The sequence below is a fragment of the Bacillus sp. FSL K6-3312 genome (assembly GCF_038007485.1).
GTDB lineage: Bacteria > Bacillota > Bacilli > Bacillales > Bacillaceae > Bacillus > Bacillus pumilus.
In genome coordinates this window covers 1,614,283-1,729,625 of sequence record NZ_JBBOXI010000001.1, presented here as the reverse complement: position 1 = coordinate 1,729,625, position 115,343 = coordinate 1,614,283, and the positions used below count along the sequence as shown (strand labels likewise).

The 115,343-nt window shown below is 41.1% G+C and carries 128 protein-coding genes, 1 other RNA gene, 1 pseudogene and 1 riboswitch (2 of these 131 only partly in view); of the genes and pseudogenes, 16 read left to right on the top strand and 114 right to left on the bottom strand.

Annotated elements, in window-relative coordinates:
- The 6 genes from MHI11_RS08895 to ilvA form a co-directional block, all read right to left on the bottom strand.
- Nucleotides 1-304: the 5' portion of a YpmS family protein gene (locus MHI11_RS08895; protein ID WP_065098209.1), read on the bottom strand. It extends 263 nt beyond the left edge of the window; only the first 304 of its 567 coding nucleotides appear in the window; it begins with the start codon at nt 302-304; its stop codon lies beyond the left edge, outside the window.
- Nucleotides 305-313: 9 nt separating this feature from the next.
- Nucleotides 314-1,075 carry an SGNH/GDSL hydrolase family protein gene (locus MHI11_RS08890; RefSeq protein ID WP_065098210.1) on the bottom strand — a complete coding sequence of 254 codons (762 nt, stop codon included), beginning with the start codon at nt 1,073-1,075 and terminating at the stop codon, nt 314-316.
- A gap of 69 nt (nt 1,076-1,144) precedes the next feature.
- Entirely contained in the window at nt 1,145-1,735 is a 591-nt protein-coding gene (locus MHI11_RS08885; RefSeq protein ID WP_044141179.1) for an SCO family protein, read from the bottom strand.
- A gap of 24 nt (nt 1,736-1,759) precedes the next feature.
- Nucleotides 1,760-2,602, bottom strand: coding sequence for a DegV family protein (locus MHI11_RS08880; protein ID WP_003215944.1), 843 nt, complete (start codon nt 2,600-2,602; stop codon nt 1,760-1,762).
- A gap of 187 nt (nt 2,603-2,789) precedes the next feature.
- Entirely contained in the window at nt 2,790-3,041 is a 252-nt protein-coding gene (locus MHI11_RS08875; protein WP_003215729.1) for a YpmP family protein, read from the bottom strand.
- Nucleotides 3,042-3,077: 36 nt separating this feature from the next.
- The gene (ilvA, locus tag MHI11_RS08870; protein WP_065098427.1) at nt 3,078-4,346 is read right to left on the bottom strand and encodes a threonine ammonia-lyase IlvA; all 1,269 of its coding nucleotides are present in this window, start codon (nt 4,344-4,346) and stop codon (nt 3,078-3,080) included.
- A gap of 181 nt (nt 4,347-4,527) precedes the next feature.
- Here ilvA and MHI11_RS08865 point away from each other — a divergent pair, with 181 nt between their 5' ends.
- Nucleotides 4,528-5,493 carry a sigma 54-interacting transcriptional regulator gene (locus MHI11_RS08865; protein WP_106067074.1) on the top strand — a complete coding sequence of 322 codons (966 nt, stop codon included), beginning with the start codon at nt 4,528-4,530 and terminating at the stop codon, nt 5,491-5,493.
- 14 nt (nt 5,494-5,507) lie between these two features.
- Nucleotides 5,508-6,146: a PAQR family membrane homeostasis protein TrhA gene (gene trhA / locus MHI11_RS08860; RefSeq protein ID WP_044141175.1), complete on the top strand. Its 639-nt coding sequence runs from the start codon at nt 5,508-5,510 to the stop codon at nt 6,144-6,146.
- Nucleotides 6,147-6,181: 35 nt separating this feature from the next.
- Here the strand turns inward: trhA and MHI11_RS08855 are convergent, their stop codons facing one another.
- From MHI11_RS08855 to MHI11_RS08800, 12 genes are all read right to left on the bottom strand, one after another.
- Complete coding sequence (locus tag MHI11_RS08855) at nt 6,182-6,805, bottom strand: lysophospholipid acyltransferase family protein (RefSeq protein ID WP_044141174.1); 624 nt, start codon at nt 6,803-6,805, stop codon at nt 6,182-6,184.
- 19 nt (nt 6,806-6,824) lie between these two features.
- Complete coding sequence (gene folA, locus MHI11_RS08850; protein WP_044141173.1) at nt 6,825-7,310, bottom strand: type 3 dihydrofolate reductase; 486 nt, start codon at nt 7,308-7,310, stop codon at nt 6,825-6,827.
- Nucleotides 7,307-8,101 carry a thymidylate synthase gene (locus MHI11_RS08845; RefSeq protein ID WP_044141172.1) on the bottom strand — a complete coding sequence of 265 codons (795 nt, stop codon included), beginning with the start codon at nt 8,099-8,101 and terminating at the stop codon, nt 7,307-7,309. The genes folA and MHI11_RS08845 overlap by 4 nt, the downstream gene beginning before the upstream one ends.
- A gap of 107 nt (nt 8,102-8,208) precedes the next feature.
- Nucleotides 8,209-8,736: a phosphatidylglycerophosphatase A family protein gene (locus tag MHI11_RS08840; protein WP_044141171.1), complete on the bottom strand. Its 528-nt coding sequence runs from the start codon at nt 8,734-8,736 to the stop codon at nt 8,209-8,211.
- An 18-nt stretch (nt 8,737-8,754) separates the two neighbouring features.
- Nucleotides 8,755-9,372 carry a YpjP family protein gene (locus tag MHI11_RS08835; protein ID WP_106067075.1) on the bottom strand — a complete coding sequence of 206 codons (618 nt, stop codon included), beginning with the start codon at nt 9,370-9,372 and terminating at the stop codon, nt 8,755-8,757.
- Nucleotides 9,373-9,606: 234 nt separating this feature from the next.
- Nucleotides 9,607-10,395, bottom strand: a complete 789-nt coding sequence (locus tag MHI11_RS08830; RefSeq protein ID WP_340960867.1) for a class I SAM-dependent methyltransferase — start codon at nt 10,393-10,395, stop codon at nt 9,607-9,609.
- Between the two features lie 66 nt (nt 10,396-10,461).
- A complete protein-coding gene (locus MHI11_RS08825; protein WP_003215999.1) occupies nt 10,462-10,896 on the bottom strand; it encodes a BrxA/BrxB family bacilliredoxin in 435 nt (144 codons plus the stop codon).
- An 81-nt stretch (nt 10,897-10,977) separates the two neighbouring features.
- The gene (gene ilvD, locus MHI11_RS08820) at nt 10,978-12,654 is read right to left on the bottom strand and encodes a dihydroxy-acid dehydratase (protein ID WP_044141166.1); all 1,677 of its coding nucleotides are present in this window, start codon (nt 12,652-12,654) and stop codon (nt 10,978-10,980) included.
- A 306-nt stretch (nt 12,655-12,960) separates the two neighbouring features.
- Entirely contained in the window at nt 12,961-14,097 is a 1,137-nt protein-coding gene (locus MHI11_RS08815; RefSeq protein WP_106067077.1) for a conserved virulence factor C family protein, read from the bottom strand.
- A gap of 30 nt (nt 14,098-14,127) precedes the next feature.
- Entirely contained in the window at nt 14,128-14,739 is a 612-nt protein-coding gene (locus tag MHI11_RS08810; RefSeq protein ID WP_106067078.1) for an HD domain-containing protein, read from the bottom strand.
- A gap of 13 nt (nt 14,740-14,752) precedes the next feature.
- Nucleotides 14,753-15,235 (bottom strand): glutathione peroxidase, encoded by a 483-nt coding sequence (locus tag MHI11_RS08805; protein ID WP_003216059.1) that lies wholly within the window; start codon nt 15,233-15,235, stop codon nt 14,753-14,755.
- 74 nt (nt 15,236-15,309) lie between these two features.
- On the bottom strand, nt 15,310-16,992 hold the full coding sequence (locus MHI11_RS08800; RefSeq protein WP_340960866.1) for a formate--tetrahydrofolate ligase: 1,683 nt from the start codon (nt 16,990-16,992) through the stop codon (nt 15,310-15,312).
- Between the two features lie 138 nt (nt 16,993-17,130).
- Between MHI11_RS08800 and metA the strand changes: the two genes are divergently transcribed.
- Both metA and MHI11_RS08790 read left to right on the top strand, forming a co-directional pair.
- Nucleotides 17,131-18,039 carry a homoserine O-acetyltransferase MetA gene (gene metA, locus MHI11_RS08795; protein ID WP_044141161.1) on the top strand — a complete coding sequence of 303 codons (909 nt, stop codon included), beginning with the start codon at nt 17,131-17,133 and terminating at the stop codon, nt 18,037-18,039.
- A gap of 228 nt (nt 18,040-18,267) precedes the next feature.
- Entirely contained in the window at nt 18,268-19,419 is a 1,152-nt protein-coding gene (locus MHI11_RS08790) for a diglucosyl diacylglycerol synthase (RefSeq protein ID WP_044141160.1), read from the top strand.
- A gap of 34 nt (nt 19,420-19,453) precedes the next feature.
- Here the strand turns inward: MHI11_RS08790 and MHI11_RS08785 are convergent, their stop codons facing one another.
- The gene (locus tag MHI11_RS08785; protein WP_044141159.1) at nt 19,454-20,155 is read right to left on the bottom strand and encodes an AIM24 family protein; all 702 of its coding nucleotides are present in this window, start codon (nt 20,153-20,155) and stop codon (nt 19,454-19,456) included.
- Between the two features lie 262 nt (nt 20,156-20,417).
- On the opposite strand from MHI11_RS08785, the gene cspD reads away from it, so the two are divergent.
- A complete protein-coding gene (cspD, locus tag MHI11_RS08780) occupies nt 20,418-20,618 on the top strand; it encodes a cold-shock protein CspD (RefSeq protein WP_003215784.1) in 201 nt (66 codons plus the stop codon).
- A gap of 45 nt (nt 20,619-20,663) precedes the next feature.
- On the opposite strand, the gene MHI11_RS08775 is transcribed toward cspD, so the two are convergent.
- The 3 genes from MHI11_RS08775 to MHI11_RS08765 all read right to left on the bottom strand — a co-directional run bounded on the left by MHI11_RS08775 (nt 20,664) and on the right by MHI11_RS08765 (nt 21,871).
- The gene (locus MHI11_RS08775) at nt 20,664-20,846 is read right to left on the bottom strand and encodes a hypothetical protein (protein ID WP_003215507.1); all 183 of its coding nucleotides are present in this window, start codon (nt 20,844-20,846) and stop codon (nt 20,664-20,666) included.
- A gap of 169 nt (nt 20,847-21,015) precedes the next feature.
- Nucleotides 21,016-21,198, bottom strand: coding sequence for a zinc-finger domain-containing protein (locus MHI11_RS08770; protein WP_003215998.1), 183 nt, complete (start codon nt 21,196-21,198; stop codon nt 21,016-21,018).
- Between the two features lies 1 nt (nt 21,199).
- Nucleotides 21,200-21,871 carry a ribonuclease H family protein gene (locus MHI11_RS08765; protein WP_106065472.1) on the bottom strand — a complete coding sequence of 224 codons (672 nt, stop codon included), beginning with the start codon at nt 21,869-21,871 and terminating at the stop codon, nt 21,200-21,202.
- Between the two features lie 94 nt (nt 21,872-21,965).
- Between MHI11_RS08765 and MHI11_RS08760 the strand changes: the two genes are divergently transcribed.
- Genes MHI11_RS08760 through MHI11_RS08750 form a run of 3 tightly spaced genes read left to right on the top strand, consistent with a single transcriptional unit; the run spans nt 21,966 to nt 23,222 of the window.
- Nucleotides 21,966-22,655 carry a queuosine precursor transporter gene (locus MHI11_RS08760; RefSeq protein ID WP_003215661.1) on the top strand — a complete coding sequence of 230 codons (690 nt, stop codon included), beginning with the start codon at nt 21,966-21,968 and terminating at the stop codon, nt 22,653-22,655.
- A 1-nt stretch (nt 22,656) separates the two neighbouring features.
- Nucleotides 22,657-23,052, top strand: a complete 396-nt coding sequence (locus MHI11_RS08755; protein WP_282061380.1) for a reverse transcriptase-like protein — start codon at nt 22,657-22,659, stop codon at nt 23,050-23,052.
- 44 nt (nt 23,053-23,096) lie between these two features.
- Nucleotides 23,097-23,222: a hypothetical protein gene (locus MHI11_RS08750; RefSeq protein ID WP_003215584.1), complete on the top strand. Its 126-nt coding sequence runs from the start codon at nt 23,097-23,099 to the stop codon at nt 23,220-23,222.
- A gap of 138 nt (nt 23,223-23,360) precedes the next feature.
- Here the strand turns inward: MHI11_RS08750 and MHI11_RS08745 are convergent, their stop codons facing one another.
- The 6 genes and pseudogenes from MHI11_RS08745 to MHI11_RS08720 all read right to left on the bottom strand — a co-directional run.
- Complete coding sequence (locus tag MHI11_RS08745) at nt 23,361-24,248, bottom strand: 5'-3' exonuclease (protein WP_340960865.1); 888 nt, start codon at nt 24,246-24,248, stop codon at nt 23,361-23,363.
- A gap of 275 nt (nt 24,249-24,523) precedes the next feature.
- Entirely contained in the window at nt 24,524-24,787 is a 264-nt protein-coding gene (locus MHI11_RS08740) for a YpbS family protein (protein WP_106065475.1), read from the bottom strand.
- 41 nt (nt 24,788-24,828) lie between these two features.
- Nucleotides 24,829-28,428 (bottom strand): dynamin family protein, encoded by a 3,600-nt coding sequence (locus tag MHI11_RS08735; protein WP_340960863.1) that lies wholly within the window; start codon nt 28,426-28,428, stop codon nt 24,829-24,831.
- 304 nt (nt 28,429-28,732) lie between these two features.
- Entirely contained in the window at nt 28,733-29,242 is a 510-nt protein-coding gene (locus tag MHI11_RS08730) for an isoprenylcysteine carboxyl methyltransferase family protein (RefSeq protein ID WP_044141151.1), read from the bottom strand.
- Nucleotides 29,239-30,339, bottom strand: coding sequence for a type III polyketide synthase (locus MHI11_RS08725; protein WP_340960860.1), 1,101 nt, complete (start codon nt 30,337-30,339; stop codon nt 29,239-29,241). The genes MHI11_RS08730 and MHI11_RS08725 overlap by 4 nt, the downstream gene beginning before the upstream one ends.
- 314 nt (nt 30,340-30,653) lie before the next feature.
- A pseudogene (locus MHI11_RS08720) lies at nt 30,654-30,935 on the bottom strand (IS5/IS1182 family transposase); the annotation flags it as partial.
- Between the two features lie 363 nt (nt 30,936-31,298).
- Between MHI11_RS08720 and MHI11_RS08715 the strand changes: the two are divergent.
- Nucleotides 31,299-32,153, top strand: coding sequence for a polysaccharide deacetylase family protein (locus tag MHI11_RS08715; protein ID WP_340960858.1), 855 nt, complete (start codon nt 31,299-31,301; stop codon nt 32,151-32,153).
- A 62-nt stretch (nt 32,154-32,215) separates the two neighbouring features.
- Here the strand turns inward: MHI11_RS08715 and pbuX are convergent, their stop codons facing one another.
- The 12 genes from pbuX to MHI11_RS08655 all read right to left on the bottom strand — a co-directional run bounded on the left by pbuX (nt 32,216) and on the right by MHI11_RS08655 (nt 45,173).
- Complete coding sequence (gene pbuX, locus MHI11_RS08710) at nt 32,216-33,535, bottom strand: xanthine permease PbuX (protein ID WP_340960857.1); 1,320 nt, start codon at nt 33,533-33,535, stop codon at nt 32,216-32,218.
- Nucleotides 33,532-34,116 carry a xanthine phosphoribosyltransferase gene (gene xpt / locus MHI11_RS08705; protein ID WP_003215672.1) on the bottom strand — a complete coding sequence of 195 codons (585 nt, stop codon included), beginning with the start codon at nt 34,114-34,116 and terminating at the stop codon, nt 33,532-33,534. Before xpt ends, pbuX begins: the two co-directional genes overlap by 4 nt.
- Nucleotides 34,117-34,233: 117 nt before the next feature.
- Nucleotides 34,234-34,333, bottom strand: a riboswitch (purine riboswitch).
- A gap of 136 nt (nt 34,334-34,469) precedes the next feature.
- Nucleotides 34,470-35,975, bottom strand: coding sequence for a carboxypeptidase M32 (locus MHI11_RS08700; protein WP_340960856.1), 1,506 nt, complete (start codon nt 35,973-35,975; stop codon nt 34,470-34,472).
- Nucleotides 35,976-36,103: 128 nt separating this feature from the next.
- Nucleotides 36,104-38,041 carry an ATP-dependent DNA helicase gene (locus MHI11_RS08695; RefSeq protein ID WP_044141145.1) on the bottom strand — a complete coding sequence of 646 codons (1,938 nt, stop codon included), beginning with the start codon at nt 38,039-38,041 and terminating at the stop codon, nt 36,104-36,106.
- A 74-nt stretch (nt 38,042-38,115) separates the two neighbouring features.
- Nucleotides 38,116-38,313, bottom strand: coding sequence for a hypothetical protein (locus MHI11_RS08690; RefSeq protein ID WP_003215966.1), 198 nt, complete (start codon nt 38,311-38,313; stop codon nt 38,116-38,118).
- A gap of 105 nt (nt 38,314-38,418) precedes the next feature.
- Nucleotides 38,419-39,573 carry a THUMP domain-containing class I SAM-dependent RNA methyltransferase gene (locus MHI11_RS08685; RefSeq protein WP_044141144.1) on the bottom strand — a complete coding sequence of 385 codons (1,155 nt, stop codon included), beginning with the start codon at nt 39,571-39,573 and terminating at the stop codon, nt 38,419-38,421.
- A gap of 110 nt (nt 39,574-39,683) precedes the next feature.
- Nucleotides 39,684-40,067: RNase P RNA component class B (rnpB, locus tag MHI11_RS08680), an RNA gene on the bottom strand.
- A 61-nt stretch (nt 40,068-40,128) separates the two neighbouring features.
- Nucleotides 40,129-40,434, bottom strand: a complete 306-nt coding sequence (gene gpsB / locus MHI11_RS08675; protein WP_044141143.1) for a cell division regulator GpsB — start codon at nt 40,432-40,434, stop codon at nt 40,129-40,131.
- A gap of 75 nt (nt 40,435-40,509) precedes the next feature.
- Entirely contained in the window at nt 40,510-41,052 is a 543-nt protein-coding gene (locus MHI11_RS08670) for a DUF1273 domain-containing protein (RefSeq protein ID WP_309250976.1), read from the bottom strand.
- A 49-nt stretch (nt 41,053-41,101) separates the two neighbouring features.
- Entirely contained in the window at nt 41,102-41,341 is a 240-nt protein-coding gene (cotD, locus tag MHI11_RS08665) for a spore coat protein CotD (protein ID WP_034661015.1), read from the bottom strand.
- 315 nt (nt 41,342-41,656) lie between these two features.
- A complete protein-coding gene (locus tag MHI11_RS08660; RefSeq protein ID WP_044141141.1) occupies nt 41,657-42,904 on the bottom strand; it encodes a ribonuclease H-like domain-containing protein in 1,248 nt (415 codons plus the stop codon).
- A gap of 22 nt (nt 42,905-42,926) precedes the next feature.
- Nucleotides 42,927-45,173, bottom strand: coding sequence for a DEAD/DEAH box helicase (locus MHI11_RS08655; protein ID WP_044141139.1), 2,247 nt, complete (start codon nt 45,171-45,173; stop codon nt 42,927-42,929).
- 154 nt (nt 45,174-45,327) lie between these two features.
- Here MHI11_RS08655 and MHI11_RS08650 point away from each other — a divergent pair, with 154 nt between their 5' ends.
- On the top strand, nt 45,328-46,446 hold the full coding sequence (locus tag MHI11_RS08650) for an NADH-dependent flavin oxidoreductase (protein ID WP_278175400.1): 1,119 nt from the start codon (nt 45,328-45,330) through the stop codon (nt 46,444-46,446).
- A 52-nt stretch (nt 46,447-46,498) separates the two neighbouring features.
- On the opposite strand, the gene MHI11_RS08645 is transcribed toward MHI11_RS08650, so the two are convergent.
- Nucleotides 46,499-47,005 carry a PTS sugar transporter subunit IIA gene (locus tag MHI11_RS08645; protein ID WP_003216086.1) on the bottom strand — a complete coding sequence of 169 codons (507 nt, stop codon included), beginning with the start codon at nt 47,003-47,005 and terminating at the stop codon, nt 46,499-46,501.
- 167 nt (nt 47,006-47,172) lie between these two features.
- On the opposite strand from MHI11_RS08645, the gene MHI11_RS08640 reads away from it, so the two are divergent.
- On the top strand, nt 47,173-47,592 hold the full coding sequence (locus MHI11_RS08640) for an Hsp20/alpha crystallin family protein (protein ID WP_003215994.1): 420 nt from the start codon (nt 47,173-47,175) through the stop codon (nt 47,590-47,592).
- A 20-nt stretch (nt 47,593-47,612) separates the two neighbouring features.
- Here the strand turns inward: MHI11_RS08640 and MHI11_RS08635 are convergent, their stop codons facing one another.
- The 3 genes from MHI11_RS08635 to MHI11_RS08625 all read right to left on the bottom strand — a co-directional run bounded on the left by MHI11_RS08635 (nt 47,613) and on the right by MHI11_RS08625 (nt 48,834).
- A complete protein-coding gene (locus tag MHI11_RS08635) occupies nt 47,613-48,065 on the bottom strand; it encodes a YppG family protein (protein ID WP_111912843.1) in 453 nt (150 codons plus the stop codon).
- Nucleotides 48,066-48,171: 106 nt separating this feature from the next.
- Nucleotides 48,172-48,543, bottom strand: a complete 372-nt coding sequence (locus MHI11_RS08630) for a YppE family protein (protein ID WP_044141136.1) — start codon at nt 48,541-48,543, stop codon at nt 48,172-48,174.
- Between the two features lie 57 nt (nt 48,544-48,600).
- Nucleotides 48,601-48,834 carry a DUF5446 family protein gene (locus MHI11_RS08625; RefSeq protein WP_223251159.1) on the bottom strand — a complete coding sequence of 78 codons (234 nt, stop codon included), beginning with the start codon at nt 48,832-48,834 and terminating at the stop codon, nt 48,601-48,603.
- Between the two features lie 196 nt (nt 48,835-49,030).
- Here MHI11_RS08625 and sspM point away from each other — a divergent pair, with 196 nt between their 5' ends.
- Entirely contained in the window at nt 49,031-49,135 is a 105-nt protein-coding gene (gene sspM, locus MHI11_RS08620; RefSeq protein ID WP_012010346.1) for an acid-soluble spore protein SspM, read from the top strand.
- Between the two features lie 23 nt (nt 49,136-49,158).
- Here sspM and MHI11_RS08615 read toward each other — a convergent pair whose 3' ends face one another.
- Nucleotides 49,159-50,115, bottom strand: coding sequence for a DUF2515 domain-containing protein (locus MHI11_RS08615; protein ID WP_340960855.1), 957 nt, complete (start codon nt 50,113-50,115; stop codon nt 49,159-49,161).
- Nucleotides 50,116-50,161: 46 nt separating this feature from the next.
- Here MHI11_RS08615 and recU point away from each other — a divergent pair, with 46 nt between their 5' ends.
- Both recU and MHI11_RS08605 read left to right on the top strand, forming a co-directional pair.
- On the top strand, nt 50,162-50,773 hold the full coding sequence (gene recU, locus MHI11_RS08610; RefSeq protein ID WP_044141132.1) for a Holliday junction resolvase RecU: 612 nt from the start codon (nt 50,162-50,164) through the stop codon (nt 50,771-50,773).
- Between the two features lie 43 nt (nt 50,774-50,816).
- On the top strand, nt 50,817-53,531 hold the full coding sequence (locus MHI11_RS08605; RefSeq protein ID WP_340960854.1) for a PBP1A family penicillin-binding protein: 2,715 nt from the start codon (nt 50,817-50,819) through the stop codon (nt 53,529-53,531).
- Nucleotides 53,532-53,566: 35 nt separating this feature from the next.
- Here the strand turns inward: MHI11_RS08605 and MHI11_RS08600 are convergent, their stop codons facing one another.
- The 17 genes from MHI11_RS08600 to MHI11_RS08520 all read right to left on the bottom strand — a co-directional run bounded on the left by MHI11_RS08600 (nt 53,567) and on the right by MHI11_RS08520 (nt 68,517).
- Nucleotides 53,567-54,076, bottom strand: a complete 510-nt coding sequence (locus MHI11_RS08600; protein WP_044141130.1) for a YpoC family protein — start codon at nt 54,074-54,076, stop codon at nt 53,567-53,569.
- Nucleotides 54,073-54,735: an endonuclease III gene (gene nth, locus MHI11_RS08595; protein WP_034661035.1), complete on the bottom strand. Its 663-nt coding sequence runs from the start codon at nt 54,733-54,735 to the stop codon at nt 54,073-54,075. Before nth ends, MHI11_RS08600 begins: the two co-directional genes overlap by 4 nt.
- A 17-nt stretch (nt 54,736-54,752) precedes the next feature.
- On the bottom strand, nt 54,753-55,457 hold the full coding sequence (locus MHI11_RS08590; protein WP_340960853.1) for a DnaD domain-containing protein: 705 nt from the start codon (nt 55,455-55,457) through the stop codon (nt 54,753-54,755).
- Between the two features lie 98 nt (nt 55,458-55,555).
- Nucleotides 55,556-56,848, bottom strand: coding sequence for an asparagine--tRNA ligase (asnS, locus tag MHI11_RS08585; RefSeq protein ID WP_340960852.1), 1,293 nt, complete (start codon nt 56,846-56,848; stop codon nt 55,556-55,558).
- A 113-nt stretch (nt 56,849-56,961) separates the two neighbouring features.
- Entirely contained in the window at nt 56,962-57,447 is a 486-nt protein-coding gene (gene tseB, locus MHI11_RS08580; RefSeq protein WP_340960850.1) for a cell wall elongation/penicillin-binding protein regulator TseB, read from the bottom strand.
- Nucleotides 57,448-57,459: 12 nt separating this feature from the next.
- A complete protein-coding gene (locus MHI11_RS08575; RefSeq protein ID WP_003215469.1) occupies nt 57,460-57,630 on the bottom strand; it encodes a YpmA family protein in 171 nt (56 codons plus the stop codon).
- A 132-nt stretch (nt 57,631-57,762) separates the two neighbouring features.
- Nucleotides 57,763-60,555 carry an ATP-dependent DNA helicase DinG gene (gene dinG, locus MHI11_RS08570; RefSeq protein ID WP_340960849.1) on the bottom strand — a complete coding sequence of 931 codons (2,793 nt, stop codon included), beginning with the start codon at nt 60,553-60,555 and terminating at the stop codon, nt 57,763-57,765.
- A gap of 113 nt (nt 60,556-60,668) precedes the next feature.
- Nucleotides 60,669-61,052 (bottom strand): aspartate 1-decarboxylase, encoded by a 384-nt coding sequence (gene panD / locus MHI11_RS08565; RefSeq protein WP_034620444.1) that lies wholly within the window; start codon nt 61,050-61,052, stop codon nt 60,669-60,671.
- The gene (panC, locus tag MHI11_RS08560; RefSeq protein ID WP_106065490.1) at nt 61,045-61,911 is read right to left on the bottom strand and encodes a pantoate--beta-alanine ligase; all 867 of its coding nucleotides are present in this window, start codon (nt 61,909-61,911) and stop codon (nt 61,045-61,047) included. Before panC ends, panD begins: the two co-directional genes overlap by 8 nt.
- Nucleotides 61,908-62,747: a 3-methyl-2-oxobutanoate hydroxymethyltransferase gene (gene panB, locus MHI11_RS08555; RefSeq protein WP_340960848.1), complete on the bottom strand. Its 840-nt coding sequence runs from the start codon at nt 62,745-62,747 to the stop codon at nt 61,908-61,910. Before panB ends, panC begins: the two co-directional genes overlap by 4 nt.
- A gap of 198 nt (nt 62,748-62,945) precedes the next feature.
- Nucleotides 62,946-63,929 (bottom strand): bifunctional biotin--[acetyl-CoA-carboxylase] synthetase/biotin operon repressor, encoded by a 984-nt coding sequence (locus MHI11_RS08550; RefSeq protein WP_044141124.1) that lies wholly within the window; start codon nt 63,927-63,929, stop codon nt 62,946-62,948.
- On the bottom strand, nt 63,902-65,104 hold the full coding sequence (locus MHI11_RS08545) for a CCA tRNA nucleotidyltransferase (protein WP_340960844.1): 1,203 nt from the start codon (nt 65,102-65,104) through the stop codon (nt 63,902-63,904). The genes MHI11_RS08550 and MHI11_RS08545 overlap by 28 nt, the downstream gene beginning before the upstream one ends.
- A complete protein-coding gene (bshA, locus tag MHI11_RS08540; protein ID WP_340960843.1) occupies nt 65,097-66,242 on the bottom strand; it encodes an N-acetyl-alpha-D-glucosaminyl L-malate synthase BshA in 1,146 nt (381 codons plus the stop codon). The genes MHI11_RS08545 and bshA overlap by 8 nt, the downstream gene beginning before the upstream one ends.
- A 2-nt stretch (nt 66,243-66,244) precedes the next feature.
- On the bottom strand, nt 66,245-66,949 hold the full coding sequence (bshB1, locus tag MHI11_RS08535; RefSeq protein WP_340960842.1) for a bacillithiol biosynthesis deacetylase BshB1: 705 nt from the start codon (nt 66,947-66,949) through the stop codon (nt 66,245-66,247).
- Nucleotides 66,936-67,355 (bottom strand): methylglyoxal synthase, encoded by a 420-nt coding sequence (mgsA, locus tag MHI11_RS08530; protein ID WP_050943855.1) that lies wholly within the window; start codon nt 67,353-67,355, stop codon nt 66,936-66,938. The genes bshB1 and mgsA overlap by 14 nt, the downstream gene beginning before the upstream one ends.
- 17 nt (nt 67,356-67,372) lie before the next feature.
- On the bottom strand, nt 67,373-68,176 hold the full coding sequence (gene dapB / locus MHI11_RS08525; RefSeq protein ID WP_058014826.1) for a 4-hydroxy-tetrahydrodipicolinate reductase: 804 nt from the start codon (nt 68,174-68,176) through the stop codon (nt 67,373-67,375).
- A 5-nt stretch (nt 68,177-68,181) separates the two neighbouring features.
- On the bottom strand, nt 68,182-68,517 hold the full coding sequence (locus MHI11_RS08520) for a nucleotide pyrophosphohydrolase (RefSeq protein ID WP_003215805.1): 336 nt from the start codon (nt 68,515-68,517) through the stop codon (nt 68,182-68,184).
- 137 nt (nt 68,518-68,654) lie between these two features.
- Here MHI11_RS08520 and MHI11_RS08515 point away from each other — a divergent pair, with 137 nt between their 5' ends.
- Nucleotides 68,655-69,527: a YitT family protein gene (locus tag MHI11_RS08515; protein ID WP_003215598.1), complete on the top strand. Its 873-nt coding sequence runs from the start codon at nt 68,655-68,657 to the stop codon at nt 69,525-69,527.
- Nucleotides 69,528-69,558: 31 nt separating this feature from the next.
- On the opposite strand, the gene ypjB is transcribed toward MHI11_RS08515, so the two are convergent.
- From ypjB to MHI11_RS08335, 36 genes are all read right to left on the bottom strand, one after another.
- Entirely contained in the window at nt 69,559-70,362 is an 804-nt protein-coding gene (gene ypjB, locus MHI11_RS08510; RefSeq protein WP_044141118.1) for a sporulation protein YpjB, read from the bottom strand.
- 65 nt (nt 70,363-70,427) lie between these two features.
- Nucleotides 70,428-71,021 (bottom strand): DUF1405 domain-containing protein, encoded by a 594-nt coding sequence (locus tag MHI11_RS08505; protein ID WP_058014824.1) that lies wholly within the window; start codon nt 71,019-71,021, stop codon nt 70,428-70,430.
- 100 nt (nt 71,022-71,121) lie between these two features.
- Nucleotides 71,122-71,889 carry a menaquinol-cytochrome c reductase cytochrome b/c subunit gene (locus tag MHI11_RS08500; protein WP_003215888.1) on the bottom strand — a complete coding sequence of 256 codons (768 nt, stop codon included), beginning with the start codon at nt 71,887-71,889 and terminating at the stop codon, nt 71,122-71,124.
- 42 nt (nt 71,890-71,931) lie between these two features.
- On the bottom strand, nt 71,932-72,606 hold the full coding sequence (gene qcrB / locus MHI11_RS08495; protein WP_003215804.1) for a menaquinol-cytochrome c reductase cytochrome b subunit: 675 nt from the start codon (nt 72,604-72,606) through the stop codon (nt 71,932-71,934).
- Between the two features lie 2 nt (nt 72,607-72,608).
- Entirely contained in the window at nt 72,609-73,115 is a 507-nt protein-coding gene (locus tag MHI11_RS08490; protein ID WP_007500911.1) for a ubiquinol-cytochrome c reductase iron-sulfur subunit, read from the bottom strand.
- A gap of 144 nt (nt 73,116-73,259) precedes the next feature.
- Entirely contained in the window at nt 73,260-73,706 is a 447-nt protein-coding gene (locus MHI11_RS08485; protein WP_044141115.1) for a YpiF family protein, read from the bottom strand.
- Between the two features lie 61 nt (nt 73,707-73,767).
- Nucleotides 73,768-74,307, bottom strand: a complete 540-nt coding sequence (locus MHI11_RS08480) for a ReoY family proteolytic degradation factor (RefSeq protein ID WP_003215573.1) — start codon at nt 74,305-74,307, stop codon at nt 73,768-73,770.
- A 75-nt stretch (nt 74,308-74,382) separates the two neighbouring features.
- Entirely contained in the window at nt 74,383-75,654 is a 1,272-nt protein-coding gene (locus MHI11_RS08475; protein ID WP_044141114.1) for a tetratricopeptide repeat protein, read from the bottom strand.
- A 291-nt stretch (nt 75,655-75,945) separates the two neighbouring features.
- Nucleotides 75,946-77,232 (bottom strand): 3-phosphoshikimate 1-carboxyvinyltransferase, encoded by a 1,287-nt coding sequence (gene aroA / locus MHI11_RS08470; protein WP_340960839.1) that lies wholly within the window; start codon nt 77,230-77,232, stop codon nt 75,946-75,948.
- A 10-nt stretch (nt 77,233-77,242) separates the two neighbouring features.
- The gene (locus tag MHI11_RS08465) at nt 77,243-78,358 is read right to left on the bottom strand and encodes a prephenate dehydrogenase (RefSeq protein ID WP_044141112.1); all 1,116 of its coding nucleotides are present in this window, start codon (nt 78,356-78,358) and stop codon (nt 77,243-77,245) included.
- A gap of 113 nt (nt 78,359-78,471) precedes the next feature.
- Nucleotides 78,472-79,569 carry a histidinol-phosphate transaminase gene (gene hisC / locus MHI11_RS08460; RefSeq protein WP_340960838.1) on the bottom strand — a complete coding sequence of 366 codons (1,098 nt, stop codon included), beginning with the start codon at nt 79,567-79,569 and terminating at the stop codon, nt 78,472-78,474.
- Between the two features lie 10 nt (nt 79,570-79,579).
- Nucleotides 79,580-80,383, bottom strand: a complete 804-nt coding sequence (trpA, locus tag MHI11_RS08455) for a tryptophan synthase subunit alpha (RefSeq protein ID WP_044141111.1) — start codon at nt 80,381-80,383, stop codon at nt 79,580-79,582.
- Complete coding sequence (gene trpB / locus MHI11_RS08450) at nt 80,380-81,579, bottom strand: tryptophan synthase subunit beta (protein WP_044141110.1); 1,200 nt, start codon at nt 81,577-81,579, stop codon at nt 80,380-80,382. Before trpB ends, trpA begins: the two co-directional genes overlap by 4 nt.
- A complete protein-coding gene (locus MHI11_RS08445; RefSeq protein WP_080773003.1) occupies nt 81,560-82,219 on the bottom strand; it encodes a phosphoribosylanthranilate isomerase in 660 nt (219 codons plus the stop codon). The genes trpB and MHI11_RS08445 overlap by 20 nt, the downstream gene beginning before the upstream one ends.
- A gap of 5 nt (nt 82,220-82,224) precedes the next feature.
- Nucleotides 82,225-82,977, bottom strand: a complete 753-nt coding sequence (gene trpC / locus MHI11_RS08440) for an indole-3-glycerol phosphate synthase TrpC (protein WP_044141107.1) — start codon at nt 82,975-82,977, stop codon at nt 82,225-82,227.
- Complete coding sequence (gene trpD / locus MHI11_RS08435; RefSeq protein ID WP_044141106.1) at nt 82,970-83,992, bottom strand: anthranilate phosphoribosyltransferase; 1,023 nt, start codon at nt 83,990-83,992, stop codon at nt 82,970-82,972. Before trpD ends, trpC begins: the two co-directional genes overlap by 8 nt.
- Nucleotides 83,964-85,511 (bottom strand): anthranilate synthase component I, encoded by a 1,548-nt coding sequence (gene trpE / locus MHI11_RS08430; protein WP_044141105.1) that lies wholly within the window; start codon nt 85,509-85,511, stop codon nt 83,964-83,966. The genes trpD and trpE overlap by 29 nt, the downstream gene beginning before the upstream one ends.
- A 231-nt stretch (nt 85,512-85,742) precedes the next feature.
- On the bottom strand, nt 85,743-86,126 hold the full coding sequence (gene aroH / locus MHI11_RS08425) for a chorismate mutase (RefSeq protein WP_034661065.1): 384 nt from the start codon (nt 86,124-86,126) through the stop codon (nt 85,743-85,745).
- Complete coding sequence (gene aroB, locus MHI11_RS08420; RefSeq protein ID WP_044141104.1) at nt 86,123-87,214, bottom strand: 3-dehydroquinate synthase; 1,092 nt, start codon at nt 87,212-87,214, stop codon at nt 86,123-86,125. Before aroB ends, aroH begins: the two co-directional genes overlap by 4 nt.
- A complete protein-coding gene (aroC, locus tag MHI11_RS08415; protein WP_012010383.1) occupies nt 87,214-88,386 on the bottom strand; it encodes a chorismate synthase in 1,173 nt (390 codons plus the stop codon). The genes aroB and aroC overlap by 1 nt, the downstream gene beginning before the upstream one ends.
- 73 nt (nt 88,387-88,459) lie before the next feature.
- Nucleotides 88,460-89,239 (bottom strand): CheR family methyltransferase, encoded by a 780-nt coding sequence (locus MHI11_RS08410; RefSeq protein ID WP_044141103.1) that lies wholly within the window; start codon nt 89,237-89,239, stop codon nt 88,460-88,462.
- Nucleotides 89,240-89,384: 145 nt separating this feature from the next.
- On the bottom strand, nt 89,385-89,831 hold the full coding sequence (gene ndk / locus MHI11_RS08405; protein WP_340960837.1) for a nucleoside-diphosphate kinase: 447 nt from the start codon (nt 89,829-89,831) through the stop codon (nt 89,385-89,387).
- Between the two features lie 130 nt (nt 89,832-89,961).
- Complete coding sequence (gene hepT / locus MHI11_RS08400) at nt 89,962-90,924, bottom strand: heptaprenyl diphosphate synthase component II (RefSeq protein WP_340960836.1); 963 nt, start codon at nt 90,922-90,924, stop codon at nt 89,962-89,964.
- 24 nt (nt 90,925-90,948) lie between these two features.
- Nucleotides 90,949-91,653: a demethylmenaquinone methyltransferase gene (locus MHI11_RS08395; RefSeq protein WP_034661076.1), complete on the bottom strand. Its 705-nt coding sequence runs from the start codon at nt 91,651-91,653 to the stop codon at nt 90,949-90,951.
- Between the two features lie 3 nt (nt 91,654-91,656).
- The gene (locus MHI11_RS08390; RefSeq protein ID WP_003215666.1) at nt 91,657-92,424 is read right to left on the bottom strand and encodes a heptaprenyl diphosphate synthase component 1; all 768 of its coding nucleotides are present in this window, start codon (nt 92,422-92,424) and stop codon (nt 91,657-91,659) included.
- A gap of 114 nt (nt 92,425-92,538) precedes the next feature.
- A complete protein-coding gene (gene mtrB, locus MHI11_RS08385) occupies nt 92,539-92,769 on the bottom strand; it encodes a trp RNA-binding attenuation protein MtrB (protein ID WP_003216082.1) in 231 nt (76 codons plus the stop codon).
- A gap of 24 nt (nt 92,770-92,793) precedes the next feature.
- Nucleotides 92,794-93,363: a GTP cyclohydrolase I FolE gene (gene folE, locus MHI11_RS08380; protein ID WP_003215789.1), complete on the bottom strand. Its 570-nt coding sequence runs from the start codon at nt 93,361-93,363 to the stop codon at nt 92,794-92,796.
- A gap of 190 nt (nt 93,364-93,553) precedes the next feature.
- Nucleotides 93,554-93,832 (bottom strand): non-specific DNA-binding protein Hbs, encoded by a 279-nt coding sequence (gene hbs, locus MHI11_RS08375; RefSeq protein WP_003215863.1) that lies wholly within the window; start codon nt 93,830-93,832, stop codon nt 93,554-93,556.
- A gap of 374 nt (nt 93,833-94,206) precedes the next feature.
- The gene (gene spoIVA, locus MHI11_RS08370) at nt 94,207-95,685 is read right to left on the bottom strand and encodes a stage IV sporulation protein A (protein WP_003215616.1); all 1,479 of its coding nucleotides are present in this window, start codon (nt 95,683-95,685) and stop codon (nt 94,207-94,209) included.
- A gap of 204 nt (nt 95,686-95,889) precedes the next feature.
- Nucleotides 95,890-96,615 carry a hypothetical protein gene (locus tag MHI11_RS08365; protein ID WP_340960835.1) on the bottom strand — a complete coding sequence of 242 codons (726 nt, stop codon included), beginning with the start codon at nt 96,613-96,615 and terminating at the stop codon, nt 95,890-95,892.
- Nucleotides 96,616-96,633: 18 nt separating this feature from the next.
- Nucleotides 96,634-96,837, bottom strand: coding sequence for a DUF2768 domain-containing protein (locus tag MHI11_RS08360; protein WP_034318888.1), 204 nt, complete (start codon nt 96,835-96,837; stop codon nt 96,634-96,636).
- Between the two features lie 266 nt (nt 96,838-97,103).
- Nucleotides 97,104-98,141 (bottom strand): NAD(P)H-dependent glycerol-3-phosphate dehydrogenase, encoded by a 1,038-nt coding sequence (locus MHI11_RS08355; RefSeq protein ID WP_003216041.1) that lies wholly within the window; start codon nt 98,139-98,141, stop codon nt 97,104-97,106.
- A gap of 14 nt (nt 98,142-98,155) precedes the next feature.
- Nucleotides 98,156-99,466, bottom strand: coding sequence for a ribosome biogenesis GTPase Der (gene der, locus MHI11_RS08350; protein WP_003215663.1), 1,311 nt, complete (start codon nt 99,464-99,466; stop codon nt 98,156-98,158).
- 159 nt (nt 99,467-99,625) lie between these two features.
- Complete coding sequence (locus tag MHI11_RS08345; protein WP_003215794.1) at nt 99,626-99,820, bottom strand: capping complex subunit for YIEGIA; 195 nt, start codon at nt 99,818-99,820, stop codon at nt 99,626-99,628.
- Between the two features lie 6 nt (nt 99,821-99,826).
- Nucleotides 99,827-100,711 carry a YIEGIA family protein gene (locus MHI11_RS08340; protein ID WP_003215905.1) on the bottom strand — a complete coding sequence of 295 codons (885 nt, stop codon included), beginning with the start codon at nt 100,709-100,711 and terminating at the stop codon, nt 99,827-99,829.
- The gene (locus tag MHI11_RS08335) at nt 100,708-101,310 is read right to left on the bottom strand and encodes a YphA family membrane protein (RefSeq protein WP_340960834.1); all 603 of its coding nucleotides are present in this window, start codon (nt 101,308-101,310) and stop codon (nt 100,708-100,710) included. Before MHI11_RS08335 ends, MHI11_RS08340 begins: the two co-directional genes overlap by 4 nt.
- A 120-nt stretch (nt 101,311-101,430) precedes the next feature.
- On the opposite strand from MHI11_RS08335, the gene MHI11_RS08330 reads away from it, so the two are divergent.
- Nucleotides 101,431-101,562 carry a YpzI family protein gene (locus MHI11_RS08330; protein ID WP_003215762.1) on the top strand — a complete coding sequence of 44 codons (132 nt, stop codon included), beginning with the start codon at nt 101,431-101,433 and terminating at the stop codon, nt 101,560-101,562.
- A gap of 238 nt (nt 101,563-101,800) precedes the next feature.
- Here MHI11_RS08330 and fni read toward each other — a convergent pair whose 3' ends face one another.
- The 16 genes from fni to MHI11_RS08250 form a co-directional block, all read right to left on the bottom strand.
- The gene (fni, locus tag MHI11_RS08325; protein ID WP_340960833.1) at nt 101,801-102,868 is read right to left on the bottom strand and encodes a type 2 isopentenyl-diphosphate Delta-isomerase; all 1,068 of its coding nucleotides are present in this window, start codon (nt 102,866-102,868) and stop codon (nt 101,801-101,803) included.
- 14 nt (nt 102,869-102,882) lie between these two features.
- Nucleotides 102,883-104,034, bottom strand: coding sequence for a 30S ribosomal protein S1 (gene rpsA, locus MHI11_RS08320; RefSeq protein WP_003215529.1), 1,152 nt, complete (start codon nt 104,032-104,034; stop codon nt 102,883-102,885).
- Nucleotides 104,035-104,257: 223 nt separating this feature from the next.
- On the bottom strand, nt 104,258-104,935 hold the full coding sequence (gene cmk, locus MHI11_RS08315) for a (d)CMP kinase (RefSeq protein ID WP_340960832.1): 678 nt from the start codon (nt 104,933-104,935) through the stop codon (nt 104,258-104,260).
- 71 nt (nt 104,936-105,006) lie between these two features.
- A complete protein-coding gene (locus tag MHI11_RS08310) occupies nt 105,007-105,189 on the bottom strand; it encodes a YpfB family protein (RefSeq protein WP_034661090.1) in 183 nt (60 codons plus the stop codon).
- Nucleotides 105,190-105,252: 63 nt separating this feature from the next.
- Nucleotides 105,253-105,900 carry a flagellar brake protein gene (locus tag MHI11_RS08305; protein WP_340960831.1) on the bottom strand — a complete coding sequence of 216 codons (648 nt, stop codon included), beginning with the start codon at nt 105,898-105,900 and terminating at the stop codon, nt 105,253-105,255.
- Between the two features lie 102 nt (nt 105,901-106,002).
- Nucleotides 106,003-107,352 (bottom strand): germination protein YpeB, encoded by a 1,350-nt coding sequence (gene ypeB / locus MHI11_RS08300; protein WP_044141095.1) that lies wholly within the window; start codon nt 107,350-107,352, stop codon nt 106,003-106,005.
- 16 nt (nt 107,353-107,368) lie between these two features.
- A complete protein-coding gene (gene sleB, locus MHI11_RS08295) occupies nt 107,369-108,280 on the bottom strand; it encodes a spore cortex-lytic enzyme (RefSeq protein ID WP_340960829.1) in 912 nt (303 codons plus the stop codon).
- 127 nt (nt 108,281-108,407) lie between these two features.
- Entirely contained in the window at nt 108,408-109,070 is a 663-nt protein-coding gene (prsW, locus tag MHI11_RS08290; RefSeq protein WP_044141093.1) for a glutamic-type intramembrane protease PrsW, read from the bottom strand.
- 155 nt (nt 109,071-109,225) lie between these two features.
- A complete protein-coding gene (locus MHI11_RS08285) occupies nt 109,226-110,197 on the bottom strand; it encodes a YpdA family putative bacillithiol disulfide reductase (protein WP_340960828.1) in 972 nt (323 codons plus the stop codon).
- A gap of 123 nt (nt 110,198-110,320) precedes the next feature.
- Nucleotides 110,321-111,595 (bottom strand): Glu/Leu/Phe/Val family dehydrogenase, encoded by a 1,275-nt coding sequence (locus tag MHI11_RS08280; protein ID WP_003215501.1) that lies wholly within the window; start codon nt 111,593-111,595, stop codon nt 110,321-110,323.
- A 195-nt stretch (nt 111,596-111,790) separates the two neighbouring features.
- The gene (locus MHI11_RS08275) at nt 111,791-112,375 is read right to left on the bottom strand and encodes a genetic competence negative regulator (RefSeq protein ID WP_044141091.1); all 585 of its coding nucleotides are present in this window, start codon (nt 112,373-112,375) and stop codon (nt 111,791-111,793) included.
- 165 nt (nt 112,376-112,540) lie between these two features.
- Complete coding sequence (locus MHI11_RS08270) at nt 112,541-113,329, bottom strand: metallophosphoesterase (RefSeq protein ID WP_340960827.1); 789 nt, start codon at nt 113,327-113,329, stop codon at nt 112,541-112,543.
- Nucleotides 113,330-113,416: 87 nt separating this feature from the next.
- Entirely contained in the window at nt 113,417-113,869 is a 453-nt protein-coding gene (locus MHI11_RS08265) for a DUF2663 family protein (protein WP_003215549.1), read from the bottom strand.
- A gap of 64 nt (nt 113,870-113,933) precedes the next feature.
- Nucleotides 113,934-114,695, bottom strand: coding sequence for a LysM peptidoglycan-binding domain-containing protein (locus MHI11_RS08260; RefSeq protein ID WP_065098314.1), 762 nt, complete (start codon nt 114,693-114,695; stop codon nt 113,934-113,936).
- Nucleotides 114,640-115,281 (bottom strand): CPBP family intramembrane glutamic endopeptidase, encoded by a 642-nt coding sequence (locus MHI11_RS08255; protein ID WP_044141090.1) that lies wholly within the window; start codon nt 115,279-115,281, stop codon nt 114,640-114,642. Before MHI11_RS08255 ends, MHI11_RS08260 begins: the two co-directional genes overlap by 56 nt.
- Nucleotides 115,278-115,343, bottom strand: the 3' end of a protein-coding gene (locus MHI11_RS08250; RefSeq protein WP_106065514.1) for a RecQ family ATP-dependent DNA helicase. 1,443 nt of this gene lie beyond the right edge of the window; the window shows 66 of its 1,509 coding nt (coding positions 1,444-1,509); its start codon lies beyond the right edge, outside the window; its stop codon occupies nt 115,278-115,280. Before MHI11_RS08250 ends, MHI11_RS08255 begins: the two co-directional genes overlap by 4 nt.

Below are 115,343 nucleotides of genomic sequence, written 5' to 3'. Positions count from 1 at the left end.
GCGTAAATGAGACGTTTGCATCAATCGTCGAAGAGAAAGCTTTAATGGCGCCTGTTACTTTCACATCTTGATCGATCGCCACATGAAAGTCTGGCATATCACTAGACCCTTGATTTTTCAAGTAATCATTGATAAAGCTAGTGAGTGATTCCTTTGAGCTAGATATATTAAAAGAATACTCGCTTTTCAATTCTTTAGTTGAAGCGGATTGACCGCCTGGCAGCAACATCAAAATACCGCAGGCAAGTACAATCAATAGATTGATTGCAAGTAAAATAAAAAATAAGCTTTTCCACTTTTTCATACGTTCACCCTATTCCTTCGGCAGTCCTTCTTTTTTCACTTTGGAGAATAAACGATTTGCCATAAGAGAGTACCCCTTTTGGTTTGGGTGGAAATCATCATCTGCCAGTAATTTTTCATCAGAATCTTCTTCAAATAAATCGGCCACATTGATCATATCAGCGTTGCCGTCTTTTTTCAGTTCTTTTTTGGCAACGGCATTCCAGTCTTTGACGACTTCATCAATATCTCTTAGCTCAGTGAGACTGAATTTAAAGGGGTTATACATGCTTACATACATGATCTTCGCATGGTCATTATGTTCTCTCAGTTGAGCAAGAATGGTTTTAAAGCGCTCCTCAAAAGGCCCCTGCTCTTTTTGAAAAGGAGCAAACGTCAAATTGAGCACATTTTGACGAACGACATGCATTAAGTCATTGCCGCCGATCGTAAAGAAAATATAGTCAGCATCTTTCAGGCCGTCTTGCACCTTTTTTTCTTTTAATCTTTTTAATAAATCTACCGTTCTACTGCCTTTAATGGCATAGTTTTTTAATGTGACAGATTGCACGCCGTCCACCGCTTCTAACTTGTCACGAGTCATGCCTGCATATCCTTTTTTTTGTTGATCTCCGATTCCTTCTGTTAAAGAATCTCCAACCGCTGCGATGGTAATATGTTCTTTTACGTCTTGTGTGTCTTCTAGTTTATCCTTTATGCCAGCCTCTTGCGCGGAACATGCAGAAAGAACAAAAGCTAGAGACATCACAATCAAAATCAAACGAGCCTTCAAACGATGATGTCCCTCCTTTTTCTGATTAAAAAAGTGTATCATGTTTTTGCTCATTTGAACATCTTTATGCTAGCTTCGGATCAGCGTTTTGATGTCCTTGATGATGTCATCATATGGTGTGTTTTGTACACCATCATAATTTTTCATCACTTTCCCTTCTTGATCAACTAGGAAAAACAATGACTGATGGATCACTTGGTCTTCATCTTCAGGTTTCTTCACAATGGTTTTAAAGCTTTTCATTGCGAATTTTTCGATCGCAGACTGTGAATAGCCAGTGAGGAAATCCCAATTTTTAAAGGATAAAGGATATGCTTTTGCAAATTCTTTTAGCTTTTTCGGTGAATCTACCTCCGGGTCCACGCTAAAGGAAATGATATGCGCATCCAATTTTTCTTCTTTTAACCGTTTTTGTAGCTCTGTCATATGCGCAGTCATCGGCGGACAGATCGTTTCACAGCTTGTGAAAATAAAATCTGCCACCCATACTTTCCCCTTCAAATCATCCAATGACACCTTTTGTCCATCCTGATTTTCATATTCAAACGGCTGTATTTGATAATTTAACGCATCTTTGATTTGTCCATTTGAACATGAGACTAAAAGAAGCACGCTTATGGTAATAAGCGCACCAAGTGAGGCTCCCCTTTTTTTAAGCATGGTACGTCCATCCCCTTTTTCAAGTCAATCGGTATAAAAAGTAAAGCCTATTGCGCCTTTTCCAGTGTGACACGAAATAATCGGTGTTGTGTAGGCGATGTCAACAGGTGCTTCAGGTGTATGATCAAGCAGCGCTGATTTAAGCTTTTCAGCGAGTTCTAATGCATCTGCATGCGCTATCCCAATGGCTTGAACTGTTTTTCCTTTCACCGCCTGTACATACTGTTTGGTTAAATAGCGGACAAGAGCAGAATAGCTTCGCACATTCGCTTCTGGCGTGTATACCCCGTCTGTTAAGCTGGCAATTGGTTTGATGTGTAGAAGTGAGCCGATCAGCGCCTTCCCTCTTCCAATTCTTCCACCTTTCACGAGATTTTCTAATGTATCAATTGTGACAAATAGCTTTGTTCCAAGTCGGATTTTATCCATTTCTTTGATGATGTCTTCACGGCTTGCACCATTTTGTGCAAGTTCAGCTGCTTTGGTGACTTGAAACCCTAATCCATATGAAATAAAGTTTGAATCAATCACCGTGATGTTTCCGTCTACCATTTTCGAAGCGCTTTCAGCAGTTTGAACCGTACCACTCATCCCACCCGTTAAATGGATACTAATGACTTCGCTTCCATCTGCCGTCAGCCTTTCATATAATTCGACGAATTGACCGATCGCAGGTTGAGACGTTTTCGGCAATTCCTCAGCAGCCTCCATTTTTTCAATAAATTCATCTGGCTGTATATTTACTCGGTCAATATAATCAACCCCAGAAATGGAGATATTGAGCGGAATCACGTGAATGGAAAGATCATTGATTTTTTCTTGCGGAAGGTCCACAGTTGAATCTGTTACAATTTTAATTTGTTTCACTATCGTCTCATCCTTGCTGTCTTAGTCTTTACTTATGATATTACCTTATTTCGTGCTTACTTGAAAACAACTGTCATGACGTTTTGGAAATTGTCACATTTTCTTCTTTTCATGAAAAAAATCCTTGCCAAGCTGAGCAGCAGCCATTTTAAAACAGCCGCTCACTCCCTTTGACAAAGATTCCTTTTTACGCATTGTGTTTCAGTGTAGGCTCCTGATAGATCTGCTCATATGTGCTCCACTTGACGTTACGTTTCACATCCTCTCTGAAAGAGTACACAGCTCTCTTTCCTTTAGATACATAGACTTTTTTCAAGAAAGCTTCAAGTCTAAAGGTGAGCATGAAACGATACGGCTCATCTCCCTTTAGTACAGGAACTTCTGTTACCTTGATCTGAGCTCCATCCATCCGTCTAAAACATATTGTTTTGAGCAGCACAAACGATCAATCCTCTTTTCCAATGTTCTGTTACGCCTAAATAAATAGGTGGAATAAATCTTGATCTTTATTCACTTCAACATAATGGAATCCTTTTTTATTCATCCGTTCAATGAGCGCCGCATAGTCATCTCTTTCTTTCAATTCGATGCCAACAAGCGCGGGTCCTTTGCTTCGGTTATTCTTTTTCGTATATTCAAAGCGGGAGATATCATCATTTGGCCCTAATACTTCATCTAAAAATTCTCGAAGCGCACCTGCTCTTTGCGGAAAATTGACAATGAAATAATGTTGAAGCCCTTCATAGATCATCGACCGTTCTTTGATTTCCTGCATTCTGCCAATATCATTATTTCCTCCACTGACAATACAGACAACATTTTTCCCTTTAATCTCCTCGCGATGGGCATCCAGCGCAGCGATCGGAAGTGCGCCTGCCGGCTCTGCTACAATCGCACATTGATTATAAAGCTCTAAAATGGTTGTACATACTTTTCCTTCAGGTACAAGACTAATTTTATCGACAACAGACTGTAGCGATGTAAACGTCTTTTCACCAATCCGCTGAACCGCTGCTCCGTCTACAAACTTATCAATGGAATCAAGTGTCACAACCTTGCCCTTTTCATGGGAAGCATGGAGTGAAGCTGCGCCAAGCGGTTCGACGGCAATGATTTCGGTTTCTGGGGCGATATTTTTGATATATGTACCAACTCCAGATAACAGACCTCCACCTCCAACACTTGCAAATAAAAAGTGAGGCTCCACTTCGATATCATTTAATATTTCTACAGCAGTCGTTCCTTGTCCTGCCATCACATCCAAATCATCAAACGGATGGATAAACTCGCGCTTCTCTTCATCTCCGCATTTAACTGCTTCATGATATGAATCATCAAACGTATCTCCGGTTAAGATAATTTCAACATATTCTTTGCCGAAAAGCTCCACTTGAGATACTTTTTGTCTTGGTGTCGTAGCAGGCATAAAGATTTTCCCGTGGATACCTAGATATTTACAAGAATAGGCAACACCTTGTGCGTGATTTCCTGCACTTGCGCAGACAATGCCGTTTTCTAGTTTATTTTTTGGAAGCTGACTCATTTTATTAAAAGCGCCTCTTAATTTAAAGGAACGAACTACTTGCAGATCCTCTCTTTTTAAGTAGACATTACATTCATATCGTTCAGAAAGTCGCTCATTTTTTTGAAGAGGTGTATGAATGACTACATCCTTCAAATTTTGATGGGCCTTTAAAATATCTTTCACTTGAATTAGCGTGTTTTCTTTGAGCAACGGTTTCATGTACAAGATCCTTTCTCTTTAACCTTATTTAATTTGTCATTATAACATGAATATTCAAAAAATAAACCGATAGATCATGGATCAAGTATAAATTTCATAAACTTTTTCGTTTTTCTGTACATTTGGTTTTATTGGGTGTTACAATTGAACCAATAAGAACCATAAAGAAAGGAACCACCCGATGACCACACATTCGTTTACGTCTATATATGGAGAACATCAAGAAATGAAGCGTGCCATTCACCTGGCAAAGCAATTCACAAAGCACGAGCAGCCGGTCTTGATCACAGGAGACATTGGCACAGGCAAAACACGATTTGCCCATGAAATTGCTCATGCATCGGCTCCAAACGCTTCACTGAAACATCTATATTGCCCCATTTTAGATGAAGATACCTTGCAGAAAGCCTTCACGGAAAAGACCCGTCAAATCCTTTATTTAGACGAAATCGCCGCATTAAGTATTCCTATGCAGCATCAGGTCATTCGTTTTCTGGAAATCTCTCCTGCAACAAAAATCATTGCCACTTCGTCTTTATCAATAGAGGCATTGAGAGTTTCATCTGCCTTTTTACCTGAGCTGTTTTATCGCTTAAATGTTTTCCATTTGCCTTTGCCGTCATTAGCAGATCGAAAAACTGACATTCCTGTGTTAACAACTGCTTTCTTTCAGGAGCTGAGCATGGCGCCTGATATTGATCCAAGTGTTTGGGAAACCTTGCAGGAGTATCCGTTTGAAGGAAACGTACAGGAACTCAAAAATATCGTTCATTATGCTGCAGTCATTCTCGAGGGGCAAACGGTATTTTTACACCACCTGCCGCCTTTTGTGTTAACCCCTCCGCCGGAGGTAAAAGGAAAAAAGGAAGATCATCAACTCACACTAATGGAAAAACAAGAGTTTGTTTTCCTGCTAGAAGCCATTAAATCTCTCAATGAGAAAGGTGAAGCAGCCAGCAGACGCATCTTATCTGAATTAAGCAAACAAGGCGACATTCCGCTGACCCCTCAGCAGGTGAGGAGCCGATTAGATGATCTTGAGAAAAAAGCATACGTGACGAAAGGAAAAGGCAGGGCCGGCACGAAGATTACACTTGAAGGTCTTTCATTCCTGAAGTCACTTGATGGTTATATACCGGTTCAATAAAAGGAGGACATCCATTGTTTACTGTAAAAGAAGAAATTGCCAACGCCATTACACATGGCATTGGCGTTATTTTATCCATACCAGCCATTGTTTTTCTCGTGTTATTCGCTGTTCAATACGGCACTGTCACAGAGATCATCAGCTTTTCGATATTTGGCGCGTCCATGTTGCTGCTTTATTTAAGCTCGACCTTGCTTCATAGCATTCGGCACAAAAAAACAAAAGATGTATTTGAAATCCTCGACCACTCGGCTATTTATGTATTGATTGCTGGTACCTATACGCCCTTTTTACTAGGACCATTAAAAGGCGCACTCGGCTATACGCTTCTTGCAATTGTATGGGCTCTTGCTGCTGGCGGGATTGTCTTTAAAATCTTTTTCGTCAAACGGTTTATCATTGTGTCCACCCTCGTTTATTTATTAATGGGCTGGATGATTATCATTGCCATTAAACCACTTTACATTCAATTAACGGGCGCAGGATTTGGCCTCTTACTATTAGGCGGTCTTTTGTATTCGGTCGGAACCATCTTTTATATTTGGCGTAAAATCCCTTATCATCATGCGATTTGGCACAGCTTTGTGCTCGGCGGAAGTGCGTCGATATTCTTCTGCATTCTCTTCTATTGTGTGAACATTCCTGCTGCATGAAAAAAACCAGCATCCGAAAATGGATGCTGGTTTTTTTATGCGCGCTTTTGGGCGTAATCGCTCATCATGACAGGCGCTTTAATATGAATATCAACGTTAACAGGCCGCAGCCTTTTCACGACTTTTCCAGCTAATAGACGATCCGTTCCACTTGTTTCAATCGGTACAAGCGGACAATCACAATCTTCAGCAAGTGCCTCTGCCATGTGACGATGTGCTTCTGAAAGCAATACACTCTGCCCCGATAAGATTCTTTCCTTTGCTTCTTCTAACAAGGCATCATCAGATTGATTCTGATGCATAACCGCCATCTTCTTCAGCCATTGTTTTAAAATCGGATATCGAAAAAGATTCGGCTTTGCCATGAAAGCAAATGGCTTCTCAAGGTGACCAATCAATAATGTCGTCGTGACTGGATTCAGTGCCTGTGTGATATAAATAACGGGTCCATCTGGCAGCTTCTTTTGCTGATGAATGGTCATGACTGATCCTGACTGGTCAATACATCCCCGGGCAAACCTTTTTGCATGCTCATGAATGAGATGCATTCGTTTCGTATAGGAAATGCGTGGATCAGTTAATTCATGGGCATGCAAATGCCTCAAACTTTTACAAAAGGATACAACAACATAAAGCGTTAAAACCCAATAACGAAACAACCGTACTCCTCCTACTCATTTATCCTTTTTTGTCATATACGACAAATTCATAATTGTAGGGGTTCTTTTCGTCACGATGGCCTTTTTCGCGTGATACAACCGTCCATTCGTTTTCATTGTAATCAGGAAAGTAGCGGTCTCCTTCAAACGCATGGTGAATATGCGTGATATATAGACGATCCGCATATGGCATCATTTCTTCATACAGCTTAGACCCGCCGATGATAAATAACTCTGTCTCGCTTTCCCCAATTGCCAAAATATCGGCAATGGAATGGACAACCTCGCATCCTTCTGCTTCAAAAGAAGAACTTGTTGTCAAAACGATATTTCGACGGTTAGGCAGCGCTCGTCCAATTGATTCAAACGTTTTTCTGCCCATGACAATCGTATGACCGCCTGTGACCTTCTTAAAATACGCTAAATCAGCTGGTAAATGCCAAGGCATTTGATTATCTTGACCAATGACTCTGTCTTTTCCTGTCGCCACAATCATCGAAATCATACACTGACTTCTCCTTTGATATGCGGATGCGGATCATAGTTCTCAAGTACAAAATCATCGAACGTGAAATCAAAGATGCTCTTCACATCTCTTGTGATGCGAAGCTGCGGAAGCGTGCGTTCCTCGCGCTCTAGCTGCATGTTCACCTGCGGAAGATGATTCTGATAAATATGTGCATCTCCTAGCGTATGAACAAACTCTCCTGGCTCAAGATTTGTGACTTTGGCAATCATCATCGTGAGAAGAGCATATGAAGCAATATTAAATGGCACGCCTAAAAAGATATCTGCCGATCTTTGATAAAGCTGGCAAGAAAGCTTCCCGTTTGATACGTAAAATTGAAACAGACAATGACATGGTGGCAGTGCCATTTGATCAATTTCAGCCGGGTTCCAAGCGCTGACGATCAGTCTTCTTGAATTCGGATTATGCTCGATATCGTGGATCAGCTTTGTGATCTGATCCACAGTCTCACCGTCCCCGCTAGCCCAAGATCGCCACTGCGCTCCGTATACACGGCCCAGTTCGCCATTTTCATCTGCCCATTCGTTCCAAATACGGACACCATTTTCCTGAAGATATTTGACATTTGTATCACCTTTTAAAAACCACAGTAACTCATGAATAATTGATTTCAGGTGCAATTTCTTTGTTGTTAACAGCGGAAATCCTTCCTGCAAATCAAATCTCATCTGGTAACCGAACGTGCTGATTGTGCCTGTTCCCGTTCTGTCACCTTTTTCATCCCCGTGCTGTAATACATGACGGCATAACTCTTTGTATTGTTTCATTTTTTTCATCCTTTATTTATGTTCTTGTTGTAGTTTACCTTATTTCTGCTTTTGTTTAAACACCAAAAAAACATGCCTGCATAATAATGAGCAGACATGTTTTTCTTTTATACTTGATTCACTCGATCCTGCTCTTCGTCCTTAATATCTTGGTGTGAGTGAGCAATACGGCTAGCTGCTGCTGCGGCAAGCGCGGCGACAAGATCATCAAGGAAGGTATGCACTTCACCTGGACGACCTTCATCTAATTCCCTGATAATACCAAATTTCTCTTTATCTAAATAACCGAAGTTGGTCAAACCGATTGATCCATATACATTGACAATGGAAAGCGGAATAATCTCATCAATTCCATATAGCGGCTCATCTGTTTCAACTAAGTGCTGCAAAGGTTCTGGCAACAGCTTTTTTTCAGCCAGCTGATCAAGGGCAAGTCCTGTTAAAACAGCATGGACAATTTCCCTTTTATTCAACACTTTTTCAACATTTTCAATACAGACACTAAGTGGAAGGTTTGGATGATATTTTTCTTGAAGCTTTAGCACAATGTGTGCAATATCTTCAATTTTCACTCCGCGTTCGTTTAACATTCGTTTTGTAATCTGCACCATTTCGTTCATTGTATACTTTTTCAATTGGCATGACATCTCCTTCTAGTGGCTCATCCAGCTCGGCGGGGTGTTTTTGTTCCAGTAAATATTACCGAGTTCATGATGCGTCTGGAATCCATCTTCTGCTGTATGGTAGTGAAAGTTAAACCAATATCCGCTGTGTGGCGGCTGATCTCTTCTCACATGAAAACGGAGCAAATCTTCTCCAGTCTTCCGGTTGTAGATGTGAAAGATTTTTTCGCCATTTCCGCTTGAAGGCTGATCAGTTAACACAACATCTTGAAATTTTTCGTCATCTTTGAAATTTGTTAAAACATCGGTTAACACTTGTTCAATTTTCGGTTGAATCTCTTCTCTGTACTCGTCTTCAATGACAGGTGTGATTTTACGGCCGAATTTGAGAAAGGATTGATTTTCTGCACTTGATAGAACCTCTTCCTTATATTGCTCAAAGGGGTCTACCTGCTCTTTGCTTGCCTCTTGCGATCGTTCCCAGCTGCGCAATTCATCTGATGTATCATAAACCGCTGTATAAGGCGTTTTATCAGGTGAAGAAAGTTCAGATGGCTTGTCTGTCATCAAAGCCGACGGAGGAGAGACCAAACCAAAAGTTGCAATTGTAAAGAGCGCAACAAGCGTTTTTCTCATCCACATCTTCATGATATCTAATTCCTTCCATAAGTTATCATACTGCTATTCTAGCATATAATGAATTTTCAGTCATTCAATTTGGTCACTGATTTGAGACTTTCTTTTTTATAATAAAACGTTTACAATGACAGTACAGGCAACTAAAATTTGGGAGGAATGGGTATGCTTGAAGGCTTTTTCGTCACAGCTTCCTTGCTGACACTGTTTTATTTTGTCTATATGGAGATTACGGATTAAAAGCCCTTAGAGAGGGCTTTTTTTTTTCTCGATATATCCATAATGAAATTGGGCTGTTTTTCGTTTGATGACATGAAATTGGTAACAGTCCGCTGTAAATCGTGTGCTTTTCCAATGATCTTTTAACACCACTCTTTTTCTTGCCACCCTTAATGCTTCTTGCACGGCTGCTTCGTGATCAAAGTCGTGCTCTGCCGCATGACGCAGCGGCGCTATACTTGTAGATTCTTGAATCGTTTCCTCAAACATCGGATCAAAATAGACGATATCAAATGAACAGTCAGGATACTTCTTTAGTTGCTCGATACTGTCTCCACTAATAACAGAAATCCGTTTCATCGCTTCATCAGCTTCCTCTATCCCCGTCTCCCATGTATTCAGTCCTTCTCGCACAAGTAATGCCGTAATGGGATTCTTTTCAATACCGACGACCCTTCCATTCCTGCCTATCGCACAGCTTGCAGTTATCGCATCAGACCCTAAGCCAAGTGTGCAATCTAAAAAGGAATCGCCCGGCTTTAGCTGTGCTGCTTCAATTAAGGGATCCTTTTCTTCGCGCAAGATCCGCTTCACCCTGAACATCGCTGAGCTTGGATGAAAGAAGAACTTTTCACCATTTGGCTGATACCATTCAAATCTTTCTTTCCCGACAACAAGGACATCTCCTCGTTTTATCGCAAGCTGTTTGACAGATTGTTTGCGTCTTTCTACATACTCACCATGTAAATCCTCTGCAAGTGCCTTTGCTGTTCCAATCGTTTGTTCATTTGCTCTAAAGCTTGTTGTAATGAGCATATCGTTCCTCCATCATGATCAAGAAAAAATGCCCTGATCTAGTTCCAGGGCATTTCAACACGTGTATTAGCAATGTTTTTCAAATGCAGTTAAGACATTTTTCATGATATCTTCCATTTCATGACCTTCAATTTCGTCACGTGGGATAAAATGAACGAGTTCATTTCCTTTTAAAAGGGCCATAGAAGGAGATGATGGCTCTTCACCAGTGAAGTATTCTCTCATTTTTGCTGTTGCTTCCCGGTCCTGCCCAGCAAATACTGTGACGATTTTGTCGGGCGCTTTTTCTGCCTTCATCACAGCTTGAGTCGCTGCTGGGCGTGCTAAGCCGGCAGCACAGCCGCATACAGAATTAACAACAACAAATGTTGTTCCTTCAGCTTCTTGCATCGTTTGTTCTACTTCTTCTTCCGTCGTTAGTTCTTGGAATCCTGCACTTGTCAACTCTTGGCGCATTGGCACAACGAGCTGGCGCATATATTCTTCATATGCCATTGACATAAAAAAGCCCCCTCTAAAATCCTTATGTTGTGAATAAAGGATACTATAGAGAGAGCCAATTTTCAAATGTTCTATTTCAGATTAAATTTTCATGATTCCGCCTGTATTGGCTGAGGTCACAAGTTTTGAATATCTGGCAAGATAGCCCGTTTTCACTTTTGGCTCAAAGCCTTTCCAGTTCGCTTTTCGTTTTTCCCATTCTTCCTCTGGAACCTCTACGCTTAAAATGCGCTGCTCAATATCGACGACGACATGGTCACCATTTTCAACAAAGGCAAGCGGGCCGCCCTCAGCTGCTTCAGGAGAGACGTGTCCGATAGACAAGCCACGAGAAGCGCCGGAAAAACGTCCGTCCGTAATTAAAGCAACCTTTGGTCCAAGTCCCATCCCGACAATTTGTGAAGTAGGAGCAAGCATTTCTGGCATACCAGGTCCGCCTTTAGGTCCTTCATAGCGAATGATGACAACATGTCCTGCTTCTACTTTTCTATTAATGATGCCTTCAAGAGCTTCTTCTTGGGATTCAAATACGATTGCAGGTCCTTCGTGACGTGTGATTCCATCTTGTACCCCGCCCGTTTTAATGATGGCTCCATCAGGCGCAAGGTTTCCAAATAAAACGGCTAAACCGCCCTTTTCAGTAAATGGCTTATCGATTGGATAAATGACGTTATAGTCTTTGACCTCATGACCTGCAATGTTCTCACCAAGTGTTTTCGCTGTGACGGTCATTGTATCTAAATGAAGTGCGCCTTCTTTTTTGGACAATTCATTTAGCGCAGCTGTGACGCCGCCTGCTTCATGTAAATCCTCAATATAAACATCCGAAGCTGGAGCAAGTTTTGATAAATGAGGCACACGCTCTGCTACTTCATTGATACGTTCAAGTGAATATTCAACACCTGCTTCATTTGCGATCGCCAGTGTGTGAAGAACTGTATTCGTTGAACCACCAAGTGCCATATCTAATGCAAATGCGTTATCAATTGCTTTTTCAGTCACAATATCACGTGGTTTAATATCCTTTTTAATGAGCTCCATTAGTTGTTTTGCTGACTTTTTCGCAAATTCTCTTCGCTCTGGTGATGTCGCCAAAATCGTTCCATTTCCAGGAAGAGCAATTCCAAGTGCCTCTGCTAAACAGTTCATTGAGTTTGCTGTAAACATACCTGAACAAGATCCGCAGGTCGGACAGCCAAACTGTTCTAATTCATTTAATTCCTCTTCGTTAATTTTACCTGACTGGTAAGCACCGACGCCTTCAAATACAGAAGAAAGAGAAATCTTTCTGCCATCACTTGTTCTACCCGCTTCCATCGGTCCACCGCTGACAAAGACCGTCGGAATATTGACACGCATTGCTGCCATCATCATCCCCGGTGTAATTTTATCGCAGTTAGGAATACAAACCATTCCATCAAACCAGTGAGCAGATACAACGGTTTCGACAGAGTCAGCAATGATTTCACGGCTTGGTAGTGAATATCTCATCCCGATATGACCCATTGCAATTCCATCATCGACCCCAATCGTATTAAATTCAAATGGGACCCCGCCAGCTTCACGAATGGCTTCTTTCACAATCTTTCCGAATTCCTGAAGATGGACATGACCCGGGACAATATCAATATAGGAATTACATACAGCAATAAATGGCTTGCCGAAGTCCTCATCCTTTACCCCCGCTGCTCTTAGTAAGCTTCGGTGAGGTGCTCTGTCAATTCCTTGTTTAATCATATTACTACGAAGTTCTGCCATCTGTTTAAAAAGCCTCCTATACTACAAGTCTTGTTGACTGTATGATTTTGAGTTGATTTTATTTTACAAATTTTCTGTTTATTTAACCACCGATGAATGACCGATGACCAACATGGCTGCTGAATCTAGCGCTCAGCAAGGTTCGTGTCATAAAATCTGACCTCCAATATTCTATATTGGTACTACTATATAGAGTTTTTTCGTATATTTCAACAATATTCAAAATAATTTTTCTAAAAAAATTTTTCTGTCTATGATTTTAGAAAAACAAGCTGCCTATCATTGGCAGCTTGTTCATAAGTCTCATCATTCTGATGCATTTTTTCTGCTTTCTGTCATTTGCTTCCATACTGAGCCTTTCGCTTCTTCTCCGTGCTCAATGCGCTCAATCGCCATTTTCACTTGAAGGCTGACTTCAAATTCTGGGTCTTGCTCAGCTTCTTTTAATGCGTCAAGTGCTGTTTCGTCACCTTCTTCGTAAAGAAACATCGCTGCACGCCAGCGAACAAGTTTACTTGGGTCCTTTAATGATTCGATCATTGCTTCTATAGCGCTCGGGTCACCAAGGTCTGAAATGCAGTCTCCAGCGGTTCTGCGGACCGTCACTGTTTTATCTTTAAGCCCTTTATATAAAATAGGCAGAATAGCAGGATCTTCAATCATTCCAGCATTCACAACGGCTTGTCTGCGAATCGATGTTTTAGGGTCCTCCATTGCTTTCATTAAAACAGGTATATCCTTTTGCTCTGGCTGCATTTGCTCTAGATGGGCAAAGCGCTTTTTCCAATCTTCCTCACGCAGCATTTCTTCTGTCACGTCATATGCCTTACGGTTCACCTGTCGATCTACAGCTTCTTGCCCTTCTTTGACCGCTTCTGTTAAGCGAGCTAAACGCTCATCATCATAGGCTGCCTGCAGCTCTTCTGTCACTTCCTGACCGATATCTGCAAAGTCGCCAAAACGAACGCCATGTTCTTTCCACACACGTTCAAATACGACATTGTCTGAACTGCTTCTGAGCTTTAAAATGGCTGCTTGGAAGCGTTCAGGCATGCCGAATCGCTCTTCTCTTTCACCGTCTGTTAATTTGACTTGCATCGGAATCCCATTAAACATTTGGACAAACACTTTGACTTCGCCAAATGTGTCACCGCCAGACTGCGATCCTTCCTGAAGGCCTTCTGTTTCTTGACCAAAGGCTTCTCTGACCTGCTGCAAGATGCCCTGCCAGTCAAACTTTGCATTACGCTCAACCGCTAAGAAGTCTGCGACATGATAAACACCTTTTACACCTTCAATGTTCAAAATACGCTTAATCATCTCTGGCGCTTCGTCTTTTTGATCCTTTTTGTAGTTGTTGCTTTTACCGCCGGCAAGTGCTTCTGTCAAAATGACCTTCATCGTATTTGGACTTGGCGTCGGTTCTATCGCTGTTATTTTCATCTATACATCCTCCTTACACACATAAAGACCCTACTCATCTGTAAGGCCGCATTCTTCTTTCCATGTCTTGATAAATAGGCTCATCAAATCGTGCCGATCCTCAGCAAGCTGCTTTCCTGCATGAGTGTTCATTAAGTCTTTTAATTTGAGCAGTTTTTCTTCCATATGTTTTAGCACGGAGCCCTGCTGCGTGTCCTTTGAATAGTGGGGTTCCCCTTTTGCGCCTGCATAAGTAAACACCCTCGCAATACCGGTTGCTCCTATCGCATCGAGCCGATCTGCGTCTTGAACAATGGCCCCTTCTAACGTTATTGGTCTATTCTGCTTATGTCGATGACGAAAAGACATCGTTGTAATGATGTCCATGATATAACGAATATCTCGCGTATGAACTTCCCAAAAAAGGAGCTGATGCTCAAGCTGCTGTGGTGAAAGCTTCCATTCACTCGACAGTTTTTCATCAATGATATCATGAACAATCGCTGCCATTTCAATCACAAAAAGAGAGCCGCCTTCTTGATTTGCAATCTGGCGGGCAAGCTGCCGCACACGATCAATATGAGCCGCATCGTGTCCAGTCGGTTCATATTTCAGCCGATCTGAAACAAAGGAGGCAGCTGCCTCCAATTGTTTTTTCTGCATGACGGTAAGCACCTTATTTGTCCAAAAGAGCGATGATGGAGCTTTCTAATTCTTTTGGTGATGTTTTCGGAGAGAACCGCTCAGTGACTTCTCCGTTTTGATCCACGATAAATTTTGTGAAATTCCATTTCACTGTTTTCGTGCCAAGTACACCTTTTGCATGACTTGTTAAATGTTTAAAGAGCGGGTGCGCGTTGTCACCATTGACATCTACTTTCGCAAACATAGGGAAGGTCACCCCATAATTCAAAGAACAGAATTCTTGAATGGCTTCTTCTCCTTCTGGTTCTTGGTTCATAAATTGGTTACATGGAAATCCTAAAATTTCAAGGCCCTTTTCATGATATTGATCATATAGCTCCTGCAGTTGTTTAAATTGAGGAGTTAGTCCACATTTGCTTGCTGTATTGACAATAATGAGTACTTTTCCTTTGTAATCTGCCATTGATTTTTCTTGACCGTTAATGGTCTTGACCTGAATATCATAAATTGACATCTCATAGCCTCCTAGGATTCACTTTTCCCTATCGTAACATGCTTCTTTTATAAAATCGCTTTTTATGCTTCCGGTTAAAAGAGTCCTGTCACACTGCCGTCTTCTAATAAATCCATCTCGAGCGCCGCTGGTTTTTTAGGTAATCCTGGCATTGTCAGAATGCTTCCGGTTAAAGCAACAATAAATCCTGCTCCTACAGATGGTTTTAACTCACGAATCGTAATGGTAAAACCTTTTGGTCTCCCAATTAAAGCTGGATCATCCGAAAGTGAATATTGCGTTTTTGCCATACACACCGGTAAATGCCCCCAGCCGTTTTCCTCGATGGCTGCCAGCTGCTTTCTTGCTTTTGAAGTGAGTGTGACCCCGTCTGCTCCGTAAACCACTTTGGCAACCTTAGATAATTTTTCTTCGATGGAATCATGCTCTTCATACAAATAGGAAAAGCTGTTCTTCTTCTTTTCAATAAGTGTTGCGAGTTCTTCGGCAAGTGCTGTCCCGCCTTCGCCACCTTCTTCCCATACATTCACAGCTTTGACTGGATGGTCATGTGCAAGGCACCAATCTTCTATCGCTTGAATCTCTTCTTTTGTATCAGTGATAAACCTGTTTATTGCGATAATGTACGGAAGACCGAAGGCTTGCACAGTTTCAATATGCTTTTCTAAATTATGTATACCTTTTAATACGGCTTGTGCATTCTCTTCTTTGAGTTCTGCTTTCTTCATTCCGCCATGCATCTTTAATGCTCTGACAGTCGCCACAATGACAACTGCACCAGGCTTGAAATCACCAGCTCTTGTTTTAATGTGCAGGAACTTTTCCGCTCCAAGATCTGCTCCAAATCCAGCTTCTGTTACGACATAATCGGCTAATTTCGCCGCCATTTTAGTTGCAATTAAACTATTACATCCATGGGCAATATTGGCAAAAGGACCGCCATGAACGAGGGCCGGAGTTCCTTCAATCGTTTGTACAAGATTCGGTTTGAGTGCGTCTTTTAAAAGTAACGTCAAAACACCTTCATATCCAAGTGCACCAACAGTGACTGGCTCCCCATCTTGATTATAGGCAACAACAATAGAAGAAAGACGTTTTTTCAAGTCGGTTAAGTCTTCTGCTAAACAAAGGATGGCCATCATTTCGGAGGCAACCGTGATGTCAAACCCGTCTTCTCTAGGATACCCATTTACCTGTCCACCAAGTCCGACAACGACCTGTCTTAAAGCACGATCGTTTAAATCAAGCACTCGCTTCCATACAATGCGGCGCGCGTCGATGCCAAGTTCATTTCCGTGATGGATATGGTTATCAATGAACGCAGATAAGGCATTATGTGCAGAAGTAATGGCATGAAAATCTCCTGTAAAATGAAGATTGATTTCTTCCATTGGTAGCACCTGTGAATATCCTCCACCTGCTGCACCGCCTTTTATGCCCATTGTAGGACCTAATGAAGGCTCTCGCATTGCAATGATTGCTTTTTTCCCTATTTTTTCAAAGGCTTGACCGAGCCCGACTGTGACGGTGGACTTCCCTTCACCTGCTGGCGTTGGATTGATCGATGTGACAAGGATCACATGTCCTTCTTTTTGTTCTTTTAAACGGTCAAAAATAGTCAAAGATATTTTCGCTTTTGTGAAACCATAGCATTCTAATTCTTCGTCATGTATTTGCAGCTTTGCTGCGATGTCTTGAATAGGTCTCAGCTTTGCCTTTTGGGCGATGTCAATATCTGATAAATGCTTTGTGATCATAAATAAACGGCCTCCTTTTTTTCGAGAAACAGCTTTGTTTTTGCTCTGTTTTTCATTGTAACATAATTGAAACATTGAAATATCGCCAGAAAGTTCCTATAATGAAGTGAAATTAGCTTTGATTCAGGGGGTGGCGAGTTGCCTATTAACATACCAGTTCATCTGCCGGCAAAACAAATACTAGAGAGCGAAAACATTTTCGTCATGGATGAGACAAGGGCATTCAAGCAAGATATCCGTCCTTTGAATATCGTGATCTTAAATTTAATGCCAAAAAAAATACAAACTGAAACGCAGCTGCTAAGAATGCTCGGAAATTCTCCTTTGCAAGTGTACTTTACGTTTTTGATTCCAAGTACGCATACACCGAAGAATACGTCGAGAGAGCATCTAGATGAATTTTATACGACCTTTGAATCGATTCGCCATAAGAAATTTGATGGAATGATCATCACCGGCGCACCAATTGAGCATTTAGCTTTTGAAGAAGTTTCCTATTGGAAAGAGCTGCAGGACATCTTGGACTGGAGTAAAACGAATGTGACGTCTACTCTTCACATTTGCTGGGGTGCACAGGCAGGCCTATATCACCATTATGGTATTGAGAAAATCAAGCTTGCTGAGAAAAAATTTGGTGTATTTGAGCATCTTGTGAAAGAGAAAAAAGAAAGATTAGTCAGAGGTTTCGATGAAGTATACTATGTCCCACATTCGAGGCATACAGATATTAATACAGAACAATTAAAAAACACGCCGAATTTAAAAGTATTGAGTGTCTCTGAAGAAGCGGGTGTTTGTTTAATTGTTTCAGATGATGATAAACAAGTATTTTTAACTGGACATCCTGAATATGATACGGACACATTGAAGCAGGAATATGAAAGAGATTTGTTGAAAGATGATACAGTCCAAAAACCTGTCCACTATTTTATAGAAGATGGTGACACATTAGCCCCAGTGAATCGATGGAAAGCCCATGCCACTTTACTGTTTATGAATTGGCTCAATTATTATGTTTATCAAGAAACACCATACATTTGGGAATAAAATAGACTGTAGTCTGATGATAAATGGCCAAAATGTGTTAAAATACAAATGGCTCTGTCTTCCATTATCAATTTAGTCTTGTTGTTTTTTAAAATTAGTTTAATTCTTTCGTAACGAATGATATGCTCTCGCTGTTTATATGTTATCTTTATGTATATGTAGACCTATGAGATTAATAGTTTTCGTACGAAGTTTTGTTGTTGTTGATTACATTTGAGGTGAATATTCTTGAATACCAATAAAAAAATATTAATCTTGACCGCAAATTATGGAAATGGACATATGCAGGTGGCTAAAACACTGTATGATGAGTGCAAATCCCAAGGCTTTGAGCATGTTGTAGTTTCTAATTTGTATCAAGAATCAAATCCCATTGTGTCGGAAGTGACTCAATATTTATACTTGAAGAGCTTTTCCATTGGGAAACAATTTTATCGCTTGTTTTATTACGGTGTAGATAAAATTTACAATAAACGCAAATTTAACATTTATTTAAAAATGGGAAATAAGCGTCTTGATGAACTTATTCAATTACACAATCCGGATATCATTATTATTACATTCCCGATGATTGTTGTTCCTGAATACCGGAACAAAACAGGAAAAGTCATCCCGACATTTAATGTCATGACAGATTTCTGTCTTCATAAGATTTGGGTACATGAAAACATCGACCGGTACTATGTTGCAACCGATTATGTGAAACAAAAATTAGTGGAAATCGGCACACATCCAAGCGATGTCAAAGTGACAGGCATTCCTATTAGACCACAATTTGAAGCAGACGTGCCAAAATCGAAGATTTATAAAAAATATGGATTATCATCAAACAAAAAAGTTCTTCTGATTATGGCCGGTGCTCATGGTGTACTGAAAAATGTCAAGGAATTATGTGAAGCGTTGCTTCTAGACAGTGAAGTACAAATTGTTGTTGTATGCGGAAAGAACGCAGCGCTGAAACAATCACTAAGCGATCTTGAACAAGCACATCCAGATCAATTGAAGGCGCTTGGATATGTGGAACAAATTGATGAATTGTTCAGAGTAACAGATTGTATGATCACAAAACCAGGTGGCATTACTTTAACAGAAGCAACTGCAATCGGCGTCCCAGTCATTCTTTACAAGCCTGTCCCTGGACAAGAAAAGGAAAATGCTCATTTCTTTGAAGATTATGGTGCAGCCATCGTCATCAACAGACATGAAGACATTTTAGAATCTGTGACCAACTTGCTTCAAGATGAAGAAAAGTTAGAAACCATGAAACAAAACATGAAAAATCTTCACTCAAAGCATTCTTCTCAAACCATTTTGGAAGATATCGTTGAGCAATCAGATCTCATCACGAATAACAAAACGTATGCTCGCGCATTATCATAAAAAGGTGCCCGTCAATGACGGACACCTTTTTTCTTTATCCTTGATTTCCATTTGTTGTGTACACTTCTTCAAACGGCTGCACGACAACAAATCCGCTTCCGCTAAATTTCATTTGAATAGACTCTCCGCTTCCTCTGCCAATAAAGGTTTTGAATGAAACATCTGTTACAAATTCAGTTTTTAAATCCCCTGACCATGCAACTGTCGCATTTGGATCTGTATAGACAGAGTCACCCGGCTGAACAATCAATGTGAGCGGCTCATAATGACTCGTAATCGCAGCAAGGCCTGGTCCTTCTAATTTGACATTAAATAATCCGCCTGCAATCATCCCTGACACTTTTTTCATCAATTTGATATCCCAGCGGACTGAAGGTTCAAATGCGAGCAAATCATTCCCATTTACAAAAATGGATTCGCCTTGAGCCAAACGAAGAATTGAAATTTTTTTGCCTTGATCTGCCACATATAATTTTCCATCACCTGTTGCCTTCATGAGTGAAGTGCCTTCTCCTGACAGCATTTTTTTGAACATCTTTGAGACGCCATGTTCAAACACGCCCTCACGTTCAAATTTGATTTTGCCTCGGTACGAAACCATGGAACCTGTTTTTGCCCAAATGGTATCAGTCAAATTAATTTCTAAAAGTCTTGGTGTTTCAAGTTCGAAGACCCCTTCTCCCTTATCTTCCTGCTGCGTATTCTGAACAAATTCTTCGAGTGTATAACGATTCATGATGATAGCACCTCTTTCTGTATTTTTTTTATATACGGACAAACTGTGCATAAAGTTTCAGAAAATGGGGACGGTTTAGCTATTATTGTTATTTGTCAAAAAAAATCAAACATTCTGCTCAAAATTTGGCTCTCCCGCTTGACGCTTTACTTTTGATGGTGTATAGTGGAACCATCATTTAACAACTGCAAAGTCGTTAGGTGATGAAAATTTTTTTTAGTATGCCAAAAGGTATGCTACAGTACTAGGAGGAAAAAGCAATATGCAAAACGGTAAAGTAAAATGGTTCAATAATGAAAAAGGTTTCGGCTTCATTGAAGTTGAAGGTGGAGACGATGTATTCGTTCACTTCACAGCTATCGAAGGTGACGGTTACAAGTCTTTAGAAGAAGGACAAGAAGTTTCTTTTGAAATCGTTGAAGGTAATCGTGGACCTCAAGCTGCAAACGTAACAAAAATCTAATCAACCAAATCAATGATGCAAAATAAAGAGAGGCTTATGCCTCTCTTATTTAATTTTCAGCTGAATTTCAATTGCTAAAATATTTTGCTTCAGTCGTTGTTCAATTTCAGAGATATCTTTTTCGAGAAAAGGTCTTCCCTTCTTTGCTACATCTACAAGTTGCTCTAGATCGCTGTACACCTCTTGAAATGTTCGATGTAATACCGTTTCGAACTCCTTATTATTCATACCGGCCTTCCCCTTTTCCTCTAATATCCGTCACTTAGTCAAAAAGTAACTCAACCAAAACTTTCTATAGTTATATCGGCTCATTTTTCGGAATATGTTCTTTTTTTACACATTCTATTCGTTTTTTTTCAAGAGTGAATGTTTGAGCAGGGAAAACCGGTGCGTCCGTTTATTTTTTGAGCAGAGTCTGACCATATTCTTTTATCTTCTCTCCAACGGTGCATTGCTGTATACAAAAGGAATGGGCGTATTTTTTGCCAAATTCTTTTCGAAAATGCTTCTTAATCAAACAATCTGAACAATACGTGTCTTGAAGATCGGTCAATTCTTGTACTGCTGTTTTTTTATCCACATTATTCAGCTCCGTCTGCTTCTAATTTCAAAGTACTTTCGATTGGGACGTCTGCAAGAATCTGTCTTGCAAGCTGATCCGCTTCTGCATTTTGTTTCCGATCGATGGCTTCATAGGTTGGCGTCAGCTTCAGCTCTTTTAAAGCCGCTTCAATTCGGTCAAGCCATTTGTTATGTACATCATCATAACAAGGCCATTCTCCTTTTAACTGATTCATGACAACAAGTGAATCTCCTCTAATCGTGACAGAATTTCTGCTTGCCCCCAGGTCTTTTAAAGCTTTCACTGCCTCAAATAAAGCCGCATACTCTGCTTCATTATTGGTGCTCCCTTGGAAAGACTGATTTTTTCTCAATCGATAAGCGTCTTTTCCTAGCTTATAGTAGATGACAATCCCAAGACCAGAGTCGCCTGTTTCTTTGTGAAAACTTGCATCAAAATAGACTTGAAGCTGATCCGGTTCAAGCTTTAATTCTTCATTTAGCTTTTCAAGTTCTTTTATAGACCACATAGCCCCTTTTTCATCTTCAAATGACAGAAGAGACTGGGGTTCTTTTTTGTCGATATGTTTTGCTAACCTCAAGGCCTCTTTTAGCTCCAACCAATCTTCTTGGTAAAAAGCAATGGACCCAATTGATTTCACTTTCATTGTGTAGTGTGCTCTTAATTTCATTGATCACATCGCCTTCCCGTGCTTTTAAGGTAAACATACGTTATGCTATAATCAAAAAGTTACATTTTACAATGAGAAAGGAAGTTCATGTCACTTGTTTAATGAAGGTATTTGGATCTTATTTGCGATCATTAATTTTATCATTGTTCTTCTATTTTATAAAGGATTTGGCAAGATGGGCCTTTTTGTCTGGATTGGCTTTGCGACGGTTGCCGCAAATTTACAAGTTGTCAAAACCGTTGAATTATTCGGCTTAACGGCAACACTTGGAAATATTTTATATGGCAGTGTGTTCTTTGCAACGGACGTATTGAATGAAAAATATGGACAAAATGAAGCGAGAAAAGCTGTCTGGATTGGTTTTGCCACCCTTTTAACACTAACTGTTGTCATGCAGGAAGCTTTGCTTTTCCACCCCGCCCCATCTGATATCTCACAATCATCGCTGGAAACCATATTTGGCTTTATGCCAAGGGTTGCACTTGGCAGTCTCGCTGCTTATATCATCAGTCAAATGCTAGATGTTTATGTATATTCGTTTATTCGCCGGATATTTCCTTCCGATGGCGCGCTCTGGGTGCGCAATGCCGGAAGTACGATGATTAGCCAGCTTCTTGATACATTGATTTTCACGACCATTGCCTTTCTTGGCACGTATCCATTTCATGTATGGATAGAAATCTTCATCACGACATATGTCATTAAATTTATCGTCGCTGCAATTGCAACACCTTACGCGTATGCAGCGAAAAAAATGGTTCCGCTTGATGAAAGGGTGAAATGATGTGCCTGCAGAAATATACATTGACGGTGCCAGTGCAGGGAATCCAGGTCCCTCTGGCATCGGCATTTTCATCAAATATGATGGAAAGGCTGAATCCTTTTCCATTCCTCTTGAACCCATGAGCAATCACGAAGCAGAATTTTCTGCTCTGATCGAGGGGATGAAAATATGCGTAGAAAAAGGATTGCGTACCGTTTCATTTCGAACAGATTCACAAGTAGTTGACCGGGCAGCGAATGCAGGATTTGCTAAAAATCCAGCCTTTCAGCACTTTATCAAAGAGATGATCGAGCTTCAAAGCCAGTTTGATTTATTTTTTATTAAATGGATTCCGAGTAAGGAAAATCAAGTAGCAGATCAGCTCGCTAGAAAAGCGATTCACCTATCTAAAGGATGAATCGCTTTTTTTCGGTTATGCTAATGTGTGTGAGGTGATACTGATTGGATAAAGAAAATAAAGGTCGTGTCACAAATGGGACAACCCCACAAGGTGATGCGCAAACAAAAGATAAACAGCCACTATCGCAGCTGGAAAATAGAGCGAAGAAAAGCAATACAAAAAGATGAACCTTTCAGCGTGATAGAAAACCTTTGCAGTCTAGGAAGGCCGAGTACCGGAGCGGATCGAATTGAACATTCGTGAGCACCGAAGCGCAGACCTGACACCGAATGCGAGGGTTTGTCTACACGCTAAAGAGATCGGCTTTAGCTGATCTCTATTGTACTTAAACGATTCATCATCGGTTCGATTCCTTTGATTTGATGGTGCCTCAGCATAGCAGCAGCACGTTCTTGATTGATGTTCATTTTCGTCTTATCCATTGGACAGCTGAGCGGGACATCACATTTAATCTCTGCCAATAGACGAGAAAGCTTCAAATCTTCTAATCCTGCTTGCATTTTTTTTTGCTGTGCAGCCGTTAGTTCATGGACATTTTCTAACAAACCGTCAATCGTTTCATATGTTTGAATAAATTTTAAAGCAGTTTTTTCTCCGATTCCTTTGACACCTGGATAATTATCACTTGCATCACCCATGAGTGCTTTCATATCGATGAGTGCCTTTGGCGAGATTCCCATTTCCTCTTCAAATAAGGCTTTTGTATAATGCTTATAATTGCCAATTCCTTTTTGCATCAAGGCAACAGTCACTTGTTCATTCAAAATTTGCAGCAAATCTTTGTCACCAGTTAGGACAGTCACGCGTGCTTCTTTTTCGTAAAGCGCAGCAAGTGTACCAATACAATCGTCTGCTTCAAAGCCCTTTAAACCAATGTTCACAATTCCTAGTTCTTCTGTAGCCTCTTTTGCTAAATCGAATTGCGGAATGAGCTCGACAGGCGCCTCTCCTCGATTCGCTTTATAATCTTGAAACAATTCGTTTCGATAGGTTTGGCTTCCCATATCCCAGCAGCACACAATATGAGTTGGCTCAAATGTCTGTACAGCTGTTAATAAGTGCTTCAAATAGCCATTGACTCCATTTGTCGGCACACCGTGGTCATTTATCATAAAATTGCGATGGACAGCCGTTGCATAAAACGATCTGAACAAAAGCGCCATTCCATCTACAAGCAGTACGTGTTTATTCATTCTTATAAACTCCCTTTTTCAAAACAATACTCCTATTCTATCACAGAACGCAAAACTAGACATGAAAAAGGCGCCTTCTTCTTTTAGAAAAGAAGAGGCAGCCCGTTTACTTTTGACCGTATTGCATTTTTTTCGACTCTGCTTCTACATAGGACGGCATTTCTTTTTGTTTAGGGTCACGCTCATCCTGCTGCTTTGTCTGTTGCTTTTTTTTCATGATCATTCCCCTTTCTCGGTACATTCATTAAGATGACCAAAAAAGAGAGATTTACTCTTTACTTCTGTTTCTGCTCGACATACTCCCTGACCATATCATTCGTCACATGCTTACGCAGCGGAACAATACCGCCTCGTGCAAGCTCATTCATCTTCGACGTAATGGCGTTGATCTCGTCTGTTGTAAATGGCTCGTTTTGCTCACATTTGACGACAGCCGTCTCTATTGCTTGTTCTCTTTTCTGTTCAAGCTCAAGAAAGGACTGAATATGAGCATGCTGCTTTTGTGAGTGTGCTGAAATCTCTTCGTGTACGCTCGTCATTTTCTATCAACTGCTTTCTTTTTTATTTAGTCTACCATGAATCAAATGGTTTTCAACTGGTTCTTCCATTCGGTTGTTTGTTCATAAACTTGTTCAATAACCGCCTGCTCTTTGGCATCTGTCGTTAGGCTCGTGATAAATGTTTGTTTTTGTTCACTTAGCTGCTCGAGCGCTTCTGTTTCATATCTTTCCGTAGACGTCTTCACCATCATGTCGTACCTGCTCAGTAATTCTTCTTTTTCTTTATCAGCCCATTTCGTGGTTAACTGATGAAGAATGTCTCGAATCGCTTCAATAAACGCAGCCTTTCCATTCAGTTCAAAGAAAGCTTTCGCTGATTTTTGTTTCTTTAAGAGCGGTTCGAATGGCGTTAGTTCAGCTTCGACTTCAATTTGTTTCAGCTCAGCATTTTTCTCTTCTGGCGGCGACAGTGAGAGAGAAAAGTAAGGGTCTTCTGCACATGCCGCCTGCAATCCTTTCTCCCACTCCTCTTGGAAGTATTGATGAATAAACGATTCCATCCGGATATCAAGTGCCTTTAACTCCTGTACAAATTCAAATTCATAATCCTTTAGTGCCTTCTCAAGTGCTTTTTTCAATTGCTGTCCGAAATTTCCTTGAGATATTCCAGGATAAAAGGCTGTCTTCAACAAATCATTCGCAAATAGTGATAGGCGCTGCACAATATGATAGAGCTGTTCATGTAAGTCCTTTTTCACGCTTTCTGTCACTAGCTTAGATTGTTTAATATGACTCATTTGATCAAGAATTGCTTCATAGGATGCGTTTATCTTTTTCTTTTCCTCTTGCTTCTCATCTTCTGACTGATGCAGCGTCGCATGCAGTTTGTCGACTGTTCTACATAACGTACGTGCTTCAAAATACAACAGCTCGATCGCATCTTTCGTTAATTCTTCCTCTATAAAATAATCGAGCTGCTTTCTAAGCTTTGCGTATTGATTATAAGTTGTCTCTCCCTTTCCTTCGATCTCTTCCTTACTGGACACATGATGAAGGTTTGGGTTTCTTATGCCTTCTTTTGTGAGCTCATTTTTTACATAGTCAAAGACGGTGTCAAGCTCTGCTTGATCCTTTGCGAGATCAGCTGCATTGATAATAAAGAACATTTTATCCATGCTAAATGAATCTTTTACAAGCCCAAGCTTACGTAAAAATGACCGATCTGCCTTCGAAAAAGAGTGCTGGTAGTAAGTTAAATAAAGAAGCGCATCTGCATCCTTCATATATTGAAAAGCGATCTCTGTATGACGCTTATTCATACTGCTAGCGCCTGGCGTATCAACAATAGTCAGCCCTTTATCTGTTAGAGGTGTACTCAAATAAACCGTCACTTCCTTCACCACACAAGAAACAGCTTCTTCCGCCACATATGGCCTCAGTTCTTGAAGGGTGACATGAAGCGGCGTTTGCTTCGTAATCTGATCAACGAAACGGGTATGTGCTTGTAAAAAATGTTCAACAATGACGCGGTGATCTTGTTCAAGCTGTCTTTTTTTGAGCGTTCGTTTGAGCTTGGATGTAAACGTCTCCCCTTTTTCTTCTGAGATCGGAAATCCTAGGATCTGATTGAGCTCCTCAAATATATCCTGTTCGGTTTTGAATACCACTTTGACACTTTCATGCGGGTGATCTTCCGTCGGCCGCGTCAGCTTGTTAATGGTTGCCGTTGTTGGTGTGGGAGAGGATGGCAGCACCTTTCTCCCGACGAGGGCATTTGCAAAGGAAGATTTCCCCGAACTAAAAGCCCCAAATAAAGCGAGTGTGAATTCTTTCGCTTGCAGCCGTTTTGTTCGTTTTTCAAAAGACTTTCTTTGAGATTGGAGCGCATCTAATGGCAATAAAATCTGAGAAAGCTGTTCAAACTGGTCAATCGACTGTGCCGTCGTGACATGCTGTGACTGACGCATTTGAGGTTGATCAATCTGCTTGTTCGGTTTTTCTTGGTCGCTCTCAGCAGGATGAATGGTCGCTTGCTCCTGCTTTAGCAGATCATGCTGCATTTGTCTCTTTTTCGTATAAAACCAATCTTCTTCGATCTGTTCATCCGTTCCATTTTGCCAAATATCCCATACATGCTGAATATCTCGCTTCATTTGTTCATTTTTTCTGGTGCATTGCTCGAGTGTTTGGAGCTCTTTTGCAGACTGAGCCCATTTTTCTTGCTGCTCTGCTTTATCTTCCATAAGCTTGGCTTTCAGCGACTCCACCATTTGTTCAATCAGTGGCATCGCTTGCTGCTTAGCCTGTCTTCTCAAGGCTTCGCCAGCATCTTTTGCATATTGCAGTACGTATTCATTGGAGAACGTTGCTCCATGATGAATCACACTTTCAAGAAGTGATTCTTGTACAGGTGTTTCAAACGCCATCACTTGATTTAATAACTCTTCACCAAGTTGATGTTTCTTGACTTCTTTTTTTAGTAGCTCAGCAATATGCCAGTCCACTTCTGCCTTCATTCTCGCTTTAACATCTGTTAAGAAGTCAGTTGCGCGTTTTTCTTTTTCCTGCTCAGTTTTATTTTTAGCAAAAAGCAGTCCCACTTTAAAGCCAGATGCTTTTGATTCAATATAGTCGCTTGCGAGTTCTCTCATTTTAAATGGCGTTAGGTTGGCATTTTTCAAAATGCTCTCGACTTCAGTAGATACTTCTTCTTCTAACTGTTTGGCTCCATTTTCAATGAAGTGATTTTTCGCTTCCAATTCATTTACTTCTTTTCTTTTTTCTTGGAGCTGTAACCCAAGCTCCTCACCTTGCAGGTCTTCTTTTAACGAGTCAATGTGTTCTTTTAAGACATGCTCAATTTTCTGCTCCGTATAAGCCCGAAGTGATGCTTTCGGCAACGTCTGTAATTCTTGCAGTTTTTTGATTAAACGAATCATTTCATTTCTTGGATGCGTCTCATCGGTTACAGATGTAAAGTATAGATGATCTTCTTCAATGCCTTCTTTAAGGAGCATGTCAACCACTTGATTTTTGTAGTCTTCAAATGCTGTTTCATGCTCATCATGCCGGTCCACTTGATTCACGATGAAATAAAGATTTGGCACTTTTTCTTTAATGGAGCGAATGAAACGAATGTTTTCTTCAGAATGAACATGGTTGTAGTGAACGACATAAAAAAGAGCATCTGCTTGATGAAGAATAGACGCAGCAGACATAAAGTGGGCATGATCCGTTGAATCAATTCCTGGCGTATCAATCAGTGCCACCTTTTCTTCAAGGCCTATATAGTCACCGCTAATTTCCACCATCTCAATCTGTTCTCCATCCTTACAGAAACGCTGTACTGCTTCTTTATCATAAGAACCGCTCATTTTTGCAAAACGGCCATCAGAGGTGTGAAGCTGCACTTCACTTTCCCCTTTCCTCACGACGACCAAGTTTGCACTTGTTGGGATTGGACTCGTTGGCAAAATGTGATCATGAAGCAGATGATTCACAAGTGATGACTTTCCAGCAGAATAGTGGCCGGTAAATGCGATATATACTTCTTCTTCTGCTTCCTTTTTGATAATCGATGCAAGTTTGGCAGCGCGCTCATGATCATCCCTTTTGAGAAGGCTTTGATATAAAGCGCCTGTAGTTTGAACGAGCGAATCTCGAATAGACAAGTCTTTCATGACGATAAACCCCTTTGTTTTTAGAAAAGTCAGTTATGTATGTGATACCATTTTACACAAAATAAAGAGAATTTTCTTCTCATCTGAGGAAATAAAAAAATCTGCTGCCCGATCAGTCGCAATTGACTGAAATCAGGAAGCAGATTTTTTGGACACACCTTTTAATACGAAGCCAATTAATAGGCTATATACACACACCGTACCGAGTAAGAATATCATTGTCGTGTGATCACCGTCCATCCTTCATGATTGAGAATGCTTATCATTAATGAAAGTGTAGCACAATTGATAATGATTTTCAATATTAATTTAGCAAATACTGATTTAATGCTTTCTCCTCTGTTTGAATTCGTACAGCCATCATCCATGCATTTAAACATGTAAACAAAATGGCAGTCACATACGCTTCAAACAATAGCGGGATCAGCAAAAGCTCAATCGCCACGACTACATAGTTAGGGTGTTTCAACCAGCGATACGGACCTTTTTTTACAATCATTGCGTTTGGCACGACTAAAATTTTCGTATTCCAGTACGTCCCAAGGGAGCACAATGCCCAGTACCGAATGAGCTGTGTAGCCATCAGGAAAAGGAGCAGTACAAGAAAATACTGGGATGGCCCTTTATGTAAAAGCCTTATCTCAACTATAAGTGAGAGAAAAAAAGCCATATGCATAGCCACCATATAGGGATAATGACCAGCACCAAATTCTATGGCACCTATTGCTTTTACTTTCTTTTCATTTCTTTTCGCCACAAGCATCTCAATGAGCCTCTGACAAACGAAGAAACCGATGACAAGCCAAATGATCATGATAAGACCTCCTCCCACTTCATAAGCAGCAGCTCTGAGGAAAAGCCCGGACCAAGCGCACCGCAAAGGCCCATCTCCCCCGCTTCAGCTGATTGATGTTTTAGGAAATGCTTGATGACATACAAAACTGTGGCAGAGGACATATTTCCGTGTTGTTTGAGTACTTCTTTTGAAGAAAACAGCTGATCCTCTCGTAAAGATAGACTTTCAACGTAGGCATCAATCACTTTTTTTCCTCCAGGATGGGCTAGAAATACGGATAAGTCATTAGTTGAATATCCTTGCTCCTCTAAAAATTGATCCACCTGCTCTTTTAACCAGCCGGAAATCATAGACGGAATGTCGCGGGAAAAAATAACCCGAAAGCCGTCACTTGTAAAGTCCCAGCCCATCACATCCTCAGAATCTTTCATCGTGACGGATTGCGTGCTTAATACTTTAGGGACCGTTTTTAAATGGGCATATTCAAGAGCAGCTTTTTCTCCAGCTAAAAGAACCGCTGCCGTCCCGTCTCCAAACAAGGAGGTGCCAATTAAATTGCTTTTTGATTGATCTTGCGGCTGAAAAGTTAAACTGCACAGCTCACAGGCAACGACAAGTACCTTTGCTTCTGGAAATGCCCTTATGTATTCATAAGCCCGAGACAGCCCTGCCGCACCGCCCCCACACCCTAAGCCCCAGATCGGTACTCGTTTCGTATAAGGAGAAAAAGGAAGGACGTTCATGAGCTTTGCATCAAGGCTTGGGGTTGATAAGCCGGTACTTGAAATAAAAAACAATGCATCAATCTCTTCAACCGGGACTGTTTTTTTTAGAAACGCCTTCTCTTGAAGACAATGTATGATCGCTTCCTTTGCATGAGTCAATGCCTTTTCCAAATAGATATTGTTTTTCTCTTCAAAAGAGTGGTGCGTCTGATACCATTCAATGGGCTGAACAAATTGCCTGCTCTCAATTTCTCCATTTTGAAAAGCTCTCAGCAGGCGGTCAATATCTTTAAACGATCGTTTAAATTGAGACCTTGCAAATTCGGCAGCGGTTTTCTGATCCACGTGATGCTTCGGGTGACTCGTTCCAACTGAAAGAATATACGCCATCGGCTTCACCTCTTTTTTCGGTTAATATCCCCTATCGAAAAAAGGATATACATGCCAAATCGTCACAATTCAGTCAAAATATTTTCCTCCGTCTAACTTTTTGTCTTGACGACAATTGATAAATATTGGATAATATAGGTGAAAACATGATGTAGTTTTCCTCCTTCACAGGTTCGTTCCAAGCCAAGCGAACCTGCTTTTTTTATGCAAAAAAACACCTCTAAAAGAGAAGTGCAGACCGTAGACAAACCCCACCTTTACTTCAAGTAAAAGTGGGGTTTTCACATAATTATAAAGGGGTACGCTGGACATTCAGCATCTACCGTGTCTACATTTAGTTTTCCGATTTTCTCTGTCACCTGTTTTACGAGTGAATCTAACATACGAGTATCATGAACATTGCCACCTGTGACCAGTGATCCAAAAATAAATCCTTTTGAATCACAAGCTGTATGAAAGGAATAAGCAAATGACTTTTCACGTTCACCTTTTACATAGTAGCCAATCTCTGATTCAGTTGTACTGACTTTGATCTCTTTTGTTTCTTCTTTATTTTGTAGGGGTAAGAGCTTTTCTCCATGTTTTTCGCGATTGATAGCCTCTATCTCCAATATCCACATGAGCATCCTTTTTTTCAATGAAATCGTCATTATACAACACTTTCATACGGAACCTCCCTTCGCTTCGCATTAACGGTTAAATCTGATGCTATCTTAGCGTATACATATCAACGTTTCGATCATTATTCAGAATGATTTCATTTAAACATGAATGGATCACCCTTTTTTCTGATCAATACAAATCAATAACCATAAAATGCTAATTTATTTGATTATTATATATAAAAAGGTGTTTTTTTCCTGTATACTTAATCAATATGAACACCATGAAAAACAGTGAAAAAAGATAGAATCTACTACATGATTCGGCACAAAATTTAATTGACTGGAGTGATTGTAATGAAAAAGGTGTCCAAAAAACAGACACCCTACAACACGATACTTCTCTCGAAGATAATTGGTTTAGTGCTTCTTACACTGTTTCTCTTTTTTATATGGAATATGTCTAAACCCCATTTGCAGGCGACACATGGGCAAGCAAAAATTGTTGCCAACAGTGACTTCCGAGACACAAGCATCAGTCTGAAAGCAAAAGATCATTCTACAAGAACATTGGATACACATGTTAAGACCAATCCAAACCAACAGACAACGAATAAAACCGTCTTTTTAACATTTGATGATGGTCCTTCTGCTACATCAAATCAGCTGTTAAATGTATTAAAAGCACATCACGTGAAGGCGACATTCTTCATGCTTGGACCGCAAATCCAAGCACACCAAGCAGCTGTGAAAAGACTTTATCAAGAAGGACATCAATTAGGGCTTCATGGCATGACGCATGATATAAACCGCTTTTATCAGAACAGTGAGTCTCCCGCAAATGAAATGAGAGAAGCTCAGCGCATTCTTGCTTCTGTTACAGGCGTTTACACCCGTCTTGTGAGAACACCCTATGGCAGTGTTCCAAATTTAACATATCATCAAAAAGTACGTTTAAACCAAAATGGCTTTATTTACTGGGATTGGACGATTGATAGCCTTGACTGGAGATATAAAAACTCACAATATGTTCCAGAGGTATTGAATCAACTTCAAATGTTTGAGAAAAATAAACCATGGGAACCAAAAGTTATTTTAATGCATGATCAACCCTCTACCACAAACTATTTAGATAGCCTGATTACACAGCTAAAAGCAAGGGGCTATACATTTGCAGTCATTAACGAAACAATGCAACCGGTACAACATTAATAGCGCTAATCACAACAAGCCCGTATCCAAAAGATGCGGGCTTTCAGCTCCAAGGGAAGTGTTTACACAACAGATTTCTTAGGCTCTTCCATCAGGTCCTGCCCGGTTTCTTTTTTAAAAGGAATCATGTGATAAATAATATGAAGCAAAATAGCGGTAAAGCTGCCGGCCACGATGCCATTACTTGTTAATAATTTGATTGATTCTGGCAGATGCTCAAACATTTGCGGCACAACGGTGACACCTAAACCGATCCCCACTGAGCATGCAACAATCAGTAGGTTTTCCTGTTTGGCAAAATCCACGCGCGAGAGCATTTTAATACCGTAGGCAATGACCATCCCAAACATGGCAACCATTGCGCCGCCAAGAACTGACTTTGGAATAATCGTCGTAAATGCAGCAATTTTAGGAAAAAGTCCAAATAACATGAGCAATGCGCCTGTCACAACGATAACTTGATTTTTCTTGACCCCTGTCAACTGGATCAACCCAACGTTTTGCGAGTAGGCTGTGTAAGGAAAAGCATTAAAGATACCACCTAATAACACAGCAATCCCTTCTGCGCGATAGCCTTTCGCTAAGTCCTTCTCTTTTAATGAGCGGTTTGTTAAATCACCTAGTGCGAAATAAACACCTGTTGATTCGACTAATGACACAATCGCCACTAACGTCATCGTCATAATCGGTGCAAATTCAAAGGTAGGCATGCCAAAATAAAATGGTTCAATCATGCGGAAAACTTGTGCGTTCGCCACCTCAGCTGTTTCCACTTTCCCCATAAATGCAGCGACGGCTGTCCCAAGAAGAATACCGATTAAAATGGCGATCGCCTTCATAAAACCTGTTGTGAATCGATAGAGCAGCACAATGATAAACAGCACAAGGAAGGCGAGACCTAGATTTTCAAAAGAACCATAATCAGCACTTCCTTCTCCTCCTGCCATATTGTTCATCGCTACTGGAATAAGGGTTATGCCAATAATGGTGACGACAGACCCTGTCACGACAGGTGGGAAAAATTTCACAAGCTTCCCAAAGAAAAAGGAAAACAGAATGATAATAGACCCCGAAGCGATAATACTTCCATAGATAGACGAAATTCCGTATTTAGAGCCAATCGCAATCATAGGAGAAACCGCAGTAAATGTACAACCTAATACAACAGGCAAACCGATACCAAAGAAACGGTTTTTCCAAACTTGAAGGAGCGTGGCAGCCCCGCACATGAAAATATCTGCTGAGATTAAGTAAGTCAGTTGTGCAGGTGTGAGGCCGAGTGCATCTCCCACAATGAGCGGCACAAGAACGGCACCTGCATACATCGCCAGCACATGCTGAATCCCTAGCGAGAGTGTTTTCGCTTTTTTAGCAGCACTCATGATTGTACCTCTCGTACAAACGTGACTTTCCCTTCCTCAAGTGATTCAATCCGTGCAAGGGATTCGACGCGGTAGCCCATTTGAACAAGCGCATCTCTTCCTGGCTGGAATGACTTTTCAATGACAATGCCAAATCCGGCTACTTTTGCCTTCGCCTGCTTTGCGATTGCCGCAAGTCCTTTAGCGGCTTCACCGTTCGCCAAAAAGTCATCAATGATTAATACACAATCTTTTTCACCGAGATGCGTATTTGAGACAGCGATCGTGCTTTCTACTTTTTTTGTAAAAGAGTACACACTCGCTGTTAATAGGTTTTCTGTTAGTGTTAGTGATTGACGTTTTCGAGCAAAAACAACGGGTACTTGAAGAGCTAGTCCAGCCATCACAGCAGGTGCAATGCCCGAAGATTCGATTGTGATAATTTTTGTAATGCCATCATGCTTGAATAATCTAGCAAACTCTTGCCCGATCTCATGCATTAAGACAGGATCAATTTGATGATTTAAAAAGGCATCAACCTTTAACACTTGATTTGACAGAACGATTCCTTCGTTCTCAATTTTTTGACGTAACAATTCCATCATTCTTCCTCCCAGCATATTGGCAAATATTTTCATTTTTCGCATAAAAAAAGCATTGCTGTCCATGAGGAGCAAGCAATGCGAAAACGATCCACGGATCTTCAGCTCAAACAAGAGCTGTTTCATTTGCTCACTCATAGTCGGACGGTATCGGTGTCCGGTAGAAACTTGCGTGCCATCATCACGCGATTATATGAGTGTTATAGTGTTCAAATTATAACAAGATTTCTGACGCTTGGAAAGCACTTTTCTAGAAAAATACCGAACTTAAATAATAGATCAGATCAAAACGTTCGTTTTTAGAATATTCAAGCATCAAAAAAGCACCCTTCTAAGCAAAGGGTGCCTTTTATTTAAGATAAATACAGTTTCGTATATTTATCAGTTAAATAATCGATTAAATATTGTACATTTAATTCCTCACCAGTCGCATCTTGAATGATTTCAGATGGCTTTTTGCGTTTTCCGTGTTGGTGAACATGTGTTGTGAGCCATTCTTTTATCGGCGCAAAAGACCCATTTTGAATTAGCTCATCAAAATTCGGTAAATCTTTGATCATTTGGTGCTTTAGTTGCGCCGCATACATATAACCAAGGGCATATGAAGGGAAATATCCAAAGCTACCATCAGACCAGTGAACATCCTGCAAGATGCCGAGTGCATCATTAGGAGGCGTAATGCCAAGATATGCCTTATATTTTTCATTCCAAAGTGCAGGCAGGTCTTCGACCGCCACCTCTTCATTAAATATCGCTTTTTCAATTTCATAGCGGATGATAATGTGAAGCGGGTATGTGAGCTCATCTGCTTCAATTCGAATGTAAGTCGGCTTCGATTCATTCACTGCATGCACAAATTCTTCTAAAGAGACATCTTTAAACTGCTCAGGAGACGCTTCTTGAAGCTTTTGATAATACGTTTTCCAGAAGTCTTCATGTCTGCCAATAAAATTCTCAAAGAAAAGAGACTGTGATTCATGGATCCCCATTGATGTGCCATCACATAATAACGTTCCGCTCAGCGCCTCATCAATGTTTTGCTCATAGATGGCATGACCACACTCATGAATCGTGCCAAAGATCGCCATCCGAAAATCATGCTCATCATAACGGGTCGTCACACGAACGTCCCCTCTGCTCAATGTCACAGCAAACGGATGAACTGTTGTATCCAGACGTCCTGCGTCAAAGTCATACCCTAATTCTTTTAAGAAGAAAAGACTAAGTTCCTTTTGTTTGTCGATCGGAAAGCTTTTCGATAAAAATGAAGTATCCGGTTTATGAGGAGAGGCTTCGATTTTTTTCACGAGAGGAACAATGGCATCACGAAGTGCACCAAACTTTTGATCGAGCTGTTCAACCGTCATATCTGGTTCATAGTTATTGAGCAGCACGTCATATGGCGTTTGTTTCACGCCCCAATATTGAATAAAACGCTTGTTAAAATCGATGAGCTGTTTTAAGTATGGTGCAAAGAGTGAAAAGTCTGATTTCTCCCTTGCTTCTACCCAGACATGCTCTGCTTTTGATTGTAAAATGGAGTATTCTTTAAATTCTTCTTTCGGAATTTTGCTGTTTTCATCATACTCTTTTTGTGATAATTCGAGCGCCTTTTGTGTATCTTTTGACAGCTCATCTCGGTGTTTATTTAATGCGTGAAGAAGATCTCTCATTTCATCAGAAGTCTTCATATTAAAAATATCACTTGATAATTGACCGATCGTTTCAGCTCTGAAATCGGCGCTTTTTTTAGGCGCCTGTGTTCTAGAGTCCCAATAAAGTAAATGGAGCGCCTCCGTATAGTGGGCGATTTTTCCTAGTAATTGATAAAACGCTTTCTCTTTTGCTTCAAGACTCATATGTTTGTTCCCCCAATCGATAAAATATGTATGTACGTTTCAAGGCTACTTCAAGAAATGTTCTTTTGTCAATGAAAAAGGGAGGATACACAGATGGTATCCTCCTCTTTTTCTCGTTCGGGTGTTATTTAAGATGTGATGATTGGCTTTACTGGCAGAACGGATTCAATTTTACTTTGAAGCTCTGTATCTTCCTTGCGGTCAAAGTAAATATGAATGGTTCCTGCATCTTGGCTTGTCCGAATCAGTCTTCCAATACCTTGTCGTAAGCGCAGCAGCATATACGGAAGGTCGACTTCAGCACGAGCATCCTTTGCTTCATTCCGTTTCGCCTCAAATACCGGATCATGAGGCGGGTAAGGAAGTCCCCAGATGATCACATTTGTTAATGATTGTCCTGGAATATCCAGCCCTTCCCAAAGGTGAACAGAGCATAACACAGATGTCTCATCTGCTTGGAACTTTTGAACAATCGTGCTGATTTCCTCGTCTCCCTCAAAGTACACATGGAAAGGCAGTGATTCATTCGATGCCTCAAGCTGCTTTCTAAAGAAATGAAGTTCATCAAATGAAGGGAACAAAATGAGAGACCGTCCTCCACTATCTTTCAGCTGAGTGATCACTTGCTGTCCTTTTGTTTCTTGCTCTTGAAGCTGCTGAATCCCGTGGAAATAAATCTTCATTTGTTCATCGTAATCATACGGCGAAGCGACACTCATTGATAAGTAATCTTTAATCCCAAGACTTTCAGCTAAATAATCAAAGGATTGATTTTCAGACAATGTAGCAGAAGAGAAAATGTATGGTCTTTTTTGCGAGAATACCTTTTCACCAAGCACCTCTGCGACAGTCTTTGGCATCACAACAAATGTCGTATCTAATTCCTGCTTTTCAAGCCAGCTAATCGCATTTTTTTGATAAAGCGACAGAGAATACGCCATTTGTTCAATGTACTCTTCCACAACAGACAATTCGTATTGATCGATTGTATACATCTCTGATTCAAATACGAGTGCTTCTCCGATTTTTTCAAGTAAATCACACAATTCACTTGCAGAACGCTTCACCTCATCCACACGTCCAATTTCAAGTCGATGCGAGCCCTTGATTTCTTTGGCATGTGTTTTTAAGAGATAAAAGAACTCATCGTTTGTGGCAAGTGCATCTTCAACGAGCTCGGCAAACTCTTCGCGTATATCGTTTTGAAGCAGGCGCTCTAAAAAGGTTTCGAGCATTGATTGCTTCACTCGGTATGTCAGTGCTTTTTGTGCGGCAAATTCAAGAAGGTGGCCTTCATCAAATACAACGGAACTATGTTCTGGAAGCAGCGGAAGCTGGCCCTCGCGTTTGCGGGATTCCTTCGTCCACACATGCTCCATATAAAAATCATGAGAACAGATGATAAGGTCTGCTGCTTTCCGGTAATGATCTCTTGATAAATTCAGACCACAGCGATGACGCATATCGCACGTCAAGCAGTCCTGAAACGAGTCATAGCCAATGCGTGACCATTCATCATTGGATAGCTCTGGGTACTCTTTTCGATCACCGTACGGATAAAAGTTCTGCATCCCATGTGATTCATGAACAAACGAAGGAAGCGATTCATAAATATCGAGCCACTTCTCATCATCTTCACGCTGCATGGTTTTCTCTAATTTCTTTAAGCATAAATATTGATCATGCGATTTACTTAATCTCGCATCTATTTGAATATCAAGGTGATTGGCAATTTTATAGATATCACCCTCTTGTTTCACTAGCTGTTCAATTAACGTTTCGTCTGCACATGCAATAATCGCAGGTTTCCCTGTATACCTTGCATATGTGACCGCAAATAATAGGTAAACGATGGTTTTGCCTGTGCCTACCCCAGCTTCGGCAAACATCACACTTTTTTCTTTAAAGGCTCTTTCTAGTTGAAAAGCCATGAATATTTGTTCATCTCGAAGATCAAAGCCCTTTTCTGGCAAAATGTCATAGAACACATCACCAATCCAGTTGCCCAGTTCTTCGTAAAAATTATGTTCTTTTGATAATGAAAAAGGCAAACGAGATGCTGTCACCTGCTTCAACCCCCAACTTTTGAATCATTCAGACATTCTATAGTAACATTTATGCTGGGGAATGACAATCTTTTTTACGACCGCAAACGATGTTGATAGGTTTCTTTCATTAAAAATGCATGCTCAGAACGCTCTATGTAAGCCTGAGCAAGCGCTAAATCTTCGATGGCTGCTGTCAGCTGAGCAGATTGTCCACCTTCTTGCCCTTCAATTTCTTGAGCAGTCGAAGCGAGTGCTTTTTGGATTAACTGAAATTGATCATATTGTATCATGGAGACACCTCTTTTTTTAAAATCAAGTTCAGTTTATTCCGTCCCGTGAAGGTTTATACCTTTCTGGGATAAAAAAAGCCACACCTTCTGTAGGTGTGACATTTTTTATAATTCAGTTGTCTGTTTTCTAGGCGGGCGTTTTCCCCAATATTGGTAATAATCTGTTTTAATAAAACCATTAAACAGTTTTCTCTTTTTCGTTGCTTTTCTACCAAAGCACTCTTCGAACTTTTCATGTGACGTTAAGATGTAAATGGACCATGTGTCTAGGCTTTTAAGTGCTTCGCCCATTCCTTGATACATTTTTTCAACAGCTGGTTTATCACTGAGTCGTTCTCCATAAGGCGGATTTCCGACAATCACACCGTAATCTTCTTTTGTTTGAAAGTCTTTCACTTGCATTTGTTTAAACTCAATCAATTCACTTAGTCCCGCTTCTTCTGCATTCATTTTTGCAATGTCTATCATCCGGTGGTCGATATCACTTGCAATAATGCGGAGCGGCTGATCATAGTTTGCTTTTTCTTCCACTTCGTGACGCGCTTTGTTCCATACATCTTCACCAATCCACTCCCATGACTCGGACGCAAATTCCCGGTTAAATCCTGGGGCAATGTTTTGTCCAATCATGGCAGCTTCAATAGCGATTGTTCCTGATCCGCAGAAAGGATCAACAAACGGACGGTCAGGTGTCCAGTTCGTTAATAGCACGAGTGCAGCCGCAAGGGTTTCTTTAATAGGTGCTCCGCCTTGATCCATGCGGTACCCCCGTTTATGAAGACCTACACCAGATGTATCAAGCGTGAGCACAGCTTTATCTTTTAAAAGAGCAACCTCAATTTTATACTCAGGTCCTGTTTCTTCAAGCCATTCAGACTGTATGTTGTAAGTGTATATGAGCTTTTGCGCGATCGCCTTTTTGACGATACGCTGGCAATCCGGCACACTGGCAAGCTGTGATTTCACAGATTTACCGATGACTGGGAACGTGCTGTTTTTCGGTAAAAAAGCGGCCCAGTCAATCGCCTTTGTGCGTTCAAACAGCTCATCGAATGTTTTTGCCGAAAATTCAGCAACTTGTACCTTTATGCGGTCTGCTGTACGCAGCCAAAGGTTCGCACGGCAAATCGCAAGAGCGTCTCCTTCGAAAATCACTTTTCCGTTGTCTACTGTGCAGTCATAGCCAAGGTCTCTTACTTCTTTTGCAACAATCGCTTCAATTCCCATTGGAGCCGTTGCGATAAGTGTATAGGTTTTCATTGATTTATCACCTGTTTTCTCGTCCTTTTATGTATTCCAAGATAAAAGCTCTCCATATGTTGAAATAGGAGAGCTTTGTTTTCATCATGTTTATCATAACGGATATAACGTTCTGTAAGCCATGTTTTGTTCCATTGTACTGCAAACGGCAAATGCCTCGTACTCAGGTGGTAATCATCTATCTACAGAATTCTCTGTCCTTCTCTCCGTTTGGTTCCTTTGAGAAAGTTCCCCTACCAAGTTTGGGTTTCTCGCTCGAGGGGTTTACCGCGTTCCACTCTCACCATTTCTAGTGAGACTTCGTCACTGTGGCACTTTCAAGGATACTTTGCCATATCCTAAAAGGACGTAGGCATTTTTCCTGCCGTCAGCCTTTCCCAGGCTGCCCTGGCTTATTTTTTCGCCAGGCACGAACACTACGGGCATCTCAGCACCGTGCGAGCATGGACTTTCCTCTGCAATGTCTAAAAGCATTGCAGCGATTACCCGAACGTTAATCAACAAGCGTTATTATAAACGACAATGACATCAGGCACAAGCTTTTTTCAGCAAGGCTCAATCATAAAGTTTGCTGCCGAAAACGTGTTTCTCAAGGTTAGATAGTCTTTTTAAAATATCAGAGTTTGTTGTATTAGACTGTGCAGGCTGTCTTTTCCCTTGCTCAACGGCTTCTTCAAGCTGTTTAGACAAGTGGAGGTTTTCTTGTTGAAGCTTTTCGATTTCTTGGTTGAAGGTCTCATAGTCTTTAATGACCATATCTAGAAATTTATCGACTTCTTCTTGTTTGTATCCTCTGACACCTGTTTTAAATTCTTTTTCTAAAATTTCTTTTGCAGAAAGCTTTACTTTATCAGCAAGCATCTTTTTCACCTCATATCGTGAATTCATAGTATATTTTTTCAGAAATACGTGACGTTGTCAAATTTTCTCTTGCTTTTAGTCAAAAAACGGATCTTCCGCCTCAACTTGCGCTCTCAAATCATCCATTGTGATGTACATAATGGGGTAATCTGTATAGTTTTCCGCTTCTTTGATCATGTACTTTGGTGAGCCATCATGCTCCGGATCATAAAGGACGAGGAGTCCATCTGTTTTTTCAATAAAAAAACGGTTCTTTTGTTTAAATTGTGCCGGACTTTCATACGGTCTATGCGTGACACTTTCTACAAAATCGGCCTGTGCAAGAATTCCTTCATACAACTCTTTGTTTTGTTCATTCCAGCGCTCTTCCTGATCATAAAATGGCGTAATGACAGCAAGTTTTAACGCTGGATACTCCTCTTGAAGCTCAAATACCACTTCAGCTGTCCAGATTTCTGCCCCAAGCTGGCCTGATATGAGAACCCATTCCAGGCCTTCTTCAATCAGGGCTGTCAGCCTTTTTTGAAGCTCCGCTTTTATGTATTGAAGTGCAGGCTCGTCTTGTTTGAATATCCCAAGCTCAAATGGCTTGTACCCTGTGACAGCAATAATTTTCATTTTTCCACCTGCTTTTAAAAAAAGGGACTTATAAAAGTCCCATTCCACTTTATCTGTTACAGCAAGGTCCACCGCAGTTAAAGTGTTGATGTGTTGCTGGATCCACCTGAGAAAACGTATGCGGGAAGTAGTGAACATGTTTGAAATTTTGATGGTGAACATTTGTTACATGTTGCGGATGGATATGCGGCACAATTGTTGTTGAATCACTGTGTGTACAGCAATGATTCGTCGGATGAACAATTGGCTGTGTAACATTTGGTTGGCAATGATGATGATGATGGTACATGTAGCATTCCCCTCTCCTTAATTTTCTTACATTAACAATGTATGAATTAAGAGGTGTACATGTACTAATGCATTAACCTATTTTAAAAGTTTGCAAGGAAAACATCCTTATAGTTTGAAAACACAAATGCGACCAAAATGACAACAAGAAAAAACAAGTAGAAAAGACCCTTATACATGCTCTACGCTCCTCATTCAATATCTAACGTTATTTTACAGGATTCATGACTTTTCTACAATAAAAGTGCTAAACAATTTTTATTTTCGGCCGAGAGCCGAACGTTGTCATGTTTTGCGCTTTCCCGGGCAATAATGTTTATTGCCCAGCTTTTCTCAAAAGTCGTTTTTTTCGCTTTTCAAGTTCTTCTATGTCTCGCTGACTTAACGATGAGAATGATAATAAAGATTCAGTGATGGATAGAGCAGAGCTTGCATCTTTTTCTCGATGTTCTTTATACTTCGCAAGCTCTATACCCGCTTTTAATGCTAAATGGAGATCGCTTGATTCAAATAATCCCCCCCATATTTGAACCGCTTCATCCCACTCGTTTTGTCGTTTATATTGCAAGGAAAGATCATAAGACGCCTGATTCGCATGCTCAAAATCAGCATCCGTTAATTCTTGCAAATGCTTCGTTGCTTCCTGTACATCACGATGAGCAAGATGCCACCTAGCGAGTGCATACTTCTCATTGTATTCCTTTACCGCATCCTCAGATAGTATTTTTTTGGATAGATGGATGTAGAGGCTGATTAACGATAAGACATCTAGTTCATTATGAGTCAAGATTCCTTCAATCAGCTTTGGGTTTTGTTCCTTTAAAAAATGAAAATAAATCATCGGTGCCAAAAACCCCGGCGTGTCGTTTTCACGCTGCACGTGCAGCTCTTCTTTTTCCACAACGGATAGCGCCATTCGTTCATATTTATGCTTCCACAATCGTCTTGATCCGTGCAGTAGATCAAAATGGCCGAATTCAGGAAGTGCAGGGATTTGATCTCGTAAAAGTGTATGTCTCGTTTTCACTTGCGGCCAATCGAAAGATTTACCATTATATGTAACTAATGATTCTACATTTACTTCAGCCAGAAAGCTTTTGTAAAGAGCCGCTTCATTTCCTGGATTGGTGAGCAGGTGTTGTTTCACCACCACTTTGCCTGAAAAGACACGTGCGTGTCCAAGCAAGAAAATCATATTTCCTGTACCGCCAGATAATCCTGTTGTTTCAGTATCAAAGAAAAACAGCTCGTGCGGCTCGTACCCTTTAGCCGATAGCGAATGCTGGATGCCGCTTTCGTTCCATGCCTCGATGATCTTCGGCAGTTCCGCAAACGAATAGCGTCCATGCTGATCATCTAATGAATAGGTGACTTCCCGAATCAGACAAAAGGAATCCTCAAAATGATAAGGAGACACACCTAATGCTTCCCATTCTTTTAAAAATGGGATATTTTCTGAAGTTACAGGCTGAGGTTGTCCTTCCGATGTTTTCTGCCGGTTTTCATGTGTCTGATTGTGTGATAAATGCTTTTTCATTCTGTTTAATTTCCCTTTTAAAGACATGAGCAGGTGTCCCCTCCTTTCCTTAAAATACGGACAGCAATTCAACGATGCTGCTTTTTCCGTTGACCTCTTTCATTTCCATGCCAATGCAGGATGGACAGCCATTTTCACAGCGGCACCGCTCAATGAGCTGTATGGCTGCGCCTGCTATTTCATCGAAGCGAGCTTGTACTTCCTTACTTAAGCCAATGCCGCCAGGATAATGGTCATATAAGAAGACCGTCGGTTTTCCGGTATGTGCCGCTTTAATTTGTGAAACCACATGAATATCAGAACGGTCACACATCACAAAAGCAGGTACAATGTGCTGAAGAACATTTGCGATGCCTAGCAGCAGCTGTTCAAGTGTTTTCTCTTCAAATCTCCGCTCTGCCTCGCGTAATTCAAACCAAGCCGCACTCGTATGAATTTCTTCTTCCGGTAAGTGAATCGGTCCAGACCCGATATTTTCACCGGTAGTTAGTCGGATTTTCTTAAAAATCGTCGGCATTGCGTTGACGGTCACATCACCGTAGTGAACAGATACAGCTTCCTTCTCTGTCGTCTGATCGATTTCAAGCACCTTCAGTTGGACGGCTAAATTCGCATCTGTATAGTATTCTACATCTACTTGTTTCACATAAGCCTTCAGATGCTCGTAATCTAGCTTTTCCACTTGATACTGAACCCCTTCGTGTAAATAAATGGCTTCATCATGAAGCAGCGTCATCGCACTGAAACGGTCCATCTCTCCAATAATCCGAACATTTGCCACATCTGATTGATCCACAATCACGACATTTTCCTGGCTTGCAGACCGAAGGCTGATGCCATGCGCTGGGAACGATTGATCTGACCAATAATACCGATTCCCGCTAAAATGGAGAACGCCTTCCTCATGTAAGTATTGCAAAATCTCTTCTACGTCCATACCGCCAAACTGTTCATCCTCCCGAAACGGAAGCTCGTAGGATGCACATTTTAAATGATCCACTAAGATAATGAGGTTTTCAGGGTTAATTCTGGCAGCTTCAGGTGGTCTATTAAAGAAATATTCAGGGTGTCTGACAATATATTGGTCAAGGGGTGAGGAACTTGCCACCATGATAATGAGTGCTTCCTCATGACGCCTTCCAGCACGGCCAGCCTGCTGCCATGTACTCGCTACACTGCCAGGATACCCGGTCATGATACAGACCTTTAGCTGACCTATATCCACACCTAATTCTAGTGCGTTCGTACTGACGACACCTAGAATGTCTCCTTCTCTCAATCCTTTTTCAATCACACGCCGCTCTTTTGGTAAATAGCCTCCGCGATATCCACGAATTGATTTTGGGCCGATCTCTTTTTTCACTAGCTCTTGAATATGACTTAAAATCACTTCAACTCTTACTCTGCTTCTAGCAAAAACAATCGTTTGGATTTTTTCCTTTAAAAAAGTTTTAGCCAGTTGATTGACGACTGTGGCGGCACTTTGTCTAATATTTAGTGGTTTATTCACAACTGGTGGATTGTAAAACACAAAATTCTTTTTACCGCTAGGTGCCCCATTTCGCTCAATCAAATGCATCTTGCTTCCCGTTAGCTGCTGCGCAAGCTCTTTTGGATTCGCAATCGTTGCGGACGTACAAATGAAAATCGGATCACTTCCATAAAATGCACAAATTCGTTTTAACCTGCGAATCACATTGGCCACATGACTGCCAAATACACCTCGATATGTATGAAGCTCATCAATGACAATATACTTCAAATTCTCAAACAAGCTGACCCATTTCGTATGATGAGGCAAAATGGCTGAATGTAGCATATCTGGGTTTGTGATGACAATATGTCCTGCTTGTCTGACTCGCTGCCGAATGGCGGGAGAGGTATCTCCGTCATATGTTTCACTATGAATCGGAACATCCATCTCGTGGATGATCTCGTTAAGTTCACTCTTTTGGTCTTGTGCGAGCGCTTTTGTTGGGAATAAATAAAGGGAGCGGCTTGTCTGATCTTCTACGATCGACTGAAGGACTGGCAGGTTGTAGCAAAGTGTTTTACCTGAAGCTGTTGGTGTGACAGTTACCACATGCTCCGCGTCCATCACACGTTCAAAGGCTTCCTTTTGATGAATGTAGAGTTCACTCACGCCTCTTTTCTCAAGTGCCTTTTTCAGCTTTTCGTTTACTCTTTCAGGAACCGGAGAGGTCTGTGCAGGCTTCGCTTCGATTTCATGCCACTGTTCTACCTGTTTGTCTTTTTTTAATTCTTCTATGAGTTCGTTCATTGTTTTCTTTTTCATATCGCATCACCTCTCTTACATAGTGTACCGAATATTTGTTTGCATGACTAGGCGGCAATTTTTGATATGTTTTTCTGAGCAAATTATTTGTTTGCATGTAACCATATCAATTACACTTCAGATGAGAAAACATTTCAAGAAAGAAGGAAATCGTATGAAAAAAGATTTTGAGCCATTATTTGAACCATTTACGTTTCCAGGAGGTGCGTCTATTAATGGCCGGTTAGTCGTTGCGCCAATGACACACTTCGGTTCTCACGAGGATGGCACTATTTCTAAAGAGGAAATTGATTTCATTACAGCTAGATCTAGTGATATGGGCATGGTGATTACAGCATGTGCGAACGTGACTCCAGATGGTAAGGCATTTGAAGGACAGCCTTCTATCGCAAGAGATGAAGATATACCCGGCCTGAAAAAACTAGCTTCTGCGATTCAGGCAAAGGGAACAAAAGCCATCATTCAAATTCATCACGGCGGCTCTCAGGCTCTCCCTCACTTAGTTCCAAATGGTGATGTGGTTGCGCCAAGTGATGTGTTTAAAGATGGAAAGCAGATTGCACGCGCTTTAAAAGAAGAGGAAATTGTCCATATCATTGACTCTTTTAAAGAAGCGGCAAGACGAGCGGTCGAAGCAGGATTTGACGGCGTGGAAATCCACGGTGCAAACGGTTATCTATTACAGCAATTTTACTCTCCGCATAGCAACCAGCGGACAGATCAGTGGGGAGGAAATGAAGAAAAGCGTCTAGCTTTCCCTATCGCTGTTGTGGATGCAGTGAAAGAAGCAATCGAAAAGCATGCGAAAAAACCGTTTATCTTTGGATATCGATTATCCCCTGAAGAACCAGAAACGCCTGGTTTAACGATGACAGAGACGTTTACCTTAGTCGATGTTCTTAAAACTAAAAACCTTGATTATTTGCATATCTCTTTAATGGAGATTGACTCTAAAGCAAGACGCGGTGCAGATACGGATAAGACGCGTATGGAGCTGCTAAAAGATCGCTGCGGCGATACCCTTCCGCTCATCGGTGTAGGCAGCGTCATTACAGCCGAAGATGCACTAAGTGCCTATAACCAAGGAATTCCGCTTATCGCTATCGCACGTGAGCTGATCGTCGACCCAGATTGGGCAAAGAAGATTAAAGAAGGCAGAGAAAGCGAGATTGAAACTGTCATTAAACGAAGCCAAAAAGATCAATATTTGATTCCAGAAGGATTGTGGTCTGTTATGGAAGCAAGTCTAGGCTGGGTTCCGATGGAAGATTAATGTCACCAAAAAAACTACCCTCAAACGATTGGGTAGTTTTTTTGTGTCCTGATTATTTCAATTTAACGGTAAAAAGCTTAGATGTCTGTTTTTCAACAGATCCCTTTGGTTCTTTATCGAGATGCTCGATCAAGTCTCCATTCATAATGACAATCGGTGTCACTGTGCTTGCCGCTTTCTCTTCAATCAGTTCTAAATCACACGTAATGAGAGGGTCACCGATCTTCACTTTATCTCCCTCTTTGATGTGCGCTTCAAATCCTTCACCATTTAATCCCACTGTTTCAAGTCCGATATGAATCAGAAGCTCAAGCCCTGAGAGTGTTCGAATGCCAATTGCATGTTTTGTATGGAAGAGCTGAATGATTTCACCCTCTACTGGTGACACAATCGTGCCACTATTTGGTTTGACTGCTACGCCGTCTCCCATCATCTTTTGAGAGAAAACAGGGTCTGGTACATCCGTCATATCCATTAACTCTCCATCAGCTGGAGAATAAATGATTTCTTCCTTTACATCATCTTGGTTTTTCCCGAAACCGAATAATTTTTTCAGCAATGTCAATTGCTCCCTTCAAGCTTTGCTTCTAGATCTATTCCGTGTATGAAACGCTGCACTCATACACCTTGCTTCATTCAACACTATTTAATCATAATTTTTTCCTCTCATCAATTGATAACCGCCTGAGTCCTTTCTGCATAGGCTGTAGATGAGAGGTGATTCAAATGGAACATGAAGGCGAAAAGAAACATGAATTGCTGGCAAATGAAGATATTCTCTATGAAGCGATTGAACAATTTTTCGCATCCTCCCCGTTTCATGAGATATTAAATAGTGCGGAGGCGCTCATGACCACATCGCATTCACTTGCATCGATTACGACCGATGTGACAGAGGATGAGCAGTTTGTGTATATCGCAATCCAATTTCCAGACCATTTTGTCGAAGGCGATATCGCGCTAGAAGTAAAAGCCCAATATTTACACTTATCCGTGCAGGAAACAATTAAAACGGATACAACTTCCTCGTATTCGAGCTTTACAAAAACCATTTTAATGCCGGCAAAAATAGATGAAACGAACATGAAAAGCGTGTGGAAAGATCAAACGCTTCGTGTGACGGCACCAAAGCAAAGAGCCCAATAGATCCTTCTATTGGGTTTTAACTATGCTTTAAAAATGCTCGTAAATCCTTTCGCTAATGAGCCTACTTGATTCATCGTACTCATCATTTGCCCAGCTGTATCAAACATTTTGTTAAAGTCGAATTGTCCATTCGTTTTTTTGAATTGCGATAGCACACTTTTAAATTGAGATGATTGCTGTTTTTGCGGTCTGGGCAAAGGATAAGGGTTCATAGGCTGCTGCATGGGCATCATGCCTGGTGGCTGCATCTGGGGTTGATTGATCGCTTCGGGCGGCTGATAAGGCGGCACATTTTCTTGGTATCCATAAGGCGGCTGATAGACAGCAGGTGATGCCTGGCTCATGCCACCTTGATGTGGCGGCATGAAATATTCTGGAGGCTGCGGAGGCTGCTGCTGCATTTCTGGATACGGAAATGGCCCTTGATTGAATGGATTGAATTCATACAGTTGCTGGTTTGAATAAGGGATCATATATCTCGCTCCTCTCGCTCTCAACACATAGTCTTGTCACTCATATATTATGATGAAAAGCAGAAGATGTGCCTAAAGCAGCCATAAGAAAAACGCAGCGATGTCTTCAGCTGCGCTTGTTGATTTCTTCTATTAAAAGGTTCAGTGTGTAAATCACTGACTCAACTAAATTTTTCACACGGGGTGCATGCTGTTTGCCAAAATAAGATTGCAGGACAACCTCTTTCCCATTTTCTTTGACGGCTTCAAGCTGTTCTTCGTGTAAATATCTAGGTTTCGCCAGATGAATAAACGAGATCGCAGCAGTGAGCCACTCTTCCATTTTCTGATCAAATGTCTCAACGGCCGGCTGAATTTCTGTGTGAAAATCATATACGGGGTATTCCTCTTCAGCCTTTCCCTTTTGGTACTGCTCATACGCCTCTTCGATCCATATTCTCAGCTCTTGTGTATGTTCAAGTAATGTTTGATTATCCAAAGTGTTCACCTCTATGAACCATCCTATCAAACGTTTACTTATTGCTCAAATAGAAAGCTACCCTGCGTGGTATGCCGGTCTTGCCGCCAGTTGATACTCAGCTGCGTGAATCTTCACTTCACAGTCCTTTACTTCTGATTCAAGCCGGTCTATCATTTGTTCTTGCTCCTCTATGGCTGCACGTGTTGTTTCGTTCACAGCAAGAGACAGCTCTTCTTCCACCGCATCAATTTTTCGCTCGATTTCCTCTAATAACTGCAAAATGGATTCTTTTGATACAAATTCGCTCATCATCAGATTCCTCCTTTATCGTCTCTCGTTACATTCTCTTTTCTTTCACACCCTCCTTCACACATGACAAAACTAGAAGCAAATCGCCAATCTAAGTGTAGATGAGCGCTATTTCTTCCTTTTCGACATCTGCTTGTCCTTCTTTGTATGATTGCGTCCGATTGTGTAAATTCTAAGGACAAAGGAGGTAGATTTCATGAAAAAGCAGCCAGCACCAAAAGAGCAAAAGCCAAAAGGGAAAGAAAACAGTACAGATCAGCTTGATAAAAAGCTCGGCGGTCCTAATCGACCATCCACGTAAAAAAAGCAGGTACCCCCTGCTTTTTATTTATGCAAAAAATAGTGCTCTAATGAGAAAAGAAAACGAAGCTGTCTTTTTTTATGAAAATACCAGTTGGTCAGCTCAATTTGTTTTGGCAACGTCTCTGCATCAAACAAAGATGGGCTCAATTTCTTTTGAAACCAATCTTCTCTTTGATCGTCTAATGAATGTGTCATCACTGGATAAACAGTTCGAAGAAAAGGTGTTGACCTTCTAGCAATCCCTAAAAACGGTTCAAAATCAAACCGTGATCCGGTATGCGGAACAGTATGCAAAAAATGATAAAAATCCGAAAATAAATCGGCCCGAAATAATAGTTTCGCTAGTTTTTTCCCTAATGAAATACGCTCCTTTACGTGGGAAAACTTCCGTATGGTTAACCCGTACAAATGCCCGTCCACCGTTGGAAAAACAACGGTTTGAAAATGTCCCCACTCGCTAAACAGATATTGAATCGAGTGAAAAACATTCTTTTTCAGAAGAGGATTTTGTATAATAGGAGATTGTATAGTATATTGTTCATTTATGATGAGTGCATAAAGCAGGCGCTCTCTGTCACGCTTTAGCCAAAAACGTTCCCACTCAGTGCTCATAAAACGAGATACAGAAAAATACGGAAGCAGATGGAACAAGGGTTTGCCGCACCGCTTAGACCATTCATACAAAAGAAGCTGAGGGTAAGCATCCGAAAAGATCAGCCAATTCGCTCTTTCATATGCTGTGAAAAAAAGGTGCCCCTCTTGATCTGTTAAACCTGGATGGAAGAGCTCGCCCTTTAAATCCGTCATAGACCATCCAGCATTTCTCGAGACAAAGGAAGCAAGCAGCGACCATTTCATCTCTGGATGACGGTCATAAAAGCGCTTATAAGCATTTGTCCTCGTTAGGTTGTCTTTATTTTTCACTTTCGTTTCACGCAATATATGCTGAGTGATGATGTGCTCTTCTTGTGACAACATAGGTATCTCTCCAATACAAAATGCATTAAAAGGAGGCTGAAACTTGATGATTCGGTATCCAAACGGAAAATCGTATCAGCCCATTCAACCAATTGGGACAAAAAAAAGAATCAGCGGCGAATCCTCTTATAGTAACCGCGGGATGACGCTTGAGGCTGACTTAAATGAAACCAACCAGTACTATTTGGTCAACGGGATCGCAGTCATTCATAAAAAGCCTACCCCCGTTCAAATTGTGAATGTGGATTATCCAAAAAGAAGCGCTGCTGTGATCAAAGAAGCCTATTTTAAACAATCATCCACAACAGACTATAATGGAGTGTACAAAGGGCGCTATATCGATTTTGAAGCAAAGGAAACCAAAAGCACTACCTCGTTTCCGCTCAAAAATTTTCATGACCATCAAATTGAGCATATGAAACAGGTTGAAAAGCAAGGCGGTATTTGTTTCGTTATTATATCCGCATTTGGCTCCGTTTATTATTTGCCCGCTTCAGATCTCTTTTTCTTCTGGGAGCGGCAGAAGCTAAACGGCCGGAAATCCATTAGTAAAGACGAATTAATGGAAGCAGGCCACTTAATGACACTTGGATATTCGCCAAGAATTGATTATATTAAAGTAGTGGAGACACTTCATTTTTCGGATGAAAGTGAGTAGCAATAACGTTCGAAAAAGGTTTAACACGAAAGGTTGAGATGTGATGTCTGATCAATTTACAAGTCGTGAACAGCGACGTAAAGCAAGTCAAGAAAACAATAAGAAGCAAAAGAACAAAAAAGGCAAAAAGAAAGCAGGCCTATTTAAAAAAATATTTTTATCTTTACTCGTGATCGGTCTTCTTTGTGTAGTGGCCGGAATCACAACTTTTGCCGTTTTTGCATCGAGCGCTCCTTCAATTGATGATAGTAAGCTCAAAACACCGTATTCTTCAAAGCTTTATGACATAGACAAGAAAGTGTTTGCAGAAGTCGGTGCGGAAAAAAGAACGTATGTCTCGATTAAAGATATACCCGATGTGGTAAAAGAAGCATTTATCGCAACGGAAGATGCACGTTTTTATAAACACCACGGGATTGACCCAATCCGTATTGGCGGTGCCCTTGTCGCAAACGTCGAGGACGGTTTTGGAGCTGAAGGTGGAAGTACAATTACACAGCAAGTTGTGAAAAACACTCTACTTAACAATCAAAAAACGTTAAAACGTAAAGTACAGGAAGTATGGCTCTCGATTCAACTTGAGCAAAAGTACTCTAAAGATGAAATTTTAGAAATGTATTTAAACCGCATTTTCTTCTCACCTTATGCTTACGGTGTTGGGAAAGCGGCTGAACAATTTTTCGGCGTGACAGATTTAAATAAACTAACGGTTGCACAGGCTGCCACACTTGCAGGTATGCCGCAGAGTCCTTCTGCTTATAACCCAGTGAAAAATCCTGAGGCAGCGGAAAAACGCCGCAATATCGTGTTAGGGCTTATGAAAAAACAAGGCTATATTTCAGAGAAAGACTATGATGTTGCAAAAGCAACCCCTGTCAGCAAAACTGTCATCCCTGCTGATAAATATAAGAAGCAAAACTCAAGTAAGTATTCTGCTTACATTGAAGAAGTCATGGAAGAAGTACAGAAAAAAGCCAAAGTAGATGTATCTACAGATGGATTAAAAATCTATACTTCACTCGATCGAAAAGCACAGGATCACCTAGATGATATTATCAATGGGGATTCAGTTGGATTTACGAAAGGTATGCAGGCGGGTGTTACCTTGCTTGATACGAAAAATGGTGAGATCCGAGCTATTGGCGGTGGACGTGATGTACCAGCCGGCGGCTTTAACTATGCGACTGTTGCAAAACGCCAGCCAGGTTCAACAATCAAACCAATTTTAGATTACGGTCCAGTCATTGAAAACAAAAAATGGTCAACGTATCAGCAAATTGATGATGCACCGTATACGTACTCAAACGGTACACCAATTAATAACTTTGACAGAAGACATTTAGGGAAAATGTCGATGAGAAGTGCTTTGGCACAATCACGAAACATCCCTGCCCTAAAAGCTTTCCAAGAAGCTGGGACAGACAATGCCGTTCAATTCGCCAATAATTTAGGTATGGACTTACCGTCTGACATTCCTGAGTCTTACTCAATTGGTGGATTTGACGATGGCGTGTCCTCTCTAAAAATGGCTGGGGCCTTTAGTGCATTCGGTAATAATGGATATTATAACGAACCGCATGCTGTCAAGTCTGTTGAATTTAATGACGGTACAAAGCTGGACCTTACGCCAGATTCCAAAGCGGCTATGAGTGATTACACAGCCTTTATGGTTACAGATATGCTGAAAACTGCTGTCCAATCTGGAACTGGTACACTTGCACAAGTACCGAACGTTCAAGTAGCTGGTAAAACAGGTACAACGAACTTTACACAAGATGATATCAATAAATACAATATTCCTTCTGGCGGTGCGAAAGATTCGTGGTTTGTTGGTTATACGCCGCAATATACAGCAGCCGTTTGGACTGGGATCGGTAACTCAAAAGATGCGGACGGCAAAATGTGGCTCACAGATTATGAACAGCGTGTTGCCAAACTCGTCTTCCAGCGATTAATTTCTCAAATTGATGATGGAAGCGGCTCATTTGAAAAACCAGACAGTGTCGTTGAAGCTACGGTTGAAAAAGGATCAGATCCAGCTAAATTAGCAGGACCAAATACACCTAGTGAGAAGAAGACAACAGAATACTTTGTCAAAGGTACGGTTCCGACAAAAGTGTCTGACACATATGAGAAAAAAGAAGCCGATAAGCCTTCTGACTTAAAAGCGGTGTATGATGAAGAGAAAAAATCCATCACACTGACTTGGGGCTATGATGACGACGCAGATGCTACATTTAATGTAAAACAAGCGGTTGATAACGGCGGCTATAAAGAGATTCAAAACAGTTCTGCTAAAGAAGCCGTCATCTCTGGTGTAAAACCTGGCTCTACTTATAAATTCCAAGTGACAGCCACTGTAGAGGATGTTACAAGTAAAGCAGCTTCTACCTTCCTCACCATCAAGGATGATGAAGATGAGGAAGAAAAAGCAGATGATGAGAACAAAGAAGAAGAAGAACCGCAGCAGCCTGATGACGAGCAGACAGACCAGACTGACGATAACAAAAATCAACCCCCAGGCACTGATGAGCAAAAGCCAGATGATAAAAAAGATCCAGACAAAGATAAGGATCAGGATCAAGGCGGAAATACGGAAAACGGAAATAATGGTTCTTCCGATGATGGCTCAGACAGTACAAATGGGAACGGCAACTCACAAACTGACAATAAAGATAAAAAGAAAGATGATGCGAAAACGAACTCTCAAAACTCAAGTTCGCAATCAACTTCTCCTAATCGAAAAGAAAATGAATAATGAAAAAGCACTTGCCTATATGGCAAGTGCTTTTTTTAACGGTTTTGTCTAATCTTTTTAAGTGCTTCATATTTTCCATACTGCTTTTTTAGTTCTGTGTATAGCTCGTCCAGTTGAATGAAGCAGTGATATTGAGTCGGTTTTAGCAAAATGAACTCTAAACGTTCTGTCCAATTAATAGGAGCAACAGGAAATATCTCTTTCTTAATATGTTCCCAATCAAGTGTTTGCAGTCTCTCCCCTTTGATCCAGTAAAACATCGCAATCATACTGACAATCCCTTGCAGCATATCATCTTCTTCACACCGGGACTTTCTTGTTTGAAAACGAGGAAGCATTTTTTCTTTTAATTCATTCCACAGTTCGAACATCACAGGAACAAATTCTTCTGTTTTCTGCCATGGAAGTTCATCTGTTAAAGGTTCTGATGATAGATCATATGCGAGTGGATGATCTCTAAGTATGTCTACTCGATCGCCTTTCATCTCTACCTTTTTCCCTTTTAGTTTTTCGACATAAGAGGAAAAAACAACTGCCCCGCTCATGCCAGCTTCACCAATCCTTTTTTCAGCCTCTTCTGCCCTTCTCTACACATATCAAGAAGCGGACAAGACTCGCACTGCGGACGTTGCGCCTTGCAGTGATATCTACCAAAAAAGATCAGGCGGTGATGCGTCACAGACCAATCTTCTTCTGGCACTTTTTTCATTAAGGTTTGTTCTACTTCGAGAACAGAATCCTTCCAGCGGCAGATTCCCAGTCGCTTGCTGACACGTTCTACATGTGTATCCACTGCAATTGCCGGCACCCCAAAAGCGACTGAAACGACGACATTTGCTGTTTTCCGGCCCACCCCAGGAAGCTTCACAAGCTCGTCCCGATCCTTTGGTACTTCGCCGCCATATTCTTCAATCAGCATTTTGCTCAACTTTTGAATGTTTTTGGCTTTATTTCGATAAAGGCCAATCGAACGAATATCTTGCTGCAATTCTTCAAGCGGTACACTTAAATAGTCTTCTGGTGTTTGATATTTTTGAAATAACGTTTTGGTCACTTTGTTGACAAGCACGTCTGTACACTGCGCAGAGAGTGCTACAGCGATCACAAGTTCAAATGGATTCGAATGAACAAGTTCACACTCAGCCTCTGGAAACATATCTCCTATAATATCTAAACATTCATTGATTTGTTTTTTTGATAACATGACTTCTCCTTTATTGGTTATTGTTCCAGCCAATTATAAAAAGGAACTTGTCGCTTATATGTTGACGTCTCTTCTTTTGAAGGTGGCGTTTTTTGCTGAGAACGGAAATGCTGACTATGCTCTTTTGCATCTTCCGCTGTTTTCAGACCTTTCTTTTTCCACTCAAACAGAATTCGGTCGATATAACGGAAATTTAATTTTCCTGATAAAACCGCTTCTCTTAATGCTAGGCGAATCATTTCAGCATCATGATGATCTTGATCCATCCAGATCGAGAGTGTTTCTCCTTCAAGAGGAGAGAGCGGTCTGCCAAATTCATCTTCAAATAAAGCATATAAAGACTTTTCAGCCTGTACGTGAAGTTTTTGACCTTCCTTCGCTTGTTTTGCCTCTAAAAAGTCATACAGCACGCCCCATAAAGGCTCAACTGAGTAACGGTCATGCTGAATACCAGACCCATCTTCAAACGGCTGAATCGAAATAAATCCTTTTTGAATTAAATGCTGAACCATATACGCACACTCTTCAGCTGAAATGGTCATGCCATGGGATAGCTCTTCAAATGTTTGAAAGAACACACCTTGTTCTTCATTCATTTTAATCTTAAGCATCACCATCATTTGTGATTCATTCAGTCCTAACTGCTCATAATGAGCAATCAGCAAATTAGGCAAACTGGTCAAACCCATTTGCTGCATATTAATAAATTGCTGCCTATTCATCGGATACACCTCTTCACTTTAAGTATATCACGTTTTATTTCACGTGCCCCTTCAAAAAACGTTTGAAAAAGCCTCCATGTGTTGGAGGCTTTCACGTCTTAAGGATATAAACGGTTTAATAATCTTGGGAAAGGAATGGTTTCACGCACATGCGGCGCTCCACTAATCCAAGCAACTGTACGTTCAAGTCCAAGACCAAAACCTGAATGCGGTACAGAACCATATTGTCTTAATTCTGTGTACCATTTGTATGTTTCTTGATCTAGCCCATTTTCTTTCAATCTTGCTTCAAGCAACTCTAGATCATGGACACGCTCAGAACCGCCAATGATCTCTCCGTAGCCTTCTGGTGCAATCAAGTCTGCACAAAGAACGACATCATCACGATCTGGTGCAGGCTGCATGTAAAATGGTTTTAATGATGTTGGATAATGAGTGATAAACACCGGTTTATCGTAGCTTTCAGCGATCGCTGTTTCGTGAGGCGCGCCGAAGTCATCTCCCCATTCAATATCGTCAAATCCTTTTTCTTGCAAGAATTTAATTGCTTCATCGTAAGTGATGCGCGGGAATGGTGCTTTGATATTTTCTAATTTTGCTGTATCACGGCCTAGTGTATGCAGTTCCACTTTACAGTTTTCAAGTACACTTTGAACCACATGAGTCACATAATTTTCTTGATACTCAAGGTTTTCATTAAATTCGACAAAAGCCATCTCAGGCTCGATCATCCAAAACTCAATTAAATGACGTTTTGTTTTAGATTTTTCTGCTCTGAATGTTGGTCCGAATGAGAATACTTTTCCGAGTGCCATTGCCGCAGCTTCCATGTAAAGCTGTCCACTTTGAGAAAGGTACGCATCTTCATCAAAATATTTCGTCGCAAACAGCTCCGTTGTGCCCTCAGGTGCACTTCCAGTTAAAATTGGCGGATCTACTTTCACAAAACCTTCTTGATGGAAGAACTCATATGTAGCACGAATGATTTCGTTACGAATTTTCATAATGGCATGCTGCTTTTTAGAACGAAGCCATAAATGACGGTGATCCATTAAGAATTCTGTTCCATGCTCTTTTGGTGTAATCGGGTAGTCAGTTGCTTCGTGAATCACTTCAATGGATTTCACTTGCAATTCAAAACCAAGAGGTGAACGCTCGTCTTTTGTCACTTGTCCTGTCACATAGACAGATGTTTCTTGAGTGACTGATTTCGCAAGCTTAAAGACTTCCTCTTCCACTTCTGCTTTTACTACGACTCCTTGAATAAAGCCTGTCCCGTCACGCAGCTGCAAGAATGCAATTTTACCGCTTGAACGTTTATTGGCAATCCATGCGCCGATGGTTACATCTTCATCGACATGTTTGAACACTTGATTAATCGTTGTTTTCAACATAATTCCCTCCAAAGCCAGAAAGAAACTCACCTTTGATAGGTGTGATTCTTTTTTCATACATTTTATTATAACCGTTCTAAATCAGCATGGTCAACGCAAGACAGGAGAAACTATGGTGTTACATTTTTTTCCACGTGTCCTGTCGAGAAGTCGACATAGCTAAAGCTGTATTGATTGTTTTCATTTAAGTACGTCACTTCCCAAAGGAGTACGTCACCTTCTCTTGCTAATTGAACGTCCTTTAGCTTAGAGACAGTGTTCTCCTTTTGAACAGCTTGTACTGCTTGATTTGAGGTCATACCGTCTTTTGCTTTTTTTGCAATCACTTTTTCTTTTTTGCTGGCAGGTACCCAAACATAGGTTGTTTCGTCTTGTTTGTTTTTCCCTTCAACAATAAATTGTTTTTCTTTTCCGACAAAGGTTTCTACTTGCTCCACTTGTACGATGTTTGCTTGTTTTTTTGCTCGTTCAATCGCCGCCTCATGACCTTGTTCTTTTTGCCCCATGGCAATCTGATAAATCCACGTAAAACTGATGATGCCAATGAGCAAAACGAGAGCCACAACGGCTGAAATGATCCAAACTATTTTTTTCATGTCAAGCTTCCCCTATGTGCGATATATTGTAAATATCGCTTGATTTTGATCTTCTTGATCTAATGCCAATCCAAACATGAGATCTTCTCTTTTAAGCGTTCTGTTCAATAAGTCAACAATTTTATACAGGTCCTCTGAATGCTTAATGTGAACAGTTGAAAGTACCTCTATTTTACTTTCCACTTCTAATTCCTCCTCGGTACGTAAATATTGTTAGTCATACTTTTCGGCGCGGGAACCGATACTATTTTTACAACGGAACACAAAAAGCCGTTACGATAAATTAACTCCAAACCCACACCAGCTAAAGGCCGCTTATGACAGCGGCTTTTCGTTGTTGAGTTTCTCTATATACGCCTCAAGTGATTCTTTTGACATCTCGTGGACCGGCGCATGAGGGAGTGATTCTAAAAATAGTTTTCCATATGACGCGGTTTTCACTCGGCGGTCTAAAATGAGCAATGTTCCTATGTCTTTTTCAGAGCGCAGCAAGCGTCCTGCACCTTGTTTAAAGGTTAACACAGCTTCTGGGAGAGCAACGGCTTTAAACGGGTTCTTCCCCTGTTTTTTAGCGGCATCACATTTTGCTTCAATGAGCGGTGAATCAGGCGGCCGAAACGGGAGGCGTGCCATAATGACTGTTGTCAGCTCTGATCCAGGAAAATCGACACCTTCCCAAAAACTACCCGTACCAAGTAAAATCGCATGTTTTGCTAATTTGAACATCTTCGTTAATTTAACAGGGCTACCGCCCGTCAGACCTTGAGCAAAAAGGGCGGCTTGCATCCCTTCTGTTTTCAGTTCATCATATACTGCTTTTAACATCTCATGTGAATTAAATAACACCAATATCTTCGCTTGATGTTGCTTTTCCATCATCTTAATGTACCGTACTGATTGCTTTACATAGTCGCGCTCATCACGGTTCGTAATCGGCGGCATATCAGCTGGTAAGATTACCTTGAGCTGTTTTTCAAGTTCAAACGGTGACTCAATCTGTACAAGATGCGGATAAAAATCCTGCAGACCAAATCGTTCTAAGCAATAATCAAAGCGACCATTGATTGTAAGTGTCCCTGATGTGAGGACAACACTTTTTTTGTTCATAAAAAATCGATCCGCTAAAAGCTCTCCAGTATCTAGCGGCTGTGCATGCATAAAGACAGCATTTTTGGCACCCTTTGCATCGATCTCAATCCAAACCGTTTCATCGTTTTTCGGTTCAAAAATGAATCGGTACAGCGTACTGCAAAATGTATGCATAAACGACATCACTTGATCGTATTCCTCTGCTTCAAACGCAAAGTGCTCTGTCAGCTGATCACTTTTTTGAAGAAGCTCGTTTTTTTGCTGTTCATACAGCTTTTCACAAGCAATTAACAAGGAACAAAGCTTACTTGCCGTCTCTTTAATTCGTTTCCACTGCGCATGCTTCGACTGATGACGGACTCTATGAATGAGACGATTGATGTCTGCTTTTGGTTTTGTCCTTTTGACAAAAGAATGAACGGTACTAAAGAAGGCGTCACTTTCCAGTTGAAGCTGATTGAGATACTCATCCATTTCGATAAAGGTGTCCGTCTGTAAGCCGGCACCGTGAAATCTCTTTTTGAGCTTCTTTAACAGACCGCCCTGCATGGAGCCAAGCTGCGTTAATTTCGCATGAAGCTGAATATACGACGCACTATCCCCTAGCGTTTCATTGGCTGTTTTCTCAAATTGATGAGCCTCGTCAATCACATATACGTCAGCATGCTGAAAGATAGATGATGCTTCCGTTTGTGATAAGAGCAGGCGATGATTCGTTAAAATTAAATCAGCTGTTTTGGCCCTTTTTTTCGCACGTTCATAAAAGCAGTATTCTTTAAAGCGGCGCTTTTTCGATGTAAACGGCATGTGCACACACGAAATTCGGTCTTTTATATTGGCAGCTCCCGACGGTAAATTTAGTTCAGATAAATCACCCGTTTCTGTCACAAGGAGCCACATTAATATTTGCGCCTTCGTTAAGACCACATCATAGTTATCATCTTCCTCATGTAGCACATGCTCAAACTTATCTAAGCAAATATAATGCGCACGACCTTTGAATACACAGGCTGCTGGATCAAATGGAAGCAATTGATTTAAAATCGGCACATCACGCTGAAGCATTTGCTGCTGCAAAAGAATGGAATATGTACTAATAATGACAGGATTTCCTGATTTCTTTGCTTCTAATGCAGCTGGTATGAGGTATGCGAGCGTTTTTCCAATACCTGGTGCCGCTTCAATTAAAGCATAAGCTCTTTCATGAAACACATCTCTCACTTTATTCATCATCTTGAGCTGGCCTTCTCTTACTTCATAGCCTTCCACTGTTTGGGGAAGCTTCTTTTTGATCTCCTCAAACAGTTGTTCATCGTCTTCACCTACTGAATCTGTCGTATCCTTTTCAGAATTGGTGACATCTTTTACAGCAAAAGAGCCGACTTCTACCAAAGAATCTTCGCATCTAGCATCACTCGTTTCAAGCTGCTGGATTAAAAGTCCTATATCACTTAAGAGATAAGAGGATAATCTGCGCAGCTGCTTTAGCACATTTGGAGGTGTATGTGTTAATTGATGTAGTAAGGTTAAAAATAACATGGCAGTAACTTCCGCATCACTATCCGCCCTGTGCGGGTGGTCATGTGGAAGCATGAGCTCTTCGCTTAATTCAGTGAGCTTATAGCCTTCAAGCTCTGGATAAAGAATTCTAGAAATTTCAACTGTATCAATCGCTAGCACATCCAGCTCATTTTTCCCGCATGCTTTTAGTTCATCATTTAAAAAATTCAAGTCAAAATGAACATTGTGCGCAACAAAATAAGCGCCTTGAATGAGATCATACACCTCTTGGGCAATGTATTCAAAAAACACTGCATCGTCTACCATATGCTGCTGAATGCCTGTCAGCTGTTCAATAAATCCAGGGATTGCTTTTCCCGGGTTCACATATTTTGAATACCGTTCGACAATTTGTCCATTTTCAATGACCACCGCAGCAATTTGAATGATTTTATCACCCTTTTTAGGTGAATTTCCGGTGGTTTCAATATCAACGACAACAAACCTTTGATCGGCCATAAAATGGACACCTCAATTCCTCGTTTCACTCGAAGTGAAACACGCTCTGGGCAAAAATAGCTGAAACAGAACAGCTCCTTTTCTTAAACTGTTCTGTTTCATTGCAGCATGCGTTATAAAATCGTTCTCGCAGGCTCTTGCCCAATCATTTGTTCAATTTGATTTTCTTTATTTAACACGACCACTTTTGGTGTATGTGTCTTTGCTTCTTCTTCTGAAAGCATCCCATAAGCGATAATAATCACTTCATCCCCCGGCTGAACCAATCTTGCTGCTGCGCCATTTAGACAAATGACACCGCTCTTTCTTTCACCGGGAATAATATATGTTTCAAGCCTCGCGCCATTATGATTATTGACAATCTGTACTTTCTCATTTGCCATCATACCTGCCGCATCAAGTAAATCTTCGTCAATGGTGATGCTTCCTACATAATGTAAGTTTGCTTCTGTTACTGTCGCTTTATGAAGTTTAGAAGTCATAAAGGTTCTATACATGCTTTTCACCGCTTTCAGGAACATGGAATATCACATTATCAATCAGTCTTGCCCGTGAGAATTTCACCGCAATCGCAATGATGACCTGACCTGCTAACTGCTGAAGCGGCTCAAGCTCTGGATAGGAGTAAATCTCAATATAATCAATTTCCCCGCTCGTTTGAAGAATTTCTTCTTCTACCAACTGATAAATGCGACTGACGTCACGTTCACCTTTTTCAACCGCTGACTGTCCTTTTTTCAATGCGCGGTACAAAGCAGGAGCATCTTGTCTTTCTTTATCAGACAAGTACACATTTCTTGAACTTTTCGCTAAACCGTCTTCTTCTCTAACTGTCGGCACTGAGACAAGATGAAGATCAAAGAAGAAATCCTTGATCATCGCATCGATCACAGCGACTTGCTGTGCATCCTTTAGACCAAAGTATACATTTGTTGGTGCTACAAGATGAAATAGCTTTGTAAGCACAGTCACAACACCGTCGAAATGTCCTGGGCGTTTTTTCCCACATAAGACATCAGTCCGCTTTTGAACCGTCATCGTGATCGATGGTTCATTTGGATACATTTCTTTCACATCAGGTGTAAATAAAATATCTACCCCTGCTTCTTCTGCAAGGCGCTGATCTCTTTCCATATCCCTTGGATAGGATTCAAAGTCTTCGTTCGGTCCAAACTGCAAAGGATTGACAAAGATGCTCATTACCACAATGTCATTTTGATCCCTTGCTTCTTTCGCAAGCGTCAGATGTCCTTCATGAAGAAAGCCCATCGTTGGGACAAAGCCGATGGAATGCTGTTTTTCTTGATGCAGCTTGATCAATTCCTTCAACTCGTGAATATGGGTGACAACGTTCATTTTTTGATACCCCCATATAAACCATCAAGGACTTCTTCTTTGATATGAAATGTATGCTTGTCTTCTGGAAATGTGTGTGCTTTTACTTCTTTCGTATATTGAATAAGCGCTTCTTCTAATACAGTATCAATTTGCGCGTATTGTTTCACAAACTTAGGTGTTCTAGACACCCCGTATCCTACCACATCATGGTAAACGAGAACTTGTCCGTCTGCCTCAGCCCCTGCACCAATCCCGATCACAGGAATTTTCAGCATGTCGGTAATTCGTGTTGTCAGTTCACTAGGTACGCATTCAAGCACAAGTGCAATCGCACCAGCTTCCTCACATTTCAAGCTGTCTTCAATCAATTTCTGCGCACTTTCGTGGTCTTTTCCTTGCACTTTATACCCGCCAAGTACTCCAACTGACTGAGGTGTGAGGCCTAAATGACTGACGACAGGAATCCCGCCTCTTGTGAGAGCTTGAATGGATTCAAAAACTCCTTCTCCGCCTTCTAGCTTTAAGGCATCCGCACCGCTTTCTTGCATGATGCGTGCTGCGTTTTTCAATGTTTCTGCTAATGAATAATGGTAAGACATAAATGGCATATCCGTCACAATAAATGTGTCTTTTGCGCCTCTTTTCACTGCTTTTGTGTGATGAATCATGTCATCGATCGTGACTTGTACTGTCGAATCGAGCCCAAGTACAACCATCCCGAGTGAATCACCGACTAAGATCATGTCGACTTCCGCTTTTTCTGCTTGCTTTGCAGATGGATAGTCGTATGCTGTCAGCATTACAATCGGTTCATTTTGTTCTTTCATTTTGAAAAAATCTAGCTTTGTCTTCATTTGTTCCTCCTCATTCTGGAGAGGAAATGGCTTGCCTCACATCACATGTTTTGAACTCTCATGCGCGGCGAATCATCCCTCTGTCCAAGTCCCTTAGGATCAAGGCAGAAATTTATCAAATTTTTGTTTCTAACAGGTACAGCTCTTTTTCAGATACTGTCCACACGAAGTATATCAAAAATGTGCCGGGTGTTCCACTTAAGTTGACTTGATCTCGATGTCTGCGGAGTAGATTTTTTGGATCCCTTCCTCCGTTTCAAGCAATAAAACACCTTCTTCATTGATTCCGAGCGCTTTTCCAGTGTATTGCCCATTGACGGTGCGGGCTACAATATGCTGACCGATCGTCATCGCAAACGATTCCCATAATTGTTTAATGGGCGCAAATCCATGCTTCATATAATCAGCATACCTTTTTTCAAATGTGGACATGATCTGTTGGATGAGCGCAGCACGGTCCACTTTTTCATTCAGTTCCATTCGCAGGCTCGTGGCGACATCCTTTAGTTCATCCGGAAAGTCATCTACCGTTTGGTTCACATTTATGCCCGGTCCAATAATCACCGCATGAACCTGGTCCGCCTCTGCTTTTAATTCAGTCAAAATGCCAACAACTTTTTTCCCGTTTAACAAAATATCATTTGGCCATTTAATAGAGGGACTGAGTCCTGTTTGCTCTGCAATGGCTTCTGCGATGGCTACAGATGCCAAAAGCGTCATCTGCGGCGCTTTGTGCAGCGGAATTTCAGGGCGTAGAATGAGACTCATCGAAATGCCTGTCCCATTTGGTGAATGCCACGTTCTTTGAAGGCGGCCTTTCCCGTTTGTCTGATGATCACTGACCACGAGCGTGCCGTGGGGCGCACCTTCATTTACAAGATCATGGGCAATCAGCTGGGTGGAGGCGACTTCTTTCTGAAAATAAATGTGCCTGCCAAAGCTCTCTGTTTCTAGACCAAACAGAATTTCGTCCTCACTGATTTTGTCCGGTTTACGTAGCAGGCGATATCCCTTTCTTCTGACGGCTTCTACCTCATACCCCTCTTTTCTGAGGTCCTCTATATGCTTCCAGACAGCCGTTCGAGAACAGCCAAGCTCATCACAAATTTGCTGACTCGAGACAAAATCCTGGCTAGATGCTGTAAATAGTTCAATTAATCGTTTTCTAATTGCTGATCGCATGCTGTAAGCCACTCCTCTATGGCTTCTTTTCGGTTTTCTAAATGATTTTGCAGAACGGCTTTTGTCACCAAATCAAGCTCTTCTGCGATCCATTTTCCTGATTTCTTTTGCCGAAAGGCCATTAAATCTTTTCCTGAAACAGCGAGGTCTTGAAGCGTTTTAATCGGCAGTGCATCATAAGAACGCTTCGCTGCCTCCAGCTCGTCAAAGAAAATGCGACGCTCATGTATTAGCTGTGAGATCTTCAAGCTAGATAAGAGTACGTGTTCACCAGCCTCAAACATCTTCTCCGCATCCCAGTCACAATCGACGTATTGACTAATAGCCACAGCGTCTTTCAAAAGCTTTGTTGACAGCTTCCATTCTTTTAAGAAGAGCACAGCCTCCGCTTCATCTAAGCCAAGCAAATGGATGACAGCCCCCCATACTTCTTCCAGTCCATCCAGTAAATAATACGGAAATGACTGAAAGGATTCTTGCAGACAATCCTTTTTGAGACCCGGCAATTCTTCATACAATTTGGTAGAAATGAGCACTTTGATCGCCCGCTCACAATAACGGCCTTTTAAAAGCTTTTCCATTTCAATCTTTTTGCGTTCAACGGATATGTTGGCAAGGAGGTGCTTATCTTTTTCCATTGCTTCAGCCGTTTCTGCAGCGAGCTCAAAGCCAAGCTGGCTTAAAAAACGGACCGCTCTCATCATACGAAGCGCATCTTCCTGAAAGCGGCATGCAGGATCTCCTACGGTTTGAATTCGTTTCCGCTCAATATCCTGTTTGCCTCCTACATGGTCAATGATCTCCCCATTTATATCCATGGCCATCGCATTGATCGTTAAATCTCTTCTTAAAAGATCTTCCTTCAAGGATGTGATAAACGCCACTTCTTTCGGTCTGCGAAAATCTTCATATTCTGATTCAGTTCGAAACGTCGTCACCTCATAACTGATCCCATCGTGTAACACAATGACAGTGCCATGCTCTTTGCCAACATCAACTGTTTTTTCAAACAAAGACTCGACCATATCAGGCGTTGCATCGGTTGCTATATCGATATCTCCGATTTCCCTGCCTAAAAGGACATCTCTCACTGCTCCGCCGACAAAGTAAGCCTGATGCCCATGTTCGTGCAGTGTATGTAAAATAGGGATCGCATGTGTGAATGGTTCATTCATGTTCATCATCACCTTCGATCAATTCTAGGTAAAGCTCTTCATATTCACTCACTATTTTTTCAGAAGAAAAATGGGCTTGAACGCTAGACTGGGCCGCCGCTGACACTTGCTCATGAAGCGCTTTGTCTTTGAGTAACGACACCGCATGATTTGCTGCCCTGTCTATATCACCGAGCGGGACAAGAAATCCTGTCTCTCCATGTGCAATGACCTCTGGTATTCCGCCAACATCTGTTGCAATACAAGGGACACCGCAGGCCATTGCTTCAAGAAGTACAAGCCCAAAGCTCTCCTTCTCAGAAAGCAGCAGCTTCAAATCACTAATTGAATAAAGCTCCTCTACCTTCTCTTGCTTTCCTAAAAACAACACACGATCAGTTAGTTCCAGCTTTTTCACAAGATCGCATACGACCGACTTTTCAGGACCATCACCAATCAGCAGCAGCTTTGCATGCACCTGGTCAGAAATCTTTTTAAAGACATGAATCACGTCATGCACCCGCTTTACCTTTCGGAAGTTCGATACATGGATGATGACCTTTTCGTCCTGCATGAGACCATAATGTTTCTTCAGCACTTCATGATCTTCACGCAAATACACACGCTCATCGACGAAATTATGGATCGTATCAATTTTTTTATCCGGTTTAATCAGATCATACGTCTGTGCAGCTAATGAATGCGACACAGCTGTTACCCGGTCTGATGATTCGATGGCAAATCGAATCACTTCCTTTAAAGATGGATCATAGCCTAAAACCGTAATATCCGTCCCGTGAAGCGTGGTAACGACTTTCACTGTGTGTCCCGTCATTTGCTTCGCTAAGTACGCACAGACGGCGTGAGGCACCGCATAATGCGCGTGAATAATATCAAGCTTCTCTCGTTTTGCGACTTCTGCCAATTTACTTGCTAATGCAAGGTCATAAGGCGGATATTGGAAAACAGCGTATTGATTGACATTCACCTCATGAAAATAAATATTCGGATACACTTTATTGAGCCTAAACGGAATACTTGAGGTAATGAAATGAACATCGTGCCCTTTTTCAGCTAAACGTTTTCCAAGTTCCGTCGCAATAATGCCCGAGCCGCCGACACTTGGATAACAAGTGATTCCGACCTTCAGTTTTTTCATAATTACCCCCCAAGTAAGTCGTCATCGATCAAAAGTGGTTTCTTTGTGATAAACCCTTCTACATAAGCTTTATTGACTTCCCTTCCATACATAGACTCTCTCATTTTCACAAAATCAATATAGCCGTTCACAAGAGGTGTCTCAACCGAATGCGCCGATTTCACAAATTGGCTTTGATACGCATGTAAGCTATCAATCTTTTGGTGCATTTCCTCAGAAATATCAATCACAAAATCTGGACGATGATGGCCGTTAATCATGTAATAATACATCTGACTTATTTTATGCGCTGGCTGCTTGTATGAATCTTCAAATTTATGTATACCTGCCGAAAAAGCAGCCTCTTCTACAAGTGAGCCCGCATGACCATGATCTGGATGCCGATCTTGGTGATGCGGAGCAAAAATCAGTTTCGGTTTGTATGTACGAATCACGCCCGCAATGTCCTTCATTGCTTCTTCATTTAAATAAAGCCCTCTGTCTGGCAGTGTGAGCTGGATTCGCGTTGACACGCCTAAAATGGCGGCAGCCGCTTTTGCTTCCTCTTTACGGCTCTCTACCGTTCCATTCGAGGATAATTCAGCCTGGGTCAAGTCGCAAATTCCGACACGCGCCCCTTTTTTTACGTATTTTGCAATCGTTCCTCCCATACCGATCTCTACATCATCGCTATGGGCTCCGAATGCAAGGATATCAAGTCGTTTCATTTGTTCCTCCATTTTTTGCTACATCTCGAAAATCAAACGTACCTTTATTTAAATTCCTGACTAAAATTTCAGCGGTCCCCATATTGGTGGCAAGTGGAATGGTATACACATCGCAAAGCCGAATGAGTGCAGATACATCTGGTTCATGCGGCTGCGCGGTAAGCGGGTCTCTAAAAAAGAGTACAAGGTCCATTGCATTATCAGCAATTAAAGCACCGATCTGCTGATCTCCTCCAAGCGGCCCTGACTGGAAACGATGAATGGGAAGCCCCGTCGCTTCTTTCACTCTCAAACCTGTTGTCCCTGTTGCGTAAAGTGTATGATTTGCCAATATATCACGGTACGCAATGGCAAATTGGATCATGTCACTTTTTTTCTTATCGTGAGCGATTAAAGCAATGTTCATCAGGAATCCACTCCTTATTAGTCGATGATATTTTCTAAACCATAGACGAGCTGATCAATGTGCATAACCTGTTCAACTGAAAGCTTTACACCTGACATAAATGAGGCACGATTATAAGAATCATGACGAATGGTGAGCGTCTGTCCGTCCATTCCAAACAGTACTTCTTGATGTGCGATCATACCCGGAAGTCTTACGCTGTGCAGACGGATACCGTCATAATCTGCGCCTCGTGCACCTTCGATTAATTCTTTTTCTTCTGGATGTCCTTGCTTTTTGCTTTCTCTGACTTCTGCAATCATTTCAGCTGTTTTAAGCCCAGTACCGCTCGGAGCATCTAGTTTTTTATCATGATGAAGCTCAATGATTTCAACGTCAGGAAAGTAATTCGCTGCCATTTTGGCAAACTTCATCATTAAGACCGCACCGACAGCAAAGTTTGGTGCAATAATACAGCCTATGCCCTTTTCTTCTGTTAATTGCTGTAGCTCTTTCAGGTCAGCTTCAGAAAAACCAGTGGTTCCGACAACTGGACGCACGCCATGTTCAAGCGCCTTTTTTGTATGTACTTTCCCGATTTCTGGTGTCGTCAAATCAATTAATACATCAGGTGCTGTCTCTGAAAGACACACATCAATATCTGTATAAATCGGCGCCTCAGATGTCGTATGAATCACATCAGATAATTTTTTTCCTTCGTGCGCGTGATCAAGGGCTGCCACAAGCTCAAAATGGCTCGTTTCTTCTGCCAGCTTCACAGCTTCTATCCCCATTCTTCCTCTTGCTCCAGCGATTACTACTTTGATGGTTTGGTTCGTCATCGTCTCTACTTCCCTTCTTTTTTCGTCCAGCGGTCTTTGTCTCTTGTATTGAATTTATGCATCACACGATCATGTGCTTCCTCTAGTGATATATCTAGTGAATTAGCGAGACATGTTAACACAAACAAAACATCGCCAATTTCTTCTTCCATGCTTTTTTCTGTTTCCGTTGTTTTTTTCGGCTTTTCTCCATAGTAATGGTTGACCTCTCTTGCTAGCTCACCTAATTCTTCTGTCAGACGGGCCATCATGGCAAGCGGGCTGAAATAGCCTTCTTTAAATTGTCCTATGTAATCATCTACTTCTTGCTGCACGTGACGCAGCGTTTTTTCATTCGTCATGAAGCTCATCCTCCTATCCATCTCTTACATGTTAGCGAAATCATAAATATTTGACAAATGTTTAAAACTCAGTTTGCTTGTTTCTCTCCCATACCATATAATATTATCGCTGTCTAAGCAAAAAAAGGAGTGGTCTCTTGCTAAAAGAAATTCGTCTTAAAAATATCGTCTTTATTTTAATAGGATCTGCGATTTTTTCTTTCGGTCTTGTTCATTTTAATATGCAGAACAACTTGGCGGAAGGCGGATTTACAGGTATTACACTGCTTTTATATTTTCTATTCCACATTGACCCATCCATTTCAAACCTTGTCTTAAACATTCCGATCTTTTTTATCGGCTGGAAAATGCTCGGCAGAACCATGTTTACTTATACAATTGTAGGCACTGTCAGTCTTTCTGTCTTTCTTGCCATTTTCCAGCGCTTTCAAATACATATGCCTCTCCAGCACGATTTGGCCCTAGCCGCGCTCTTTGCTGGTGTGTTTATCGGAACAGGCCTCGGGATCATCTTTAAGTTCGGCGGTACTACCGGCGGTGTGGACATCATCGCAAGACTCATCAACAAGCATTATCAGGTGGCTATGGGACGAACAATGTTCATCTTCGACGCTTGCGTCATTACGATTTCTCTTACTTATTTAAATTACAAAGAAGCCATGTATACACTCGTCGCAGTATTTGTTGCTGCGAAGGTCATTGACTTCATGCAAGAAGGCGCTTACGCAGCCAAAGGCGCCATGATCATATCTGAAAAAGATGACATCATTCAAAAGAAAATCACAGAGGAAATGGAGCGGGGTGTGACCATTTTAAAAGGGGTCGGTTCCTATACAAAACAGGAGCGCAACGTTCTTTATTGCGTCGTCCCGAAAAATGAACTTGTCCATCTCAAAAGCGTCGTGACCTCAGTCGATCCTCATGCGTTTGTATCCGTCAGTGACGTGCATGATGTGCTTGGTGAAGGCTTCACATTAGATGAACACAAAAAGCCGCTCAATCCGCATTAAAAAAAGAAGCCCAAAAATGGTGCTTCTTTTTTTATGATTTCGGATAATCAGCTTGTCGCTTTTGCTTCTTCTCTTTTTCAGCACGGTATTTCCGAAATCCAACATACGTTAACGTTAATAAAATGATGCTTCCTGTTGTTAAAATGACCCATAAAAGCGATGGGTCAGCCTCATCTTGATCAACGTGGGCAAACACACTCGATAAATCTTCTTCAAGCTTCGTGAGGCGCTCAAGCTTTGTCCCACTTGATGCTTTTAAAAATTCACCTTGCTCAATCACTTCCATATGCTGCTTAATCGTTTGCAGCTTTTCAGGCGAAACATCAATGGTTAAACTTGGATAGATCATATCGTATAAAGAAACCAGCTCATTCCAAGTTTCATAAAACGTCGTTGACTCCGGATCCTTCACTTCTTTTTTCAACGTAGGAAAAGACCCCATAATGGGCTTCTCCAGCGAACCCCAAAGAGGCTCAGAGTCTGACTGGATCGCATCGAGCAGCATTCTAAACTGAGAGGCATAACGAAGCTTTTCGCGCTCATTCAATTCTTCCTGCGGCAGCCCTTTTATGATATCTTGATAGCCAACTGTAATTTGCCGAATCTGCGTATTTGTCAGCGTTCCGCGCCAATTCTCAGCTTTAAATGTCTTTTCAACATACAATGCGACCTGTAACGCCTCATCATATTTGGCTTGTCTCGTTAATTGAAAGATTGAATCTGATAGTTCCGTTAATTCTTGCAGCACACTAGCGGCTGTTTCCTCGCCTTTGGCAACAGATGGCTGTAATACGAGAAAAAATAATAGAATCATCGCGATTGGCTTTCGTTTCATGCAAGTCCCTCCTAGCCCTTCTCCATACAGCGTATGAAGAAAAGGACAAGGTTAGACCAAGATTGTTAAGGGAGTTCGAGCTTGATCGATTTTTTCGATAGGACGAGATAATATGAAACAAGAAGAACGGCAATGCTTAACCAAAACGTGACGTAGCCGATCTCGTTTGTATAGGCAGACAGCATAGAATAACGCGGCATCATACCAAATACATAATCAATCACATCGTTATGTAAAATCCATATGCCAGCTACCACCAAATGACGCATTTTAAAACGATAATACGGTGCAAACAATACGGCTTGAACTGCCATCGCAAAGTGGGACCCAATCAGCATGTACCCTTCCCACGGAAAATCATCCACAGATAAAAGGACAAAGATATTCATTCCTACAGCCCATAACCCATACTTAATTAAGGTCACGAGGGCAAGTGCTTCAAAATAAGGAGCGTTTCGTTTCATCAAAAACGCAAGTAGAACAAATAAAAAGAAAAAGCTTGCCGTTGGACTGTCTGGAACAAAAGCTAAAAAGATAGCCGGCGTCTCTACAAGCTGTGGAATATACCAATAGTAGCCGTACACAGTGCCAAGGAAATTGATCATCAAGACTAGCACAAGCATATAGCGTGTGGCTAGCAGATATTGAATCCATCTCATACGTCTCTTCACTCACGATCTATTAAAATCAGAAAAAAGCTGACAGCGCCAGCTTTTTCTCTTTTGAGTATATCCTTGTACTTGCATTTAAACAACTGAATTATTTAGATTTGACCTCAGATAAATATTTAGACAGCTTTTCAAGTTCTTCATCGCTGCCTTTAAAGATACCCTTAGGCATGTTGCCTTTACCTTCAACAGCGATTTTAGCGATCTCCTCAGGTGCAAGACCATTGTCAACAAGTGACGGCCCGGCTGCTCCGCCCTGCATGTTATCCCCGTGACAGGAGATACATGTCTGCTCCTGATAAATTTTATACTCTTCCGCTGAGGTATCAATCTCTGCTTCTTTCTTAATTTCACCTTGCTTTGCCGCTGCTTCCCAATCATGAGTAGCAACAGACTCCCACGTTAAATATGTTGCTGCGCCGACTGCAAGGATCATCATCCCCACTGCAACCGGTCTTCTATACGGTCTGCGTTCAGGACCAGAATCAAGAAATGGTGCCAGCAACAGTGCACCAAACGCAATCCCAGGCATAATCATCGCACCAACTACCGTATAGCCACCTGCAGCAAATTCATATTTTAATAACTGGTACAAGAATAAGAAATACCAGTCTGGCAGCGGAATATAGCCGGTATCTGTTGGATCAGCCATCCGCTCAAGCGGAGGTGCATGAACCACAGTTAGGACAAGAAATCCAATTAAAAAAACGGCACCTACAAGCCATTCCTTTAAAAGAAAGTTCGGCCAAAAGGCTTCTGTTTTTCCCGGATATTCGGAATAGTCTTTAGGTATGTTAGGTTTTCTTTCTGCCGGAATTCTAGAGTCTCCGACAAACTTCATCCCTTTTCCCCTATGCAAAGTCATCCCCTCCTCATTGAACATTCATCAAACGCAAATTTTTTATAGCGGTCCAGAAATTCCTTGCTTACGAATCATAATAAAGTGGGCAGCCATCAGCCCAAATAATGCCGCTGGCAAGAAAAAGACATGGATAGCGAAAAATCTCGTCAGCGTTTGTGCCCCTACAATATCAGGATGACCTGCAAGCAGCGTTTTGATCTCTTTACCAATGAAAGGCGTCGCTTCTGCAATTTGAAGACCAACCTTCGTTGCAAATAGCGCCTTCATATCCCATGGCAAGAGATAACCTGTAAAACCAAGTCCAAGCATCACAAAGAAAATGAGCACACCAACAATCCAGTTGAGCTCTCTAGGCTTTTTATACGCCCCTTGGAAAAAGACCCTTAGCGTATGTAAAAACATCATGACAATAACTAAACTCGCACCCCAGTGGTGCATCCCTCTGACAATCTGACCAAATGCCACTTCATTTTGTAAATAATAGACAGATTCCCAGGCGTTTTTAATATCCGGCACGTAATACATCGTTAAAAACATGCCCGAAAGGACTTGAATGACTGTCACAAAAAACGTTAAACCGCCAAAACAGTACACAAAAGCGGAGAAATGATGTGCTGGATTGACATGCTCTGGCACCTCATGATCCGCAATATCTCTCCATATTGGTGTAATGTCTAGCCGCTCATCTACCCAATCATAAATCTTGTTAAGCATCGTTACCCTTCCCCTTTCGGCACAGCTTTTCCAAGATAGAGGTATCCGTCCTTCACTTGCTGCTTATAATGGTCAAGCGGCGCAAGTGGCGGAGTTCCGGGTACGTTTGTACCATCCTTGTCGTACAGCCCATAGTGGCATGGGCAGAAAAATTTGTTTGGATTTTTTGGATCACTGTTCCAGTTCACTGTACATCCTAAATGTTTACAGATTGGCGATAAAGCGACAATTTCATCCCCTTCTTTGTACACCCATGCTGACCTAGATTCCTTTGACTCATACCATGCATCTACTTGATCAATTTTAAAGTCAAAGCGCTTCGGTTCCTTCGTCAGTTCATCTACACTGACAACTTGAACCATATCCTGATCCTCTGTTCCTTTTAGCACAGGGTCAAGCGCAAAGCGAACCATAGGCATGAGCATTCCAGCGGCCATAAATCCCCCCACGCCGGTCAACGTGTAATTCAAAAATTGACGCCTGGACACACCATGTCTCTTCTCGCTCATTTTTTTCTCCCCCCCTCAGGTCGTCAGCTACTTTATAACTGAATTAGAAAAAATTTCATAAAACTAGGACACCCTCATAATATATCAATCTATTCACAAGGTCAACAGCCTAAAAAGCTATGTACAATGCAAATGTAAGGGTTTTTATGAAGGGTTCCACTTTTGTAACAAAAAGTTCAAAATTTGTTCTACACTGTCTTGAACAATTTTTTGCTTTAATTCTACCTTTAAATGCTCAAGTGGAACTGGCTTTAACAAAAATAGTGATTCACTAACCGCCGCATGCTCTTTCCATTGGTGATCAGATGAGATCAACACAACATGCTGAAAATGATCTTCTAGCGACTGCTTCATCGTGAAGATGTCTTCTAGTTTTCGGTCATTGGCTTCTACATATGTATGTGGTGGAAAAAGAAAGACCCGCCCTTTCAGCTGTCTTTCAAGTTCCTCTGTTACTAGAATGGTAAACTCCCCTAAAGATACGGTTTGTTTGATTTGATTTACATCTATTCCAACTAATGGAATGATAGCGGTATCAATGTAATCTCTAGATTGCAAAAAGCGATCTGCATCCTCCGCTTGAAACTTCATCAATTTCCCCTCTTTCATGACATAAGCCCTGCCTGGATAGGGCAAGGCTTATTCGTTCAGTTTATGACAATAGGCTTAATTCTCTTGCTAACTTATTAAATGTTTCTTGATCATGACGGTCAAGTGCTTCATCTATCTCTTTCATAAGCCGTTCTTTTTGGAAAGTTGCGATCGAGTGTTCAAGCACTTTCTCCGCAAGATCCTTATCTTTTTCGTTCTCATAAAGATCCTTTGGAATATGAGGATTTGTTTCAAGCACAGCTGCATATTCCGGCGAACGATAAGCAGAACGGAAATTCAATTGAATAAACAAATCTTGCTGTTTATTCAAACGAATATCATGGAATGACTTTTCAGCATCTGTCGTCATGATATTCTCTTTATAAAATCTAAAGGGAACTTCATCCACACAGTGTGTTGACATAATGATTCCCCTTGGGCAAAATTCTGCTTGCTCTACAAAATGAACCTTTTCCATCAAAGAGTCGTGACTCATTAAATAATTTAATATCCAAACACACTCTCTTCGCTTTAACTGATAATGGTTCAAAAACCACCGGATGAATTCCTTCTTTTCATTGACAGAAACAGGGGTCTGCATGTTATTCCCTCCTCTATCGTAAATTAAATTGCTATACATGAATTATTCAACAAACCAGTTCTTCATTCCTGCAAACTATAAGGAAATTTCGTCTTCAATTCTTAAAATCGTTTCTTCGATTTCTTCATTCGTGCCATCTTTCTGAAGAACTTTGCGTAATAGCGGCAATGCTTCTTTTTGTCTGCCTTCTTCTAAAAGGAACGATGCGTATTCATATAAAAAGTCACGTTCCTCATCAAAATCAGGCAGAGCCAGCTTGAAGTACTCAGCTGCTTCTTTGTATTCTTCTCGTCCAACAGATGCAGATGCAGCATACCAATTCCATTTTGGATCATCTTCCCCAAAGCTTTTAACCTCTTTTATAACTTCCAGAATTTCATCAAAAAGCTCTTCATTTAAATAGATCGCGAGCAATGTTTGAATCGCTTCAATATATCCCGGATCAAGAGCAAGTGCTTCTTGAAGCAGCTTTTTCGCATCTTCTGAATCCCCATTTTTCAAGTCAATCTTTGCACCATATAAATATAATTCTTTGTTATACTCATCAATTTTAATACCCTCTTTTACTACCTCTAAAGCCTCGTGATATAGTCCTTCTTCCTCATAACTTTTCGCTAAAGGCATATATAGAGACGAATAAGATGGATCAATATCTTTTAGTTCTGAAAGCTGCTGAATGGCTGTTTTCGTTCGGCCAGCCCTCATCGCTGTAAATCCGTAGCCAAAAAGTGTATTCGGATCTGTTTGACCTTTCACTGCCTTTTCGTACCATTCAAGCGCATCTTCAAATTCTCCAGCTGTGCTGAGTGATTCAGCGAGCCTCTGATAAACATTGACGCCGCCAACCTCATGTTGTTGACCTGCGACCTTGTAGAAATAGTCGGCCGCTTTCTTTGAAAGACCTTGAGAAAAATACAATTCACCTAACGCAAAATCAATAATGGCTTCATTCGGAAGCAGCTCTTTTGCTTTTAAGAGCTTTTGTTCACTGACTTCAAATAGTCCTTGCATTTGATACAAATCTGCCATTAACAGTAGGCTCTCTGGATAGGCATCATCATCTTCAGGAATCGTCTCTAATACCGAAATCGCCTTTTCTTCTTCATCAGAGTCAATCAGCAGTTCTGCATAAAAACATGTTAACCCTGTTTCCTCTGGATATAAATCATGTAAATCACTGATGAGATTTCTCGCTTTATCAATATCTCCCCAATCATAATATAACTGAGCTGCCTGCGCCTTTTCTTCATCATGCAAATGCTTTTCTGCCTGAGCAAGTGTTTGAAGTCCTTTTTCAGTCTCACCCGCCTCAACTAATTTTATGGCTTCTTGTAATGAACTATTCAAATCAAACCGTTCCTTTCTGTTTTCCAAAAACCTAAACTATTGTTACTTCATATCATAATCGACAGGTACTCATCCAGCAAATATGTTGCACTTTTAAAATGAACCCATTTTTGTGTTTTAAAGACTGGTTTTCATTTCATCCTTTACGAAACGGAAGTTTTGTAAACTGAAAACACCTGAAATTCATTTTTTGATCAGATAAAATGATTTTTTTCCAGGTTTCATCTTGAGACAAGCTATGCTATATTCCTTACAAATATGCAAAAGGAAAGAAAAAGCCTGAGGACATCCTCAGACTGTTTTGGTTAAGTATTCAATGTGTTCAAAGAAATTCGGGTATGAGACGCGTACAGCATCTGTATCTTCAATCTCAACAGCTTGCTTTGTGATACATGCGGCAATCCCAAGCATCATACCGATTCGGTGATCTCCGTAGCTTGACACGACAGCGCCGCCTTGAAGTGTGGTTTTACCATGAATCTTCATACCATCATCTGTTGCTTCAATATCAGCACCTAGTTTTTTAAGTTCTGACACGACTGTATCAATTCGATTGGTCTCTTTTACTTTTAACTCAGCAGCATCTTTAATGATCGTTGTTCCCTCTGCTTGTGTCGCTAGAAGCGCTATAATTGGAATCTCGTCGATAAGTCTTGAAATCATATCACCAGAAATTTCGATGCCTTTTAATGAAGAGGTAGAGATCGTTAAATCGCCATATGGCTCTCCGCCTTTTGCATCTACTTCATTGATCTCAAGGTTCGCACCCATTTGTTTCAGAACATCAATAATACCCGTTCTTGTTTTGTTTAGCCCGACATTTTTTAAAACAATTCGGCTGTTAGGAACAATAGATCCAGCAACAAGGAAAAATGCAGCTGAGGAGATGTCTCCAGGAACAAATATATCTGTTGCTTTTAATGTTTGACCACCTTCAATAGAAACACTTTGTTCATCTTCGTCTAGTTTCACACCAAACATAGAGAGCATTCTTTCTGTATGATCTCTTGATTTATGCGGTTCAGTTAATGTTGTTGTTCCTTCTGCTTGAAGACCTGCTAAAAGGACAGCGGACTTAATTTGGGCGCTTGCCACCGGAGACTCATATGAGACACCTTTTAAATGGCCGCCACGAATAGAAAGCGGCGTATACTCGCCGTTTGCTCTGCCATCTATTTTCGCTCCTAGTTGTTTAAGTGGACCTGTTACTCGCTGCATTGGTCTTTTAGCAATACTCTCATCACCGATCAGTGTACTGTGAAACTCACAACCAGCTAATATTCCCATCATTAATCGAATGGTTGTACCAGAATTCCCGACATCGAGGACGTCAGACGGCTCCTTGAGCTCTTTCAGTCCCTTTCCACGGATCACAACATCTGTCCCTTTTTGTTCAATTTCAACGCCCATCTTTCTAAAACAATTAATTGTACTTAAACAATCGGCTCCAGGGAGAAAGTTTTTCACCACTGTCGTCCCATCAGCAATTGCTCCAAACATCACTGATCGATGAGAAATGGATTTATCACCTGGAATATGAATGACTCCATTCATAGGAGCATGTTTATGAATTTTCATATTTGTCACCTCAGTCAGCATAAAATGTATCGTAATTCGCTCTATTTTTTATACAGATCTCTGCACGTTTACGGTCGTCTTCCGTTTGAAAACTAATGCGCAAAATCCCATTAATGTCTTCCCGCGTTTCAATAATACGGATATTCGTAATACTGATGCTCTCATTTGCTAAATGTCCTGTAATCTCCGAAATGACCCCAGGGTGATCTGGAACGTCCACATAAAGGTCATAAAAAGCAGGAATGGCACCTTTTTTCCTCAGAGGAAGTCCATCACGATATTCCTTTGCCTCTTGAAAATAAGAGAACAAGCCTTCAGCGTCTTCTTGCTGTACAAAGGTCTCAATGCGGTCAATCTCTTTTTTCCATTCATGGAACCGGTCTAAAATCTTGTTTTTGTTGTGCAGAAGGATATCTCGCCACATTGCAGGGTTGCTTGACGCAATACGTGTAATGTCACGAAAGCCTCCAGCAGCAAACCGTTTGACAAGTGGGAATTGTTCTTCAAAATGATGTGCTTGATGCACAAGGCTGGCTGCAACAATATGAGGGAAATGACTAATCACACTTGTTACACCATCATGTTCTTCTGGGGTCATCTCAATGAAATGAGCATTTGTCCCCTTTAACAAGTCCTTCAAACGATCAACAGCCTGGCGATTTGTTTCCTTTGCTGGCGTTAAAATGTAGAACGCATTTTCAAATAAAAAGTCTTTCGCTGCTATAACACCTGACTTGTGAGAGCCTGCCATTGGATGTCCACCAATAAATTGATAGTGCTTAGGAAGCGTTTTTTCAGCAAAATCGACGACCTTTTGCTTTGTGCTGCCAACATCGGTAATTGTGACCTCTCTCTCAATTCCAGAGTTTGCAATATCACGAAGCATCTTGACTGTTTGCTGAACTGGTGTTGCCAAAATAATAGTCGCAGATTCAGCCAAACCTGCCGCAAATGAATCAGCTGCTAAATCAATGATACCCAGCTTTGTTGCTGCAACCATTTGTTCTTTGGACACATCGTATCCAACAATTTTTTTATGAGGATACTCTTTTTTAATCGACAGTGCGATGGAACCTCCAATTAAACCAAGTCCAGCGATTAATATTGTTTCATTTGCATCATTCATGTTCATCACCTGTTTTTTCGCGAAAATTAAAAAAGCCATTTCAACAGCTTATATGTATGAGGTTAGTACAATGAAAGCCATATCCTGTAAAAGGATATGACTTTCTGGTTATGCTACGCACGAATGCTTTGCATTAAATCAGCAAGTGTACTTAGAATTTCTGCATTTTGCTCCATTGTTCCGACCGTAATACGTAAAGACGTTGGAAAACCAAGTGCTTTACCAGAACGAACAATGTAGCCTTTTTTCAATAATGCATTGAATAATTCATCTGCATCTCTTTTAAAATCAATCAGCACGAAGTTTGTTTGAGACGGATAAATAAATAGTCCAAAACGGTCAGCAAATTCTTGATATTGCTTGAGACCTGCTCCATTTTTTTGTCTGCATAATTGAATGAAGTCCTGATCTTTTATCGCTGCACGAGCTGCTGCCTGAGCGATACGACTTGTATTAAACGGCTCTCTCGCTGGTTCAATCGCAGTAATCAACTCTTCTGATGCAATGCCATAGCCTACTCGAAGCGCGGCCAGTCCATACGCTTTAGAAAACGTACGGAGTACGATAACATTTTGATAGTTGTGTAATAAAGATAAGCTGTTCGGAAAGTCTTCCGCACGAACGTATTCGACATATGCTTCATCTAGTACTACAAGCACATGAGCTGGTACTTGATCTAAAAACGCCACAAGCTCAGATTCTGACAAATGATTTCCCGTCGGGTTATTCGGGTTGCATACCCAGACGACCTTCGTGTTCTCATCAATCGCATCCAGCATGCCCTTCAGATCGTGAGCTCCTTCGTCTAAAAGCGGCACCTCTCGAATCTCTGCCCGCTCAATGATTGCATTGTGACGATATTGCGGAAAAGACGGAGCTGGGATGACGGTATTTGTATGTTGGTCAAGGAATGCCCTAGCAATAATTTGCACAAGTTCATCTGAGCCATTCCCGAATATTAATTGTTTTTCATTTACTTGAAGAAACTCAGCAAGCTCTGTCCTTAAACTTGCGCTGTATCCATCTGGATAAATCGCTAAATGTTCAAGCTCAGCTTGTATCGCCTCTCTTGCATGGGCGGAACATCCAAAAGGGTTTTCATTTGAAGCCAATTTCACAATTTTGTCTAATTGATATTCTTTTTTGACCTCTTCAATTGGTTTCCCAGGTTGATACGGTTTTAGTTGTTTTAATTGATCTTTGATTTGCAAAAGTTTCACCTCATTTGAATGAATAGAGGGGACTAAATGTTTTTGCATAGGTTTCAAATTCTCTTAAAGCGTCTTGACGAGTATCACTTGCTAACAATTGATCCTGAAGTTCTTCAATTTTTTTCACAAGTGCACTTCCTACAACGACGCCGTCACTCAGTTTATTCATTGAGTCTACCTGCTCTCTTGTTGAGATGCCAAAACCGACCGCAACCGGTATGTGACTCAGCTGTTTCACTTGTTGAATAAAATCAGTAATCGATTCGTCAAAGGTTTGTCTGACACCTGTTACACCAAGAGATGAAACACAATACACAAAACCTTCTGCCTGCTCTACTATATTTACTAATCGTTCCTTACTGGTTGGTGCAACGAGCGAAATATATGAAATGTCATATGTTTGACAGTTCTTTTGCAGCTCACTGCTTTCTTCAAAAGGCAAGTCGGGTGTTAAGAGTCCCGAAATATGATTTTTGCGCAGTAAAGCGAAAAAGTATTCTGTGTCTAATTGTAACACAGGATTATAATACGTAAATAGAATTACAGGAATTTTTACACCGTTTTTTTTCATCTTCCCTGCTAATTCTATCGCTTTTACGATATTCATGCCATGATTTAGAGCTCTTTTGGAGGCTCTTTGAATGACAGGACCGTCTGCTAGCGGATCGGAATAAGGAACACCTAGCTCAATCGCATGTGCACCGGCTGCTTGAAGGGACAAAGCTAAATCGATCGTGATTTCTTCTGACGGATCCCCTGCCGTAATAAATGGGATGAATAATTTCTCGCCTTGCTCTAATTGAAATGTGATCATTTGGTTTTGCCCTCACTTTCAAGCACATTCATTAATGTATGCACATCCTTATCTCCTCTTCCTGACAGGCAGACAAGGATGATTTCATCTTCACTCATCGTCCTGCTCATTTCAAACGCCTTGGCTAAAGCGTGTGCTGATTCAATCGCTGGCAGGATTCCTTCCTTTTCTGTCAGCAGCTTTAGAGCATCCAATGCTTCTTGATCTGTAGCACTCACATATTGAACCCGGCCGCTCGCATGTAAATATGCGTGCTCTGGTCCGATCCCGGGATAATCTAAACCAGCTGAAATGGAATAGGGCTCAATAATCTGGCCAAATTCGTCTTGGATTAAATAGGTCAAAGATCCATGAATAACTCCTTTTGTCCCCTTCGTAATGGTTGCTGCATGAAGCGGCGTATCGATTCCTTTTCCAGCCGCTTCTACACCAATCAAATCAATCTCATCATCCAAAAACGCTCGGTACATTCCAATCGCATTACTTCCGCCGCCGACACAAGCAATGACTTTATGTGGGAGCCTGCCTTCTTTTTTAAGCATCTGCTCTTTTGCTTCATCACCAATCATCCGCTGGAACTCACTGACGATTTGGGGATATGGATGAGGTCCTACAACTGAACCGATCATATAGAAATGATCACTACAGTGCTGGACCCAATAACGGATCGCTTCGTTCGTTGCATCTTTTAATGTGCCGTTTCCGCTTGTGACAGGTATGACTTCAGCGCCAAGTAGTTTCATTCGGAATACATTGAGAGATTGTCTCTCCACATCCTCTTTTCCCATAAATACCGTGCACGATAATCCAAACTTGGCGGCCACCGTTGCAGCTGCTACTCCGTGCTGTCCAGCGCCTGTTTCCGCGATGATGTTTGATTTCCCCATTTTTTTTGCAAGCAGTGCCTGACCAAGTGCATTGTTGATCTTATGAGCACCTGTATGGTTTAAATCTTCTCTTTTTAAATAGATTTTTGCGCCGCCTAGGTATGCAGATAATTGATCAGCATATGTCAGCGCAGTCGGTCTGCCTGAATAGTTTTGCAATAGAGAAAGATATTCTTGCTTAAAAGCTCGGTCTTCTTTTAATTCGTTAAATGCTTGTTCTATTTCTTTGAGTGGCTGCATGAGCGTCTCGGGAACAAATTTCCCTCCGAATTCTCCATATCTGCCAAGCTCATTTGGATATGCGTACATCGTTTAACATCCTTTCTTCGAGCGCTTTGATCTTAGCGCTGCTTTTCTTCCCGTTTTCTTCTATGCCGCTTGAAAGATCGATCGCTTTTGGGCCATAGGCAAGAAGCTCTGGCAGTGTTTCTGGTGTTATTCCGCCTGCAATGATGCATGTTTTCTCCAGTCGTTTCGCTTGCTGATTGTATACAGGTACCGCTTCCCATGTAAAAGCTGTGCCAGAACCGCCTCTCATCCCTTTTACTTTCGCATCAATGAGAAAACCATCGACAAACGGCGCAAATGCCGTCATTTGATCAAGTGTTTCTTTTATATTGCGATCGTGATGAAAGACTTTCCACACTACCGCTCCTGTTTGTTGTTTTATTTCTTTTGCATCCTCCCGTGTTTCATCTCCATGCAGCTGCACGATATCTAAAGGAATATGCTTTGTGATGTCGCACACTTTTTGGATTTTTTCATTTACAAATACACCCGTAATCTTTTTCCTGCACTGCGACTCGGTGAGCCATTGTTTCACTTGATCTGGATCGACTTGTCTTTTACTTGGAGCAAAAATAAATCCGATCGCATCTGCTTGAGATTGCGCAATGCATTCTACATCTTCTAGTGAGACCGCCCCGCAATATTTTAAAAAAGGCTTCATCGTGGTCATTCTCCAAATAACGTCTGAACGGCTTTTTCTTGTGAGGGTTCTCTCATTAATGATTCACCTACAAGGACAGCACTCGCTCCATGTTTTTTGACAAAGGTTAGATCATCAAATGTCTGAATACCGCTTTCACTTACTAGTAAGACATCCTTTGGAACAAGTGGTGCAATCTCTTTTGTTTGCTCAACTGTTGTTTTAAATGTCTTTAAATTTCGGTTATTCACGCCAATGATTTCGGGGGTGAATAGGTTTAAGATATGTTCCAGTGTATCTGCTGCATGAACTTCAACAAGAATATCTAGTCCTTTTTCCTTCGCTTCAGCATAGAATTCATACAGCTGTTGCGGTTCAAGTACTTCTCCAATTAATAAAATGGCATCTGCACCGATACGTCTTGACTCTTCTATTTGTATTGAATCGATGATAAAGTCTTTTCTTAAAATTGGACGTGCGACGTGTTCTTTAATTAATGAAAGATACTCGTTCTTCCCTTGAAAATATGGTTCATCTGTTAAGACTGATAAGCAATCAGCATTCGATTTTTCGTATGCTTTTGCTGTTTGCAGAGGATCAAAATTCGGCTGAATGATTCCTTTAGAAGGAGATGCCTTTTTCACCTCAGCAATGAGCCCAATCGAACGGTGAGGATTCATCAGTGCTTCTTTAAATGATCGTCTTTCATAGTGTCCATCATGAGGTAACTGCAACGTTTGGATATGTTCTTTTTTGCGTGCAATGATTTGATTAAGCATAGATCTCTTCCTCTTTCGTTTTTTGTTTTAAACGAGCCAATTGTTCTTTGGCTGCTCCGTTTTTTATCGTTTCTAATGCTTTTAATGTTCCTGCCATGAGGCTTTCTGACTTGCCTGCGATATATAAAGCCGCGCCTGCATTCAGAGCTGTAATATGAAGCGGCGCCCCTTCTGTTTGATGATTCAATATATTCTGAATCAATTTCGCGCTCTCTTCCGGTGATTGGACCTGAATATCTGATAAGTATCCTTTTTTCAGTCCAAAGTCTTCTGGGTTTAGCGTATATTCTGTCATGGCACCTTTTTTGAGTTCAATCACATATGAATTGGCTGTAATCGTTAATTCATCCAGCCCGTCTTCCCCGCATACAAACAGGACATGCTCTGGCTCTAATGGAGCAAGGGCTTCCGCCATTAATTTTGCCTTTTCCTTTGCATACACACCGATGATTTGCTTTTTGGCTTGCATCGGGTGGCAAAGCGGTCCTAATAGATTAAATACCGTCCTGAAGCCAAGCTGCTTGCGGACTGCTGCTACTTGTTTCATAGATGAATGGTACAGTGGTGCAAATAAAAAGCCCATGTTTTTTTCTTGTATTTGCCTTCTTGTTTCTTCTGGAGTGGATTGAATGTGAATCCCAAGACACTCTAGCACGTCGGCACTTCCACTTTTAGAAGAGACTGAACGATTTCCGTGTTTTGCGATTTTAGCACCAGCGGCGGAAGCTACAATAGCAGCTGCGGTTGATATATTAAATGTGGAGAGTCCATCGCCTCCTGTGCCGCATGTGTCAACGACATCAAGCGATCTTTCCGCTGGTTCTGCTTTTTGACGCATGGCCCTCACGAAGCCTGTCATTTCTTCAGCGGTTTCTCCTCTATGCGCTAAAATCGATAGACTTGCAGCGACTTCAGCATCTGTTAAAGAGCCGCTCATCATATCATGCATTAGTCTATGTGCTTCATTTTCTGATAGGAAGCCTCCTTTAACAAGAGCTGATAGTCGCTGATTCATCCTGCACACTCTCCTTTTCTGAGAAAATATGTTCAGCAAGCTGAATGGCCCTCAGAAGCGCTCCTGCCTTGTTACATGTCTCTTCCCATTCATTTTCTGGAACAGAATCTGCGACAATGCCAGCGCCTGCTTGTATGGAAGCTATCTGATCTTTGACGCTCATGGTGCGAATGGTAATACAAGAGTCGATATTACCATCGAATCCAATATAGGCAATACAGCCGCCATACGTTTCCCTTGGCTCAGGCTCCATTTGATTTAATAATTGCATCGCTCTTATTTTCGGTGCCCCTGTTAATGTGCCTGCTGGAAATGCGGACATGAGTGCATCAACTGGGTGTGTATCCTGCTTTAACTTCCCTGTCACAATGGAGATGATGTGCATGACATGTGAAAAGTTCACAACTTTTGTAAAGGTCGGTACGGACACGCTGCCGTATTCTGCTACGCGGCCGACATCATTTCTGGCTAGATCTACTAACATGTAATGTTCTGCTTTTTCTTTCTCATCTTCTAGCAGCTCTCTTGCCAGTGCGGCGTCCTCTTCTTTTGTTGCTCCTCTTTTTCTAGTGCCTGCAATAGGATGAATTTCTAGGTGCCTATTTTTGGCATGAATTAATCGTTCTGGTGAGCTTCCGACTAAATCACGGTCTTTTAATTTCATAAAATACATGTATGGAGATGGATTCACAATGCGAAGCACACGGTATAATTCAAATGAACTCACTGACACTGGGATATCGAAGCGCTGTGAGAGTACGCCTTGAAAAATATCACCCGCTCGAATGTATTCTTTGATTTTTTCTACGTCCTTTAGAAATTGTGTTTTTTCATAGGTTGATGTCACATGTTCAAAGGACGGTGATTCGTTCATATTCCCTAATAAAATCAGTTCTTTCATATCGACCTTTGTATGGAGCTTGTGAATCATCTGTTCAAGCCGCTTTTGATTTTCTTTGTAAGCTCGTATTTTTTCGTCTTCTGTTTCATTTCCGGTTAGCTGGGTGTATTGGATAAAATGAACATGATTCGTTTCATGATCAAAGGCAATCATCGTTTGGCAGACAAATAGAGTACAATTGTCTGTCGTTGGTGCGCTTAGGTGAGGCCTGACAGAGGGTTCAATGCTTGGAATAAGATCGTAACTTAAGTACCCAACTGCCCCGCCTGTAAACGGGATGTCAACGTCCGGTGTCTTGATTTGATATTGCTCTTTCATCCAGTCTAATAAGTCTTTCAGTTCTTGTTTTTTCATGACCTCCTGCCCAGCAGCGTCACGTGCAATATATTCGTTTTGGTCATCGTGTAAGGTTAAAAAAGGATGTAATCCGATGAAGGAATATCTCGACCAGCTAGAAGACTCATCTTTGCTTTCTAGTAGATACACAATATCTGCCTTGAGTTTTTCGACAATTTGAATCGGTGAGAGCGTATCAACTGTAATGGTTTCAACAATTGGAATCGTTTTGTGGGACTCGCTGTCCCTTAAAAATTGGGTCAAATTTGATTGGGAATTCATAAACACACTCCTTAAATGGGATTAAGGAGAATGAGGGGACATATAGAGGGTTTGTATGAGTATACGAAATAAGCCTAAAAGAGGGGTGCTCTTTTAGGCAGTATGATGAAATAGACGTATCGTATCTCTGCTCAACTCTACTCATCTCAACTACCCTAGTCTCATTCTCATCTTTTCTAAACTTGCAATGCCGTTTACACCTGTGTGTAAACTTCGGCTGTTCATATCGTATTATAATTCCTTGTTTTTTGTCAACTGTAAATCAGGGCGAAGCGTCACAGCTTCTTCCAAGTACACATGTTGCACATCTTCCTGCTTTGTGTCTGTTTGGACCGTCATTAAAACGCGAATACAATGCTTTAGACCGCCTTGAATGTCCAGCTCCTGCATACAAGTAACAGGCACATACGTCCACCCTTCAAACTGACGAAGGGCTTTTGCCGGAAAAACGGAGTGAATATCTTGTGTAGCTGAAATTAAGATCTGCACGACACGTTCTGGATCTACTTGATTTCTTGAAATAATCGCTTCTAGCAGCTGTTTCGTTTTATTTAACACTTCTGTTTCTGTATCTTCTGTCACAGTTGTAGCCCCACGTATCCCGCGAAACATCATAGACATCCCTCCTCCCGTTTCCATTCTTCGAGCCATTGATGCAGATCATCTTTGGTGAAAGACTGCAAGACAGCCTCCCCAATCTGCTTTAATAAAACAAATTGAACGGTTCCGCCTCTTGCCTTTTTATCACCAATCATCCGGTCAACAAATGTTTTCGTGGAAATATCTTGAGTGACTTGTACCGGAAATCCGAGTTCTTTCATCCACTCTTTTAGTTCCGTCCGATTGAGGCTGAGTCCCAGCTTCTTTTCGCTCACATATAGCGCAAACTGCATGCCGATTGCAATAGCATCTCCGTGCGTAATAACGCCGTATCCATACTCTGCTTCAATGGCATGCCCAAGTGTATGACCTAAATTCAAAAATGCACGCACGCCTTGTTCTCTTTCGTCTTTTTGAACAATCGACGCTTTGACCTCAATCCCTTGATACAGTATATGTGCCAGCTCGCTCTTTGAACATTCCGCCAAAGAACGAATAGACATCAGCTCTGATAAAAAGTCTTCACTTGAAATGAGGGCATGTTTGATGACTTCAGCAAAGCCTGACCTCATTTCAGTTTGAGATAGAGTCTCAAGCATGCTCGTATCATAGATCACGGCTTTCGGCTGATGAAACGCACCGATTAAATTTTTACCGAGCGGGTGGTTAATCCCCGTTTTCCCGCCAACTGCACTGTCATGTGCCAGTAGTGTCGTCGGAACTTGAATAAAATCAATGCCTCTCATATAACTAGCAGCAACAAAGCCAGCCAAATCGCCAATTACGCCGCCTCCAAGCGCAATGATGCACGAGGAGCGATCCAGCTGAAACTGAATGGCCTTCGTATGAATATGCTCAAACTCAGCAAAAGATTTCGACTGCTCTCCGCTTGGCACAACCACTTTATGCACAGACCACTTCTGCTTAAGTAATCGAATCATTTCATCGCCGTAAATGGCATCAACCGCTGTATCTGTCACGATTAAGAGCTTCGTATAGGAATGCCCCGTGGAAGTCATCAAGTCGACGATATTGCATTTAATCCCATCACCGATGTATACAGGATAAGTGGCTGAAGACGTCTTAACTTCCAGTGTTTTCATTAAAATTCCCTCTGAAGCTGGCGCATTTTTTCAACATTTTCTTTAATACGGTCAATTTGATCAAGGCCAAACTGCTCCACCACAGCATTGGCGATTTCCCAAGCCACGACTGCTTCTGCGACAACACTTGCGGCAGGGACAGCACAGCTGTCAGAACGCTCAATGCTTGCGGAGAAAGGTTCTTTTGTTTCAATGTCAACGCTTTGAAGCGGTTTGTAAAGCGTTGGGATTGGTTTCATGACCCCTCTTACGACAATTGGCATACCAGTTGACATTCCGCCTTCAAGACCACCTAAGCGATTTGTTTTTCTCGTATAGCCCTTTTCTTCATCCCAGATGATTTCATCATGGACCTCACTACCATTTTTAGAAGCCGCCTCGAAGCCAATACCAAATTCGACCCCTTTAAAAGCGTTGATACTCAGAACAGCACCTGCAAGCTTGCTGTCTAATTTGCGGTCATAGTGAACATAGCTTCCGACTCCAACCGGCATTCCTTCAACGATGACTTCCACAATACCGCCAATTGAATCACCGTTTTTCTTCGCTTCATCAATGGCATCCATCATTTTTTGACCTGCTTCACTGTCGTAGCAGCGAACAGGTGACTCTTCCGTTACCTTTTGCAAATCTTCAATCGATTCATATGCCGTATGAGCTGCTTTCACTCCGCCAATTTCAAGAACGTGGCCAGCTACCTTGATTCCTAAATGAGCCAAGATTTGTTTAGCGACTGCGCCTGCTGCTACGCGAACGGTTGTCTCACGGGCTGATGAACGCTCTAATACGTTTCGCATATCACGATGTCCATATTTAATCGCACCATTTAAATCCGCATGTCCTGGTCTAGGGCGTGAAATTTGACGCTTCATTTCACTCTCTTCTTCTTCTGTGATCGGCTCTGCCCCCATCACCTTTGTCCAATGCTTCCAGTCGTTGTTTTCAACGACAAGTGCAATAGGAGAACCTAATGTTTTCCCGTGGCGAACACCGCTTAACACTTTTGCTTGGTCTTTTTCAATCTGCATTCTTCTGCCGCGGCCGTGGCCTTTTTGTCTTCTAGCCAATTCATAGTTGATGTCATCCTGCTCTATGTAAAGTCCCGCCGGAACGCCTTCAATAATGGTGGTCAATTGTGGACCATGTGATTCACCTGCTGTTAAGTATCTCATGACTCGATCTCCCTTCATCGCATTAACGCTTTTAAGTAAAACTATGATAACACACTTACTACTAAAAAGTCAGCTACAACCCCTTCTTTTGATAAAAGAAAGTATCGGCAGATGTCAGTCCAAACTTTTCTGGGTGAAAAATTTGTTCAGTTGAACCAACAAATAATACGCCATTTGGTTTTAAACTGCTGCTCATTTTCATGTAAATCTCTTCTTTTGCCTCTTCTGTAAAGTAGATAAGGACATTTCGGCACACGATAAGATCCAGCTGTTTTTCATAAGGATCTGCTAAAAGGTTGTGTTTTTTAAATTGAATGTGCTTTCGCACCTCATCCTTCACATTGTAAAATGAAGAATCTTCTTTTGTGAAATATTTTTGCTTGATTTGATCTGGTACCTCTTGCAGTGATCGTTCATGATATCTTCCTTTTTGAGCTGATTGCAGCACTTTATCATCAATATCAGTTGCAATAATTTGGAAGTCCTTCACAAGCGGATGGCTTGATAGAAGCATTGAGAGTGTATACGGCTCCTCTCCTGTCGAACATGCTGCACTCCATATTTTTAGGGTCCCGCTGTTTTTCAAAAGCAGCGGAAGAATTTTTTGATCAAGCACTTCCCAGCGCTGATAGTTTCGGTAAAATTCTGACACATTGATCGTCATTCGATCCATCGTCTCGTCTAATAGTGCTCTATCCTTTTCAAGGGCAGCCGCGAACGCTTCAAAATCTCTATATCCTTTTTTATCATAAAGTGACGTTAATCTTCGTTTCATTTGTGCCTCTTTATATAAATTCAGATCCACCCCGGTTAGTTTTTTCCATTTTCCAACAAATACTTGATATTGATCCATCAAAGTCCTCTCCTGTCTCATCTATCTTTGTCCTAGTATAGCTGTTTTTATCGAAAATTTGTATCATCTCATGCGAAATTTCGTGTAGAAATATTCATATAAAAAAAGCCAAAGTGCTCATTTGATGAACACCTTGGCTTAAATTTTAATAAATCCAGCTTGAGATGGTTTGATCCCAGTTTGTGAGTTCTTCTTGTTTGAAGAATAAGTTGATTTCTCTTTCAGCACTTTCTGGTGAGTCTGAGCCATGGATAATGTTTTTTCCAACCGTCAATCCATAGTCTCCTCTTATTGTGCCCGGAAGCGCTTCCTTCGGGTTTGTTTTGCCGATAATCTGTCTTGTGACATCTACTACCTGCTCACCTTGCCATACCATTGCAAATACTGGTCCTGACGTAATAAAGTCAACCAATTCCTCAAAGAATGGTTTTTCTTTATGCTCTCCGTAATGTGTTTCTGCTACTTCTTTTGGAATACTCATTAGTTTTGCACCAACAAGCTGAAGCCCTTTTTTTTCGAATCTTGACACAATTTCACCGATTAATTGTCTTTCCAAACCATCAGGTTTGACCATAAGAAATGTTTTGTCCATATACGTTCTCCACCCCGTCGTTTATGTATGTATAGGCTTACATTGTTACAAAGTGATCGTATCATTTTTTTATATAATAATCAATTTTTGACAAAAAATTTCACAAAAAAACCAATCAACAATATGTTGATTAGAATTTTCGTTTTCCAATATATTTGGCAATGGAAGCGAGTGACGTTTTCGCTCGTCCTCGAGGAAGTTTGTCTAGCTGTTCGAATGCCTTTTTCAAATACATTTCACTCACTCGAATCGAGCGGTCGATCGCATCTGTTTGTTTGAGGTGTTCAATCACAGGCTTTAGCTGCATTTCTGTTGTTTCACTATTAATCAGCTTTAATTGTCCTTCGAGTGTAGGATTCTTCAGTGCATATAAGACCGGGAGTGTGACATTTCCTTGTAAAAGGTCTCCTCCAACAGGCTTACCAAGGTCTTCTTCAGTTGATGTGAAATCAAGCACATCATCAATGATCTGATAGGACATACCGACATAGTAGCCAAACCAGTAAAGGGCTTTATGTGTTTTCTCATCTGTACCTGCTGCTATCGCACCTAACTGACAGCTGCCTGCAATGAGCAATGCTGTTTTTCGTTTGATTCTTCTTAAATATGTACGCAGGTTTTGATCCATATTGTATTTGTCTTTCACTTGCTCGATTTCACCAAGACAGAGCTCGACGACCATCTTTGACAAAATTTCATGCGCCATTGGGTGATTGATCTTTGTCATATACTCAAGAGATCTTGCAAACATATAATCCCCTGTGTACATGGCAATTCGATTGTCCCATTTTGCCTTAATCGTTGGCTTGCCTCTTCTCAGCTCTGCATCATCAATGACATCATCGTGAACGAGCGATGCCATATGAATGAGCTCAAGCGCAACGGCAACATATTTAATTTTATTAATGTCATAGTCGCCAAACATGCCTGAAAGGAGAACAAAAACGGGGCGGATTCGTTTTCCGCCCGCTTGCAGCAAATGAAGACCCGCTTCACTTAATAATGCATAATCAGAGCGAACTGTTTGTTCAAGCTCTTTTTCAATAATATCGATATCATGATTTAAAAAAGAGATCATTGCTTTTAGTTTCATTATTTTCACCCAAATATCGTTTATTCAAAGTTTCTTTCCGATATGTGTTGCTGCTACACCGCCCGTAAATGGATGATACGAGACATCAGACAGACCCGCCTCTTCGAAAAGAGCCGCCAGTTCTTTCATGCCAGGGAACGCTTTGGCTGATTCTTGGAGCCATGAATACTCCTGATAGCTTTTGGCAAACAGTTTACCAAAGAGCGGCATGATGTATTTGAAATAGACATAGTAGCCTTGTTTAAACCCAATCATTTCAGGTTGTGATGTCTCTAGACAGACAACCATTCCACCAGGCTTCACGACTCTTGTCATTTCTTTTAGCACTGTTAAGTAATCAGGGACGTTCCGTAGGCCAAAACCGATCGTGACATAATCAAATGTGTTATCCTCAAAAGGAAGCTCCATCGCATTGCCGTGAAGCAATTCAATTTGATTATAGCCCCCAGTCTTCACCTTCGTTTCTCCAACACTCAGCATATTTTTACTAAAATCAAGGCCTTTGACTTCACCTTTTTCGCCTACAGCATCAGCAAGCGCAATGGTCCAATCGGCTGTTCCGCAGCATACGTCTAATGCTTTGGCTCCTTTTTGAACATTCATCAGTTTCATTGTTTTATCGCGCCACTTTTTATGCTGCTTAAAGCTGATGACGGAGTTCATTTGATCATAGTTTTTATAAATTTTTTCAAATACACCGTGTACTCGCTGTTCTTTTGATTGCTGCATGACTTACCCTTCTTCCACTTTCTGATGATACGCAGGTTCATTTTTCATATGATCCAGGCGATTTAATAGCTCTTTTTGAACGACCGGAGATGAAACAAGATGCTCCTTGATTGATCGTTTGGCCTTTTCATAGCCTTCATTCTCAAAGTTGTCAAAACATGTATAGGCGTCCGTATAGCTATCGTTCAAAAAAAGTTTTAAATGTTTGTCATCTTCTGCTTGTTTCATGAAACGCTTATAAACAAGGAAACGACTTGCAATCTCATTCCAATGCGTTAATTGAAAATGCTCAGAAACCCTTTGGAATAACGCAGACTCAACCGTTGCTACACTTTTGTAAAAGTGCGCCGCATCTTGAATGGATCGATCATACAGTCTAATTTTATGTTCATTGATTTCTTTGATCGCCGTTGCGAGCGTGCGAATCATGTAGATGTCTTTCATGTCAGAGAGAAGAGAATAATAGAGACCGCTGAAATAGTCTCCTGCCAGGATCGTCAGCTGACGATTTTTGAATTCGTCTTGTTTGATCGCTGCAGCAGTTGTGACTTCGTCATGGGTATCAAGGGCAATTTGCACAAGCATCGCCGTTAAAATATAATTTTCTTTTTTCTCTGCATCAATTTGAGCTTCATCAAACATTGCATGAAAAAGAAGGAGCTTATCTTCATCGATGAGTGGCGCACGTAAATGTTTCGCCAAATAAGGATGAGAAAGCTTTTTATTTAATTTTATATTTAGATTAGATAAAATTCCGTAGATGTCTTGCAAAGATATCACCCTTGTCCCAAAAATTACAGTTTCATATGTAGCCCTGCACATTGTATAGAGATTTATTATACCATATCAGCTCTCACTTTTATGCTATCAAGTGCATTCAAGTATTTATTTCTTTGCTTCGCTTTGAATTTCCCCGAAGCTTGTTTGAATGACAGCATCGCCTCTTACTTTGATCGCTGACGTATGCTCAGTAAATTGTGCAATGATGACTTCACCTTTATCGAGCTTTTCGGAATGGTGAAATCTTGTATCAGAGCCTCTAGTTAAGCCGATGACATTTACACCATTTTCATTGGCTTTAATCACTACAAAATCAGATGCTTTATTTTCACTCAATCTGTTCACCTTCCATCTATTGAATTAGTCGTTTTTAATAAAGGAAAGCACTTCTGCTCTTGCCGCTGCATCATTTGCAAATGTACCGCGTACTGCTGAAGTCACTGTTTTTGCACCTGGCTTTTTCACTCCGCGCATCGTCATACACATATGCTCTGCTTCAACGACAATCATCACGCCATGCGGATTGAGTGTTTCCACCATACTATCTGCAATGGTTGATGTGATGCGTTCCTGAAGCTGCGGGCGTTTGGCAACAGCCTCTACAGCTCTTGCAAGCTTGCTAAGTCCTGTCACTTTTCCGCCGCGCGGAATATAAGCGACATGCGCTTTTCCGTAAAAAGGTACAAGGTGGTGTTCACACATTGAATGGAAAGCAATATCTTTTACAAGAACGAGTTCTTCGTGGTCTTCACCAAAAATGGTTTTAAAATGTTCTTTTGGATCTTCATTTAATCCCGAGAACACTTCTTCATACATTTTTGCTACTCGTTTAGGGGTATCAAGAAGTCCTTCACGATCTGGATCTTCTCCGATGGCTTTTAATATATCGCGTACTGCGTGTTCGATTAGTTCTTTATTTATTTCACTCATGTATTATATCCTCCAAAGGCGATTACATTTCAATCAGATTCTAGCACACTTCAGATCCTAAAAGCAAAGGAGAGCGTTCTAAACGAACCTTTTGATTCAAAAGGAAAAGCCCCTTATGAAAGGGGCTTTTCTAGACCAGTGTGAAACTGTATATGTATAACTCCTACAATAGGATCATTACACATAACGATTATTTACCTGCCACCGCGTCTTTAAGTGCTTTACCTGGTTTGAAAGCAGGTACTTTGCTTGCAGGGATTTCGATCTCTGCACCAGTTTGTGGGTTACGTCCTTTACGAGCTGAACGCTCACGTACTTCAAAGTTACCAAAACCGATAAGTTGGATTTTGTCACCATTTTTAAGTGCATCTAAAATTGTATCAAAAACAGAATCAACTGCTTTTGTCGCGTCTTTTTTAGATAACTCGCTTGCTTCAGCAACCGCGTTAATAAGTTCTGTCTTGTTCATGCCTTTCACCTCCTCCCAAAAATATGCATTCAGTAGATTGTTATCATTTCTTCACAATTCATCTTCTTTCTATACACTTTTTTCGAAAAAAAGAGCGTATAGAAAGCGGTATACATGGCTTTTCATTAGAAAACAACTCTTTGAAGGAATGTTTGTCCAACAAAGTGAAGATTTTCTGTAAGTAGATTAACACATATGAAATACCATATCAAGCATTTTAAAGGGAAGAATCCTTATTCGTCAAGGATTAAGGGCACTTTTACGAACGAATATTCCTAATTTCAGCCTGAATCTGACTAATCTTTATACAATTGTCTTTTTATGACTCATTCCTTACGCAAAAAAAGACCCCTGTCAATGAGAGGTCTCACATGCTATAGAATAATCGCGATCAAACCACCTGATCCTTCGTTGATGATTCTTTCAAGTGTTTCTTTCAGTTTATATCTTGCATTTTCTGGCATCAGCGACAGCTTAGCTTGAATGCCTTCTCTGACAAGGGAGCTGAGTGAGCGCCCAAATATATCTGAATTCCAAATCGAAAGCGGATCATCTTCAAAGTCTTGCATTAAGTAGCGGACGAGCTCTTCACTTTGTTTCTCTGTTCCGATAATCGGTGCAAATTCACTTTCTACATCTACCTTAATCATATGAATAGATGGCGCAACCGCCTTTAGTCTTACGCCGAATCTCGAGCCCTGTCTTATGATTTCTGGCTCATCTAAACTCATATCTGACAAGGCTGGGGCCGCAATTCCGTATCCCGTCTGCTTCACCATTTTTAAGGCGTCTGATACTTGATCATATTCTGTCTTCGCATGCGCAAAATCTTGCATGAGCTCTAGGAGATGGTCTTTCCCTCTAATTTCTACACCAACCACTTCTTTTAGAATATGGTCATATAGATCATCTGGGGCGTACAGGTCAATCTCCGCAATCCCTTGACCCATTTCAATCCCTGCTAAGCCCGCTCTTTCAATAAAGTCAAATTCACTGAACTGGCCAACAACACGGTCAACATCTCTTAATCTTTTAATATCCTTTACGGTTTCCTTCACTGAGTCCTGATAGCTTTCTCTCAGCCAATGATCTTCTTTCAGCACCATGACCCAGCTTGGAAGGTTGACATTCACCTCTAGGACTGGGAATTCATATAATGCTTCACGAAGCACACTAAGGACGTCTTGCTCTCTCATACTTTCTACACTCATGGAGAGTACTGGAATATCATATTTTTGGCTCAGTTCCTGCCGCAGCGCTTCTGTTTCAGGATGATAGGGTCTCACAGAGTTGATCACCATAATAAACGGCTTTCCAACCTCTTTGAGTTCATCAATCACACGTTCTTCAGATTCAATATAATCATGTCTTGGAATTTCTCCAATAGAACCATCCGTTGTAATCACAACACCAATGGTAGAATGCTCTTGAATGACCTTGCGTGTGCCAATTTCCGCTGCTTCATGGAACGGGATTGGCTCTTCATACCACGGCGTGTTGATCATTCTTGGACCATTTTCATCTTCATACCCGCGCGCACCAGGGACTGTGTATCCTACACAATCGACAAGCCTGATGTTGACATCAAGACCGTCACTCACATGAATCGATGCCGCTTGATTCGGTACAAATTTTGGCTCAGTGGTCATAATGGTTTTTCCTGCTGCGCTTTGCGGCAATTCATCCTGTGCTCTTGCACGATCTGCCTCATTATTGATATTCGGGAGCACCACGAGCTCCATAAACTTTTTAATAAACGTAGATTTCCCTGTACGAACAGCGCCAACGACTCCTAAATATATATCGCCTCCTGTTCGTTCAGCGATATCCTTGAAAATATCGACTTTTTCCAAGTGATCCCCTCCCGGACTTGCTATCCTCGTTTTCAAATAAAATACTCTATTCTTCAATCAAACTTGCTTGAAAGGTGTCTGGACAATATATGTGTATGACGTTGTCCTATTTGAATATGACACCTTTTTTGTTTTGAGAGTATGTTTAGCCATAAAAAAACCTTTCTCCTCATTTATATGCAGAGGAAAAAGGTTCATTCTTGTTTATGACGTCTTTTTTTCTAAAAAGTCAGGCTCACCTTTTTTGTTGATGGTATATGGGACAGAAAACGCGGGTACAAACGGGGTTTCCTGCCAATAGACATCTTGAATGTTTTCACCTGGTTTCAGCTTTCGTTTCGTATTCTTCAAAATATGAGCAAAGTCACTGCGGTAGTCCACATAGATTTCGCCATTTGGTGAAATCAGTAATGGGAGGGAATTCCCTGTCACCGGGCTCATGACCGTAGGCGGCGATTTTAAGCCTAGCTTTTTTTCATTTAACGTATATAAATTGTTTGATACTACTTTGCCGTATGGCGGATATGTATGTTCATCTTGATATATTTTGATTCTAAGCCGTAATTCACTGATGGTTTGCGTCATTTTGACATCAAGCAGTTTCACAGTTGGTTTTTTTTCGACGTCTGTGAGGACATACATATATTCACCCCCGCCTTCAAAAGATGTCGACGGTACATCGTGTAAATATCTTGGTGACAAGCGCTTAAAGTCGATGACGTACTTTTGATAAACCGGCGTGTCTGCTTCTTTCGTTTCAATCGGCAAAAGACCATTTGTTGCTTTTTGAAATTCCTCAATTGCTGTCTGAACGCTTTGCAGCTGCTCTTCATATGGCACACGGTTTTCAGTTTTGCGATTTTCTGGATACAGACATCCTGTTAGTAAAATAAGTGCTAACAACGTGACACTGACTTTTGCTTTGATCATCACATTCTTCCTTTTTCTTTATTCATTGACCGGCCCGCTAAATACAACTAAAAACACAATGATACCTGATATCAGCATCAAGCTATATGCGACGGTCGAGGCTGTTATTTTAAGAAACCGACTCTTCAGCTTAAATCGACTGAAATAAATGGTTACTACAGCTAAAAACATGAGCCCCATTGAACCAAGTGCAAACCACATCTTGATTAAAGCAAAACTCATCGTGCCTGTCCCCCTTTAAAACGAACAAATTGTAAGCGTTTATATTTCATTCTAAACCAAAAATAAGGTAAATATCAATCATTTTTCCAATCATTCAGAAAAAAGCACATAAAAAAACTGAAGCAAAGAGGGGGACTCTGCTTCAGTCATTAGGTCGACTATTTTTCCTCATTCTGTAGAGGCAAAGCTCTATTCAAACTTCATTGCTATGTTATGCAAGTCTTCCCCTTCTTGCATCCTCTACATGCCTAAGTTCAGTCTTCCATTTATTTTGTTTGATTCTCAAACATGTTCACAAGGTCTTCCATTTCATGTGTTTTCACACGTGCCATCAATGATTCGACCGCATCGTCGACCTTTTTCCCTTCAAACAGGACGTGGTAAAGCGCCTCTGTAATCGGCATGCTGACCTTGTATTCTTTGGAGAGCTGATAAGCGCCTTTTGTTGTACGGACGCCTTCGACAACCATCCCCATTTTTTCAAGCACTTCTTCAAGCTTATACCCTTTACCAAGCAGATTTCCGCAGCGCCAGTTACGTGAATGAACACTTGTACATGTCACGATCAAATCTCCAACGCCCGTTAAGCCGGCAAATGTCAGAGGATTCCCTCCCATTTTTGTACCGAGACGTGCGATTTCAGCGAGTCCTCTAGTGATGAGCGCCGCTTTCGCATTGTCACCATACCCAAGCCCGTCTGTGATCCCTGCCGCAAGAGCAATGATATTTTTCAGTGCGCCACCAATTTCTACACCAATCACATCAGGGTTTGTGTATACTCTAAAGTTGTTGTTCATGAACAAATCTTGAACAAATTGAGCCGCTTCAATATTTTCTGATGAGACAGTGACAGTTGTCGGATGACGCAAGCCTACTTCCTCAGCGTGGCTCGGTCCTGATAAGACGACGACAGCTTCTCTTTTCTCATCTGGGACTTCTTGTTCAATCATTTGAGATATTCTAAGAAGTGTATCTGGTTCAATCCCTTTACTGACATGGACAAACGGTACTTTAGATGTGATCAGCTCATTTGCCTGCTTCAACACTTCACGAATGGCCTTTGTTGGCACAGCGACAATAATAGCGTCTGTCCCCTCTAACGCCTGCTTCATGTCTGTCGTCGCCTGGATAGACGCTGGCAGTGCGACATTTGGCAAGTAATCATGATTTTCATGTTTCTCATTGATTTGGTCAATGAGCTCTTGTCTATGTCCCCACATGTGTACATCATGATGATTATCAGCTAATACAAGAGCAAGAGCTGTTCCCCAGCTTCCTGCTCCAAGTACTGAAATTTTCTTCATTCTGCTCACCCTTTTTATTTTCTAGCTCTCGCAAATATTTTAATCGGTGTTCCTTCAAAACCAAACGCATCTCGAATGCGGTTTTCTAGGAAACGTTCATAGGAAAAGTGCATAAGCTCTGGATCGTTTACAAACACAACAAAGGACGGAGGCTTAATTGCCACCTGTGTCGCATAGTAAATTTTCAGGCGCTGTCCATTATGAGTCGGCGTTGGATTCATGGCTACTGCATCCATGATGATATCGTTCAAAATATTCGTTTGAACGCGCATCGCATGATTTTCACTAGCTGTAATAATGGACGGCATTAACGTATGAATTCTCTTTTTCGTGAGAGCAGACATAAACAAGACAGGAGCATAATCTAGGAATTGAAAATGCTCACGAATGTTTTGCTCAAATTCCTTCATCGTACGCTCATCTTTTTCAACAGCGTCCCATTTGTTCACAACGATCACAACGGCTTTACCAGCTTCGTGTGCATAGCCTGCAATACGTTTGTCCTGTTCAATAATACCTTCTTCACCATCAAGAACAACAGCGACAACATCAGAACGATCAATGGCTTTTAATGCACGAAGCACACTGTATTTCTCTGTTGTTTCGTATACTTTTCCTTTTTTTCTCATACCTGCTGTATCAACAATGACAAAGTCACGCTGATTGTACGTAAACATCGTATCGACAGCATCTCTTGTTGTACCAGCGATGTTGCTGACAATGACGCGGTCTTCTCCGAGCATCGCATTCACTAAAGAAGATTTCCCTACATTCGGGCGACCGATTAAGCAGAACTGGACAACTTGTTCGTCATACTGCGTATCTGGTAAGTTCTTAAAGTGTTCTGCAACTGCATCAAGTAGATCACCAAGACCTAATCCGTGCGTTCCAGAAATCGGATATGGCTCGCCAAACCCTAGTGCATAAAAGTCATACACGTCACTTCTCATTTCAGGGTTGTCCAGTTTATTGACAGCAAGTACAACTGGCTTTTTCGTGCGATATAAAATTTTTGCGACTTCTTCATCCGCAGATGTCACACCGTCTCGGCCATTCACCATAAAGATGATGACATCCGCTTCATCCATTGCGATTTCTGCCTGATGGCGAATTTGCGCTAAAAATGGCTCATCTCCAATATCAATTCCACCAGTATCTATTAAGTTAAAGTCATAATTTAACCATTCAGCAGAGCTATAAATTCGATCTCTTGTTACACCAGGTGTGTCTTCTACAATCGATATTCTTTCGCCTGCGATTCGATTAAAAATTGTAGATTTTCCAACGTTGGGCCTTCCAACAATGGCTACGACAGGTTTACCCATAGTACCCTTCCTTTCAATCCAGCCGCGATTCAATATGTTCATCATCATGTTTCAACCGGGATTTAAAATTTTCATTCAGTTTTATGAAATAAACCCTTCAAACATGAAGGGTTCAACTTATATATTATATCAATTTTTAATCAGACCACAATGAATAACTTAAAAATGTTTGACAATCAAGTAAAGATCTTCTCCAATTCCGTGTGCAATTCCATCTAAAATGGCCTCTAAATTCATGGCGTACATGTCGAGTTCTTCTTTATTTTCACAGAAAAAAACGGCTGTTCCGCCCATGACCCGCTCTTTATTTGTTGTAGCTACAGCGAGTATAAATTGTTCAATGGTGTTCGCCATGCCCTATTACCTCACTTTCTTTTTTATGAACTCTGTCGGCATTCTGATGGCATTTTCCAAAATGGGTACTTCTTCTAATACACGGACAGCTAAATCTTCACGATACCATTGCGGTAAAATGAACACACCAAGTGTGCCGTTATTCAAATCACGCTTTGCGAGCGGACAGAGGGATGGTTCACCAGAGTCGCGATACACACCAAGTACATTGGATAAATCAAATAAAATAGCTTGCCGCTGCCCAAGGTTGGCAATCGTTGTGGCTGCGTTGAAATTTTTCGGTGTCAAAATAAAGCCCATCCCATGCTCTAATATGAGCTTTTGCTTTTCGGGCAATCCGATATTCATGATGTAAATATCGTTCACATAAAGCCCTGCCCCATCAAAGCGAAGCTCTCCTTTTTGTATGTTGACAATATCCTTTAATTGGCTGCCAGACATTAATAGCTTTGCCAAGAAAAAACAAAGAATACCGACCACTGTCCCAATAACGAGCGAGAAGAAAATACAAGCTGTGGTCGTAATCAGTGCCGTGAGAATCGCAATATAATTTCGGCTTTCAAAGGCAATGGCAATACCTTCTATATATGTACTGCCTCTTGAGACTAGCTCATATGAATCCATTTGAGTTAACGTATTTCTTTCCATATTGCGGACATCTCTGAATTGCGTGGCCGCCAGCGTGAGAAAGGTAATCGCCGTAAATTCCTCCTGAATGAGTGCTGGCATAATGATCGCACCAAGTCCTGAAGCGATAAAACCAAGCGCAATGTGAATCACTTGTCCATGAATATATGTAGGGTATTGCCGGTAATCTGTTCTTAACATATAAAGCCTGGCCGCCATCCCAAAGATGACACCAATAATCACAGGAAACGTATAATCCGTCATGTTGATTTTGCAGCCCCTTTTACTGGTTTTCTTGATGAACGGGTGTTCAAGAGCTTTTCAAGCTGATCGACACCTAATAGGAAGATAGACCCTTGAACAACAAGGGACAGAAAAGAGAGATCTCCTATGACAATCGATGATGTCAGGCGGTGAATCGTGAGCGCATAAAGGGCTTCGCCAAGACATACAGACATCATCCATAAGGTGACTCGTTCTGTGAAATGATGTCCATATGTCAAAGACATCAAGATCAACAAGGCAAATACGACCCAATCCACTTTTATTAGCGTGAACCAAACCGGGTCATATAATGCAAATATCATAAAAAAGGCATATGCGCTTACCATAGAACCTAATTGTATGATTCTCATTATTCGATGACCAGAGCGGCATAGAACGAAACCCGCACATGCATATAAAAAGGTCATCAAGTATCCTGCATTTAGGCTCATATCAAATATGGATATCATGAAATGACTACATATAATATGGACAAGGACAAAGACGCCTAGTACATTGCGCCATGAGCTTTTTTCCATAATAAATGTCACGATAATCCAAACGAACCATATGGACCAATAATAGTACAAAGCCTCCAACGTCTCATCACCTCAATTACATTATGGGAAAATCCCCAATTTTTAAACGTAAGGGATCGCTTTGGGCATTGTATGAAATAAACAAGAGGTGACACCCTAATGGTTGAGGAGGGATGTATGATGGGAAAAGATAGACAGGAAAAACGTTTAAAGGCATCAAAAAGAGTGGAATCTGACCGTGATCAATCCATTCATTATAAAGGGGCAACAGCATTAGAAGGTCCAGATAGCGCGCGAAAAAGAAATCAATAAAAAAAAGCATGTGATAACCACATGCCTTAGATTGTTGACAAAGTGCTAAAATGATGTTTACTTTAGCACTTTGTCTTCTTTTCAGCGTGATAGAAAACTTTGAAGTCTAGGAAGGGCGAGCACTCGCGCGGAGCGAATTGAACATTCGTGAAGACCTGACAACGAATGAGAGGGTTTGTCTATACGCTGAGGCATGTGATGACCACATGCCTTAGATGTTTAAGGGCTAAACTTGCTTTTAGTCCTTTTTCTTATTTGATCTTAAACTATAGTACGTTGTGTCGATGCCTCTTTCTTTGAGCCAATGACTTGTTTCACCTGAAATGACAAGTTGGGTTTGTCTCAGTTCTTCAATGGTCTTCACACCAAGGACTGTCATCATCATCTTCACATCTTCTTGAAGATCTATAACATCCGCGATGAGACCACTCTCCCCTCCGTCAGTCAGTGATTTTAAGAAAACGCCAGCTAGACCAGTAGCGGATGCGCCAAGAGCAATTGATTTTGTTACATCAAGGGCGTCTTGTATACCTCCGGAGGCTAAAACCGTTTGATCTGGAAAACTTGTATGTACTTCAGCAAGACTCGCTGCAGTTGGAATCCCCCATTGATCAAAATAATGAAGTGCTTTTTGACGTCGAAGATTTTCGATCTTAGAAAAGTTCGTACCACCAAATCCGCCTACATCAACGGCCGCAACCCCAGCATGAAATAACTTTTTGGCCGTTTCCTTGCTCATGCCAAATCCAACTTCTTTTACGACAACAGGCACACCAACTGATTCATTGATGGCTGCGATGCGCTCAAGTGCCCCCCTGAAATCACGGTCTCCTTCAGGCATGACAATCTCTTGAATCACATTTAAATGAATCTGGAGCATATTGGCCTCCAGCATCTCAACGGCTTCCTTCGCTTGCTTCATCGTTGCCTCACTGCCTAAGTTCGCAAAGACAATTCCATCTGGATTAACTTTACGAACAACTTCATACGTACGTCTTTCTTCTTTATCTTTCAGTGCAGCCATTTGTGATCCAACTGCCACCGGTATATTGGTTTCCTTCGCTGCGATCGATAAAGAGCGATTAATCTCATAGGTCGATTTTCCGCCCCCGCCAGTCATTGCATTGATAAAAATTGGCGAACCGAAAGTCAGTCCGCCAATTGTTGTATGTGTATCAATTTGTGATGTCGCAAGATCTGGTAAACTGGCGTGAACGAAGGAAACATCTTTTAAACCTGTTGCTGCATGCTGTCCAGTGGACAAGGCATGTTCAATATGCTGTTTCTTTCTTTCTGCTCGCGTCAATTTTGATCACCAAATTATTTTAATTTATTGAGCTTATCTCCGATCAGGTCACCAAGCTGGAATCCACTTGTGTTTTCTTCTTTCGCCTGATATTGGCGATAATTCTCTTCGATTTGTTTTTCGGGATTTTCTTCCAAATCACGGATGCTTAGTGAAATGCGCTCTTCATCTTCATTCACATCAAGCACTTTTACTTTCACAGTCTGCCCTTCTTCAAGGACTTCATGCGGCGTACCGATATGTTTATGAGAGATTTGGGAAATATGCACAAGTCCTTCGACGCCTGGCAGAATTTCAACAAATGCACCAAAGCTCACAAGACGTTGAACAGTTCCTTCAAGCACATCACCTTGTTTTACCTTTTCACCAATCTGGCTCCAAGGTCCTGGTAATGTTTCTTTAATAGATAGTGAGATACGCTCGTTATCACGATCAACAGCAAGTACTTTGACCTGGACTTCCTGGCCTTCTTCCACTACGTCAGATGGCTTTTCAACATGCGCATGGGATAGTTGAGAAATGTGAACCAATCCATCAATGCCGCCAATGTCTACAAATGCACCAAAATCAGTAAGGCGCTGCACTTTACCATCAATCACACTGCCTACCTCAAGCTTTTGCAGGAAGTCTTGCTTTTTGTCTAATTGCTCTTGCTCCACTACTGCACGGTGCGAGAGAATCACACGATTTTTTTCGCGGTCAAGTTCGACCACGACAAGTGAGAGTGTTTTACCTTTGTAGTCTGAAAAGTCCTCAACATAGTGCGCTTCTACAAGAGATGCAGGAATAAATCCACGCACACCAATATCTACGACAAGACCACCTTTTACAACGTCTTTTACTTCAGCTTCAAATACTTCTTTTGTTTCAAACTTTTTCTCTAGGTCTTCCCAAGCGCGGTCTGCATCAACAGCACGTTTCGATAAAATCAAAGCATCGTCTTCGACTTTTGTTACTTTAAGCTCTAATTCGTCGCCATCTTTCACGACATCTGATGCTTTTTCAACGTGAAGACTTGATAATTCACTGATTGGGATGATCCCAGGCTGTTTCACATTGACGATATCTACATTGACATGCTTGTCCTCAACTTTAGAAACAATCCCTTTCACTACATCTCCAACCTCTGGTACCTGAACATCGATTTGATTCATTTCCTCTGTCATTTCGATAACCTCCTTGGTCCAAACCTACACAGCTTAGTTAAAACGACTGGGTGAATATGTGTCTTAAGCATGATGATTGCCAGCCGAGTATGTATTATAGAAACATTCAAATCAACAGAATTGCTTGAATGATCAATAAAAATAGTATTAGTATAAACTTCTAATAAAAGACCTTGTTTGTCAAGAGATAAACCTCTAACTTATAAAAGTTTTCTAAAATTTCTTACTGTTTCTCCACGCGGTCTGCTGCATCTAAAATTTTACCTGCTACCTCTTGAATGGAAAGAGAAGTGGTGTCAATTTCAATGGCGTCATCCGCTTTCTTTAGCGGCGAAACTTCGCGCTCAGAGTCAAGCTTGTCACGTCTTGCAATCTCTTCGATCAGCTGATCGTAATTGACATCGTAGCCTTTTTTCTGATTCTCTTCAAAGCGGCGTTTTGCTCTTTCTTCTACAGATGCAAGCAAGAAAATTTTCACTTCGGCATCTGGAAGAACGTGCGTACCTATGTCTCTTCCGTCCATCACGACACCGCCTTTTTTACCAAGCTCTTGCTGCCTGCGGACCATTTCTTCCCGAACAGCTCTGTGCTTTGCGACAACCGATACTTGGTTGCTCACGTGGTCAGTGCGAATCTCCTCTGTCACATCGGTATTGTCTAGATGAACTTTTTGACCCTCGTCTGTTGAGACAAGTTCAATCACCGTTTTTTTCAGTAATGCATCAAGTGCTTGCTCGTCTTCAAGATCTACACCATGATGAAGTGCCGCAAGCGTAATCGCACGGTACATGGCACCTGTATCGATATAAATATATGATTTTTTTGCTGCGACAATTTTTGCCACAGTGCTTTTTCCTGCTGCAGCAGGACCGTCAATTGCGATAGATAATTTCTTTTTCATAATACCTCTCCTTGATTGAATCTCCCTTATGAATTGTAACACGATCACCAGTCAAACGGGGGAATTTTCTATCAATCCTTCTGCTTAAACGTCTCGATCCAATCTTCAATGCTCATGTTATTTACACCCTCGTATTGCACGACTTTTGACAAAAATAGTTCTCCTTTCGTCAAATGAAGTGTGATCTGAACGGCTAATAATAAGACAAGCTGAATGAGCACCGCTTTCAATAACCATCTTTCCATTGTCTTCATACAAAAAGCCTCCACGCTAGATTCTATCACCTCTAGTATGGAAGCTTTTAACATCCTTTATTCTTATGCTTTTTTTACACGTGTTAAAAGCTGCTGCTGGAAGCAGTACTTCATAATGTGTTGCTGGTGGTCATTTGTGATCTCAGAAAACTCCATGATCGCTCTTGTTTTGCCAGTCTGCTCATCTTGATAGACTCGGCTCATCTCTGCAACCGCTTTAATTTTGACAGCCTCTTTCAGCGGAAGTTCAAACTCTGTGATCACTTCTCCGTATTCTTTCAATGAGACACCCTCAGGAACAGCAATTGCTAAGCCGCCAGCACTCATATTGACAATAAACGTGTCAAAGGATGCTTCACCTGTTTGCGTGATCGTGGTTTTGACCATTGTATCGACTCTCAGGTATTCTCTACGCTGAAGCCGAATCATTTCTTCTTTTGGCGGAATGGAAATGACGATCATCGGAATATCTTCTTTCCTCTTGCCAATGACTTCGCTTGTACATTTGTATGGAATTTGATTTTCATCGAAAAAGAAAACGGTGATTTCTGTTTGCTGGTTTAAATAGATCGTGCGTCCCGTTTCTTTATCAGCTGGATAATTAATGCAAATATCATCGTTATTATTTTCCAAAACTTTCGATTTTGCAGTTTTCACTTCTTTGTTCTCATTGACATATTCAATTGTGATTGCATCCCCTATTTGTAACATTCCTCATCACTCTTTTCATCTGTGAAATCATATCCTCTCCTATATTAAACCATGTATAAAACAAAAGGAAAAGGCTTATTCGCCTTTTCCTCGCTTCCTTTTCTATAGGTCTTTATATATAGGTTCTGCGTTTTTTAGTTTATCTACTCGTTCTTCTTTTCCAGTATCCGCATTAATGAACATTCGGTACGTATCATTTTTTATCGTTCCAAGGAACTCATAGCATAAAACTTCCTCTGACATATCGTTTTGAACAATCGCTACATGAGTATCTTCGATTTTCACATGCTGATTGAGCGTTTTCTTCGCTTCTTTTTGCGAGATTTTAGGTGCTTTGATGTCTCTTGTTTTATGATTCGTTAAATAGTCTTTCGCTGAAAATCCAACCACTTCACCATCGTCTAATGCGACCTTCATGCGTATACTATCTGGATAAAGCAATACATTTTTTTGAAGAGGTACATAGGTAAATACACCGATATTATCAAATTGCGCACTTTCATCTAAATGGAATGACTCTGCATCAAATCCTTGCTTCTTTAAGAAGCTGAGTGCTTTTTCTGATGCTTGATTTAAACTGATTTTCTGTTTTTTCACGTCTCGATTTTGAAGAAGGTAGACTGGATGTCCTCCTTTTTCAGTTAAGTCTAAATAGAAATTCGCTTTACTATCAGGATCTGACATCGATAAGCTGTACACATCTCGATTGGTTTTGCTTCCGCTTTTTCTCACCTTGAAATGTTGATTATGATCAGGTGCGAATTGCTGGGCAATACGTATCGCTTCTTTCTTTGAAATCTTTTTGCCCTTTAAATGATTGTAGCCGCGTGTTTCTGCTTCTGTCGACACATTTGTCGGTCCGAGATCGACATCTGCAAATGCATCTGCATTTCTCTCGACTGTTTTCAACCCGTCAATGATGGTGTTATCATTCTTTCGGTCACCATCAGCAAGTGCCATTTCAACATCCATCCATTTTAAATTTTTGTTGAGGACGAGATGCTGCACTTGTCTCAGTTCGTTTTGGATATCAGATGCTTGCTGATATAAGGACGAAATGGTTTTGTGCGTATTTTTGTTTAATGGTTCATCTGATAAGGATTTGACTGATGATTTGTAGCTAAAGTCTCCGACATTCGCCAAAAATTCTTCCGTTTTGTTAAAAGGCATTAATGTGAGCGGAAGCTGACTCACATTGTTATGTGCTTCTGATGACATTCTCCATACATCTGCAAGTGCTGGTGAAATCGACGATTGGCTGTTCATCGCAAGCGTTGCCCCAAGTTTGTCGTGCAGCTGATCCACTTGGTACGTTAAATCGTGAAAGGCCCTCTGATAGTTGTTCTCCGCGTGCAGCAGCACTGCGTCTTTTTCTTGATGCTCTTTATAGCCCCAATAACCTGTTGAGATGACAGCAATGCCTAAAATGGCAATCAATATTCCTCTGATCATTTATTTACACCTCTTTCTATTCGCAGAAAATATGTTTCCCGATTCGTTTAATTTGTGGTCTTCCCCAAATCCATGGACTTGTTGCTGTATCAGGATTAAAGTAATAGACGGCGCTCTCAGACGGGTCCCAGCCGTTAATGGCATCAAACACAGCCTTTTTTGCAGTTTCATTAGGTGACATATAAAATTGACCATCCGCCACAGCTGTAAACGCAAGCGGTTCAAAAATAACTCCTGCGATTGTATTTGGAAAAGTCGAGTTGTTCAAACGGTTTAAGATGACGGCAGCGATCGCCACCTGTCCTTCATACGGCTCACCTCTTGCTTCACTATAAACCGCTTGTGATAAGAGCTGAATATCATTACTAGAAAAACCACCTGGCATGTTGGCTGCCGTTTGTTTCGGTGTTTGATTAGCTTGCTGATTGCCTGACTGTTTCCCAGACTTTCCAGATGCTCCGCTTTGACTTTTTTGATTCTCTTTTGCACCTTGAGCAGTCTTTTTTTGTGAGCTTCTTTTCGCAGGAGCTTTTGTTTGCTGATCAAGAGGTTTCCCGCCATAATGGGTAAACTCATTCCCCTTTTGCAGCTGCTGCTGAACAAAGTCTTTATAGTACTTTGTCTTTTGAACTAATAGGCTTTTTGTTTGTTTACCTACAAGTCCGTCGACCTTCTTTACACCATATTGGCTTTGAAAGTTGCGAACGGCCCAGTACGTCCCCCAGCCATATACACCATCAATTTTGCCATTGTAAAAGCCATTGTATTGGAGCCGTGCTTGCAGTTCGACTACATCTTCTCCTGTCGCACCTCGCTGGATGACTTGACTGGTGAAGGCTTCACTTTTTTCAGTTGTCATCAGTGAGGTTGCGAGTAGAACGATTGAGAAGATAAGGACGATTTGTTTCATGAAACGAGCTTTGTCCATATTTGATCCTCCTGTACTTTTGATGTTTGAATATATATTTCTTCCAATCCCTATTTTTATACATTCATCACAGGAGAGAAATGGATGAAAAGACAAAAAAACGCCCTATCAACTGATAAGACGTTTTCTACATTAAATTTTGCACCATTTTCACTGAACGAGCTTTTTTTGCTTTTCGCAGGCCAAACCACCACAAAAAAATCATGAATGGCAGCATGATATATCCCCAATTTTTCATTCCTAACAATATGAAATCATATAGGCCGTGAAAAAGCACAGGAAGCGTTAAAGAAAGGATCAGCCATTTGCGCTGCTCCTTTTTATCAGAGAAGCGGGCTTTGCCGATATAAAATCCCATCACAACACCGAATAAAGCATGACTTGAGACGGGTAATAAAGCACGGGTGAATGCATATTCAACCCCGTGACCGACCAAATAAAGAATATTTTCAAGTGTTGCGAAACCAAGTGAGACACTGGTTCCATATACAATTCCATCATAGTGTTCGTCAAATTGGGCATGCGCATAGACGCTGACCATTAAAATAAACCATTTTAAAGATTCCTCTAAGAAGCCCGACGTCACAAATGAAATCAAGATAGGGTTCGTTGTGATATGCTCCTCTTGAAGGACATATTGAATAAACATGGTTGGAAACACAAGTATAACACCTAGCATAAAAGATCTGATGACCATGTGTACCGGCTCATTGTCGTACTGATCTTTCAAATAAAAATAACTTAAAAGTGCGATGCCGGGAGCTAAACCTGCTGAGATGATTGCGATCATAACCAGACCTCTTTCCCTACATTATCCTTCATTATCGTACCATGATTTACCCTTTTTTTATATGACTCGAGCCCATTTTTATGAAAATTACTTTCTATATAATCCCATTTTATATCAAAAAGAACCGAATCCCTTAGAAGGATCCAGTTCTTTTTTTATCCGTTCATTCTTTTGTTGATTTCTTCTGCAATTAGCCCCCCATGAAATCTCCCGTTTTCAATGAAAATTTCATTGGCATTATTTCCAGCTGCAATCACTCCTGCGATGAAAATACCTTCTACGTTTGTCTCCATCGTCTGTTCATCAAATGCTGGTCGGCCTGATTCTTGATCAATTGTCACACCCATTTTTTCTAAGAAAGAATGATCTGGATGATAGCCTGTCATAGCAAAAACATAATCACTTTTCACTCGCTCCGTTTGCTCTTGCTGGTTTGTAAAAATCACTTCTTCTTCTGTAATTTCCTTCACCTGCGCTCCAAACTCCATTCGAATCATTCCATTCCGCACAAGTGCTTCAAACTCTGGCAAAATCCAAGGTTTGATGCTAGATGAATATTCAGTTCCTCGATAAAGTACAGTGACTCTACTTCCGCATTTCACAAGTTCTAGCGCAGCATCGACACTTGAGTTTTTCCCGCCGATCACCGTTACATCTTTATCAAAGTATGGGTGTCCTTCTTTAAAATAATGATACACATGTGGAAGGTCTTCCCCTTTGACATTCATATAGTTTGGATGGTCATAGTAGCCAGTAGCAATCACGACATAATCACATACATAGTCGTCTTTTGATGTGCTCACGGTAAAATGACCGTCTTTTTTCGTCACAGCGTTCACTTTTTCAAAGGCATGTACACGCAGGTTTTTTCGTCTGACTACTTCTCGATAATAAGAAAGTGCCTGGATACGAACGGGCTTGCGATTTTCAGTAATAAACGCGACATCACCAATCTCAAGCTTTTCACTTGAACTGAAAAAGGTTTGATGTGTTGGGTAATGATAAATACTGTTGACGACATTCCCCTTTTCAATGACAAGTGCATCAATTCCAATTTGCTTGAATGCGATGGCAGCTGATAACCCGCATGGGCCGCCTCCTATTATGATCGCTTTTTCTTGTTTCATTTGTTCCACTCCTGTCGTTTCAATGCAATAACAATTGCTAGCTGTTTCATGAGTTGTTCGATTCCATAAAAAAATCTCCTATTTAAGGATAGGAGATTTTAAGGCACGATGCAAATGAGCCGCTTAAATCCAGCCTCTGAATCGAGAAGCTTCAGCCATTTTTCGTACGCCGACCATATATGCTGCAAGACGCATATCGATGCGGCGATTTTGCGCCATTTCATAAATATTATTAAATGATTTCACCATCATATCTTCTAAACGAGTTTCGACTTCCTCTTCAGTCCAGTAGAACCCTTGGTTATTCTGCACCCATTCAAAGTAAGAAACCGTTACACCACCCGCACTCGCAAGTACGTCTGGGACAAGCAGTACTCCACGATCTGAAAGAATTTTTGTTCCTTCAAGTGTCGTTGGACCATTCGCTGCTTCTACGACAATTTTAGCTTTAATGTTTGCCGCATTATCTTCAGTGATTTGGTTCTCAATGGCTGCAGGTACTAAGATATCACAATCGAGCTCAAGCAGCTCTTGGTTTGTGATGGTATCGTTAAATAATTTAGTAACCGTTCCAAAGCTGTCACGTCTGTCAAGCAAGTAGTCAATATCAAGACCATCTTCATCGTATAACCCGCCGTAAGCATCTGAAATCCCTACGATTTTCGCTCCGGCATCATACATGAATTTAGCCAAGTAGCTTCCTGCATTTCCGAATCCCTGTACGACAACACGTGCCCCGTTAATGTCAATTCCTTTTTTCTTCGCCGCTTCTTTGATGCAGATCGTCACACCTTTTGCTGTTGCAGTATCACGTCCGTGTGATCCTCCAAGAACAATTGGTTTTCCGGTAATAAATCCTGGCGAGTTAAATTCATCCATTCTAGAATATTCGTCCATCATCCATGCCATAATTTGAGAGTTTGTAAACACATCTGGTGCTGGTACATCTTTCGTTGGACCAACGATTTGACTGATTGCACGCACATAGCCGCGGCTTAGTTTTTCAAGCTCTCTAAATGACATTTCTCTTGGATCACAGATAATACCGCCTTTTCCTCCGCCATAAGGAAGATCCACAATACCACATTTTAAACTCATCCAAATTGAAAGCGCTTTTACTTCTTTTTCAGTAACGTTCGGGTGGAAACGAATACCGCCTTTTGTCGGTCCGACAGCATCATTGTGCTGCGCGCGGTAACCAGTGAAAATTTTCACTGATCCATCATCCATTCGTACTGGAATTTTCACAGTTAATAGACGAATTGGCTCCTTCAGCAATTCATACACTTCTTGCGGATACCCTAATTTGTCTAGCGCTTTATGTATGACGGTTTGAGTTGACTTTAAAACATCTAGCTTATCTTCTGCGTTATGAGCGGCGTTTTGATCGGCTGCCATTAAAATAAACCCCCTAGAAATCTTTCATGATCTACTGCTCCCTTTCAAGCAATAGTATACACCTTCGTACTGGTAAAGCAAAGGTAAAAAACGTTTTTTATCAAAATAAAATATCAGCGTTTATAAATATAAAAAGGATATAAAAAAATACTGTTGTTTCATCACAACAGTATTAAATATAATAGAAAAAAGTGATTAAAAATACATTTGAATCGTTTTCACTGCATCATCTTGCATGATCACTTTTCCGTATTCTTTTAGCCGATGAATCGTTAATGTCGTAGGTGAACCGAACTCCGCTAAAATGGAAATAACCGTATCAGCAGACAGTTCTTCAAAATCATCTAGGCTGAGAAAATATTGACCTTCATAATGGTAAACTGTACCCCCTAAAAGTCCAATACGACTTAAACTATGGGACAGTTGAATCACATCTTCAAACGAGGCAAATTGATAGAGCACATGATGACTCTCGTCGAGCTTGACTTGCATCTCAATGTAATCTTCATCAAACTCATCATCATCATCAGCATCATCCTGCTGACTCTTTGTGACAATGACGACCATCCCCTGCGCCTGAAGTGAAAATACTTCAACAGCAATCGGTCCACTCGCTTCAAAACCGAGCTCCTGATTCGCTTCGTTCATCATGTCTTTAAACAGCTGATGGACTTTGAACGAATCTTTCCAAAGGTCTTCTTTCGTAAGACCCCGGTCTGTCAGGTCATCTAGTGTGAGAAAAATTTTGATTTTATTATAATTCAGACGCTCCAGTCGCATAACGTTCCCTCCTGCCTCTTCTAAACACACATCATACTGTAGTATATGAGATGATGAGTCATAGGTTCTTAATTTTGTATTCAGTTTACACTGTGTCAAGACGGAAGACAAGCATGAAGCTATGCTTACGGTGACTTTTATGGAAAATATTGAGGGCGCAGCAAGTCATCGCGTTTTTACAGGCATTAAATAGATCAGATGCGTTTCCGGTTCTGCCCCGAGACGCATTGGAATCTTTGTTGTTCCATAGCCATTACTAATGAGAAAAAATGCGCCTTTGACCTGACCTGTTCTTCCTTTTTCATACGGACCAAATTTCCCAATTCGAATCTGACCTCCATGCGTATGACCGCTCAGAACAAGGTCGATCCCCTCATCTTCACTCATTAAATGATGTACATCTGGGTTGTGTGATAAGAGAATATTTACGTCATCTTTCACAAACTCAGGTCGTATCGCTTCATAATCCGCCTTTTCAAGCCGAATATCATCGATGCCTCCAATTTTGATTGACTGGCCTTCGAACTCCCACATAGCTGTTTCATTTTGCAGAGTCGTCACATCGTAAGCATGAAGAATCTCTTTAAGCTTTTGCTGGTGCAGCTCGTGATCATTATTTCCCCAAACAAAATAAACGGGCGCAATTCTTGATAAACGTTTCACATTTTCTTCAATTCTGGCGTAGGGTACACCTTTTTCTGCTAAGTCCCCGCCTATCATAATGACATCCGGTTTTTCTTGTGTGACCTCAGCTAATAATGAGTCACTAATCAGCCGCCGGTGTGTATCAGAAATAAAGAAAATCACTGCTGGTCGATCTGATTGAAGTGCTTCTATTGTAAAGTAATGCTTTTTGATGTTGTTTTGTTTTGCCGTTTTCACCATTTTTGCCGTTACACACACACCTGTTGTAACAGCCGCAATGGCGGCAGTAAATCCGATGGCATATTTCATCATAAATGGCTCCCTTGCATATGTGTCGTTCATAAGACGCTTGAATGAAAAAAGACGTTTCAACTATTAAAACGTCTTTTTACACATTTATTTACTTTCATAATAGAGATTAATGTCATATTGCTGCTGCATATAGCGAAAAACCGCTTCACGCTCTTTCCACTGGTCTGATTGCGGCCATAAGTCTGTGCTTTTTTGTATAATCTCACATCTGAGGCGATGATATTCATCCTCAGCCTTTTCTTCTTTTTTCTTATAATAATAAGAAGCATAAAAAGCAAACACCTCAGCCATTATCCAAAATAGAAAGACCTCATGACCGAGCAGTGTTGCAATCATCGCTTCTGGCTGAAGAGAGCCTCCCTTATTTGCCGTTATCACAAAATAAAATAAAAGAATCGCCAGCGACAAAAGGGCTGTCCATTGCCACCTTTTACACTGCTTGGCAAAGCCCTCATATTTGTGCTTTCTTTTGATCAACGTTTCCATCATTTTCTGTGTCGGCTGATCCATATAGCGGCTGATTGCGTGCAAAGTCATCACATACACCCTGTCCCTTTTTTCTACATATGTATGTGCTTTTTCATTCGTTCATGTCAGGTAATTAGTTTTCCAATGGAATGTTGAGTACTTGACCACTGTATACACTGTTCCCATTTAAATGATTATAAGCTTTTATTTTCTCTTCACCCGATCGGCTTTTGTAATATTTCATCGAGATTCGATACAGGTTTTCCTCTGGTCCAACAGTATGCTGCACGACACGAACTGGCTTTTCTTCCTGCTTCTTTTTCTCTTCGGCTTCTTTTCGTTTTTTCTCTTCTTGCTGTTTTTGGAGGGCTAGCTGCTGCTGTTCACGCTTTTTCGCAGCTGCGGCTTTTTCACGCTCTTGTTTCTCTTTAGCAGCTTTTTCTTTTTTCTTCTGCTCTGCTTTTTCTTTTGATCGCTTCTTTTCTTTTTCTTCATCTTTCTTTTTCTTCTCTTCATCAGACGCATCCGCTTTATCAGCGTTTGCGTCATTTTTTGTTTCGGCTAGTGCTGACGGAACTGGGTCTGTGTCAGCACTTGAGGTTTTATCAATGTATACACCCTGATTGTTATTATCGTTAATTTCCTTTGAAGTGTAGTAGATCAATAGAAAGAAAACAGTGATGACGATGATAGGAAAGATAATAGCCAATGTCGTAAACAAAGGATTGCGCACTTTTTTCGTACGCTGCTTCTTATATTCATGAAAGTCTTCTCGCGTAGGAAAGTGAGAGTCATCAGAAGGATGTACTTTTTCTTCAAGAATTTCCTCTACATTATCGTCATGGTTGTTTGTCAGCTGCTCCTTCTTTCTCTGCATTCTCGACATTTCTTCCATGTTCATCCCTCCCCTTATATTTCAAACGAATTTGACAAGCAAAGACTAAGTCAATGACAAAATGTGTCATGACAGGAACAAATAAATTCCCCGTCCACTCGTATAAAAGTCCTAAAAAAATACTAATGGAAACCACGAGGATAAACAAGAGTATTTTTGATAAATAGCGAAAGTGAAGAAGCGCAAACACGATGCTGGCAATCTCAAGCCCAAATTGCTGTTGAACAATTCCGCGAAATAGTATTTCCTCTGAAAAGGCAATGAGAAGTGCTAACCAAACAATATGCGGGATGCTTCGGTTTTTGAACATCTTTTCATTTAAACCGCCATCATCATACATATGAGCGGGAAACACCTTCATGACAATTGCATCTATAATAATAACGAGCAATGCACCGCCAATTCCATATGTTAGAATGCGCATATCCTGAATCTGCCAAAGGGCTGTAAAATCCGTCCATTGATCGAACATAAATATGCCTAGTAAAAAAGAAACGATAAGCATGAGCAACTGCGTGAAATACAGCTGTTCTACGACTTGTCGATCGGTTAATTTTTCAATGATTCGGCGATGTTGTTCAATCAATGCTGCGCCTCTTTTGTCAGATGAAACATGCGATCCAGCACAGTCTTCCAGTGTTTCATTTC

Coding starts and splice junctions, on each gene's coding strand:
- MHI11_RS08690 (WP_003215966.1), bottom strand. CDS start 38,313: ATGATACAATATGATCAATTTCAGTTAATCCAAAAAGCACTCGCTTCG.
- ypeB (WP_044141095.1), bottom strand. CDS start 107,352: ATGATCAGAGGAATATTGATTGCCATTTTAGGCATTGCTGTCATCTCA.
- MHI11_RS08445 (WP_080773003.1), bottom strand. CDS start 82,219: ATGAAGCCTTTTTTAAAATATTGCGGGGCGGTCTCACTAGAAGATGTA.
- aroB (WP_044141104.1), bottom strand. CDS start 87,214: ATGAAAACACTGGAAGTTAAGACGTCTTCAGCCACTTATCCTGTATAC.
- MHI11_RS08520 (WP_003215805.1), bottom strand. CDS start 68,517: ATGACGAATGAAAAAACGCTGCGTCACGTGCAGCAAGAAGTAGATGAT.
- MHI11_RS08605 (WP_340960854.1), top strand. CDS start 50,817: ATGTCTGATCAATTTACAAGTCGTGAACAGCGACGTAAAGCAAGTCAA.
- ndk (WP_340960837.1), bottom strand. CDS start 89,831: ATGGACAAAACATTTCTTATGGTCAAACCTGATGGTTTGGAAAGACAA.
- MHI11_RS08865 (WP_106067074.1), top strand. CDS start 4,528: ATGACCACACATTCGTTTACGTCTATATATGGAGAACATCAAGAAATG.
- hepT (WP_340960836.1), bottom strand. CDS start 90,924: ATGAAACTAAAAGCAATGATCTCTTTTTTAAATCATGATATCGATATT.
- MHI11_RS08275 (WP_044141091.1), bottom strand. CDS start 112,375: ATGCGACTGGAGCGTCTGAATTATAATAAAATCAAAATTTTTCTCACA.
- MHI11_RS08685 (WP_044141144.1), bottom strand. CDS start 39,573: ATGAAAACCTATACACTTATCGCAACGGCTCCAATGGGAATTGAAGCG.
- MHI11_RS08280 (WP_003215501.1), bottom strand. CDS start 111,595: ATGGCAGCCGATCAAAACGCCGCTCATAACGCAGAAGATAAGCTAGAT.
- MHI11_RS08650 (WP_278175400.1), top strand. CDS start 45,328: ATGAAAAAAGATTTTGAGCCATTATTTGAACCATTTACGTTTCCAGGA.
- trpD (WP_044141106.1), bottom strand. CDS start 83,992: ATGAATCAGCGACTATCAGCTCTTGTTAAAGGAGGCTTCCTATCAGAA.
- MHI11_RS08600 (WP_044141130.1), bottom strand. CDS start 54,076: ATGAGCGGGGCAGTTGTTTTTTCCTCTTATGTCGAAAAACTAAAAGGG.
- MHI11_RS08310 (WP_034661090.1), bottom strand. CDS start 105,189: ATGAAGACAATGGAAAGATGGTTATTGAAAGCGGTGCTCATTCAGCTT.
- MHI11_RS08660 (WP_044141141.1), bottom strand. CDS start 42,904: ATGTCTTTAAAAGGGAAATTAAACAGAATGAAAAAGCATTTATCACAC.
- MHI11_RS08735 (WP_340960863.1), bottom strand. CDS start 28,428: ATGAAAGACTTGTCTATTCGAGATTCGCTCGTTCAAACTACAGGCGCT.
- MHI11_RS08305 (WP_340960831.1), bottom strand. CDS start 105,900: ATGTTACAAATAGGGGATGCAATCACAATTGAATATGTCAATGAGAAC.
- xpt (WP_003215672.1), bottom strand. CDS start 34,116: ATGGAATTGTTACGTCAAAAAATTGAGAACGAAGGAATCGTTCTGTCA.
- MHI11_RS08330 (WP_003215762.1), top strand. CDS start 101,431: ATGGGAAAAGATAGACAGGAAAAACGTTTAAAGGCATCAAAAAGAGTG.
- ilvA (WP_065098427.1), bottom strand. CDS start 4,346: ATGAAACCGTTGCTCAAAGAAAACACGCTAATTCAAGTGAAAGATATT.
- cotD (WP_034661015.1), bottom strand. CDS start 41,341: ATGTACCATCATCATCATCATTGCCAACCAAATGTTACACAGCCAATT.
- trpA (WP_044141111.1), bottom strand. CDS start 80,383: ATGATCACATTTCAATTAGAGCAAGGCGAGAAATTATTCATCCCATTT.
- MHI11_RS08590 (WP_340960853.1), bottom strand. CDS start 55,457: ATGAATAGGCAGCAATTTATTAATATGCAGCAAATGGGTTTGACCAGT.
- MHI11_RS08715 (WP_340960858.1), top strand. CDS start 31,299: ATGAAAAAGGTGTCCAAAAAACAGACACCCTACAACACGATACTTCTC.
- recU (WP_044141132.1), top strand. CDS start 50,162: ATGATTCGGTATCCAAACGGAAAATCGTATCAGCCCATTCAACCAATT.
- prsW (WP_044141093.1), bottom strand. CDS start 109,070: ATGATCGCAATCATCTCAGCAGGTTTAGCTCCCGGCATCGCACTTTTA.
- qcrB (WP_003215804.1), bottom strand. CDS start 72,606: ATGCTTAACAAGATTTATGATTGGGTAGATGAGCGGCTAGACATTACA.
- dapB (WP_058014826.1), bottom strand. CDS start 68,176: ATGACGAACCAAACCATCAAAGTAGTAATCGCTGGAGCAAGAGGAAGA.
- MHI11_RS08355 (WP_003216041.1), bottom strand. CDS start 98,141: ATGAAGAAAATTTCAGTACTTGGAGCAGGAAGCTGGGGAACAGCTCTT.
- MHI11_RS08345 (WP_003215794.1), bottom strand. CDS start 99,820: ATGGCGAACACCATTGAACAATTTATACTCGCTGTAGCTACAACAAAT.
- MHI11_RS08480 (WP_003215573.1), bottom strand. CDS start 74,307: ATGCAGACCCCTGTTTCTGTCAATGAAAAGAAGGAATTCATCCGGTGG.
- cmk (WP_340960832.1), bottom strand. CDS start 104,935: ATGAAAAAGAAATTATCTATCGCAATTGACGGTCCTGCTGCAGCAGGA.
- der (WP_003215663.1), bottom strand. CDS start 99,466: ATGGGTAAACCTGTCGTAGCCATTGTTGGAAGGCCCAACGTTGGAAAA.
- MHI11_RS08825 (WP_003215999.1), bottom strand. CDS start 10,896: ATGTCAATGGCATATGAAGAATATATGCGCCAGCTCGTTGTGCCAATG.
- MHI11_RS08725 (WP_340960860.1), bottom strand. CDS start 30,339: ATGGCGTATATTCTTTCAGTTGGAACGAGTCACCCGAAGCATCACGTG.
- MHI11_RS08465 (WP_044141112.1), bottom strand. CDS start 78,358: ATGAATGATGCAAATGAAACAATATTAATCGCTGGACTTGGTTTAATT.
- dinG (WP_340960849.1), bottom strand. CDS start 60,555: ATGGCCGATCAAAGGTTTGTTGTCGTTGATATTGAAACCACCGGAAAT.
- ypjB (WP_044141118.1), bottom strand. CDS start 70,362: ATGAAACGAAAGCCAATCGCGATGATTCTATTATTTTTTCTCGTATTA.
- MHI11_RS08395 (WP_034661076.1), bottom strand. CDS start 91,653: ATGCAGCAATCAAAAGAACAGCGAGTACACGGTGTATTTGAAAAAATT.
- MHI11_RS08640 (WP_003215994.1), top strand. CDS start 47,173: ATGGAACATGAAGGCGAAAAGAAACATGAATTGCTGGCAAATGAAGAT.
- MHI11_RS08635 (WP_111912843.1), bottom strand. CDS start 48,065: ATGATCCCTTATTCAAACCAGCAACTGTATGAATTCAATCCATTCAAT.
- MHI11_RS08490 (WP_007500911.1), bottom strand. CDS start 73,115: ATGAGCGAGAAGAGACATGGTGTGTCCAGGCGTCAATTTTTGAATTAC.
- MHI11_RS08270 (WP_340960827.1), bottom strand. CDS start 113,329: ATGAAATATGCCATCGGATTTACTGCCGCCATTGCGGCTGTTACAACA.
- MHI11_RS08265 (WP_003215549.1), bottom strand. CDS start 113,869: ATGACTTTGCACGCAATCAGCCGCTATATGGATCAGCCGACACAGAAA.
- MHI11_RS08810 (WP_106067078.1), bottom strand. CDS start 14,739: ATGCAGAAAAAACAATTGGAGGCAGCTGCCTCCTTTGTTTCAGATCGG.
- MHI11_RS08815 (WP_106067077.1), bottom strand. CDS start 14,097: ATGAAAATAACAGCGATAGAACCGACGCCAAGTCCAAATACGATGAAG.
- MHI11_RS08830 (WP_340960867.1), bottom strand. CDS start 10,395: ATGCTCATTACAACAAGCTTTAGAGCAAATGAACAAACGATTGGAACA.
- trpE (WP_044141105.1), bottom strand. CDS start 85,511: ATGAATTCCCAATCAAATTTGACCCAATTTTTAAGGGACAGCGAGTCC.
- MHI11_RS08655 (WP_044141139.1), bottom strand. CDS start 45,173: ATGAAAAAGAAAACAATGAACGAACTCATAGAAGAATTAAAAAAAGAC.
- MHI11_RS08505 (WP_058014824.1), bottom strand. CDS start 71,021: ATGAGATGGATTCAATATCTGCTAGCCACACGCTATATGCTTGTGCTA.
- cspD (WP_003215784.1), top strand. CDS start 20,418: ATGCAAAACGGTAAAGTAAAATGGTTCAATAATGAAAAAGGTTTCGGC.
- MHI11_RS08285 (WP_340960828.1), bottom strand. CDS start 110,197: ATGAAACAAGAAAAAGCGATCATAATAGGAGGCGGCCCATGCGGGTTA.
- MHI11_RS08775 (WP_003215507.1), bottom strand. CDS start 20,846: ATGAATAATAAGGAGTTCGAAACGGTATTACATCGAACATTTCAAGAG.
- folA (WP_044141173.1), bottom strand. CDS start 7,310: ATGATTTCGATGATTGTGGCGACAGGAAAAGACAGAGTCATTGGTCAA.
- aroH (WP_034661065.1), bottom strand. CDS start 86,126: ATGATGTTTCGCGGGATACGTGGGGCTACAACTGTGACAGAAGATACA.
- sspM (WP_012010346.1), top strand. CDS start 49,031: ATGAAAAAGCAGCCAGCACCAAAAGAGCAAAAGCCAAAAGGGAAAGAA.
- MHI11_RS08260 (WP_065098314.1), bottom strand. CDS start 114,695: ATGGAAGAAATGTCGAGAATGCAGAGAAAGAAGGAGCAGCTGACAAAC.
- panD (WP_034620444.1), bottom strand. CDS start 61,052: ATGTATAGAACCTTTATGACTTCTAAACTTCATAAAGCGACAGTAACA.
- MHI11_RS08885 (WP_044141179.1), bottom strand. CDS start 1,735: ATGCTTAAAAAAAGGGGAGCCTCACTTGGTGCGCTTATTACCATAAGC.
- MHI11_RS08625 (WP_223251159.1), bottom strand. CDS start 48,834: ATGAGCGAATTTGTATCAAAAGAATCCATTTTGCAGTTATTAGAGGAA.
- MHI11_RS08670 (WP_309250976.1), bottom strand. CDS start 41,052: ATGAAAATTATTGCTGTCACAGGGTACAAGCCATTTGAGCTTGGGATA.
- pbuX (WP_340960857.1), bottom strand. CDS start 33,535: ATGAGTGCTGCTAAAAAAGCGAAAACACTCTCGCTAGGGATTCAGCAT.
- MHI11_RS08615 (WP_340960855.1), bottom strand. CDS start 50,115: ATGTTGTCACAAGAAGAGCACATCATCACTCAGCATATATTGCGTGAA.
- trpB (WP_044141110.1), bottom strand. CDS start 81,579: ATGTACGCATATCCAAATGAGCTTGGCAGATATGGAGAATTCGGAGGG.
- aroC (WP_012010383.1), bottom strand. CDS start 88,386: ATGAGATACTTAACAGCAGGTGAATCACATGGTCCACAATTGACCACC.
- MHI11_RS08700 (WP_340960856.1), bottom strand. CDS start 35,975: ATGAGTCTTGAAGCAAAAGAGAAAGCGTTTTATCAATTACTAGGAAAA.
- MHI11_RS08805 (WP_003216059.1), bottom strand. CDS start 15,235: ATGTCAATTTATGATATTCAGGTCAAGACCATTAACGGTCAAGAAAAA.
- MHI11_RS08845 (WP_044141172.1), bottom strand. CDS start 8,101: ATGAAACAATACAAAGAGTTATGCCGTCATGTATTACAGCACGGGGAT.
- MHI11_RS08765 (WP_106065472.1), bottom strand. CDS start 21,871: ATGAAATTAAGAGCACACTACACAATGAAAGTGAAATCAATTGGGTCC.
- bshA (WP_340960843.1), bottom strand. CDS start 66,242: ATGAAAAAACTGAAGGTCGGAATCACTTGTTATCCAAGTGTCGGCGGC.
- MHI11_RS08745 (WP_340960865.1), bottom strand. CDS start 24,248: ATGAATAAACACGTACTGCTTGTAGATGGAATGGCGCTTTTGTTCAGA.
- nth (WP_034661035.1), bottom strand. CDS start 54,735: ATGTTATCAAAAAAACAAATCAATGAATGTTTAGATATTATAGGAGAT.
- aroA (WP_340960839.1), bottom strand. CDS start 77,232: ATGAAAATTCATAAACATGCTCCTATGAATGGAGTCATTCATATTCCA.
- MHI11_RS08340 (WP_003215905.1), bottom strand. CDS start 100,711: ATGACGGATTATACGTTTCCTGTGATTATTGGTGTCATCTTTGGGATG.
- hbs (WP_003215863.1), bottom strand. CDS start 93,832: ATGAACAAGACAGAACTTATTAACGCGGTTGCTGAAGCAAGCGAGTTA.
- tseB (WP_340960850.1), bottom strand. CDS start 57,447: ATGAAAAAAATAGTTTGGATCATTTCAGCCGTTGTGGCTCTCGTTTTG.
- MHI11_RS08545 (WP_340960844.1), bottom strand. CDS start 65,104: ATGAATGAACCATTCACACATGCGATCCCTATTTTACATACACTGCAC.
- folE (WP_003215789.1), bottom strand. CDS start 93,363: ATGAGTGAAATAAATAAAGAACTAATCGAACACGCAGTACGCGATATA.
- panB (WP_340960848.1), bottom strand. CDS start 62,747: ATGAAGACAAAGCTAGATTTTTTCAAAATGAAAGAACAAAATGAACCG.
- MHI11_RS08410 (WP_044141103.1), bottom strand. CDS start 89,239: ATGGATCAATATCAAGTATTTGTTGGAAAATGGAAAAAACTAACCGGG.
- MHI11_RS08740 (WP_106065475.1), bottom strand. CDS start 24,787: ATGACGAGCGTACACGAAGAGATTTCAGCACACTCACAAAAGCAGCAT.
- panC (WP_106065490.1), bottom strand. CDS start 61,911: ATGAACGTTGTCACCCATATTCACGAGTTGAAGGAATTGATCAAGCTG.
- MHI11_RS08730 (WP_044141151.1), bottom strand. CDS start 29,242: ATGATCATTTGGCTTGTCATCGGTTTCTTCGTTTGTCAGAGGCTCATT.
- mgsA (WP_050943855.1), bottom strand. CDS start 67,355: ATGAACATTGCTTTAATCGCTCACGATAAGAAAAAAAGTGACATGATC.
- gpsB (WP_044141143.1), bottom strand. CDS start 40,434: ATGCTTGCTGATAAAGTAAAGCTTTCTGCAAAAGAAATTTTAGAAAAA.
- ilvD (WP_044141166.1), bottom strand. CDS start 12,654: ATGGCAGAACTTCGTAGTAATATGATTAAACAAGGAATTGACAGAGCA.
- MHI11_RS08485 (WP_044141115.1), bottom strand. CDS start 73,706: ATGAAGTTTCAAGCGGAGGATGCAGATCGCTTTTTGCAATCTAGAGAT.
- MHI11_RS08360 (WP_034318888.1), bottom strand. CDS start 96,837: ATGAGTTTTGCTTTAATCAAGATGTGGTTTGCACTTGGTTCAATGGGG.
- sleB (WP_340960829.1), bottom strand. CDS start 108,280: ATGGACAAAGCTCGTTTCATGAAACAAATCGTCCTTATCTTCTCAATC.
- MHI11_RS08365 (WP_340960835.1), bottom strand. CDS start 96,615: ATGATCAAAGCAAAAGTCAGTGTCACGTTGTTAGCACTTATTTTACTA.
- rpsA (WP_003215529.1), bottom strand. CDS start 104,034: ATGACAGAGGAAATGAATCAAATCGATGTTCAGGTACCAGAGGTTGGA.
- bshB1 (WP_340960842.1), bottom strand. CDS start 66,949: ATGAAACGACTTGATATCCTTGCATTCGGAGCCCATAGCGATGATGTA.
- trpC (WP_044141107.1), bottom strand. CDS start 82,977: ATGCTTAATCAAATCATTGCACGCAAAAAAGAACATATCCAAACGTTG.
- MHI11_RS08835 (WP_106067075.1), bottom strand. CDS start 9,372: ATGAAGATGTGGATGAGAAAAACGCTTGTTGCGCTCTTTACAATTGCA.
- MHI11_RS08800 (WP_340960866.1), bottom strand. CDS start 16,992: ATGATCACAAAGCATTTATCAGATATTGACATCGCCCAAAAGGCAAAG.
- MHI11_RS08785 (WP_044141159.1), bottom strand. CDS start 20,155: ATGAATCGTTATACACTCGAAGAATTTGTTCAGAATACGCAGCAGGAA.
- MHI11_RS08550 (WP_044141124.1), bottom strand. CDS start 63,929: ATGCGATCAGCAATTAGAAAACGATTAATTGAACTATTTACAGCATCT.